Annotated in this window: 82 protein-coding genes and 1 riboswitch; of the genes, 47 read left to right on the top strand and 35 right to left on the bottom strand. The window is 71.1% G+C overall.

Annotated features, from left to right (window positions below; translation table 11 throughout):
• Positions 1–754, top strand: a 754-nt coding sequence (locus tag C9992_RS09325; protein WP_235008150.1) for a hypothetical protein, incomplete at its 5' end; no start/stop codon positions are given.
• Positions 755–777: 23 nt separating this feature from the next.
• Here the strand turns inward: C9992_RS09325 and C9992_RS09320 are convergent.
• On the bottom strand, positions 778–984 hold the full coding sequence (locus tag C9992_RS09320) for a hypothetical protein (protein ID WP_106815273.1): 207 nt from the start codon (positions 982–984) through the stop codon (positions 778–780).
• Between the two features lie 2 nt (positions 985–986).
• Positions 987–1,793, bottom strand: a complete 807-nt coding sequence (locus C9992_RS09315) for an SDR family oxidoreductase (RefSeq protein ID WP_106815272.1) — start codon at positions 1,791–1,793, stop codon at positions 987–989.
• A 229-nt stretch (positions 1,794–2,022) separates the two neighbouring features.
• On the opposite strand from C9992_RS09315, the gene C9992_RS09310 reads away from it, so the two are divergent.
• From C9992_RS09310 to C9992_RS09300, 4 genes are all read left to right on the top strand, one after another.
• The gene (locus C9992_RS09310) at positions 2,023–2,958 is read left to right on the top strand and encodes a cyclase family protein (RefSeq protein ID WP_106815271.1); all 936 of its coding nucleotides are present in this window, start codon (positions 2,023–2,025) and stop codon (positions 2,956–2,958) included.
• 224 nt (positions 2,959–3,182) lie between these two features.
• Positions 3,183–3,359: a hypothetical protein gene (locus tag C9992_RS18070; RefSeq protein ID WP_160150857.1), complete on the top strand. Its 177-nt coding sequence runs from the start codon at positions 3,183–3,185 to the stop codon at positions 3,357–3,359.
• 51 nt (positions 3,360–3,410) lie between these two features.
• Positions 3,411–4,544 (top strand): o-succinylbenzoate synthase, encoded by a 1,134-nt coding sequence (menC, locus tag C9992_RS09305; protein WP_106815270.1) that lies wholly within the window; start codon positions 3,411–3,413, stop codon positions 4,542–4,544.
• Positions 4,545–4,595: 51 nt separating this feature from the next.
• The gene (locus C9992_RS09300; protein WP_235008148.1) at positions 4,596–5,543 is read left to right on the top strand and encodes a hypothetical protein; all 948 of its coding nucleotides are present in this window, start codon (positions 4,596–4,598) and stop codon (positions 5,541–5,543) included.
• A gap of 39 nt (positions 5,544–5,582) precedes the next feature.
• Here C9992_RS09300 and C9992_RS09295 read toward each other — a convergent pair whose 3' ends face one another.
• Positions 5,583–6,221 carry a hypothetical protein gene (locus C9992_RS09295; protein WP_106815268.1) on the bottom strand — a complete coding sequence of 213 codons (639 nt, stop codon included), beginning with the start codon at positions 6,219–6,221 and terminating at the stop codon, positions 5,583–5,585.
• Positions 6,222–6,338: 117 nt separating this feature from the next.
• On the opposite strand from C9992_RS09295, the gene C9992_RS09290 reads away from it, so the two are divergent.
• The 5 genes from C9992_RS09290 to C9992_RS09270 all read left to right on the top strand — a co-directional run bounded on the left by C9992_RS09290 (position 6,339) and on the right by C9992_RS09270 (position 12,666).
• Positions 6,339–8,201 carry a substrate-binding and vWA domain-containing protein gene (locus C9992_RS09290; protein WP_235008146.1) on the top strand — a complete coding sequence of 621 codons (1,863 nt, stop codon included), beginning with the start codon at positions 6,339–6,341 and terminating at the stop codon, positions 8,199–8,201.
• Between the two features lie 9 nt (positions 8,202–8,210).
• Entirely contained in the window at positions 8,211–9,230 is a 1,020-nt protein-coding gene (locus C9992_RS18065) for a hypothetical protein (RefSeq protein WP_106815267.1), read from the top strand.
• 102 nt (positions 9,231–9,332) lie between these two features.
• Complete coding sequence (locus C9992_RS09280; RefSeq protein ID WP_106815266.1) at positions 9,333–10,718, top strand: glycine--tRNA ligase; 1,386 nt, start codon at positions 9,333–9,335, stop codon at positions 10,716–10,718.
• Positions 10,719–10,831: 113 nt separating this feature from the next.
• On the top strand, positions 10,832–11,848 hold the full coding sequence (locus tag C9992_RS09275) for an ATP-binding cassette domain-containing protein (RefSeq protein ID WP_106815265.1): 1,017 nt from the start codon (positions 10,832–10,834) through the stop codon (positions 11,846–11,848).
• Positions 11,845–12,666, top strand: a complete 822-nt coding sequence (locus C9992_RS09270; protein ID WP_106815264.1) for an ABC transporter permease — start codon at positions 11,845–11,847, stop codon at positions 12,664–12,666. The genes C9992_RS09275 and C9992_RS09270 overlap by 4 nt, the downstream gene beginning before the upstream one ends.
• Positions 12,667–12,718: 52 nt before the next feature.
• On the opposite strand, the gene C9992_RS09265 is transcribed toward C9992_RS09270, so the two are convergent.
• The 3 genes from C9992_RS09265 to C9992_RS09255 form a co-directional block, all read right to left on the bottom strand.
• A complete protein-coding gene (locus C9992_RS09265) occupies positions 12,719–15,631 on the bottom strand; it encodes an ATP-binding protein (protein ID WP_200826274.1) in 2,913 nt (970 codons plus the stop codon).
• 157 nt (positions 15,632–15,788) lie between these two features.
• Positions 15,789–16,211, bottom strand: a complete 423-nt coding sequence (locus tag C9992_RS09260; RefSeq protein ID WP_106815262.1) for a DUF1801 domain-containing protein — start codon at positions 16,209–16,211, stop codon at positions 15,789–15,791.
• The gene (locus C9992_RS09255; RefSeq protein WP_106815261.1) at positions 16,211–16,807 is read right to left on the bottom strand and encodes an HhH-GPD-type base excision DNA repair protein; all 597 of its coding nucleotides are present in this window, start codon (positions 16,805–16,807) and stop codon (positions 16,211–16,213) included. Before C9992_RS09255 ends, C9992_RS09260 begins: the two co-directional genes overlap by 1 nt.
• Positions 16,808–16,860: 53 nt before the next feature.
• Between C9992_RS09255 and hemG the strand changes: the two genes are divergently transcribed.
• From hemG to C9992_RS09220, 7 genes are all read left to right on the top strand, one after another.
• Positions 16,861–18,339 carry a protoporphyrinogen oxidase gene (gene hemG, locus C9992_RS09250; protein ID WP_106815260.1) on the top strand — a complete coding sequence of 493 codons (1,479 nt, stop codon included), beginning with the start codon at positions 16,861–16,863 and terminating at the stop codon, positions 18,337–18,339.
• A gap of 100 nt (positions 18,340–18,439) precedes the next feature.
• Positions 18,440–18,826: a hypothetical protein gene (locus C9992_RS09245; protein WP_106815259.1), complete on the top strand. Its 387-nt coding sequence runs from the start codon at positions 18,440–18,442 to the stop codon at positions 18,824–18,826.
• 4 nt (positions 18,827–18,830) lie between these two features.
• Positions 18,831–19,232 (top strand): phage holin family protein, encoded by a 402-nt coding sequence (locus C9992_RS09240; protein ID WP_106815258.1) that lies wholly within the window; start codon positions 18,831–18,833, stop codon positions 19,230–19,232.
• Positions 19,222–19,500, top strand: a complete 279-nt coding sequence (locus tag C9992_RS09235; RefSeq protein WP_106815257.1) for a hypothetical protein — start codon at positions 19,222–19,224, stop codon at positions 19,498–19,500. The genes C9992_RS09240 and C9992_RS09235 overlap by 11 nt, the downstream gene beginning before the upstream one ends.
• A 179-nt stretch (positions 19,501–19,679) precedes the next feature.
• Positions 19,680–20,525 (top strand): uroporphyrinogen-III synthase, encoded by an 846-nt coding sequence (locus C9992_RS09230; RefSeq protein WP_106815256.1) that lies wholly within the window; start codon positions 19,680–19,682, stop codon positions 20,523–20,525.
• Positions 20,526–20,531: 6 nt separating this feature from the next.
• Positions 20,532–21,515 (top strand): 2-phospho-L-lactate transferase, encoded by a 984-nt coding sequence (gene cofD, locus C9992_RS09225; protein WP_106815255.1) that lies wholly within the window; start codon positions 20,532–20,534, stop codon positions 21,513–21,515.
• Between the two features lies 1 nt (position 21,516).
• On the top strand, positions 21,517–22,260 hold the full coding sequence (locus C9992_RS09220) for a sulfite exporter TauE/SafE family protein (RefSeq protein ID WP_106815254.1): 744 nt from the start codon (positions 21,517–21,519) through the stop codon (positions 22,258–22,260).
• Between the two features lie 19 nt (positions 22,261–22,279).
• Here the strand turns inward: C9992_RS09220 and C9992_RS09215 are convergent, their stop codons facing one another.
• The 5 genes from C9992_RS09215 to cofG are packed head-to-tail and all read right to left on the bottom strand — an operon-like array spanning position 22,280 to position 28,141.
• Positions 22,280–22,549, bottom strand: a complete 270-nt coding sequence (locus C9992_RS09215) for a hypothetical protein (RefSeq protein WP_106815253.1) — start codon at positions 22,547–22,549, stop codon at positions 22,280–22,282.
• Positions 22,550–22,558: 9 nt separating this feature from the next.
• Positions 22,559–23,221, bottom strand: a complete 663-nt coding sequence (gene cofC / locus C9992_RS09210; protein ID WP_106815252.1) for a 2-phospho-L-lactate guanylyltransferase — start codon at positions 23,219–23,221, stop codon at positions 22,559–22,561.
• Positions 23,218–24,231 carry a glucose-6-phosphate dehydrogenase (coenzyme-F420) gene (fgd, locus tag C9992_RS09205; RefSeq protein WP_106815251.1) on the bottom strand — a complete coding sequence of 338 codons (1,014 nt, stop codon included), beginning with the start codon at positions 24,229–24,231 and terminating at the stop codon, positions 23,218–23,220. Before fgd ends, cofC begins: the two co-directional genes overlap by 4 nt.
• Positions 24,228–25,691: a flavin-containing monooxygenase gene (locus C9992_RS09200; RefSeq protein WP_106815250.1), complete on the bottom strand. Its 1,464-nt coding sequence runs from the start codon at positions 25,689–25,691 to the stop codon at positions 24,228–24,230. Before C9992_RS09200 ends, fgd begins: the two co-directional genes overlap by 4 nt.
• Positions 25,688–28,141, bottom strand: coding sequence for a 7,8-didemethyl-8-hydroxy-5-deazariboflavin synthase CofG (gene cofG, locus C9992_RS09195; RefSeq protein ID WP_106815249.1), 2,454 nt, complete (start codon positions 28,139–28,141; stop codon positions 25,688–25,690). Before cofG ends, C9992_RS09200 begins: the two co-directional genes overlap by 4 nt.
• A gap of 103 nt (positions 28,142–28,244) precedes the next feature.
• On the opposite strand from cofG, the gene C9992_RS09190 reads away from it, so the two are divergent.
• Positions 28,245–28,712 carry a hypothetical protein gene (locus C9992_RS09190; RefSeq protein ID WP_106815248.1) on the top strand — a complete coding sequence of 156 codons (468 nt, stop codon included), beginning with the start codon at positions 28,245–28,247 and terminating at the stop codon, positions 28,710–28,712.
• Positions 28,713–28,729: 17 nt separating this feature from the next.
• Here C9992_RS09190 and C9992_RS09185 read toward each other — a convergent pair whose 3' ends face one another.
• Both C9992_RS09185 and C9992_RS09180 read right to left on the bottom strand, forming a co-directional pair.
• Complete coding sequence (locus C9992_RS09185; protein ID WP_106815247.1) at positions 28,730–29,548, bottom strand: ABC transporter permease; 819 nt, start codon at positions 29,546–29,548, stop codon at positions 28,730–28,732.
• Positions 29,545–30,897, bottom strand: a complete 1,353-nt coding sequence (locus C9992_RS09180; protein WP_106815246.1) for an ATP-binding cassette domain-containing protein — start codon at positions 30,895–30,897, stop codon at positions 29,545–29,547. The genes C9992_RS09185 and C9992_RS09180 overlap by 4 nt, the downstream gene beginning before the upstream one ends.
• Before the next feature lie 149 nt (positions 30,898–31,046).
• Here C9992_RS09180 and C9992_RS09175 point away from each other — a divergent pair, with 149 nt between their 5' ends.
• From C9992_RS09175 to C9992_RS09160, 4 genes are read left to right on the top strand one after another with little or no spacing between them, the layout of a single operon-like run.
• Entirely contained in the window at positions 31,047–32,120 is a 1,074-nt protein-coding gene (locus C9992_RS09175; RefSeq protein WP_235008144.1) for an enoyl-CoA hydratase/isomerase family protein, read from the top strand.
• A gap of 14 nt (positions 32,121–32,134) precedes the next feature.
• Entirely contained in the window at positions 32,135–32,977 is an 843-nt protein-coding gene (locus C9992_RS09170; protein WP_200826273.1) for an LssY C-terminal domain-containing protein, read from the top strand.
• Positions 32,974–33,555 (top strand): hypothetical protein, encoded by a 582-nt coding sequence (locus C9992_RS09165; RefSeq protein WP_106815244.1) that lies wholly within the window; start codon positions 32,974–32,976, stop codon positions 33,553–33,555. The genes C9992_RS09170 and C9992_RS09165 overlap by 4 nt, the downstream gene beginning before the upstream one ends.
• A 60-nt stretch (positions 33,556–33,615) precedes the next feature.
• A complete protein-coding gene (locus tag C9992_RS09160) occupies positions 33,616–34,542 on the top strand; it encodes a J domain-containing protein (RefSeq protein ID WP_106815243.1) in 927 nt (308 codons plus the stop codon).
• 10 nt (positions 34,543–34,552) lie between these two features.
• Here the strand turns inward: C9992_RS09160 and C9992_RS09155 are convergent, their stop codons facing one another.
• The 7 genes from C9992_RS09155 to C9992_RS09125 all read right to left on the bottom strand — a co-directional run bounded on the left by C9992_RS09155 (position 34,553) and on the right by C9992_RS09125 (position 43,551).
• Positions 34,553–35,641: a mandelate racemase/muconate lactonizing enzyme family protein gene (locus C9992_RS09155; protein WP_106815242.1), complete on the bottom strand. Its 1,089-nt coding sequence runs from the start codon at positions 35,639–35,641 to the stop codon at positions 34,553–34,555.
• Positions 35,642–35,681: 40 nt separating this feature from the next.
• Complete coding sequence (locus C9992_RS09150) at positions 35,682–36,848, bottom strand: ROK family transcriptional regulator (RefSeq protein ID WP_106815241.1); 1,167 nt, start codon at positions 36,846–36,848, stop codon at positions 35,682–35,684.
• 69 nt (positions 36,849–36,917) lie between these two features.
• On the bottom strand, positions 36,918–38,264 hold the full coding sequence (locus C9992_RS09145) for an ABC transporter substrate-binding protein (protein WP_106815240.1): 1,347 nt from the start codon (positions 38,262–38,264) through the stop codon (positions 36,918–36,920).
• The gene (locus C9992_RS09140; protein ID WP_106815239.1) at positions 38,261–39,274 is read right to left on the bottom strand and encodes an acetylxylan esterase; all 1,014 of its coding nucleotides are present in this window, start codon (positions 39,272–39,274) and stop codon (positions 38,261–38,263) included. The genes C9992_RS09145 and C9992_RS09140 overlap by 4 nt, the downstream gene beginning before the upstream one ends.
• Positions 39,264–41,687 carry a glycosyl hydrolase family 95 catalytic domain-containing protein gene (locus C9992_RS09135; protein ID WP_235008142.1) on the bottom strand — a complete coding sequence of 808 codons (2,424 nt, stop codon included), beginning with the start codon at positions 41,685–41,687 and terminating at the stop codon, positions 39,264–39,266. The genes C9992_RS09140 and C9992_RS09135 overlap by 11 nt, the downstream gene beginning before the upstream one ends.
• A gap of 8 nt (positions 41,688–41,695) precedes the next feature.
• A complete protein-coding gene (locus tag C9992_RS09130) occupies positions 41,696–42,583 on the bottom strand; it encodes a carbohydrate ABC transporter permease (RefSeq protein WP_106815237.1) in 888 nt (295 codons plus the stop codon).
• Positions 42,583–43,551, bottom strand: coding sequence for a carbohydrate ABC transporter permease (locus tag C9992_RS09125; protein WP_106815236.1), 969 nt, complete (start codon positions 43,549–43,551; stop codon positions 42,583–42,585). Before C9992_RS09125 ends, C9992_RS09130 begins: the two co-directional genes overlap by 1 nt.
• 147 nt (positions 43,552–43,698) lie before the next feature.
• On the opposite strand from C9992_RS09125, the gene C9992_RS09120 reads away from it, so the two are divergent.
• Entirely contained in the window at positions 43,699–45,882 is a 2,184-nt protein-coding gene (locus tag C9992_RS09120; protein ID WP_106815235.1) for an alpha-galactosidase, read from the top strand.
• Between the two features lie 82 nt (positions 45,883–45,964).
• Entirely contained in the window at positions 45,965–48,442 is a 2,478-nt protein-coding gene (locus C9992_RS09115; RefSeq protein ID WP_106815234.1) for a X2-like carbohydrate binding domain-containing protein, read from the top strand.
• A gap of 245 nt (positions 48,443–48,687) precedes the next feature.
• Here C9992_RS09115 and C9992_RS09110 read toward each other — a convergent pair whose 3' ends face one another.
• Positions 48,688–49,365, bottom strand: coding sequence for a FadR/GntR family transcriptional regulator (locus C9992_RS09110; protein ID WP_106815233.1), 678 nt, complete (start codon positions 49,363–49,365; stop codon positions 48,688–48,690).
• A 70-nt stretch (positions 49,366–49,435) separates the two neighbouring features.
• Between C9992_RS09110 and C9992_RS09105 the strand changes: the two genes are divergently transcribed.
• On the top strand, positions 49,436–50,284 hold the full coding sequence (locus tag C9992_RS09105) for an amidohydrolase family protein (protein WP_160150856.1): 849 nt from the start codon (positions 49,436–49,438) through the stop codon (positions 50,282–50,284).
• 4 nt (positions 50,285–50,288) lie between these two features.
• Here the strand turns inward: C9992_RS09105 and C9992_RS09100 are convergent, their stop codons facing one another.
• Together C9992_RS09100 and C9992_RS09095 are read right to left on the bottom strand one after the other, a co-directional pair.
• Entirely contained in the window at positions 50,289–51,047 is a 759-nt protein-coding gene (locus tag C9992_RS09100) for an SDR family NAD(P)-dependent oxidoreductase (protein ID WP_106815352.1), read from the bottom strand.
• Entirely contained in the window at positions 51,044–51,904 is an 861-nt protein-coding gene (locus C9992_RS09095) for a fumarylacetoacetate hydrolase family protein (protein ID WP_106815231.1), read from the bottom strand. Before C9992_RS09095 ends, C9992_RS09100 begins: the two co-directional genes overlap by 4 nt.
• Positions 51,905–52,038: 134 nt before the next feature.
• On the opposite strand from C9992_RS09095, the gene C9992_RS09090 reads away from it, so the two are divergent.
• From C9992_RS09090 to C9992_RS09080, 3 genes are read left to right on the top strand one after another with little or no spacing between them, the layout of a single operon-like run.
• Positions 52,039–53,334: an L-fuconate dehydratase gene (locus C9992_RS09090; protein WP_106815230.1), complete on the top strand. Its 1,296-nt coding sequence runs from the start codon at positions 52,039–52,041 to the stop codon at positions 53,332–53,334.
• Positions 53,321–54,283 carry an aldo/keto reductase gene (locus C9992_RS09085; RefSeq protein ID WP_106815229.1) on the top strand — a complete coding sequence of 321 codons (963 nt, stop codon included), beginning with the start codon at positions 53,321–53,323 and terminating at the stop codon, positions 54,281–54,283. The genes C9992_RS09090 and C9992_RS09085 overlap by 14 nt, the downstream gene beginning before the upstream one ends.
• A gap of 13 nt (positions 54,284–54,296) precedes the next feature.
• Positions 54,297–54,713 carry an RbsD/FucU family protein gene (locus C9992_RS09080; protein WP_106815228.1) on the top strand — a complete coding sequence of 139 codons (417 nt, stop codon included), beginning with the start codon at positions 54,297–54,299 and terminating at the stop codon, positions 54,711–54,713.
• A 12-nt stretch (positions 54,714–54,725) separates the two neighbouring features.
• Here C9992_RS09080 and C9992_RS09075 read toward each other — a convergent pair whose 3' ends face one another.
• Positions 54,726–56,348 carry a D-alanyl-D-alanine carboxypeptidase family protein gene (locus C9992_RS09075; RefSeq protein ID WP_106815351.1) on the bottom strand — a complete coding sequence of 541 codons (1,623 nt, stop codon included), beginning with the start codon at positions 56,346–56,348 and terminating at the stop codon, positions 54,726–54,728.
• A gap of 39 nt (positions 56,349–56,387) precedes the next feature.
• A riboswitch (TPP riboswitch) is annotated at positions 56,388–56,497 on the top strand.
• Between C9992_RS09075 and C9992_RS09070 the strand changes: the two genes are divergently transcribed.
• From C9992_RS09070 to C9992_RS09060, 3 genes are all read left to right on the top strand, one after another.
• The gene (locus tag C9992_RS09070) at positions 56,490–57,137 is read left to right on the top strand and encodes an ECF transporter S component (protein ID WP_106815227.1); all 648 of its coding nucleotides are present in this window, start codon (positions 56,490–56,492) and stop codon (positions 57,135–57,137) included. (Overlaps the previous riboswitch by 8 nt.)
• A 2-nt stretch (positions 57,138–57,139) precedes the next feature.
• Positions 57,140–58,615: an ABC transporter ATP-binding protein gene (locus C9992_RS09065; protein WP_106815226.1), complete on the top strand. Its 1,476-nt coding sequence runs from the start codon at positions 57,140–57,142 to the stop codon at positions 58,613–58,615.
• The gene (locus C9992_RS09060; RefSeq protein ID WP_106815225.1) at positions 58,612–59,436 is read left to right on the top strand and encodes an energy-coupling factor transporter transmembrane component T family protein; all 825 of its coding nucleotides are present in this window, start codon (positions 58,612–58,614) and stop codon (positions 59,434–59,436) included. Before C9992_RS09065 ends, C9992_RS09060 begins: the two co-directional genes overlap by 4 nt.
• 5 nt (positions 59,437–59,441) lie before the next feature.
• Here C9992_RS09060 and C9992_RS09055 read toward each other — a convergent pair whose 3' ends face one another.
• Genes C9992_RS09055 through C9992_RS09045 form a run of 3 tightly spaced genes read right to left on the bottom strand, consistent with a single transcriptional unit; the run spans position 59,442 to position 61,050 of the window.
• Complete coding sequence (locus C9992_RS09055) at positions 59,442–59,948, bottom strand: SRPBCC domain-containing protein (protein ID WP_106815224.1); 507 nt, start codon at positions 59,946–59,948, stop codon at positions 59,442–59,444.
• The gene (locus tag C9992_RS09050; RefSeq protein ID WP_106815223.1) at positions 59,945–60,670 is read right to left on the bottom strand and encodes an aminoglycoside 3'-phosphotransferase; all 726 of its coding nucleotides are present in this window, start codon (positions 60,668–60,670) and stop codon (positions 59,945–59,947) included. The genes C9992_RS09055 and C9992_RS09050 overlap by 4 nt, the downstream gene beginning before the upstream one ends.
• Before the next feature lie 29 nt (positions 60,671–60,699).
• A complete protein-coding gene (locus C9992_RS09045; protein ID WP_106815222.1) occupies positions 60,700–61,050 on the bottom strand; it encodes a DUF488 domain-containing protein in 351 nt (116 codons plus the stop codon).
• 124 nt (positions 61,051–61,174) lie between these two features.
• Between C9992_RS09045 and C9992_RS09040 the strand changes: the two genes are divergently transcribed.
• The 3 genes from C9992_RS09040 (at position 61,175) to C9992_RS09030 (ending at position 63,712) form a co-directional block, all read left to right on the top strand.
• Positions 61,175–61,936, top strand: a complete 762-nt coding sequence (locus C9992_RS09040) for an SDR family NAD(P)-dependent oxidoreductase (protein WP_106815221.1) — start codon at positions 61,175–61,177, stop codon at positions 61,934–61,936.
• Positions 61,937–61,950: 14 nt separating this feature from the next.
• Positions 61,951–62,727 carry an enoyl-CoA hydratase/isomerase family protein gene (locus tag C9992_RS09035; protein WP_106815350.1) on the top strand — a complete coding sequence of 259 codons (777 nt, stop codon included), beginning with the start codon at positions 61,951–61,953 and terminating at the stop codon, positions 62,725–62,727.
• A gap of 133 nt (positions 62,728–62,860) precedes the next feature.
• The gene (locus C9992_RS09030) at positions 62,861–63,712 is read left to right on the top strand and encodes an SDR family oxidoreductase (protein ID WP_200826272.1); all 852 of its coding nucleotides are present in this window, start codon (positions 62,861–62,863) and stop codon (positions 63,710–63,712) included.
• Between the two features lie 6 nt (positions 63,713–63,718).
• Here the strand turns inward: C9992_RS09030 and C9992_RS09025 are convergent, their stop codons facing one another.
• Together C9992_RS09025 and C9992_RS09020 are read right to left on the bottom strand one after the other, a co-directional pair.
• Positions 63,719–64,567 (bottom strand): Cof-type HAD-IIB family hydrolase, encoded by an 849-nt coding sequence (locus tag C9992_RS09025; RefSeq protein WP_106815220.1) that lies wholly within the window; start codon positions 64,565–64,567, stop codon positions 63,719–63,721.
• A 38-nt stretch (positions 64,568–64,605) separates the two neighbouring features.
• On the bottom strand, positions 64,606–65,040 hold the full coding sequence (locus C9992_RS09020; protein WP_407662231.1) for a GNAT family N-acetyltransferase: 435 nt from the start codon (positions 65,038–65,040) through the stop codon (positions 64,606–64,608).
• 297 nt (positions 65,041–65,337) lie between these two features.
• Between C9992_RS09020 and rlmN the strand changes: the two genes are divergently transcribed.
• The 6 genes from rlmN (at position 65,338) to C9992_RS08990 (ending at position 73,886) form a co-directional block, all read left to right on the top strand.
• A complete protein-coding gene (gene rlmN, locus C9992_RS09015) occupies positions 65,338–66,579 on the top strand; it encodes a 23S rRNA (adenine(2503)-C(2))-methyltransferase RlmN (RefSeq protein WP_106815348.1) in 1,242 nt (413 codons plus the stop codon).
• 54 nt (positions 66,580–66,633) lie between these two features.
• Entirely contained in the window at positions 66,634–68,169 is a 1,536-nt protein-coding gene (locus C9992_RS09010) for a DUF4407 domain-containing protein (RefSeq protein WP_106815218.1), read from the top strand.
• Between the two features lie 244 nt (positions 68,170–68,413).
• Positions 68,414–70,147 (top strand): ABC transporter ATP-binding protein, encoded by a 1,734-nt coding sequence (locus C9992_RS09005; protein WP_106815217.1) that lies wholly within the window; start codon positions 68,414–68,416, stop codon positions 70,145–70,147.
• Positions 70,144–72,279 (top strand): ABC transporter ATP-binding protein, encoded by a 2,136-nt coding sequence (locus tag C9992_RS09000; protein WP_235008140.1) that lies wholly within the window; start codon positions 70,144–70,146, stop codon positions 72,277–72,279. The genes C9992_RS09005 and C9992_RS09000 overlap by 4 nt, the downstream gene beginning before the upstream one ends.
• 88 nt (positions 72,280–72,367) lie before the next feature.
• Positions 72,368–73,381, top strand: coding sequence for an aldo/keto reductase family protein (locus C9992_RS08995; RefSeq protein ID WP_106815216.1), 1,014 nt, complete (start codon positions 72,368–72,370; stop codon positions 73,379–73,381).
• 22 nt (positions 73,382–73,403) lie between these two features.
• Entirely contained in the window at positions 73,404–73,886 is a 483-nt protein-coding gene (locus tag C9992_RS08990; protein WP_106815215.1) for an NUDIX domain-containing protein, read from the top strand.
• Between the two features lie 42 nt (positions 73,887–73,928).
• Here the strand turns inward: C9992_RS08990 and C9992_RS08985 are convergent, their stop codons facing one another.
• Positions 73,929–74,333 (bottom strand): hypothetical protein, encoded by a 405-nt coding sequence (locus C9992_RS08985; RefSeq protein ID WP_106815214.1) that lies wholly within the window; start codon positions 74,331–74,333, stop codon positions 73,929–73,931.
• Between the two features lie 19 nt (positions 74,334–74,352).
• Here C9992_RS08985 and C9992_RS08980 point away from each other — a divergent pair, with 19 nt between their 5' ends.
• On the top strand, positions 74,353–75,819 hold the full coding sequence (locus C9992_RS08980) for an aminotransferase-like domain-containing protein (protein WP_106815213.1): 1,467 nt from the start codon (positions 74,353–74,355) through the stop codon (positions 75,817–75,819).
• A gap of 2 nt (positions 75,820–75,821) precedes the next feature.
• Here C9992_RS08980 and C9992_RS08975 read toward each other — a convergent pair whose 3' ends face one another.
• The 4 genes from C9992_RS08975 to C9992_RS08960 are packed head-to-tail and all read right to left on the bottom strand — an operon-like array spanning position 75,822 to position 79,476.
• Positions 75,822–76,352, bottom strand: a complete 531-nt coding sequence (locus tag C9992_RS08975) for a ribonuclease H family protein (protein WP_106815212.1) — start codon at positions 76,350–76,352, stop codon at positions 75,822–75,824.
• Positions 76,353–76,362: 10 nt separating this feature from the next.
• Positions 76,363–76,896 (bottom strand): GbsR/MarR family transcriptional regulator, encoded by a 534-nt coding sequence (locus C9992_RS08970; RefSeq protein ID WP_106815211.1) that lies wholly within the window; start codon positions 76,894–76,896, stop codon positions 76,363–76,365.
• A 10-nt stretch (positions 76,897–76,906) separates the two neighbouring features.
• The gene (locus C9992_RS08965) at positions 76,907–78,520 is read right to left on the bottom strand and encodes an ABC transporter permease (RefSeq protein ID WP_106815210.1); all 1,614 of its coding nucleotides are present in this window, start codon (positions 78,518–78,520) and stop codon (positions 76,907–76,909) included.
• On the bottom strand, positions 78,517–79,476 hold the full coding sequence (locus C9992_RS08960) for an ABC transporter ATP-binding protein (protein ID WP_106815209.1): 960 nt from the start codon (positions 79,474–79,476) through the stop codon (positions 78,517–78,519). The genes C9992_RS08965 and C9992_RS08960 overlap by 4 nt, the downstream gene beginning before the upstream one ends.
• 198 nt (positions 79,477–79,674) lie before the next feature.
• Here C9992_RS08960 and C9992_RS08955 point away from each other — a divergent pair, with 198 nt between their 5' ends.
• The 6 genes from C9992_RS08955 to C9992_RS08930 all read left to right on the top strand — a co-directional run bounded on the left by C9992_RS08955 (position 79,675) and on the right by C9992_RS08930 (position 85,884).
• Positions 79,675–80,319: a GntR family transcriptional regulator gene (locus C9992_RS08955; protein WP_106815208.1), complete on the top strand. Its 645-nt coding sequence runs from the start codon at positions 79,675–79,677 to the stop codon at positions 80,317–80,319.
• On the top strand, positions 80,316–81,842 hold the full coding sequence (locus C9992_RS08950; RefSeq protein ID WP_106815207.1) for an MmgE/PrpD family protein: 1,527 nt from the start codon (positions 80,316–80,318) through the stop codon (positions 81,840–81,842). The genes C9992_RS08955 and C9992_RS08950 overlap by 4 nt, the downstream gene beginning before the upstream one ends.
• 160 nt (positions 81,843–82,002) lie before the next feature.
• The gene (prpB, locus tag C9992_RS08945) at positions 82,003–82,911 is read left to right on the top strand and encodes a methylisocitrate lyase (protein WP_106815206.1); all 909 of its coding nucleotides are present in this window, start codon (positions 82,003–82,005) and stop codon (positions 82,909–82,911) included.
• A gap of 88 nt (positions 82,912–82,999) precedes the next feature.
• Positions 83,000–84,190 (top strand): bifunctional 2-methylcitrate synthase/citrate synthase, encoded by a 1,191-nt coding sequence (locus tag C9992_RS08940; protein WP_106815205.1) that lies wholly within the window; start codon positions 83,000–83,002, stop codon positions 84,188–84,190.
• Positions 84,191–84,194: 4 nt separating this feature from the next.
• Positions 84,195–84,647 carry a hotdog fold thioesterase gene (locus C9992_RS08935; protein WP_106815204.1) on the top strand — a complete coding sequence of 151 codons (453 nt, stop codon included), beginning with the start codon at positions 84,195–84,197 and terminating at the stop codon, positions 84,645–84,647.
• A gap of 61 nt (positions 84,648–84,708) precedes the next feature.
• Positions 84,709–85,884, top strand: a complete 1,176-nt coding sequence (locus C9992_RS08930) for a thiolase family protein (protein ID WP_106815203.1) — start codon at positions 84,709–84,711, stop codon at positions 85,882–85,884.
• A gap of 27 nt (positions 85,885–85,911) precedes the next feature.
• On the opposite strand, the gene C9992_RS08925 is transcribed toward C9992_RS08930, so the two are convergent.
• The gene (locus tag C9992_RS08925; RefSeq protein WP_106815202.1) at positions 85,912–86,280 is read right to left on the bottom strand and encodes a hypothetical protein; all 369 of its coding nucleotides are present in this window, start codon (positions 86,278–86,280) and stop codon (positions 85,912–85,914) included.
• Positions 86,281–86,476: the final 196 nt, after the last annotated feature.

Below are 86,476 nucleotides of genomic sequence, written 5' to 3'. Positions count from 1 at the left end.
GCTGCTGGCCTGGGGCTGGTACGAGCTGCGCGTACCTGAGCCGCTCCTTGACCTGCGGGTGGCCGCGCGGCGGCCGGTGCTGCTGACCAACATCGCCTCCATCGCGTTCGGGTTCTCGCTGCTCGCCGAGGTATGGGGCGGCGACCGCGGCGGCATGCCGCCGAACCTGCTGCGCGCGCTCGCGCACTCAGGCAACTACGCCGTCGGCCTGTACGACGGAGAGGACATGGTCGGGGCATCCGTCGCCTTCTTCGCCGCGCCCGCCTCGCGCTCGATGCACAGCCACATCACCGGAGTGCTGCCCGCCCACCAGGCCCACGGCCTCGGCCGCGTGCTCAAGCAGCACCAGCGCGAGTGGGCGCTCGCGCGCGAGGTCGGTCACATCACGTGGACCTTCGATCCGCTGGTGGCCCGCAACGCCCACTTCAACCTGCGCGTGCTCGGCACCAGGGTGACCGAGTACCTCGTCAACCATTACGGGCCCATGGACGACGGCGTGAACCGCGGCGACGAGACCGACCGCATCATGGTGTCGTGGGCGCTGGCCGCGCCGCCGGTTGCAACGCCCGGCGACGAGCGCGTGGTGGCGACGGTCGAGATCCCGCACGACATCGAGTCGCTTCGTCGGGAAGCGCCGACGGATGCCGCCGCCTGGCGCCTGCGCGTGCGCGAAGCCGTGCTCGGATACCTCGGCGACGGGCTGGCGATCGGCGGCTTCGACGACGAGCGCGGGTACCTCTTCGTCCGGCCGTGATGCGGCCGTGAGCCGCGCCCGCGTCAGTCGGCCGGATCCTTCGTGGGGTCCCCCGGACGCACATCGGCGTCGTCGCGGATGTCGATGCGCGTCACGCCATCGCGGTGCGTGACGTCGATGCGAGGCTCGGCATCCGACTCCACCGCGTTCGGCGCCGACGTCAGCTGATCCCGGCGCTTCTCCTCGTCGCTCATCCCTGTCGCGTCCGTCTGGCCCTGGTCGGTGCCCATCCTCATCCCTCCCGCCAGTCGTCGCTTGTCAGGTGCGAACCGGCCTGCGGACCCATCTGCAGCATGCCGCCGTCGACGCTCCAGCTCGCACCGGTGACATAGCTGGCGCCGGGGGAGGCGAGGAAGGCGACGACCGCGGCGATCTCCTCGGCCTTGCCGGGGCGACCGAGCGGGATCCCGGGACGATGCGTGTTCTCGGCATCCTCCGAATCCATGTCGTTGATCGGCGTGGCGATCTCGCCCGGCGCGACCGCGTTCGCGGTGATCGCGTGCTGCCCGAGCTCCTGGGCCATCGTCTCGATGAGCCCGCCGAGGCCGTGCTTGGCGGCGACGTAGGCGGCCGACCCGACGCGCGGCTGCGATTCGTGGACGCTCGTGATCGCGATGATGCGCCCGCCGGTGCCGGCGCGCACCATGTGCCGCGCCGCCGTCTGCATGCCGGCGAACGCGCCGTCGAGGTTGAGGGCCACCACCTTGCGCCAGTCCTCGACCGAGACGTCGAGGAACGGTCCACCCGACCCGCCCCCGGCGTTGTTGACGAAGACGTCCACACCGCCCAGGCGCTCGATGAGCCCCTCGATCGTGGGTGCCACCTCCTCGAGCCGGGTGGCGTCGAACCGCGTGACCTCGGCGCGGCGGCCGCGTTCGCGCACCGCGGCTGCTGTGCGCTCGGCGCCCTCTTCGTCGGAATGCCACGTGATGCCGACGTCCATGCCGGCATCGGCGAGGGCGAGAGCGGTCGCCTGGCCGATGCCCGAGTCCGAAGCGGTCACGATCGCGCGACGCGGGGTGAAGTCGAAGGTCTCCATGGCCTCGACGCTAGAAGCCGGTCGCGAGGCATCCCACGGGGTTGCACTTCCCGCCATGGTGCTCTATCGACTGCGGTTCACCGCGCCGGAGCCTCTTTGGCAGGGGCGCGAGAGGGGCAAGGCCGTGGGGAGGGGATCTGCGCAACGGAGGGCGGATCGGCAGGATTCCTCCTCTGATGCGCAGATCTCCTCCGTTCTGCCGCCGCCGCACGCGCATAGGCTGACCGGCATGCCGACTCCATCCGCGCAGTACCGCGCGCACTTCGACTTCGACATCCGCTTCGCGAACGGCGGCGGGCTGTCCGGCACCGGCTTCCGCCTCGACCTGCCCGGGCGCGACGTCAGCGAGGATGAGATCGCGCGGCTCCTCGTCACGCATCTCGGGCTCGCGCTCGTCGACGACGTGGAGCTGCGCGGCCTGCGCATCGTCGAGGAGCAGCATCGCGGCAGCCGCGGGGTCGCCGTCGACACCGTGACGGTGCCGGATGCCGCGACCCGCGTGGTCGACCTCAGTCACCCCATCCGGGCCGGGCTGGTCACCTACCCGGGGCTGCCGGCCCCGACGATCACCCCGCACCTCACGCGCGAGGATTCCCGCGCCCGCTATGCACCGGGAACCGAGTTCGCCATGGACGTCATCACGATGATCGGCAACACCGGCACCTATCTGGACTCGCCGTACCACCGGTACGCGGAGGGCCCCGACCTCGCGGGCCTGAATCTGTCGACACTCGTGGGGCTGCGCGCCGAGGTGTTCCACCTCGAGGACGCGTGGGATGCCTCCCGCCGCGGCATCCGTTCCACCACCCTCGCCGACCGCGACGTGCGCGGCGCGGGCGTGCTGCTGCACACGGGCTGGGATCGCTGGTTCGGACGCCCGGAATACGGCACCGGCGCGCCGTTCCTCACCGGCGAGGCGGCGCAGTGGCTCATCGACGCCGGGGCGGTGCTCGTGGGGATCGACTCGCTGAACATCGACGACACCGAGTCGGGCGGGGAGCGCCCGGCGCACTCGCTGCTGCTCGGGGCGGGCGTGCACGTCGTCGAGCACTTGACGAACCTCGGCGCACTGCCGCCACATGGAGCCCGGTTCACCGCTGCGCCCCCCGCGGTCGAGGGCTTCGGCACGTTCCCGGTCAGGGCCTTCGCCGAGCTCCCCGCCTGAGCACCACCGAGCTCCGTCTGAGGGCACCCCGATTCCCGCCTGAGCTCATCCGAATCCCCACGGCAGCCCCCATCGGTGGTGGGGAACCCCCCTCGGTGCGGCCGCCGCCGCTGCGGGAGGATCACCGATTCCGATGTCGGGACCCCCTCGTAACGTGAGGCCTGACGGAGCGGACGTATCACCGCATGCGGCGCCCGCTCTCCTCCAGGGAACGAGGAGAGATCATGCGAGAGCACATCGAGAGCCTGATCGTCGCGCTGGGCGACGCGATGCGGGGAACGCCGTCCCCGGCTGCGCCGGTCGAGCCGCCGGTCGAGCCCCGCAGCCGCCGCCCCCGCAGGGCGCGGGCGACGTACGTCCCCGTCCGCCGCGACCTTCCCACCGCGCGGCTGGCCCACTGAACCGCCCGTCGCGCGCGCGGCGACGGACACACCCGGGCGTACGCTGAGCGCATGCCCATCGCCCGGCCCGCGGCATCCGTCGCCCTCGAGGGATTCGAGCTGCGCGTGCTGCACCTGCCGCTCGTGGCCCCGTTCACGACGTCCTTCGGCACCGAGACCGTGCGCGAGGTCATCGTCGTCCGCGCGCTGACCGACGACGGCTCCGGCTGGGGTGAGATCGTCACGCAGGCCGACCCGCTGTACTCCAGTGAGTACACCCAGGGAGCGTGGGACGTGGCCCTGCGCTTCCTGATCCCGGCACTGCTGGACCGTGGCACCATCGCACCCGAAGAGGTCGCCGGCGTGCTCGAGCCGTTCAAGGGCCACCGCATGGCGAAGGCGGGGCTCGAGCTGGCCGTCCTCGATGCCGCGCTCCGCGCCGAGGGCCGCAGCTTCGGGGAGTATGTGGGCGCCGAGCGCGACCGCGTGCCGAGCGGGGTCTCCGTGGGGATCCAGCGCGACCCCGCGGCGCTCGTCGAAGCGGTGCGCGGCTACCTGGACGAGGGCTACGTGCGCATCAAGATCAAGATCAAGCCCGGCCGCGACGTCGGCGACACCGCAGCCGTGCGCGACGCGTTCGGCACGATCCCGCTGCAGGTCGACGCGAATTCCGCATACACGTTGGCCGACACCGACACCCTGGCCGAACTGGACCGGTTCGACCTGCTGCTCATCGAGCAGCCGTTGCAGGAGGACGACCTCGTCGACCACGCCGCGCTCGCGAAGCGGCTCCGGACGCCGGTGTGCCTGGACGAGTCCATCGTGTCCGACAAGGCCGCCGCCGACGCCCTCGCGCTGGGCTCGGCCTCCGTGGTGAACATCAAGGCGGGCCGGGTCGGCGGCTACCTCGAGGCGGTGCGCATCCATGACCGGTGTCTGGCAGCCGGCGTGCCCGTGTGGTGCGGGGGCATGCTCGAGACCGGCATCGGCCGTGCCGCCAATGCAGCCCTCGCCGCACTGCCCGGCTTCACGCTGCCCGGCGACGTGTCGGCATCCAGCCGCTTCTACACGCGCGACATCGTGACCGAGCCTGCCGTGCTCGACGACGGCCACGTCCGCGTGCCCGTCGGCCACGGCCTGGGCGTCGAGATCGACCCGGTCGCCCTCGACGACGTCACCGTCGCCCGCGAGACCCTCACCCGGTAGGTGGCGGTGCGACGCGCGGGCGGTGCAGAACTCCGGAGAATCGCACGACGGATGCCGCGACACGCCGTCGCAGACCCCTCGGCGACCCCGGATCTGAGGAGTTCGGGCACGAGGCCTCGCCGCCGCGGGAGGAGACGCCTCGCCGCGATCGGCCTCGCGGGGGCGCTCATGCTCGCGGGGTGCACGGCCGGCACCGCCGAGCCGAGCCCCGCAGCGGCCCCGACGCTCCCGAGCGGTGTCACCGTCGAGTTCGTGCAGCTGCGGGCCGACGTCGCGCCGCGGCAGGCGCAGGTGCACATCGAGAACGGGTCGGACTCAGCGCTGACGGTGGGCGAGGTCCGCGTCGAAGACGCCCGGTTCCAGACGCCCGCCACCCGCGTCATCGCCGACCGGATCAGCAGGGTGCCCGCGGGCGGGTCCATCGACATCCGCGTGCAGCTCCCGGCGGTCGACTGCGCGTCGGCCTCCGAAGGCCCGTCGCGCGCGGTGCTCGAGATCGTCGGCGGATCGGCTTCCGGTGAGGTGACGGCATCCGCTCCCGATCCGCTCGGCTTCGTCGCCGAGCTGCACGCGCGCGAGTGCCTGCTCGAGCGGGTGACGGATGCCGCGGCGCCGGCCTTCACCGGATTCTCGCCGTCCGCGCCCGGAGAGCCGGCGACCCTCGAGCTGACCGTCACGCCGACGGGCGACGCCGCGGTCAGGGTCGCCGGGATCGAGCGCACGAACCTCCTCGACTTCGCCGGCGTACCCGCGGAGGAACAGGCGTATCCGTTGGACATCGAGGTCACGGCCGACGACACCGCCCCGGTCGTGGTCGAACTGCCGCTGGTGCCGTTCCGCTGCGATCCGCATGCGGTGCAGGAAGACAAGCGGGGCACGATCTTCGACGTGCGGGTCGAGCTGGACGGTGAGCCGGGCGAGATCGAGCTGTTCGTGGGCGAAGAGCTGCGTGGCCGCATCCTGTCCTGGGTCGCCTCGTGGTGCGGCTTCGGCAGCTGACGCCGGGATGTCGCGCGCGGAAGCATGCGCGAGCGCCGGTCAGCGCGGCTCGCCGTCCTCGGTGAAGCCGAAGACCGGCCTCGCACCGGCCGCCTCGACGACGGGCAGCGGTTCGTGCTCGCGGGGCCGGTCACCTGATCGGGGGTAGAGGATCGCGGCGAGCGCGCCCGGATCGCCGTCGTAGCACGTCGATGTGGCGCCGACGCCGACCGCGTCGGCGGACGCCTCGCCGTCCCGGATGTCGATCGTGAGTGTCGCGACCCCGACCGCCCGGTCGGATGCCTCCACCACGACGGCGCCGTCCGCCCCGGTCGCGACATCCCTCGTGTTCCAGCCTCGGCTGCGCAGCCACTCCGCGAGACGCCGGCCCGTCGTCGAGGCGTCGGCATCGAGCGTCCAGCCCTCGAACGTCGTGCGGTGCATCGAGAAGGAGTAGCCGCCATCGCACGTCACAGGCATGTCGCCGTACTCCTGGACCTGCCAGTCGCCGTCCTCGATGTGCAGCAGGACGGTGGCCACCGACTGCTTGAACAGCAGGTTCGCCTCGCGGGCCTGGGCGTAGAGCTGGTCCCCCGTCGGGCCGGCCGCGCAACTCGGGAGCATCGCCGCGACGACGAGCGCGCCGGCGGCCAGGCGCCCGCGGATGCGCCCGCGGCGGGCCGGCGGGTGTCCGTCCATCCGCGACCTCCGATCGACGCGTCCAGGCTATGCCGCCGCACTCGCCGGCGCTCGGGGGCGGTCGCCGCGGCTCCGGCTCGTCTGTGCGCGCGCGGCGTGGAGCCTTAGGCTTCTGCCATGCCCGCACCACGCCGGCGCTCCTCCGCCGACACCTCGCCCCCGGTCACGACCCGATTGCGTCCGCTCGCGGGCGGTGCGCTCCTCATCGCGGCGGGGATCGCGCTGACCGGATGCTTCGGTCCCGGCCCCGACGAGGGCGGCGGCTCCGCCGACGGGGACTTCGCCGACGACGGGTGCACGAGCGTCGTCGTGGCCACCTCATCCGAGAAGGTCAACATGCTCGACGCGCTGGCCGACGCGTTCAAGGAGTCCCCGCAGCACGACCGGCTGGACGAGTGCGCGACCGTTCGGCCGATCAACGTGTCCTCCGGCGACGCCACCCGCTTCCTCACCGCGGGCGGCGACTGGCCCGACGACGACACGCGACGCTGGCCGACGATGTGGTCGCCCGCCTCCACGGTGTGGACCGACCGTGTCGCGGCTGCCGCGTCCCCGGCGCTCGTCGGCGAGCCGCAATCGTTCACCCACACCCCCGTCGTCTTCGGGGTGCCCGTGACCATGGCGAAGGCGCTGGGCTGGCCCGGTACCGAGATCGGGATCGCCGACTTCGAAGCCCTCTGCCAGGACCCGCAGGGCTGGGCGAGCGTCGGCAAGCCGTTGTGGGGATCGTTCAAGATCTCCAAGACGAACCCCAACACGTCCACGACGGGGCTCTCGGCGATCCTCATGCAGTCGTACGAGGCATCCGGCAAGAGCGCCGACCTCACCGCCGACGACGTCGCCGCCGCGGCGGAGTTCTCGCGCGTGTTCGAGGAGTGCGTCATCCACTACGGCGACACGACGGGAAAGGTGCTGACGCGCCTGTACGACGAGACCCAGAACGGGGCCGGCGGCTCGGGCTACGTGTCTGCGGTCGCGCTTGAGGAGACCTCGCTGCTCAACTACAACCAGGGCAACCCCGATTCGCACACGGTGCAGCCGGGGGAGGAGCTGACGCCGCCGAAGGAGAAGCTCGTCGCGGTGTACCCGTCCGGCGGATCGATGTGGTCCGACAACCCGATCACGGTCCTCGGTGCGGACTGGGTGACCGAGGCGCAGGCGACGGCAGGTGCGGCGTTCGCCGAGTTCCTGCAGACGGAAGCGGCGCAGCGCATCGTGCCCGACTATGGCTTCCGGCCGCTGGACCCGGCCGCCCCGCTCGGAGACCTGTTCACCGCCGAGTACGGCGTCGATCCCTCGGGTCCCGCCGTGACCCTCCCCAAGCCGTCGGTGGAGGTGGTGTCGGCTGCGATCGACCAGTGGACGCAGATCCGCAAGCCGTCATCCGTGCTCGAGGTGATCGACATCTCCGGTTCGATGGACGAGCCCATCGGCGATGGGCGCTCGAAGCTCGACGGCGCCATCGAGGGCGCCCAGTCCACTCTCGGTCACTTCCGCTCCTCCGATGAGGTGGGCGTGTGGGCCTTCACGACCGGCGTGGAGTCGGCGGCCGGTCGCAACCTCGTCGTGCTCCGCGACGTCGAACCGCTCGCATCGGACCGCGAATCGGTGGATGCCTCGCTCGACGACCTGCGCTACGCACACCGTGACGGCACCCCGCTGTACGACGCGATCGCTGCGGCCTACGACGAGATGACCGCGCGCGCCGAGCCCGGGCGCATCAACGCCATCGTGCTGCTGTCGGACGGGCAGGACACCGACTCGTCGATCTCGCTGGACTCGCTGGTGGCGAAGATCGGCTCCTCCTCGCGGGAGGGTGGTGACGACGCCCCGGTGCGCATCTTCCCCATCGCGTACGGCGAGGGTGCCGACACCGGCGCTCTGCAGCGCATCGCCGAGGCCACCGGTGGCCAGTGGTTCGACGCTTCCGACGCCGCCAAGATCGATCTCGTGTTCGCGTCCGTGATCAACAACTTCTGACGTCGCCTCATGATGATCTCAGCGCAGGGCCAGGGCTACGTGGACGATGCCGTCGACGGCATCGCGGAGGACGGCATCTACGTCTCGCCCGAGGTGCCGTCGGCGCCTGCCCTGCACGATCAGATCGCCGCGGAGGTGGGGGATGCCTCGATCGGTGTCGCGGTGTTCTCCGACAACGCCGCGTTCGAGGCCTCCGGTCCCGAGATCGTCGCGGAGCTCGCCGCGGCGCACCCCGACTGCCAGACCATCATCGTCGCGGTCGGCGATGACCTGTCGGCAGGCTCACGGGTCCTGGAGGAAGGCGAGGCGATGCGCATCGCCAACCAGGCCGAGGCGCACGGCGGGGTGGACGTCGCGCTCACCGAGACGATCCAGGAAGTCATCGCCGCCACTCCGGCGGCGGCGTCGCCCGCACCCGACGCGGGACCGTTCGTCGGCATCGCGCTCGGCGTCGCGGCCGTCGTCGCCCTCGCCGGCGTCGGGATCGGCGTCGCCCGCTCTCGGCGTCGCGGTCCGACGGGCGCCCGCCACCCCCTGCCCGAGCCGGTGCGCACGCATGTCCAGACGCTCCAATCCCTCACCGGCGAGTACGCGCGGGCCGGCAGCGCCGGCGTCGCAGGTGCCGGCGAGGTCGCTGCGGAGGTCGGTGCGATCGCTCAGAACACGACCGAGCTCTTTGAGCGACTCGACCGGAAGGGCGAGGAGAGCCAGCGTGCGACCGCAGCCGTGGAGTACGGCGAGACGCTGCGCAAGCTCACCGGCGCGCTGGATCGCGATTACCTGCTCGACATCCTGACCCACCCGGATCTCTGGGACGACCCCGCCGAGCGCGTGCGCGAGGTGCGCACCGCGGTCGCCTCGTTCTCGGCCGAGCTGGTGGAGAACATCAAGCAGGTGAACGCCCGCCGGGGTCTGCATTTCCAGGTGTCGCTCGACGGTCTGATCGGCCGGCGCAAGGAGCTGCAGGCGTGGGACCGCGCTTTCGAGCAGGCAGATGGCGAGACCGGGCCCACGCGCGCGCACGACTAGAATCGACGGATGCCGCGCTTGCGGCCGGATCGCGCTTCGCGCACGCGGGGCGCCCGGTCCGCCGCAGTCCGCGCGTCCCCCTCCCCGACCATTGGAGCCACCGTGGCCGAGCAGTCTCGCCTCGACAAAGTCATCGCCCTCGCCCGTCATCGCGGGTTCGTGTTCCAAGCGGGTGAGATCTACGGCGGATCCCGGTCGGCGTGGGACTACGGTCCGCTGGGCACGGAGCTCAAGGAGAACATCCGCCGCCAGTGGTGGCAGACCTTCGTCCGCGGTCGCGGCGACATGGTGGGCCTGGACTCCTCGGTGATCCTGCCCAAGCGTGTGTGGGAGGCATCCGGTCACGTCGCGACGTTCACGGATCCGCTGGTGGAGTGCCTGCACTGCCACAAGCGGTTCCGGGCCGACAACCTCCTCGAGGACTTCGAGGCGCGCAAGGGCCGCAAGGCCGAGAACGGGCTCGCCGACGTGCCCTGCCCGAACTGCGGCACCAAGGGCCAGTACACCGAGCCGAAGCCGTTCTCGGGCCTGGTGAAGACGTATCTCGGCGTCGTCGACGACGAGTCGGGGCTGTACTACCTCCGTCCCGAGACCGCGCAGGGCATCTTCGTCAACTTCTCGAACGTGCTCACCGCGAGCCGCAAGAAGCCGCCGTTCGGCATCGGCCAGGTCGGCAAGGCGTTCCGCAACGAGATCACACCCGGCAACTTCATCTTCCGCACGCGCGAGTTCGAGCAGATGGAGATCGAGTACTTCGTGCCGCCGGCCGACGCGCAGGAGTGGTTCGACCACTGGGTCGACGAGTGCTGGAACTGGTTCGTCGACCTCGGGATCGACCCGGCCAACATGCGCCGGTTCGACGTTCCCGAGGAGGAGCGCGCCCACTACTCGGACGGCACGATCGACGTCGAGTACCGCTTCGGCTTCCCCGGCAAGGAGTGGGGCGAGCTCATGGGCGTCGCCAACCGCACGGACTACGACCTCCGCTCCCACACCGAGGCGTCGGGGCAGTCGCTGACCTACTTCGACCAGGCGTCCGGGGAGAAGTACATCCCGTACGTCATCGAGCCGTCGTTCGGTCTCACCCGCAGCATGATGGCCTTCCTCGTGGATGCCTACCACGAGGAGGACGCGCCCAACGCCAAGGGCGGCACCGACACCCGGACGGTGCTCAAGCTCGATCCGCGCCTGGCGCCCGTGAAGGCCGCCGTGCTGCCGCTCTCGCGCAACGAGCAGCTCTCGCCCATCGCGCGCGAGGTGGCCGAGGATCTGCGCGGCGAGTGGAACATCGACTTCGACGACGCGGGCGCCATCGGTCGCCGGTATCGCCGGCAGGACGAGATCGGCACGCCGTACTGCGTCACGGTCGACTTCGACTCCCTCGACGACCGCGCCGTGACGGTGCGCGACCGCGACACGATGGGCCAGGAGCGGGTTCCGCTGGAAGGTCTGCACGCCTACCTCGCGGAGCGGCTGAAGGGCGCCTGATCCGATCGCCGCGTGACAGCGAGGTGACAGCGCACTGACGGCTGGCGGGATGCCGTGACAGCGGTCTGACAGCGCCCTCGGCGCACGCTGGGTGACGTCGAAAGGCGAAACCCATGACCATCACCAGTTCCGCATCCCGCACGCCCGCGGTCCGCGCCGAAGGCCTCGTGAAGAGCTTCGGCACCAATCGGGCGGTCGACGGGGTCGACCTGACCGTCGAAGCCGGCACCGTCTACGGCGTGCTCGGCCCCAACGGCGCGGGCAAGACCACCACCATCAGCATGCTCGCCACGCTTCTGAAGCCCGACGCGGGCCGCGCCGAGATCTTCGGCTACGACGTCGTGCGCGACGCGCAGATCGTGCGACAGCTCATCGGACTCACCGGCCAGTTCGCGTCCGTCGATGAGACGCTGTCCGCCACCGAGAACCTCGTCATCTTCGCGCGGCTGCTCGGGCTGTCGCGCGGGGACGCGAAGCGCAAGGCGGCCGAGCTTCTGGAGGAGTTCTCGCTCACCGAAGCCGCGACCCGTCCCTTGGCGAAGTTCTCGGGAGGCATGCGCCGCCGGCTCGACCTCGCGGCATCCCTCATCGCCCAGCCGCCGCTCATCTTCCTGGACGAGCCGACGACGGGCCTGGACCCGCGCACGCGCGGCCAGATGTGGGACACGATCCGCCGCCTGGTCGCCACCGGCTCGACGGTGCTGCTCACCACCCAGTACCTCGACGAGGCCGACCAGCTCGCCGACCGCATCGCGGTCATCGACCGCGGCACGGTCGTGGCCGAGGGGACGGCCCTCGAGCTCAAGGCATCCGTCGGTCAGGCCTCACTGCTCCTGCGACTGCGGGCCGGCTCCGACATCGCCGAAGCGCAGCGCGAGATCTCGCGCGTGCTGGGAGTGACGGCGATCGTCTCACCCGAGGCGGCGCGGCTGACCGTTCCGATGAGCGACCCGGACCGGGTCGCCGACCTGCTCGTCGCCTTCCGCGAGTCGGGCCTTCACCTCGAGGAGCTGAGCGTGCAGCAGCCGACGCTGGACGAAGTGTTCCTGACCCTCACCGGCAGAGGTGTGCCGGACGACGACGCTGCCGCGCACGCGACGGCCGACGACCTCGAAGGAGTCCGCGCATGACCGCCATCGCCACCCCCATCACGCCCGTGAGCGAGCGGCACCTGTCCAATCACGCGAGCCTCGCGCTCACCCTGCGGAACACGCTCACGATGGCGTGGCGCGGCATCCTGAAGATCCGTCGCACGCCCGAGCAGCTCATCGATGTGACGGTGCAGCCGATCATCTTCACGCTGATGTTCACGTACATCTTCGGCGGCGCGATCGCCGGCGACGTGCAGAACTACCTGCCGATCATCATCCCCGGAATCCTCGTCCAGACCGTGATCACGACGTCGGTCGTCACCGGCGTCCAGCTGAGGGAAGACATGGACAAGGGCGTGTTCGACCGGTTCCGCTCCCTTCCCATCGCACGCATCGCACCGCTGTCGGGCGCGTTGCTGGCCGACACGCTCCGCTACACGATCGCGACGACCCTCACCTTCACGATGGGCTTCATCATGGGCTACCGGCCCGGGGGCGGCTGGGCCGGCGTGGTCGCGGCGGGGCTGCTCGTGATCGCCTGCTCGTGGGCGATGAGCTGGATCTTCGCCTTCTTCGGCGTCATCGCGCGCACCGCCTCGAGCGTCCAGGGCATCTCGATGCTCATCCTGTTCCCGTTGACGTTCCTCTCCAACGCGTTCGTGCCCGCCGACACGATGCCCGGCTGGCTCCAGTGGTTCGTCGACATCAACCCGGTATCGCACCTGGTCACCGCGGTGCGCGGCCTCGTCAACGAGGGGACGGTGGGGGTCGACGTCTTCACCGCACTCCTCGGCGCGGTCGTCATCGTGGCGGTCTTCGCGCCGCTCACCGTCCGGGCCTACATGCGCAAGGCGTGAGACGGATGCCGAGGCCCGCGGCACGCGCCGCGGGCCTCGGGGCGGGCGGGCTTCAGCGCAGGAAGTCCGCCAGGACGGCCAGCTCGTCGTCTTCTCGCCGGTCGGCGGCCTCCTCCGCCCGTGGGCGGGAGTCGTCGTCAGCCGGATGCGGCAGGGTCAGCGCCTCCGCGCCGACACGGCGGCGCATCACCACGAGGAAGGGATCGCCGGCGTCATAGCCGCCGCGCAGGCGCGCAGCGGAGGCCAGTGCGCGACGGGCATCCGCTTCGCGCCCCGTTGCGGCCAGCCAGCCGGCAATGGAGATGACGACGTCCGAGATGATGGGGTGGTCGCCGCTGCGCGTTGCAGCCGGAAGAGCATCGGCCAGCGCGGCGTGCGCCTCGTCGAGACGCCCGAGCAGAAGAAGGGCCTGGGCGCGTTTGGAGCCGGACCACGCGAGGAGCTGTTCGGGAACGGTGGGTGCCACCTCCAGGTCGACACGCTCCAGGTGCTTCAGCGCCGCCGAGCCGTCGCCGACCGCGATCTCGATGGTGGCGGCGGCCATGTCCGCCTGTGCCGCGGCTCGTGGCGAGTCGGCCGCGATCGCGAGGGAGCGGGTCTGTGCCAGGCGCTCGCGGGCTTCGGCCACCCGGCCCAGCCGCAGCAGCAGCCCGATGCTCGTCGACCGCTGCTGGATGAGGTCGGCGACCGAGGTCAGCCCCTCCAGGGCGGCGGTCGACGAGTCCGCGACCGCCAGCGCCTCCTCCAGGCGCCCGGCGAGCTGAAGCCACTCCGACCGCATCTGACTCGCGAACGCGGTGCCCCAGACGTCACCGAGCTCGCGGAAGGTGGACAGCGCGCGCTCGCTCTCGACGCCGAGGGTCTCGGTGTCCCCGGAGTTCTGCGCGATGGCGGAGCGCAGCATGCTGAGGAAGGCCCGCGACCACGCCGGCGCGCCATCGAGCCCCTCGTCGCCGATGCGCACCGCCCGCGACCACGGAACGCCCGATCGATGCCCGCGGGCAGCCTCGCCGATCGCCGACAGCAGCGGGGGCAGCACCGCCGTGAGCTCGCTGCGATGCACTCCGGCGGCGGCGATGATGCGGGGACCGTCCTCGTCGAGAAGGGCCAGTCCGTCTCGTGTGGGACCGTCGCGGTCGAACGCCGTGCCCAGCGCGGCGACCGCGCGGACGACGACGGCCGCCTCGGAATCCAGGTCCGCTGCGGCGTCGCCGAACCGGCGGATGCCGGCCTGCAGGTCGTCGAACCGCTCGCGCATGAGCCAGGTCCACAGCGACGCGCGCACGAGTCGCACGCCGACGGCGCCGAGCCCGGGCTGCTCGGTGCACGCACGCATCGCGGCGGTGAGGTTCTCCTCGTCGGCGTCGAACCAGGCGAGCCCCTCACGCACGCCGGGCCCCCGCAGCCTGGCGTCCTCCCGCTCGGCGAGCGTCGCCATCGCACGAGCCTGTCGGGCACGGAAGTCGCTCTCACGCCGTTGGCTCCGCAGCCTGTCGATACCGTACTCGCGCACGGTCTCGAGCATGCGCAGCCGGCCGTCGACGCGGCGCACGAGCGACTTGTCCACGAGCGCCTCGAAGGCCTCGGGCCCGACCTCGAACGCGGCGCCGACGACCCGGATGTCGCGGGCATCGACCCCGTCGGGGAAGACCGCGACCGTCAGCAGAGCCGTGCGCTCGGCATCCGTCAGCGTCTCCCAGCTCCAGTCGATGAGCGCTCGGAGGGTCTGGTGCCGGGGCTCGACCGACCGCGGCCCGGTCGCCAGGAGCGCGAACCTGTCGTCGAGTCCTTCATCGATCTCGGCCAGCGTCAGGGTGCGGGATTTCGCGGCGGCGAGCTCGAGCGCGAGCGGCAAGCCGTCCAGGCGTGACACGATGCGCTCCGCCGCCACCTGCTCGTCGGGTGTCGGAGGGTGTCCCCGCGCCGCGCGCACCCGTCGGGCGAACAGCTCGCGTGCGTCCTCGCCGGGAAGCGGACCCAGATCCACGAAGGCCTCGCCCGCGAGTCCCAGCGGCTCGCGGCTCGTCGCCAGGATGCGTGAACCCGGCACGATGCCGAGCAGGTCGACGGCGACGGCCGCCGCCTCCGCCGAGACGTGCTCGCAGTTGTCGAGCACGATCAGAAGGGACCGTCCGGCCAGCGCCTCCGCCACGCGGTCCCGTGCGCTGGTGGAGACCAGCTCTCCGACGCGGATGCTGCGGCCGACCGCGCCCGCGACGGCCGCCCACACGTCGCCCGGTGCGGCGGGCGCGAGTTCGACGACGACCGAGCCCGGCCGGCGGCGTGCGGTCTCGAACGCGAGCGTCGTCTTGCCTGCCCCGCCGGGACCGATGAGAGTGACGAGGCGGTCGGCCCGCAGCTGAGCGTCGATGAGGTCGAGCTCCGCTGCGCGTCCGATCAGGGCGGTGAGCGGCGCCGGGACGGGGACCGCCGGCGTGGTCGTGGCCGGGGCCGAGGGTCCGGCGATCCCTCTGGTATCGGTCCTCGGGCTCGTCTCGGCGGCGATCCGCGTGGCGTGGGCGCGGTCCTCGAGGAGGTCGCGCACGACCCAGTCGAATCCCGCACCCGGTGTCCACGGGTCGCCGCGCCACAGTTCGAGCGCGTTGCGCGCTTGTGCGGACGCTGCGACCGAGTCGTCCGTGCGGCGCGCCCGGGCCACACCGTCCTGGAACCGCGCGACGTCGACGTCGTCGCGGTCGAGGTTCAGCCGGTACCCGCCGGGCACGGCCTCGAGCACGCCGTCCGGCAGCATCCGGCGCAGCCGCGAGGCGAGAGAGTGGAGCGCGGCCCGCGGATCATCGGGCGCGTCATCCGGCCAGATGTCCTCGGCCAGCGCCCGGTACGACACCGTCGTGCCCGCATCCAGCGCCAGGCGGAACAGCAGGGCCTGCTGGCCGCGTCCGCGGACCTCGATCGGGACGCCGTCGGCGTCCGCCTCGAGTCCTCCGAAGAACCTCAGCCGCACGTCGTCCACCTTAGGACGCGCCCGCCGCCTTCCCGGATGCGCCGGCCGGGGCATCCGCCCGCGTGGTGGTTCGGGTGTCACGACACGCGGTATCGCCGGCGACGTTGCGGCGCGTCGTGACACCTGAAGGGGAGGACCGCGCGTGCGACCCCGCCCGTCAGTCCAGGATCGTGAACACCGTCTCGCCGGTGTCGCCGTCCAGGACGCGGCGATAGTCCTCGGCCACGATGGCGCGGAGCACCTCCGTGTCGACGGTCTCGAGGTCTTTCAGATAGAGGCAGCCCGCACCCGTCTCATGCGGACCGAGCCGCGCGAGCCGCGCGGCGTGGGCGCCGGTGTCGAGCAGATACACCGTCGTCGCCTGCCGACGCGGTGCGAACGCGGCGATCGGCGCATCGCCCTCCGTTCCTGTCGGGTAGCGGTAGTGACACGAGCCGAAGCCGACGATCGTGCCCCACAGCTCCGGCTCCCGCCCGGTGATCTCGCGCATGAGCGCGACCATGGTGCCGGCATCCCGCTGCCGCTTGGCCGGGGTGATGCCCGCGAGGTACTCGCCGACGTCGCCGCCCGACTTCTTCATCAGTCGTCTCCTCGCGCTGACTTGGCTGCGGCTTTCATCGCCCGCTTGTGCTCGCGCACCTTGGCGAGGGAGTCCGGCGAGACGATGTCGGCGACGCTGCGGAACGACCCTTCCTCTCCATACGGGGCGGATGCCTCCCGCCACCCTTCGCCGGTGTACCCGTACTGCTTGCCCAACAGCGCGAGGAAGATCTTTGCCTTCTGCTCTCCGAATCCCGGCAGCGACTTCAGGCGCTTGAGAACGGTCGCCCCGTCCGGCGCCCCGCCGTCTCCGGCCGGCCGGCGCCAGATCGCCGAGGCGTCGCCGTCCCACTCCTCGGCGATGGCCGCGCAGAGCGCCTGCACCCGGGCGGCCATCGAACCGGGGAAGCGGTGCACCGCGGGTGTGGCCTTGAAGAGCTCCGCGAACGCGTCGGCGTCGAACGTCGCCAGAGCCGCGGCATCCAGAGTGCCGGCCCGCTCCGAGATCTTCAGCGGTCCGGCGAAGGCGGTCTCCATCGCGACCTGCTGGTCCAGCAGCATGCCGATGAGAAGGGCGAGCGGGTCGTCGGTCAGCAGTCGGTCGGCGGCGTCGTCGCCCGTGATGTGGAGCGTCATGGCCCCAGTCTCCCACCCGTGCGGCCACGGTGCTGCGGCACACGGATGGGAGGATGGATGCCGTGACCGACGCCTCCGAACCGTTCCAGGAGCTGGTCGACCACGCCCGGCACACGCGCGTCGTCGTCGTCGGCGGCGGGATCGCCGGGCTCGTCGCGGCGTGGGAGTGCGCCAAGGTCGGCATGGCCGTGACGCTCGTCGAAGCGTCCGATCGACTGGGCGGCGTCATCGGCACGACGACCGTCGCCGGCATGCAGCTGGAGACCGGGGCCACCTGCTGGTCCACCCGGGGCGGCGTGGTGCGCCGGCTCGTCGAGGAGGTGCTGCCCGGCGCCGTCATCGTCCGTCCGCGCGATGACCGCGAGTGGATCGCCGGACTTCCCCGGGATGCCGCCGGGCCGCTGCCGGTCGAACAGGTGATCGGCATCCCCGCCAATCCCTGGGACGAAGACGTGCGGCGCATCATCGGCTGGGACGGCACCTGGCGGGCCTACCTCGACCGTGTGCGCCCTCCGCTGACGATCGGCGCCGAGCGGAGCCTCGGTCGGCTGGTGCGCCGGCGAATGGGCGCGAAGGTGCTGGACCGGCTCGTCGCACCGCTCACCATCGACCGCTTCGGCGTCCTCCCTGACGACGTCGACGTGGAGATCGCCGCCCCCGGGCTGAACACGGCGCTGACCCGCACCGGCTCATTGGGCGGTGCGGTGGCCGACGTGCGCGTCGGCGCCACCGGCCCCGCGATCGAGGGACTCGAGGGTGGGATGCCGCAGCTCGTCGCCGGCATCACGGACCGGCTGGGCGAGCGCGACGCGGCCGTCATCACCGGAGCGCGCGTCACGAGCCTGGCCCGCCGCGACGGCGCGTGGACGGTGCAGCTGGACGCACCTGACGGCGGTGACACGCTGCGGGCCGACGCCGTCATCGTGGCGACCGACGAGAGCGCCGCCCGCGCGCTCCTGGCGCCGGCGGTCCCGAGTGTGGGCCTCGCGGGCACGGCGCCGGGGGGCATCGCGCGGGAGGTCGTCACGGTCGTCGTCGATGCGCCGGAGCTCGACGCGCCCCCGCGGGGGGCGCACGTGCACGCGATGCCCGGCGGTCCACGGCGGGCGACCGGCCTCGTGCACGAGAGCGCACGCTGGGAATGGGTGGCCCGAGAGGCCGGCGCGGGGCGCCACGTCCTCCGGGTCGCGTTCGGAGGGCCCGCAGATCCGCCCGCGATCGCCGCGGTCTCGGACGCCGATGCCGTCGGCATCGCTCTGGATGAGGCATCCGCCCTTCTCGGCGTCCCGCTGGACGCCACCCGGCTCGTCGGCGCGCAGCGCACGCGGTTCACGCTCGTTCCGCCCGCCTCTGCTCTGGGGATGAGGGATCGGGCCGCGCAGGTGCGGGCCGCCGCCGGCGAGGCTCCCGGTCTGGCGGTGATCGGCGCGTGGCTGGCGGGAAGCGGGCTGGCGCAGGTGGTCACGGACGCCCACGACGAGGCCGACAGTCTGCGTCGGCGCGTGCTGTGGGGCGGCTCGCAGCCGCAGTGAGCACGCCGCCGGGAGCGGTGTCAAGGGTGGATGCCGGAATCGGCATACGGGGCTACCCTGGGAGGGTCGTCAGGTGCACCACCGAGCGTGAGGAGACCTCATGAGGGGCAAGGCAGGACTCGTCGTCGGACTTGCGATCGGGTATGTGCTCGGTACGCGAGCGGGCCGCGAACGCTACGAGCAGATCAAGACGCAGTGGCTCAAAGTGTGGAACATGGACCCCGTCCAGGAGCAGGTCGGAAAGGTCAAGGATTTCGCGAAGTCCCAGGCGATGGCGCTGCCGTCGACGCTGTGGGACTCCGCCGTCAAGGTCGTCCAGGCCGCCGGTGCGAAGGGCACCCCCGGCCAGAAGCTCGACGCAGCCCTCAAGGCGGGCGACGAGTCCCGCGATGACCTCGGGCGCGCTGCGCAGACCTCGGCGCAGGCCGTGAAGGACGCCGTGGACGACGCCGTCGACCAGGCGGCCGACGGCCGCGGCGGGGCCTGAGCTGATGACCAGCCCCCGTGGCTTCCGCGATCGCGCGGACGACAGCCTGCTGACCCTGCTCGGTGAGATCCCCGAGCTGATCCGCAATCTCGTCATCGCCGAGATCGACGCCGCGAAGGCGTGGCTCGCCCGCACCGCGAAAGACGGCGGATGGGGGGCGGTGTGGGTCTTCGCGGCGCTGTTCGTGCTGTTCTGGTCGGTGCCGGTCCTCGGCACATTCGTGATCGCCGGTCTGTCGTCATGGTGGCCGGTGTGGCTGTCGGCGCTTGTCGTGTTCGTCGCGATGCTCGTCGTGACCGCCGTGCTGGCGCTCCTCGGCATCCTCCGCTTCCGCAAGATCGGGGAGCGCAAGAACCCCGTCCAATCGATCGCCCAGGACGTCAAGGAGGTGCGCGATGAGCTCTGACGCGCCCGTGCCACTGCCCCGCACCGCCGTGCCGATCGGCATCGACGACCCGGTCGAGCACGCTCGCGCCGAGCTCAAGGCCGCACTGGCAGCCATCGAGGAGAAGGCCAACGTCCCCCGACGTCTCGGGCGCGCCGTCGACGACGGCATCGAGAAGGCGCGCGCGTTCCAGCGCCGCAATCCCGCCGCCGCGGCCGTCGCGGTGGTCGCGGGCGCCCTCGCCGTCGGTGCCGCGGTCTGGGGCGTCGTGCGTCTCTACACGCGCTGACGACCGTCCCGACGACAGACCCCCCGAGGTCGCGTGCGCAGCGATCAGGGGTATGCTCGTGAGGCAAGGCAGTGCAATGGTGCGTATGCTGCCGACCGCGCGAACCCGATTCGAATCGCGCGTCGGCTGCTCGAACGTCGTGGGCGGCCGACTGAGCACCACCGAGAGTCGACCCCCTTATGAACACTGCCGCAGCACAGCACCAGGCCGCCAAGCCCCTCACCGGCTGGCGCGTTCTCGTGCCCCGTGGCGGCCCCTGGGGCGACGGCGTCGCCGCGACGCTGCGCCGCCAGGGTGCGACGCCGGTCATCGCCCCGCTCATCAACTTCGCGCCGACCAACGACCAGGCCACGCTCGAGCAGGCTCTGGCCGACCTCGCCGCGGGTGCCTTCGACTGGCTGACCGTCACGAGCGCCACGACGGTCGACGTCCTCTACGCGTATCGCGCCGTCGTCCCGCCGACCACCAAGGTCGCCGCCGTCGGTGAGACCACGGCGGCCGCCCTGCTGGCCGTCGGCTATCGCGTCGACCTCGTGCCCGAGCGCGACAACTCCGCAGCAGGCATGGCCGAGCAGCTCATCGCGCTCGAGCCCGAGCCGCGCAACATCCTCACGCTGCGCAGCGAGATCGCCAAGCCCGTGCTCACCCGCATGCTCACCGACGCCGGCCACCACGTGCGCAGCGTCGTCGCCTACCGCACGGTGGGTGTTCCCGTGACCGAGCGGATCGCCGAAGACGTCCGCTCGGGCCGGATCAACGCGATCCTCGTGACCAGCGGCTCGGTCGCCGAGCAGGTCCACGAGCAGTTCCCCGACATCCCCGAGACGACCCTCATCGCCGCGATCGGCCCGCGCACCGCGAAGGATGCCCGGCGCGCCGGCCTCGACGTCGACGTCGTCGCCGACGCCCAGACCGTCGACGCGCTGATCGATGCCGTCGCGAAGTTCTCCCTGCCCCACGCCGCCGACGAGTTCGCGCCGAAGACCGGCGTGCTGCCGCAGCTGCGCGCCGAACCGCGGGGCTGACGCCGCGTGACCGTGTCGCCGCGCGTCGTCGTGCTCGCGGGAGGGGTTGGCGGCTCCCGTTTCGTGCTGGGGGTGCGTGCCGCGCTGCAGGCACGCGGAGTGGCCGACACCGGGGCGGCTCTCACCGTCGTCGTCAACACCGGCGATGACCTGTGGCTGTCGGGGGTGCGTCTGCAGCCCGACGTCGACTCCCTCACGTACGCGCTGGCCGGCGTGAACGACGCCGAGCGCGGATGGGGGCGGCGGGGCGATTCGGAGCGCGTCAACCACGAGCTGCAGGAATGGGGCGCGGGCTGGCCGTGGTTCACCCTCGGCGACCTCGACCTCGGGACGCATCTGGCGCGCACCGGATGGCTGCGGGAGGGGCTGACCCCGACGCAGGTGCTCGAACGGATGTCGCACCGCTGGGATCTCGGCGCGCGCCTGCTCCCGATGACCGACGCCGAGGTCGACACCGTCGTCGTGCTTCCCGACGGCACACGGATGCACTTCCAGGAGTGGTGGACGCGTCACCGGGCGACGCTCGCCCCGGCCGCGTTCGAGAATCCCGGCATCCAGGGCGCCGCTCCGGCCCCCGGCGTCCTCGAGGCGATCGCCGGTGCCGACGCCGTGCTCATCGCACCCTCGAACCCGGTCGTGTCGATCGGCCCGATCCTCGCCGTTCCCGGCATGCGTGACGCGCTGCGCGCCGCCCTCGGTCCGGTCGTCGGCGTCTCACCCATCATCGGCGGCAAGGTGGTGCGCGGCATGGCCGACGTGTGTCTCACCGCGATCGGCGTCGACACCTCCGCGTCCGCGGTGGCCGGCCTGTACGGCGCACGCGGGGGCGCCGGGCTGCTCGACGCGTGGCTGATCGGCGAGGAGGACGAGGCGGCGGCCGACGCGGTCGCGGGTCTCGGCATCCGTCCCCTCGTGCGTCCCCTGTGGATGACGGACCCCGACCGCCAGGCCGCTCTGGGCGAGGCGGCGCTCGCCGCGGCAGAGGTCTGACGTGCCCGACCTCGCCTGGTGGGCGTGGGCGCTGCTGGCCGCCGGGGCGCTCGTGGTGGGTCTGTCGAAGACCGCGGTGCCCGGAGCCGGGACCATCGCCGTCGCGATCTTCGCGGCGGTGCTGCCCGCGAAGCAGTCCACCGGCGTTCTGCTCCTGCTGCTGATCGTCGCCGACGTCTTCGCCGTGACGATGTACCGCCGGCACGCGGATTGGCGCACGCTGGTACGGCTGGCGCCGGCGGTACTGGCGGGAGTGCTCTTGGGTGTGGTGTTCCTGTGGTTCGCCGACGACCTGTGGGTCAAGCGCACGATCGGCATCATCCTGCTCGCCGTGATCGCGATCACGCTGCTGCGGCGCCGGTTCGTCTCCCAGGTCTCCGCCGGCGGCACGCACCGGGTGGCCGCGGCGACCTACGGCACGCTCGGCGGCTTCACGACCATGGTCGCGAACGCCGCCGGCCCGGTGATGTCGATGTACTTCCTGGCCGCCCGCTTCGAGGTGAAGGCGTTCCTCGGTACCGCCGCCTGGTTCTTCGCGATCGTGAACCTCTTCAAGGTGCCGTTCTCGATCGGCATCGGGATCATCACCGTGCCCGGTCTGCTCATCGACCTCGTCCTCGTGCCGTTCGTGATCGCGGCGGCCTTCCTCGGGCGGTGGCTCGCCGACCGCATGCCGCAGTCGGTGTTCGAGAAGCTGGTGGTCGTCTTCACGATCGTCGGGGCGGTCTACCTGCTGGTCGTCTGACCAGCGGCCGCGGGTCAGATCATCCGCCGCGCCGGGCGGTGCGGCGTGCGAGCCACCACCCGAGGGCGCCCAGGGCGATGCTCGCTGCCAGCCACAGCCAGAGACTGGTGGGGATGCCGAGCACCGACTGCGCGGCCGCATCGCAGTAGCTCCGGCCCGACGTCGGGGCGTACGCGCAGAAGCCGCTCGTCCTCACCGGCGCGAACAGGACACCCGCCAGAATCACGCCCCCGGCGACCCACAGCGCGACGCGGGCTCTGCCGCGAGGGGCCCGAGGCGGCTCAGTCATCGGCCCAGGCTATCCGTGGTGCGCCGTCAGCAGGGCACCCGTGCGGGGCCCCAGACCCAGGGCGCCGGCGGCATCGAGCTGGTCGGCGGTGTCGACGTCGCGACGCAGGGTCGAGGCATCCGGGATCTCGAGGCCCACGCATCCGAGGGCGAGGTGCCGGGCGAACGAGCGGTCGCCGAACGACGAGCGCCAGGCCACGCCGGGCCCGGCGGTGACCAGCGTCGAGCCGGTGCCCTCGGCGTCCGCGACGACGGCGCGGTCGACGGATGCCGCGGCCCGCAGCGCGTCGGCGAGGTCACCCGGTCGCAGGGCGGGCAGGTCGCCGAGGAGCGCGGCGCGGGGCATCCGTCCCGTCGGATCGACCGCCGCGACTCCCGCCGCCACCGCAGCATCCAGTCCGCCCGCCTCGCCCTCCGGAACGAACCGCAGCGCCGGGATCAACGCCGCCTCGCGCGCGAGCGCGGCGTCATCGGTGACCACCACGACCTGCGCCACGAGGTCGCACGCCGTCGCGGCGGCCAGTGTGTCCAGCGCGATGGCCCGGGCGAGGTCGGCTCGCCCGACGCCCGGCACGTCGAGGCGAGACTTGGCGCGCGCCGAGGGCTTGACCGGCACGACCACCACCCAGCGCGGCGTGTTCTGCCCGCGCCGCCGCCGGAACAGCGGGGTCACGCTCCGTACCGCGCGCGCAGCCGCGGCAGGATCTCTTCGCCGTAGAGGCGCAGGAAGGCGCCCTGGTCGTGGCCGGGGTCGTGGAAGACCAGGTGGCGGAATCCGAGGTCGATGTACCAGCCGATGCGCTCGACGTGCTCGTCGGGGTCGTCCGAGACGATGAACCGGGATGCCGCGCGCTCGATCGGCAGCTGCTCGCCGAGCCGCTGCATCTCGATGGGGTCGTCGACGCCCATCTTCTCCTCGGGGGTGAGGGCCAGCGGCGCCCAGAAGCGCGTCTTCTCCTGCGCCTGCTCGATGGTCTCGGCGAGCGAGACCTTGATCTCCATGAGCGTGTCGATGGCGTCCGGTGCCCGACCGGCCTTCTCGAGACCCTCGTGCAGCGCGGGCAGCAGGGTGTCGGTGTACAGCTCTCGCTTCTTGCCGCTGGTCGTGATGAAGCCGTCGGCGATGCGGCCCGCGAGCCGCGTCGCGGCGGGGCCGGCGGCGCCGATGTAGATCGGCACGGGCTGGGGCAGCTTGTCGTAGATCGTGATGTTGTGCGCGTGGTAGTACGTGCCGTCGAAGCTGACGCGGTCCTCCGACCAGAGCCGGCGGATGAGGCCGATCGCCTCCTTCAGCCGCTGGAACCGCTCCGGCGGGTCGGGCCACGCGATCCCCAGGTTCGCCTCGTTGAGCGCCTCGCCGGTGCCGACACCGAGGATCACCCGCCCGGGATACATGACACCCAGCGTCGCGAAGTCCTGCGCGACGACGGTCGGGTTGTAGCGGAACGTCGGCGTCAGCACCGACGTGCCGATCAGCACGCGCGAGGTCTTGGCGCCGAGCGCGCCGAGCCACGGAACGGATGCCGGGGCGTGGCCGCCTTCGTGCAGCCACGGCTGGAGGTGGTCCGAGATGAAGACCGAGTCGAACCCGGCCTCTTCCGCCTGGATCGCGTAGTCCAGCAGCTCGGCGGGCCCGAACTGCTCGGCCGAGGCCTTGTATCCGAAGCGCAGCGGAACGGTCATACGGGTATCCCTTCAGGTGCAGGCAGGAATTCGGAGCCGTCGGCGCGTGCGAGGCGCGCCCGGAACGCGTCGACCGTCCCCGGCCACAGCAGGGTGAGCCGGCCGGAGCGCTCGTCGACGTACCAGTTGCGGCATCCTCCGGTCATCCACGGGGTGGATGCCGCGGCCGCGACGATCTCGTCGGTGTAGGCGCTCTCAGCACGAGGATCGACCCGCAACACGCCGCCTGCACGGCGATCGAGCACGCGGGCGGTGTACGCCGCCTGCTCCTCGATCATGAGCACCGACGACGAATGGCCGAGCGACGCGTTGGGCCCGTTCAGCACGAACAGGTTGGGGAAGCCGGCGACGACCGTCGAGGCGAAGGAGGTCATGCCGCCCGACCAGTGCTGCGCGAGGGTCTGGCCGTGCTCGCCGATGACGAGGTCGGCGTAGGGCTGCTGCGTCGACGCGAAGCCCGTCGCCAGCACGAGTGCGTCGACCTCGTGCCGCGTGCCGTCGGCGGCGACCAGCATCGGCCCCTCGACGGAGTGCAGCGCCGAGGGCACCAGGGTGACGGCGTCCGAGGCGACGGCGGGGTAGAACTCGTCCGACAGCAGCACCCGCTTGCAGCCGAAAGCGTAGTCCGGCGTGAGCGCCGCCCGAAGCGCCGGGTCGGCGACCTGCGCCTCCAGATGCGCGAGGGCTTCGGCCTGCGCGCGGGCGGCGGCCACGGCATCCCCCGAGCGTGACGCGAACCGCGCCTCGCCCTCGGAGTACAGCGCCGCGCGCAGGCGGGTCAGTTCCCCCGGCGCCGCGGCGAAGCGCTCGCGATCGGCGTCGGTGTATGGGCCGCCGCCCCGCGGCACGATCCAGGCGGGGCTGCGTTGGAAGAGCGTCACGTGCGCGGCCGTGCGGGCGAGCTCCGGCACGAGCTGGACCGCGCTCGCGCCGGTGCCGACCACGCCGACGCGCAGGCCCGCGAGGTCCACGTCGTGGTCCCAGCGCGCCGAGTGGAAGAGCGGCCCCGGGAACGTCGCGAGTCCCGCGACGTCGGGGATCGAGGGCTCCGTCAGGCGACCGCAGGCGAGCACCACCGCGTCGGCCACGATGACCCCCGACGGCGTGCCCAGGTGCCATACCTCGTGTTCGGCATCCCAGTCGGCCCACTGCATCGCCGTGCGCAGGCGCAGCCGGTCCCGCAGGCCTTCGGCGTCGACCACGCGCTCGAGATAGGCGTGGATCTCGTCGCCGCGCGCGTACGTGCCCGACCAGGTGGGGTTCGGATGCGCGGCGAAGCCGTACAGGTGCGAGGGCACGTCGCAGGCGACGCCCGGGTAGGTGTTGTCGCGCCACGTGCCCCCGACGGATGCCGCACGCTCGAGCACGACGAAGTCCTCGCGGCCCGCGCGGCGCAGCGCCGACGCCATGCCGATCCCGGCGAAGCCCGCTCCGACGATCGCGACCTCGACGCGCGTCATCGGCGCACCTGGCCGTACGTCGTGGTGCGCTGGCGGAACGGCCGGAACATGCGCGCCACGAGAGCCGCGGCCTCGCCGATGGGCAGCTCGAGGCCGTGCTCGATGCCGGCCTCGGGCTTCACACGCCCGTCCAGCAGCGTGCCGCCGAGGTCGTCGCCGCCCGAGCGCAGGAGCACGACGGATGCCTCGCGCCCGACGCGCGTCCACGGGATCTGCACGTGCGGGATGCTGCCCGAAAGGAGCAGGCGCGACACCGCCACCATCGCGCGGTGCTCGTCGATCGCCGCCCGGCCGGGAACGAGCGGTACGCCGCCCGACGGCCCGGGAAGCGGGATCGGCACGAACTCGGTGAACCCGCCCCCGGTCGCCGCATCCTTCGCGGCCGCCTGGATCTCGATCAGCTGCCGCAGGTGAGCCACCCGCTCGGCCGCCGTCTCGACGTGGCCGTAGAACAGCACGCTCGTCGAGCGGAAGCCCGCCCGGTGCGCGGCCGTGATGCCGTCGACCCACCGCTGGATCTCGAGGTCGGCGGGCGCGACGAGGGCGCGCACCCGCTCACTCAGCACCTTGACGCCCGTGCCGGGCACGCTGTCGACACCGGCCCCGCGCAGCGCCTCGAGTGCCTTGTCGAGGCTGAGACCCCCGCGGTCGGCGAGGTCCCACACGTCCTGGGGCCGGTAGGCGTGCAGATGCAGCTGCGGCGCGGCGGCCTTGACGGCGCGCGCGAGCTCCACGTAGCCGGCAGGGTCTTCGGTGGCCGGCAGCATGCCCTGCACGCACAGCTCCGTCGCGCCCAGCTCCCAGGCATCGGTGGCGATCGCGCCCGCGTCGGCCAGCGTGAAGGTCGCCGGGTCGTCGGTGGCGACGCGGCGCAGCCCGGTCGAGGTGAGGTTGCGGTTGACCACCAGGGTCACCGCCTCGCCGACGGTGTAGCGGCGCACATCGTCTGCGGTCGCCGTGAGCACGTCCAGGTCGTCGCCGGTCGCCTCGAGCAGCGTCACCCACTCGGCGTCGTCGAGCGCGAACGGGTCGGCTGCCGCGGCATCCGCGATGCTCTTGACGCCCGCCCGTCCACCCCGGCCGGCACCGAGTCGATGTGTTGCGGACGAGTCGAGGTCTTGCGTGTGCGCGGAATCGGTCGACTCGGTCGAAACACAGCGACTCGTGCCGCGGTGCCCCGTGACGGATGCCGCGGCCAGGCCGGTGTCGGGATCGGCCAGCGTGGCGACGGCGGGGCGCAGCGCGGGATCGATCCACGTCTGGGCATCACGCACGAACTCCGGCTGTGCCGTCAGGCGCTCGCGCAGCTCGAAGCCGAGCTCCGCCGTCATGCGGGCGAGGTCGTCGAGGTGCGGCCACGGCCGCTCCGGGTTGACGTGGTCGGCCGTCAGCGGCGAGACGCCGCCCCAGTCGTCGGCGCCTGCCCGCACCAGAAGGCCGAACTCGGTCGGGTCCGACAGGTTCGGCGGCACCTGGATGCGCATGCGCGGGCCCATCACGAGCCGGGCCACCGCGACCGTCGCGACGTACTCGATGAGGTCGGCGTCGGCCGCGCCCTGCATCGCGGTGCGGGGCTTGGCGCGGAAGTTCTGGACGATGATCTCCTGCACATGGCCCTGCTCGCCCACCCGGTGCCGCTCATGCGCGTCGCGGAGCGCGACGAGCGACTCCGCGCGGTCGCGCACCGTCTCGCCGATCCCGACGAGGATGCCGGTGGTGAACGGGATGTGCTCGCGTCCGGCCGCGTCGATCACCTCGAGCCGCACAGCAGGGTCCTTGTCGGGCGACCCGTAGTGCACCTGCCCCGGCTGCTCGAACAGGGGGCGCGAGGTCGTCTCGAGCATCATGCCCATCGACGGCGCCACGGGACGCAGCATCCGGAGCTCCTCGGTCGTCATGACCCCGGGGTTGGCGTGTGCCAGCAGACCTGTCTCGGCGGTGACCAGACCGGCGATGTGCGCGACGTAGTGGATGGTGGAGGCGAAGCCGTGCTCGTCCAGCCAGGCCTGTGCCTCGGGCCAGCGGTCTTCGGGGCGATCGCCGAGGGTCAGCAGCACCTCCTTGCATCCCATCGCCTGCCCTTGCCGGACCACGGCGAGCACCTGCTCGGGCGACATGTACGCGGGCTTGTGCTTCTTCAGCAGCTGCCCCGGCGTGTCGACGAACACGCAGTAGTGGCAGCGGTCGCGACACAGCGTCGTGAGCGGGACGAACACCTTGCGCGAGTACGTGATGACGCCGGGACGACCGGATGCCGCAAGCCCCGCATCGCGCACGTCCCCGGCGATGGCGAGCAGCCGTTCGAAGCGGTCGCCCGTGGCTGCCAGCAGCGCCTCGGCGTCGGCGACCTCGAGCCGTTCGCCGGTGGCCGCGCGGGCGAGCGCGGCGTCGACGGCGGCGAGCGGGGCGGTGGCCAGCGGGGAGGTGACGGAGGGGGGCGCGACGGTCACCGATCCAGTCTTGCACCGCGTGCGGTGCCGGGGGTCGCGGATCGTTGCCCTCCCGTAAGCAAATCAGGCTGGTTCGCGCCGGAGCCGCTGGCAGACTAGTGCCATGGTGACACTGCTGCTCGACTCGACGCAGCTCGAGGTCGTGCTGTCGGTGTCGGAGCGCGCGCTGTCGTTCCGCAAGGGGAATGTGGTCATGGAGCGCTCCACGATCATCAAAGTGCAGCTCACCGACGACGCGTGGACCTGGCTGCGAGGGGTCCCCAGTCCCGGAACCCACCTCCGCGGCGTCCTCGCGATGGGCACGTGGCGCTCGGCAGGAGGCGACGACTTCGCGGTCGTCCGCCGCCGTCGCCCGGGTGTCGTGATCGACCTCGAAGGCCACCCGGAGTTCCAGCGTCTGATCCTCACGACCCGCCACGGCCTCGCTCTGGTGCAGGCGCTGCGGCTGGAGGTCGACGAGGAGCCTGCCGACGTCGCCGAGATCGCCGCGGAGACCGGCACCACGCCGGTCGCGGCGCCCGAGAAGGCGCCGCGGAAGAAGAAGGCTCCACGGCCCGCGCCGGCCGTCTGAATCCGCGGGCCGCCGCGTCAGCTCACGTCGCGACGCCAGCTCACGAGGTGCCCGAGCACCACGAAGAGGACCGCGTAGCCCAGCAGCACGATCCCGCCGACCCACCACGGGAGGGCATCGGTGGAGCCCTGCGGCATCGCCGTCGAGAACACGCTCGCGCCGACGAGGGCATCGCCTGCCGCACCGGGCAGGAACCGCGTGTAGTCGGCCAGCCCGTCGACGAAGGCCGCCGCGGTGCGGCCGATCGGCTCGACGAACTGGGTGAAGACCAGCACGCCGACGACGGCGGCGACCTGGTTGCGCACCAGCGCGCCGACCCCGACGCCGATGAGGGTCCACAGCACGTAGGCCAGGAGCATCCGTCCGAGCATCGCCCAGGTGTCGGTCTGGCCGAGCGCCGTGTCCAGCCCGAACCCGGCGAGGAAGGCCGCCGACGTGGCAACAGCCGCGACGATGCCGATCACGCCGAGGATCGCCCCGATGAGGACGCCGACCGCCAGCTTGGCCGTCAGCACCCGGCCTCGGCGGGGTGTCGCCAGGAAAGTGGGGGTGAGCGTCTTGTGCCGGAACTCGGCCGTGACCATGAGCGTTCCCACCAGGAGCGGGAACACATAGCCGACCGTCGTGGCCGTGCTGTAGAGCGTCGCCGCGAGGCCGTCCTCGGGCAGGGCCGGGCCGCTTCCGGGAAGCGATCCGGAGGCGGCCATCGCGTAGACGAAGCCGAGGGCCGCCGCCGTGAAGGCGACGTAGGCGAACAGCACGATGCCGAGAATCCACCAGATGCTCGTCGAGAACAGCTTGGTGGTCTCGGCGCGGGTCGCTGCAGTCAGGCTCATCGGCTGCTCCCTTCGGCGTCGGTGCGGTCGGCCGGCTCGTTCCGGCCGGCGTCGAAGGCGGAGAAGAACGCGTCCGCCTCGCGATCGGACTCCGTCTTCGCCTGGTTCTGCCAGGGGCGGTCGTCCGCGGACTCGGGCGGCTCGGGCACCGAGAGCTCGTCGTCGATCTCGCCGATCGCTCCGACGTCGGGGTCGGCGTCCTCCGGCGCCCAGGGGTCGGGCTCCCCGGCGCCGATGATGTCGATGACGCCCGTGCTCGCCACCGCGTAGGCCGCGCCGGGCGTCACGACCTCCCCGGACTCCGCGGGCACCTCTGCCGTCCCGGGCTCCGGCGCGGCCTCCGGTTCCGGCTCGGGCTGGGCCTCGGGCTCCGGCGCTGCCTCCGGTTCCGGCTCGGGCTCCGGGACGACGGCCGGCTCGGCCGGCGCGGGGGCACCCTGCGCACTGGGATGGACGCGGGTGCCGTTGACGAGGTCGAGGAACACCTCCTCGAGGGCGGGGCCCCGACGCTGCAGAGTCGACAGCGCGACGCCGGCCGCGGCTGCCGCCGCCCCGACCGTCGCGGGGTCCACGCCGCGTACGGTCAAGCCCGACCGCAGCACCTCGAAGGGCACGTCCGCGGCCCGCAGCGCCGCGGTCAGGGCGGCCCGGTCGGGGGCATCCACCACGGTGGCATGCTCGGCCGGATCGGACAGGTCCTCGATGGCGCCCTGGAACACCAGGCTCCCGCGTGAGATGATCAGCAGCGCGTCGACGGTCTGCTGCACCTCGGCGAGCAGATGGGACGACACCAGCACCGTGCGCCCCTCGGCGGCCAGCTGCTGGAGGAAGCCGCGCAGCCAGCGGATGCCCTCCGGGTCGAGTCCGTTCGCCGGCTCATCCAGGACGAGCACGCCCGGATCGCCGAGCAGCGCGTACGCCAGGCCCAGGCGCTGGCGCATGCCCAGCGAGAAGCCGCCGACCTTGCGGCTCGCGGCATCCGCCAGGCCCACCAGTCCGAGCACCTCGTCGACTCGCGAGCGGGCGATGCCGGCGGCCTGCGCGTAGATGGTCAGGTGCGCGGCGGCGGTGCGGCCCGGGTGGAAGCTGGATGCCTCGAGCACGGCGCCGACGGTCTGCAGCGGTCGTTCCAGTTCGGCGTAGCGCTTGCCGCCGATCGTCGCGCGGCCCTCGGTGGGCCGCACGAGCCCGAGCAGGATCCGCAGCGTCGTGGTCTTGCCCGCTCCGTTGGGACCGAGGAATCCGGTCACGCGGCCCGGCTCGACACGGGCCGTGAGCTCCGCGACGGCGGTGACGGCACCGAAGCGCTTGCTGAGACCTGAGAACTCCAGCGTCTGGCCGTCGGGCATGCCGAACCCTCTCATCGTGGTGGGCGGAAACCCCGTGGGGCTACGGACGGGGCCGCCTCGTTGCGGACTCAATGCAGAACTCCGACCCATCTTGTCGGAAAACCCGGCCGGGCGTGGGAGAAATCGGCCCGGCCGGTAACGTTGCGCTCGTGACAGACCTCGCCGATGCCGCCGCCGAGCCCGCCGTCCTCGTCCGCGCCGACCGGGGTCTCGGCCGCCTCACCCTCAACCGGCCGCGCGCCATCAATGCGCTGAACCTCGAGATGGTGCAGCGGATGCACGAAGCGCTGGACGCGTGGGAGCACGACCCGGAGGTCGACGTCGTGCTGCTGGACGGCGCAGGCGAGCGCGGCTTGTGCGCCGGGGGAGACGTGCGCGGCCTCGCGGAGCAGGTGACGAGCGGCCGAGCGGAGGACGCCGGGGTGTTCTTCCGCGAGGAGTACGCCCTCAACGCGCGCATCGCCGAATACCCCAAGCCGTTCGTCGCTTTCGCCGACGGGGTGACGATGGGTGGCGGCATCGGCGTGGCGGGGCACGCGAGGATCCGGATCGTGACCGAGCACTCGAAGCTCGCCATGCCCGAGACGCGCATCGGCTTCACCCCCGACGTGGGCGGTACCTGGCTCCTGGCCCACGCGCCCGGCCGCCTCGGCGAGTACTTGGGACTGACCGGGCATGTCATGGATGCCTCGGATGCCGTCTATGCCGGGTTCGCCGATCATCTCGTGCCCCGCGAGAACCTCGACGCCCTGCGAGACGCGCTCGAGACCCGGGCCGATCCGTCCAGTCCCAGCGAGCTCGTCCTGCTCTTCGACGAGACGCCGGGGCCCTCCCGCCTGTCGTCCGCCCGGGAGTGGATCGACGACGCGTTCGCCGCCGACACCGTCGCCGAGATCGTCGAGCGGCTGCGCCGGCGCGCCGAGCCGGAGGCATCCGCCGCCGCCGACCTCCTGGGCGAACTCTCGCCGACCGGACTGGCCGTGACGCTCGCGGCGATCCGCCGTGCTCGGCAGCTTCCCGGCCTGCGCGCCGCGCTGGCGCAGGAGTACGGTCTGGTCATGTGGTTCGCCACGACGCAGCCCGACCTGCCGGAGGGCATCCGCGCGCAGGTGATCGACAAAGACCGCGCACCGCGCTGGCAACCGGCCACGCTGACCGACCTGCCCGCGGACCTCGCCGACACGGCGCTCGCCCACCGCCCCGCCGTTCCGATCTGGGGCTGATCCGGGCCGCGATCATGGGCACCAGGCGTCGCAGGTATTCGGTCGGGATCGCGGTCGACTGGTTCTTCTTCGTCTTCGCCGGCCTCGCCGCGATCTGGCTGGCCTATCTCAGCTTCACCGAGACCTTCAAGGTCGGGTGGTGGGGCATCCCGTTCTTCATCGCGTTCTGGGTGCTGCTGGCCTATCTCGTCCTGCCACGCTTGCACCGCATCCTCACGACCATCTACGTGCCCGACTACTTCATCGGTCGCACCCGCACCAGTGACGGGCTGCTCGGCGACCCGGTGAACCTCGCATTCCTCGGCACCGCGGAGCAGATCCAGAGCGCGCTCGCCGCCGCCGGCTGGACCCGCGCCGACCCCGTGACGCTGCGGTCGTCGTGGCGCATCATCACGTCGACTCTGAGCCGGCGCAGCTACGACGAGGCTCCCGTGAGCCCGTTGTTCCTCTTCGGAAGACAGCAGGACTTCGCCTACCAGCAGGAGGTCGACGGCAACCCCGCACAGCGGCACCACGTGCGGTTCTGGCGCTGTCCCGACGGGTGGCTCCTCCCGGGCGGCCGGAGGGTCGACTGGCTCGCGGCGGGGACCTTCGACACCAGCGTCGGGCTCTCACTGTTCACGTTGCAGGTGACGCACCGCATCGACGCCGACACCGACGTCGAACGCGACCACATCGTGAAGACCGTGACGGATGCCGAGCCCCGCGTCGTCGTGGACGTCATCCCGGACTTCTCCACCGGGTACCACGCCCGCAACGGCGGCGGCGACAGCATCCGCACCGACGGCGATCTGCCGATCGTGGACGTGCGCGCCGTGGTGCCTGCCATGGACGGCCGGGCGGAGGCGGCCGCATGAGCGCGCCGCGCACCGGCCCCGAGCGGCGCGCCGAGAGAGCCGAGAGGGAGACGCCGCACAAGCGTCCGGCTTTCGAGCCGCCGTCGCGACTGCTGCGACCCACCGGCTACGACCCGCACATGGCGCGGCCCGCCACCATCTGGGCGGGAGCGGCGCTGATCCTGTTGCGCGTGCTCGCCGGCGTGGCGGTGCTCGGCGGCATCGCTGCCGGGTGGGACGACCTGCTGGCCGATCCCGACTCGGTGCTCGACGGATTCGACCCGACGCCTGAGGGATCTCGAGCGGCGCTGAGCGTCGTCCTCGCGACGGGCGGTGCGGTGCTCGCGATCGACCTCCTGCTGGCGATCTTCGTGCTCCTGGGGCGCAACTGGGCGCGGGTGATCGTCATGGTGATCGCGGTGCTGTCGATCAGCACCTCATTCGTCACGTGGTGGAGCCAGGGGCAGGAGATCACCATCGAGGGGACGTATGTCTCTCTGAGCCTGGATATCCTGCTCCTGCTGGCGCTGTCCAGCCGCAGCGCCGCGGCATACGCGCGGCGCAATCAGCGCCGAGACGACTCCGACGCACGCACGTGACGTAGCCTGATCTGCGGTGTTCCGTGCAGTCCTGCGCGGTGGAGGCTCCGGGGAGGGTGCGTGTTCGACAGTCCGCTCTCGGCGTCGGCCTATGAGGTGCTGGCGGTGGATCCGGCCGTCGACGAGGAGACGCTGCGAAAGGCGTACCGGCTGCGACTGCGGCAGACGCACCCCGACACCGGCGGAGACGCGACGCTGTTCATCCAGGTGCAGCGGGCGTGGGAGCTCGTGGGCACTCCCGAGGCCCGTGCGGCGTACGATCGCGGTCACGGGTTCGGCGAAGCGGCGGCGCCCGAGTGGTCGGGGTGGCGTCCGCCCGCGGCGCGCACCGACACACGGCCACGCGCGCGGTCCTACGGCCATCCCGGCGGCTGGCGGCGCGAGCGATACCTCACGCTCATCCGCGAATGGGCCGGCCGCGGCGTCACGGTCGAGGACCCGTACGATCCGGCCCTCGTGCGCTCAGCACCGGTGGGGCTGCGGCGCCTGCTGGCCGACGCACTCGCCGAGGAGGCGACCGCGCGCATCGTCTCGGACCTCGGCATGGGCTACACGGTGTGGCACGACGTCGCCGCGACGGGGAGGGATGCCGATCCCGACGCCAAGATCGACCACATCGTGCTCGGCCCGAGCGGTCTGTACGGCATCCTCTCCGAGGACTTCGGCGGCCCGGCGCGCCTGCGCCGGGGCGAGTTCGTGGGTGACGGCGTCCCGGGTGCGCCGATCGCCGAGCTGCTCGCCCGGATGAGGGTGATCTCGCGCGCCGCGGGCGTGCGCTTCAGCGGCGCGATCGTGGTGCTTCCCGACGACGACGTGGATCAGCCCATCCAGGAGCTCGGCAAGGTGCGCGGAACGCGGGTCGCGGTGACGTCCCGCAGCGCGCTGACGACTGTCCTTCGCCGCGGCATCACCGGTGCCCGCGACATCGGCGGCAACGAGGTCTTCGACTACCGCACGCGCCTGCAGCAGACCGTCCGCTTCGCGTAGCGAAGGGGCGCTAGGCGACCCGCAGGTCCTCCAGCGCGTCCTCGTCCCACGCGATCCCGATCCCCGGCTCGTCGGGGGCCGTCGCGAGCCCCTCAGTCACACGGAGCTCACGCGTGGTCACCGCGCGCAGTTGCGGGATGTATTCGACGATTCTGCCGTTGGGCACGGCGGCCGCCAGGCTGACGTGAAGCTCCATGAGGAAGTGCGGCGCCACGGGCACGTTGAACGCCTCGGCCAGGTGCGCGATCTTCAGCCATGGCGTGATGCCTCCGACACGAGCGACGTCCGGCTGGACGATGGTCGCGGCATCCCTCGCCAGGTACTCCTTGAACTGAGCGACGGAGTACAGGGACTCGCCGACCGCGATCGGCAGGGAGGTCGACTCGACCAGTCGCGTGTGCGCCGAGACGTCGTCGGCGGGGAGAGGCTCCTCCAGCCACGAGATTCCCGCCGGCTCCAGCGCGCGGGCCAGAGCGCGCGCGTCGGCGAGCGCGAGTCCCTGATTGGCGTCGACCATCAGCGGGTAGCCCGCTCCGACCGCCTCGCGCACTGCGGTCAGGCGCTCGATGTCGCGGCGGGGGTCGGGCGAGCCGACCTTGAGCTTCGAGCCCCGCCAGCCGCCGTCGCGCGCGGTGACGGTGTTGGCGACGAGCGTGTCGGTGTCCAGGTGCAGCCAGCCGCCCTCGGTGTCGTACAGCGGCACGTCCCGGCGCGCCCCTCCGGCCGCTCGCCACAGCGGTTCGCCGTTCCGGCGGCACCGGCCGTCCCACACCGCCGTGTCCAGGGCGGCCAGTGCCAGCGAGGTGATCGCTCCCACGGTGGTCGCCCGAGTGTGTGTGAACGCGTGCCGCCACACCGCCTCGGGTCGCCGGATGTCCTGGCCGACGACGGATGGCAGCAGATGATCCCGCAGCATCGACAGCACGGCACGGCCGCCGGTGCCGATCGTGTACGAGTAGCCGCGGCCGGGCGTGCCGTCCGAGGTCTCCAGGTCGACGATGATCGTCTCCTGCTTCACGAAGGACTGCACGGCGTCGGTGCGGACCGTCTCGACGGGGATGTCGACGAGCGTGGCGCGTGCACGGCTGATGAGGGACATGGCTGCTCCGAGGAAGGATGAGGATGCCGGCGGCGCGGCGTCAGCGGACGAGCGACTGGATCGCAGCCGCGGCGGCGCCGCGGGCCCAATCCTGGAAGGTGTGCGGCCGCGTGACGATGCGGCAGTGGGCGGCGGCGCCGAAGGCGTGCTCGTCGAACGCGCCCCGCAGGGTCTGCTCGAAGAGGTCGAAGTTCGAGACGCCTTCACCACCGATGATGACCAGCTCCGGTCCCGCGAGGTTCACCAGCGTCGCGATGGCGGTGCCGATGATGCGCGCGGCCTCCTGGAACGCCGCCTCGGCCGACGGGTCCCCGGAGTGGGCGAGTCGGACCGCCTCGTCGATGTCGACCGCCCGCCCGTGCGCTGCCGACACGGCAGCCTCGATGGCGGGGGTGGCGGCCACGGCCTCGACGCACCCGTGGCGCCCGCACGCGCACACGCGTTCCGGCGATGCCAACGGCAGGTGGCCGATCTCTCCCGAGACCCCGAACGCGCCGGTGACGACCTGCCCGTTCAGGTGCAGGCCACTGCCGATGCCGCGGCCGATCGTCACGATGGCGAACGACGCCATGCCCAGACCGATGCCGAACCAGTGCTCACCGACCGTGAGGGCATGCACGTCGTTCTCGAGGGTCACCGGCCAGGGCAGGCGCTCCTGCAGCCGATCCCCGAGAGGCACGTCCGACCAGCCCATGATGGCCGACTCGCGCACGATGCCGGTGGAGGTGTCGACGTCGCCCGACACGGCGATCCCGATCCCAGCGATCGCGGCCGCCTTGTCGCCGAGGCCCGCCTCGAGGGCGTTGACGACGTCGACGATGGCATCGCAGACGGTCTCGGGATCGTGGGACGGCAGCGAGCGCCGCTGGCTTACGAGGACGTCGGTCGCGAGGTCGGTCGCCACCGCGATGAGCTCGTCGACGTTCACCTTGATGCCGAGCATCACCATCGCGTCCGGGACGATCGAGACGGGAGCGGCCGGGCGGCCTGGGTTCCCGTCGCGCTGGGTCACAGGTGGCGCATCCACCAGGCCGGCCGCGACGAGCGGCGAGACCGCCTTGGTGACCGCGGCCTGCGAGAGCCCGGTGTGCCGCGCGATGTCGATGCGGCTGATCGGACTGCGGGTGAGGATCGTCGCGAAGACCTTCGAGCCCGCGTCGGACGCCGAGCGGATGAGGGTCGTGCGCGCGGCGGTGTCCTGGTCCATGGGTTCCTCGGTTATCTCGATACGGTAGCGAATCGTGGGCGGGACGCCACGCGTCCCGCCCACGAGGCCTCACTGAGCCAGGATGTCCTGCGTCTTGGTCTGCATCTCCTCGAACACGTCCTCGTCGCGTTCGCCGGTGAAGTAGGCCTCGAACATCGGCTGGATGGTGTCCGCCAGCTCCTGCCCGTTGACGGTCGGCGGGGCCGGGTAGAGCTCGCCCTCATCCAGCGCGGTGAGGAAAGACGACATGTCGACGCCCTTCTCGGCCTGCGCGTCGACCGAAGCCTGCAGCGCCTCCGAGATCGAGGGCAGCAGGTAGCCGTCCGATCCCGCGATGGTCTGGCACTCGACGGTGCCCATGTAGCTGACCCACTTCCAGGTCTCTTCGGGGTGCTTGGTGCCGGTGAAGATGTTGTTCGCGTTCGAATTGCTGATCATCATCCGGCCTTCAGGCCCCTCGACGGTCGGCGCGACCCCGACCTTCACTCCGGGGATGTTCGACACGGGTCCGATGTCCCACGTGCCGCCCTGGATCATCGCCACGGAGCCCGAGCCGAGCTGCTCCGCGCCCGAGACGCTGAACTGACCGAACGTCGGCATCAGGCCGCGGTCACCGAGGGTGCGGACGTACTCCAGCGTTTTCACGAAGTCCTCGTCGCCGTAGGGGATCTCCGTCGGCCATGCCGTCTCGTCGCCACCCAGACGCCAGCCCAGGGTCGAGACGAACGGGTTCCAAGACGTCTGGCCGTTGAAGTCGGCGGAGGCCAGGCTGCCGATGCCGTACGTCGTGACGTTGGCCGGGTCGAAGCCCGGCTCATCGCCCCGCACGCCGTTCGCGTCGACGGTCAAGCGCGCGACGACGTCGTCGAACGTGCCGCCGTCGTCAGGGTTCCATGTCATGTTCTTGATGTCGTCGGCTGTGAGCCCGGCCTCGGCGACCAGATCCTCGTTGAAGTAGATCGCGGAGCCTGCCCAGTCCAGCGGGATCCCGTAGCGCTTGCCGTCGGTGAACACCCACGAGTCCAGACCGATGTCGTGGACAGACAGGTCGTACCCCGACTCCTCGATGAGGTCGTCGAGCGCCATGATCTGGCCTTGGCCGGCGTATTCGCCGAGCAGCGGCACGCTGTTCTGGAACGCGTCCGGGGCGGTGCCCGAGACGAAGCCGGTCGTGAGCTTGGTGAAGTAGTCGTCGACGGCGTACTGCGAGATCTTGACGGTGATGTCGGGGTTCTCTTCCTCGAAACCCGGGATGCACTTGCGGTACGACGCGGCCTGCGTGTCGCTCCACGTCCACCAGTTGATGGTGGTCTTGCCGTCGGCCTCGCCGCCCGTGCCGGACGGGGAGCAGGCGGTCAGTCCCGCGATCGCGATCGACGCGAAGGCGAGGGCCGCGATGGTGCGCTGCTGTCTCATGATTCCTCACTCAGGTGTGGGGCGCGCGGTGCGCCCGTGGGGTGTGTTGCGGTGGGTCGGGGGCCGGGCGCGAGGTGCGCCGAGGCGAAATCCAGTGCGTTCTCCTCGTCGAGGTCGCCGCCGGCTTCGTGGCCGTTGTACGGCCACAGCACGACCTGCTTCGGTCCGGCGTACGCGGTGAAAGCGGGCAGAACGGATGCCGGTGGTGTGATGCCGTCACGCAGGCCCGTGCTCAGCAGAGCCGGCGCGGTCGCGCGCTTGGCGTGATTCACGCCGTCGAAGTAGCGGAGGGTGTCCAGTGCGGTCGCCGTGTCGAGGCGCCGATCAGCGAAATGCTGGGTCAGCAGCGAGTAGGGGAACTCGGTGCTGAGGTCGGCGGCGCGATCCAGCTCGCACAGGAACGGCGCCTGAATGATCGCGACGGCGAGGTCGGGAACCAGGCCTGCGATGGCGAGGGAGATGCCGCCTCCCTGGCTTGCTCCGACAGTGCCCACACGCGTGGGGTCGACGGTCTCGAGCGAGCGGAGCGCCTCCACGGCGCGCACCGCGTCCGCGTACACCCGGCGGTAGTAGTACTCGTGTGGTGAGCGCAGGCCCCGGGTGAGGAAACCCCCGGCGGAGGGACCACCCTCCGGGTGGTCGTCCTCGGTGTCGCCGTGGCCCTGGCCACGCGTGTCCACCACCAGGTGGGCGTAGCCGGCGGCGGCCCAGCGCAGATCGCGGAGGGCGTGTCCGCGGCCGTTGCCGTAGCCGAAGAACTGCACCAGGCCGGGAAGCGGACCACGGGCATCGCGCGGGACACGGAGCCAGGCGTGGATACGGGTGCCGCCGAAGCCCCGAAACGTCACGTCGTACACGTCGATGACCGTCAGGCGCGTCGGTCGCGGCTCGACGGTCATCTCGAGCGGGTGGAGCCGGGTGGCCCTGAGAGTCTCCGCCCAGAACGCATCGAAGTCGGCCGGCTCCGTCTGGGTCGTCCGGGTGTCGACGGCGGCGAGCTCACCGTGCATGGTGGCCTCCGAGTGCGAGGGATGCGGCATCCGCGAAATCCCCCGGGGTGAGCTCGGCCGACGAGCCGGCACCGAGGGGCACGTCGATGCGGGTGCCGGCGTACTCCACGACGACGCGGCGGTCGCAGCGGAGCGTGTCGCGCACGCGCGCGCCGGTGAGGGTGCCGTCGTGCCACGCGAGGTCCACGACGAGGCCGGCGCGGGCGCCGAGGCCCTGGGCGTCGCCCGTGCGCCACCCCGAGGGCAGTGCGGGAAGCAGACGCACGACGTCACCGTGGCTCTGGATGAGCAGTTCGGCGATGCCGGCGGGGAACCCCAGGTTGCCGTCGATCTGGAACGGCGGGTGTGTGCTGAACAGGTTGGGAAGCAGCCCGCCCCATTCCGAGCCGTCGACCGGTCCGTGACGGGTCACATCTCCGTCGAACGGGGTGAGCGCCTCCTCCAGCAGTGCCGCCGCCCCGTCGCCGTCGCCGATCCGGGCCCGGAGGGCGATCTTCCATGCCCACGACCAGCCCATGGCTCCGGGGCCGCGCGCGTCGAGCAGTCGCACACCGGCTTCGAACAGCTCGGGATCGCGCTCGCGGGTGAGGGAGTCGAGCGGATACATGCCGACGAGCGGCGAGAGGTGGCGGTGGACAGGCTCGACCTCGGCGACGTCGGCCGACCACTCGCGCAGTCTGCCGTCCGCGCCGATCGTCAGCGGCGCCAGCGCAGGAAGTGCGGCGTGGATCGCCGCCGCGATGGGGTCGTCCATGTCGAGTGCGGCGAGCGCTTCGAGCGCGCGCTCGAAGAGTCCCCGCACGAGCGCGAGATCGGATGCCGCGGTGAGCCCGAGTGCTGTCGCTGCGCCGTCCGGCCCGACGAACGAGTTCTCGGGCGAGGTCGACGGCATGGTCCGCAGCGTTCCCTCCGGGCCCGGCACCAGCCAGTCCAGGCAGAACTCGACGGCGCCGCGCATGAGGGGCCAGATGCGGGCGCGCAACAGCTCCACGTCACCCGTGAACGCGAAGGCGTCCCAGAGGTTGTGGGTCAGCCAGACGCCGCCCATCATCCAGATGGCCCAGCTGGGCGCGCCGTGGCCCATGCCGACGGGAAGGCTCCATCCCCACAGATCGGTGTTGTGATGCGCCACCCAGCCGCGCGCTCCGTAGAGTTCGCGGGCAGTCCTGGCACCGCTTCGGGCAAGGCGCTCCACGAGAGCGAGCAGTGGCTCGAACGGGTCCTGGAGGCCGAGAACGGGCGCCGCCCAGTAGTTCATCTGGGTGTTGATGTTGATGGTGTAGTTGGACGACCAGGCGGGACGCAGCTGGTCGTTCCAGATCCCCTGCAGGTTCGCCGCAGGCCCGCCCGCACGCGACGACGACGCCAGCAGATAGGTGCCGAACTCGGCGGCCACGGTCGCCCTGAGAAGGGGGTCGTCGCCGTGGAGGATGTCGTGATGGACGTCCCAGGTGCCTTCCCGGCGGCTGCCGATCGCGAACCGCGCCCGGGCGATGCGCCGACGGTCGGCGACATGCTCGGCCAGCAGCGCCGACGGTGCGCGGCAAGCCGCGGCGTCTGCGCGCTGGGTGGCCCGGTCCCGGATCGCCTCACGGGAGGCGGTCCGCCACTCCCCGTCCGCGTCGGCCCACCAAAACGCGGCGCGGGACGATGTGGAGAGGGCGATCAGCAGCCGGCGAGCCCCGCGGACCGTCGCGCCGGAGGGCGCGTGGTCCACGAAACCGTCGGTGTCCCACGCGACGGCGACGCTTGCGAAGCCGTCGTAGTCGTCGCCGGCGTCGGCGTACCGCAGCGGCGGCTCCACCGAAGATTCGTGCAGCGGCGCTCCGTCCACGGGGATCTCGACGTCGAGCCGGAGCCCTGCGGCGGTCGTAGCCTTGCCCGCCTCGCGCAGCGGGGTGCTCAGGGCGATGAATGCTTCGAATCGCGTGTCCGCCGTCAGCTCGACCACGAGCGCCTGTGCCGGGGCCGAGATCCAGGAGCGCCGACGCAGTGTGCCACCGGGGATGCGCAGCTCCTCGAGCAGCACGGCGTCGTCGAGGTCGAGCAGGCGTGCGGGATCGACGGGAGCGGCATCGGGCACCGAGACGGCGAGGTCGGCCAGCGGAAGGAACTCCTGCGTGTATCGGCCCTCGAATGCCATGAGCAGATCTTCGGCGGCACGCACGTCGCCGGCCTCCAGCGCTGCCCGCACCCGAGCGAGGCGCTCCGGACCGGCCCCCGCCGCCACCACGTCGCGCAGCGCGCGCTCGGGGCCATCGGGCGTGCCCGACCACACGGTGGCGTCGTTGAGCTGGTAGCGGCCTGATGCGCCGCCGAAGGCCATCGCGCCGACGAGGCCGTTGCCCAGCGGGACCGCCTCCTCCCACCGGGTGGCGGGGTCACGCCAGGACAGCCGAAGCGTGGGGCTCACCTTCGCGCTCATTTCAGACCCGTGAATCCGATGGAGTTGACGATGCGCTTGCCGAACACCATGAACAGCACGAGCATCGGAGCCGCCGCGACCAGGGTCGCCGCCATCAGTCCGGCCCAGTCGGGCTGGGACTGCGGCGATGCCTGCTTGAACACGGCGAGGGCGAGGGTCAGTGGCTGCACCGTCTCGTCCGAGGTGACCAGCAGCGGCCAGAAGTAGTCGTTCCACATGCCGATGAAGCCCAGGATCGACAGTGTGACGATCGGTCCGCTGGTCATCGGGAGGGTGATGCCGAAGAGGATCCGCACGCGGCCCGCACCGTCGATCAGCGCGGCCTCCTCCGTCTCCGTCGACAGGCCGAGCATGAACTGGCGGAGGAAGAAGATGTTGAACGCCGAGAACAATGCGTACGGCAGGATCATGCCGGCGAACGTGTTGAGGAGCCCGAGCTCCTTCACCAGGACGAAGTTGGGCAGGAGCGTGAGGATGCCGGGCACCATGAGTGCGGCCAGGAACAGCGAGAACACGAGCTCGCGGCCCTTCCACTGCAGTCGCGCGAACGCGTAGGCGGCGATCGTGGAGAAGAACACGATGAGGGCCGTCGACAGGGTGGCGTAGACCACGGAGTTGAAGATGTACCGTCCCAGCTGGATGGAGGCGCCCGATCCGCCCTCGGCGAGCGCTTCTTCGGGAGTCGCCAGACCCAGCACCCGGCGGAACGGGCCCCATGTGAAGTCGACCGGCAGGACCGAGGAGGGGTGAGCCAGCAGCGCGTAGTTGTCGGACAGAGCAGTGCGCAGGATCCAGTAGAAGGGGAAGATCGTGATCAGCAGGATCGCGATCAGGTACACCCACGCGGCGATCCGCCCGATGCTGGGGCGCGTTTTGGTACGCATCAGTTCGTGTCCGATTCGTTGGCGCGCAGCAGGCGCATCTGGATGAAGGTGATCGCGATGAGGATCGCGAACAGCGCGAGCGACATCGCCGACGCGTAGCCGAAGTCGAACTGCCCGAAGGCCTTGCTGTAGATGTACATCTGGAGCACATTCGACGCGTTGGCGGGTCCTCCCTTGGTGGTGACGGCGATGATGTCGAAGACCTGGAACGCGCCGATGACGTTCAGCACCACGACCAGCGCGAGGATCGGCCGCAGCAGCGGCAGCGTGAGACGGAAGAACATCTGCGTCTCGCTGGCGCCGTCCAGCCGGCCCGCCTCGTACACGCTCGCGGGGATCGTCTGGAGCCCGGCGAAGATGATGATGGACGTGTAGCCCATGTTCTTCCACACGTGGATGAGCGCGATCGAGGGGATGGCCAGCGCGCGCGAGCTCAGGAACTGCTGACCCTCGCCGCCGAGAGCCTCGATGACGATGTTGACGATGCCGAGCTGGGTGTCGAGCATCCACGACCACACCGTGGCCGCCACCACCGATGAGATGAGGAACGGCAGGATGATGAGGCCCCGGATGACCGTCGAGGCGGTCAGACGGTGCAGCACCGCGGCGGTGAGCACGGACACCGCGATCGTGAGCGTGACGGCCAGCAGAACGAAGTAGACGGTGACGCCGAGGGCGTTCCAGAAGACGTCGTCCCGCAGCAGCTGGGCGAAGTTGGCCAGGCCGACCCACTCCGGCGGGCTGAGCACCCGGAAGTTCGTGAAGCTGAGGTAGATGCCCCGCAGGGTGGGGTAGGCGGCGAAGACCAGGAAACCGACCATGGCCGGCGCGATGAGCACCCATGCGAGGCGGGCATCGCCCCGGTGGGCCGGAGCCGACCGGTTGACGTTCCGGCGCGCACGACGTCCTCGCCTGGCACTCCAGGTCGGTTCCGCGGCGGTCGCCGTCTCAGCTTCTAAGAGCGTCATCGATCTTCCTGTCTCGTCCGACGACATCGTCGTGGGAAAGGTTCGGGTCGCCCTCGGACCCTCGGCTCAGACCTCGGATCTTTGGTTGCGACGCCAGAGTAAACATGATTAATTACCAATGTCAAGAAACCCGGCGAAGGAGTTCCAATGGTCAACGGCGAGCACGGCGTCCACACGCTGCGGGCCGCGGGGACGTCGCTGGTCGTCGATCTCGAGGGCCGCGTTCCGCGAGTGCTGCACTGGGGAGCCGACCTCGGACCTATAGACGCCTTCGTCGCACAGGCACTGCGGGAGACGGCGGTTCCCGCGATGCTGAACAACTCCCCGGACGTCCCCCGAGCATTCTCGGCGTGGCCGACCGAGCAGGACGCGTGGGCGGGCACCCCCGCGCAGACCGGGAGCCGCGCGGGCACCGCCGCGACCCCCCGTCCCCGTGCCGTGGAGAGCACGGTGGAGACGTCGGGCGACGCCGGTGGCCGGATCGTGATCGACCTGGACGACCCCGTCGCCGGCACCAGCGCGCGCATGGAGTACCGGCTGGACGCGGCAGGCGTGCTGACGGTCGACATGTCGATCCAGAACCCGCAGGAGGCGGCATCCGCGTACCTCGTCGACGGACTGCGTGCCCTACTGCCGCTGCCCGATCGCGCAGTCGAACTGCTCGATTTCACCGGCAAGTGGTGTCGCGAGCGCGCACCGCAGCGGCTGCCCTTCGCTTTCGGCACCCACGCACGTCGCGCCCGACGCGGGAAGCCCGGCCACGACACGCCGTACCTGCTCGTGGCCGGAACCCCCGCATTCGGGTTCTCGCAGGGCGAGGTCTGGGGTGTGCACCTTGCGTGGAGCGGCGACGGCGAGTATCTCGCCGAGCGGCTGCCCGAGGGGGCCGGCGCGCTTTCACGGGTCATCGGAGCGGGCGAGCTGCTGCGGTCCGGTGAAGTGATTCTCGAACCTGGCGAGCGCTATGAGGCGCCGACCGTCGTCTTCACCTGGTCGGACCGGGGACTGGATGGCATCGCCGCCCGTCTGCACCGTCGCCTTCGTGCGCGTGCGCATCACCCCGCCGCGCCGCGCCCGCTCGTGCTCAACACCTGGGAAGCGGTCTATTTCGACCACGATCTCGACCGGCTCATCGAGATCGCCGACCGCGCCGCAGAAGTCGGCGTGGAGCGGGTCGTCCTCGATGACGGATGGTTCCGCGGGCGCCGGGACGCCAGCGCCGGGCTGGGTGACTGGCTGGTGGATGAGAGCGTGTGGCCGGACGGGCTGGGACCGTTCGTCGAGGCCGTGCGATCGCGAGGCATGCAGTTCGGGCTGTGGTTCGAGCCTGAGATGATCAACCCGGATTCCGATCTGGCCCGCACGCATCCCGACTGGGTCATGGCGCCGAAGGACGGCCCCGGCCCCACCGCACGCAACCAGCAGGTGCTCGACCTCTCGCATCCGGGCGCGTACGCACTCGTCCTCGAGCGCATCAGCGCTCTGGTCGCCGAATACGACATCGACTACCTGAAGTGGGACCACAACCGCGACCTGGTCGAGCCGGTGGCTCAGCGCGATGGCGGTGAGCGTCCACTCGTGCACTGCCAGACCCTCGCCCTGTACCGCATGCTGGACGAGCTGCGCGCACGGCACCCGCGACTGGAGATCGAGACGTGCTCCGGCGGCGGCGGGCGCGTGGACCTCGGCATCCTCGAGCGCACCGACCGCGTGTGGGCCTCGGACTGCAACGACCCGGTCGAACGCGCGAGGATCGAGCGCTGGACCCGCCTGCTGCTGCCGCCCGAGCTCATCGGCTCGCATCTGGGTGCGCACCGCTCGCACACCACCTCACGTGAGACCGATCTGTCCTTCCGTCTGGCCATCTCCCTCACCGCGCACGCCGGAATCGAGACGGACCTGACGGCTGCCACACCGGAGGAACTGGCGACCATCGCCGCGTGGGCCAGGCTGTACCGGGAACTGCGCGGCCTCATCCACACCGGCGTCGTCGTCAACGCCGACCTCGCCGACGACTCGGCGATGCTGACGGGCATCGTCGCACCCGACGGAGCGCGGGCCCTGTTCACGTGGGCGCGGCTTGCCACCTCGCCCGACGGACAGAGCGGGCGCGTGAGATTCCCCGGTCTCGATGCGGATGCGCGGTACCTCGTGCGGGTGCGCGACGAGCTCGGCCCGGTCAGTCGGCACCAGGTCGCCGACCCCGCCTGGATGACCGGCGCCACGGACGGCGGAACCGAGCTGCCGGGCGCGGTGCTCGCCGTGGCCGGGGTTCCGCTTCCCACCCTCAACCCGCAGCAGGCGCTGCTCTTCGACGTCGTGCGGCTCTGATGAGTCGCTGACGTCCACGACTTCTGGGAACCGCGCGATGGGGCGCGGGGTTCACCGTCGAACCCACCGCAGAGAGGAAACCATGGACACTGACAACCGCCACGCCCGCGCGCGACGGTGGCTGGCCGCGCTGACCGCTGCCGCACTGTCGTTCGGATCGGGCGCAGTGACGAGCGCGTTGGCCGCGACCCCCGCCGAGGCATCCACCCTCGCCGAGGCATCCGTCCCCGCCGCCGCATCCGCGCCCGCCGCCCCCGATCCTGCAGGCGAGGAGCTCGGCGCCCGCCCGTACATGGGCTGGAGCAGCTACAGCATGCAGGTGTACTCCGGCAACGGAAAGTGGATCACCGCCGACCAGATCATCGCCCAGTCGGACGCGATGCACGACAAGCTCCAGTCCGCAGGGTACGAGTACATCAACATCGATGCCGGGTGGAACGACGGGGTGGACGAGTACGGCCGGCCGACGCCGAGCGCGACGCTGTACCCGGACGGGCTGCAGGCTGTCATCGATCACATCCACGACAACGGTCAGAAGGCCGGCCTGTACCTGATCCCCGGCATCTCGCCCCAGGTGTACGAGGCGGATCTGCCGATCTTCGACGCCCCGGGCTGCTCGACCGGCGACATCGTGAAGCAGCCGCTCCAGCAGGCCGACTACTGGGACATCGGGTACCGCATCGACTTCACCGATCCATGTGCGCAGGCCTACGTCGACTCCATCGCCGATGTCCTGGGCGAGTGGGGCGTCGACTTCCTCAAGTTCGACAGCGTGACGCCCGGTTCCGGCATCGGCGACCTGTCGCTCGACGCGCGCGACGACGTCGCCGCCTGGTCGAAGGCGCTGGAGCCCCACGGCATCTGGTTCGAGCTGTCGTGGGCACTGGACATCCGCTACGCGGACTACTGGGCCGAGCACGCGCAAGGCTGGCGCGTCGAATGGGACGTCGAGTGCTATTGCGGCGACGAAGCCCTCACCACGTGGGAGAACATCGCGCGCCTGTTTCCCCGGGCGGCCGATTGGTGGCGGTACGCCGGGCCGAACCGGGGCTGGAACGACTTCGACTCGCTCAACGTCGGAAACGGCGAGATGGACGGGCTGACCCGTGACGAACGGCGCACCGCGACGACCCTGTGGGCGGTCTCGGCAGCGCCGATGTACGTGGGCAACGACCTCACCCGGCTCGACGAGTACGGTCTTGAACTGCTCACCAACCCCGAGGTGATCGCGGTGAACCAGGCGGGTCGTCCCGCCCGCCCGGTCTCGACCACGACCAAGCAGCAGACCTGGTTCGCCCACAATCCCGATGGGTCCGTCACGGTGGCGGTCTTCAACCTCGGACGTGCGGATGCCGACATCCGGATCCCGTTCGCCGACATCGGCGTGCACGGCTCGGCGAAGGTGCGTGATCTGTGGGCCCGAAAGAACCTCGGCTCCCACGACGGGGAGTTCGTCGCCGAGGACGTGCCGATCCACGGTACGCGACTGTTCACCGTCACTCCGGCCAAGGGCTCCACGATCGGCCTCAACGACGACGACGCGCGCCTGTCGTACGACGGCGCCTGGTCGCGCAACGGCGGCAAGGAGACCGTCGCGGCCACGCAGCCCCTCACGGTGTCGGTGTTCGACTCGTCGCAGGGCGGCACCGCGCCCGCGCAGGGCTCATCGAACGTGCTGGCCGTGAACGACACCGATCCCGGCATCGCGTACAGCGGCAACTGGGGATACAGCAGCGGCCGGGGACTGGGAGACCACCAGGATGACGTGCACTACGCCGAGACCAACGGCGCCGCGTTCCAATACACCTTCACCGGCACGGGCGTCGACTGGGTGACGGAGACCCATGAGTCGCAGGGCGAGGCGGAGGTGTATCTCGATGGCGTGCTCGTGGACACCGTCGACACGCACCGGGATCCGGCCGAGGGCCGCGGCGTGCAGGAGGTGGTGTACAGCGTGCGTGATCTCACCGACGGCGCGCACACCCTCCGCGTCGTGAAGAAGTCGGGGCAGTTCCTGCTCCTCGACCGCATCGACGTCGTGCAGGCGAGCCTTCTCGACGTGAACGGGGTGGCCTTCGACCGGGCGGCTGCCGAGGACGCCACCGTTCACGTCCTCCGCGATCCGGGGGAGCTCGTCGGGATCTACCGGGATGGGACGCCTCTCGGCGACGCCGACTACACGCGAGAAGGCGATGCCGTGATCCTCGCCGCGGCGTACCTCGGGGCGCTTCCGGACGGCGCCACGACACTGCAGTTCCGGTTCCGCGGTGATCTGAACGACGACGTGCACTGGAGCGCCGATGATGGCGCCGCGGTCGAGCTCGCATTCCGCGGCACAGCCGTCGCGGTCAGCGGGCCGATCGCCCCCGACCAGGGCGAGGTCGAGGTGTACCTCGACGGGAAGCTCGTCGACACGGTCGACGTCCACGCAGCGGTGCGTCTGACGCAGCAGGAGTGGTTCTCGAAGACCGGTCTCAAGAAGGGCGACCACACCCTGCGACTGGTGAAGAAGGGCGGCGACGTCCTCCGGGTCGACGGTCTGTCGTACGTGACGGGCTGACCTTCCGGTCCGGGTGGCGGGCTGAGGCGCCCGTCACCCGGACACTCCCGGTCCGGCCTGGCTGTCGGCCGCGGACCTCGCTCGCACCGATCCGCTCACCGAGTGCACGGGTTGTCGCCGAGTGCACGGGTTGTGCGCGCGAACATCCGGTGCGCTCGGCAACATCCCGTGCACGCGGCGACAAGGAGGCGGGGAACGACGCCCATGCAGGCAGGGGATGCCGCTGCCCGCACCGGTGGCGCGGCTCAGGCGTCGCGGGCCTGACGGAGCCAGCGCTCGATGCCGGAGATGTGCACCTGGGCGGTAGCGGTGGCCAGCTCCATGTCGTTGTCGGCGATCGCGTCGAGGATCGCCCGGTGCTCGGCCAGGGTGCGCTCGACGGCACCGGCCTGCGTGAGGCCGCGCCACACGCGGGCGCGCACGGTCTGGCTGGTGAGGCTCTCGAGGAGGCTCGCGAGGTAGTCGTTGCCCGCCAGGCGCGCGATGGCGCTGTGGAACCGTACGTCGTGCTCGACCAGGGTCTCGATGTCGGTGTCGGGGGCCACCTCGCCGATCTCGGCATCCAGCATTGCGACGTCGCCGGCGCTCGCGCGCTGGGCGGCGAGCCCGGTGGCGTGGGATTCGAGCACGCGGCGCACCGCGAAGATCTCCAGCAGCGAGTCGTCGTCGTGAAGGTCCACGACGAACGAGATCGCCTCCAGCAGCAGCTTGGGCTCGAGGCTCGTGACGTACGTGCCGTCGCCGCGCCGCACGTCGAGCACCCGGATGACCTCCAGCGCCTTGACGGCCTCGCGCATCGAGCTGCGCGAGAGGCCGAGGCGCTCGGCGAGATCCTTCTCGGGAGGCAGGCGTGATCCCGGGGCGAGCTCGCCGCTGACGATCATGTCTTTGATCTTCTCGATCGCTTCGTCGGTCACGGCCACGCGCCCATCATAGACATCCGATGTCGTGGCGCCCCACGGGGTACCGCGCGGTGGCGGCACAATGGTCCTCATGCGCGTCGTGGACGGACATCTGCACCTGTGGGACCCCGGGGTTCTGACCTACGAATGGCTCGAGGGTCCGCTGCTCCGATCTTTCGGACCGGAAGACCTCGATGAGGCCGTGGCGGAGGGCCCTGACGCGGCGTACGGGTTCGTCTTCGTCCAGGCCGACTGCCTGCCCGAGCAGTCCATCGCCGAGGTGGACTGGGTCGCCTCCCTAGCACCGCGCGTGGCGCTGCGCGGCATCGTGGCGCACGCCCCGCTCGAAGACCCGCGGGCCACGGAGGCGCACCTGGCCGCGTACGCCGAGCGGCCTCTCGTGGTCGGAGTGCGTCGGCTGCTGCAGTCCGAGCCGGCCGGGTTCGCCGCAGCGCCGGGGTTCCGCGACGGTGCGCGCGCGGTGGCATCCGCCGGCCTCGTCTTCGACGCCTGCGTGCGCTGGCAGCAGCTGCCCGACGTCGTCGACCTCGCCGACGCGGTGCCCGAGCTCACCATCGTGCTCGACCACCTGGGCAAGCCCGAGGTGGGAACGGCGCAGGCGCCGGATCCGGCCGACGGCACCCCGTGGGCCGAGTCGCTGCGCGACCTGGCCCTGCGGCCGAACGTCGTGTGCAAGCTCTCGGGGCTGCCGGCCGAGGCCCAGGGGGAGTGGACCGACGCGCAGCTGCGACCGTTCCTCGACGTCGCCCTGGACGCTTTCGGACCCGATCGGCTGCTGTTCGGCGGCGACTGGCCCGTCTCGACGCCCTACGGCCGGTGGGTCGACGCCGTGTCGTCGTGGCTGGCGGATCGTGTCGGCGACCACCACCAGCGCGCGGTGCTCGCCGAGAACGCCGAGCGCGTGTACGACCTGCGCTGAGCGGTCAGGACTGCGCCGGACGCAGCCGCAGCCCCGACATCCCGCCGTCGACCTCGATGTAGGTGCCCGTGGTGGAGCCGGATCGTGGGCTCACCAGGTACAGCACGGCGCCGGCGACCTCGTCGGCCGACACCAGCCGGCCATGCGGCTGCCGAGCCTCGAGCGCGGCGCGCTCGGCCGCGGGGTCCGGGGCCGTCGAGAGCAGGCGGCCGACCCACGGCGTGTCGGCCGTCCCCGGGTTGACGGCATTGACCCGGATGCCCTCGCGCAGGTGATCGGCCGCCATCGCGCGCGTCAGCGACAGCACGGCGCCCTTGGATGCGCTGTACAGCGCCCGCTGCGGAAGGCCGGCGGTCGCCGCGATCGACGAGGTGTTGCAGACCGCGGCCGACGGCGACTGCCGCAGCCACGGCAGTGCCGCCGCCGTGACGCGGGCGATGCCGGTGACGTTGACGGACAGGACGCGCGCCCACTCGTCGTCGTCGTTGGCGGCGATGTCGCCCTGCGCGCCGATGCCGGCGTTGTTCACGAGGATGTCGATGCGGCCGAACCTCCCGGCGACGTCGGCGACGGCGCGCTCCACGCCGGCACGGTCCGACACGTCGGCGGCCACGGCGGTGAAGCGCGGGTCGGCGCCCGACGGGTCGCGGTCGAGCACGGCGACCTGCGCACCCTCGTCAGCCAGCGCGGCGGCGATCGCCGCGCCGATGCCCGATGCTCCGCCGGTCACGATGGCGACGAGGCCCTCCAGCTGTGCGCTCATCGGGTCGCCTCCCACGCCACGAACTCCTGTCGCTGCGCGCCCAGACCCTCGATCTCGATGTCGACCACATCGCCCGGGGCGAGATACGGGAAGCGTCCGGAGAGGGCGACCCCCTGCGGCGTCCCGGTGAGGACGAGGTCGCCCGGCTCGAGAGTGAGGAACTGCGACAAGTGCCACACGATGTGGTCGACCGGGAAGATCATGTCGGCCGTCGACGAGTCCTGACGCGGCTCGCCGTTGACACGGCTCTGCAGCCGCAGCGCCTGCGGGTCGACCTCGTCCGGGGTGACCAGCCAGGGGCCCGTCGGGTTGAAGCCGGGGGCGCACTTGCCCTTGGACCACTGGCCGCCCGAGATCTCGAGCTGGAAGGTTCGCTCAGAGATGTCGTTGGCGGTGACGTACCCGGCGATGTGCGCGGCCGCGTCGGCCGGCGAGTCGAGGTACGAGGCCTGCCGGCCGACCACGATGCCGAGCTCCACCTCCCAGTCCGTCTTCTCGCTGCCGCGGGGAATGGTCACGGTGTCGTTCGGACCGACGACCGTGTTGGGGGTCTTCAGGAACATGACCGGCACGCTGGGCGGCGTGGCGCCGGACTCGGCGGCATGGGCGGCGTAGTTCATGCCGATGCAGACGACGGCCCCGGGCCGCGCGATCGGCGCGCCGATGCGCAGGGCGCCCGCGCCTTCGAGCTCGGGAAGCGAACCGGCCGCGAGAGCCGCGGCGGTGCGGCCGACGGGGTCGTCGGCGAGGAAGCGTCCGTCGACGTCGGATGTGATCGGACGCAGATCGAGGTGCCGATCGCCGTCCAGGACGACGGGGATCTCGCTACCGGGCTCGCCGAGGCGCGCGAACTTCATGGCTCTCCTGAATTGTCGAGGCGGGGCGTCGTCGATGCCGTCACGGCCCGCGGGCGTGATTGACAGTATAGACATCGGATGTTTACACTTCGAGCGGCTCGAACCCCCGAGCCGTGACCGCAGGAGACCACCCCGTGAGCCGCATCGTCGCCTTCGAGACGACAGACATCCGATTCCCCACGTCCCTCAGTCTCGACGGCTCGGACGCGATGAACCCCGACCCCGACTACTCGGCGGCCTACCTGCGCATCGTGACGGATGCCGCGGACGGCGTCGACGGCCACTCCTTCGTCTTCACGATCGGCCGGGGCAATGACGTGCAGGTCGCCGCCCTCGACACCCTCGCCGGCCACTTCGTCGGACGCGACATCGAGCCGCTCCTCGACGACATGGGTGCGACGAACCGCGAGCTCATCGGCGACTCGCAGCTGCGATGGCTCGGCCCCGAGAAGGGCGTGATGCACATGGCCATCGGGGCGGTGATCAACGCGCTGTGGGACATCAAGGCCAAACGGGCCGGGCTGCCGCTGTGGCAGCTGCTCTCCCGTATGAGCCCTGAAGAGATCGTGGGACTCGTCGATTTCCGGTACCTCACGAACGCGCTCACGCCCGACGATGCGCTGCGCATCCTGCGCGATGCGGAGCCCGGTCGCGCCGCCCGCGAGCAGCAGCTCCTGGAGACCGGCTATCCGGCGTACACCACCAGCCCGGGGTGGCTCGGTTACTCGGACGAGAAGCTGACGCGGCTGTGCCGTGAGGCGATCGCCGACGGCTTCGGTCAGATCAAGCTCAAGGTGGGCGCCGACCTCGACGACGACATCCGGCGCTTCCGCGTGGCGCGCGAGGTGTGCGGGCCGGACTTCCCGATCGCGATCGACGCGAACCAGCGCTGGGAGGTCTCGGAGGCCATCCGATGGGTGGGCGCGCTCGCCGAATTCCGGCCCGCGTGGATCGAGGAGCCGACCAGCCCCGACGACGTGCTGGGGCACGCCGAGATCGCGCGCGGCGTGGCGCCGCTGCGGGTCGCCACGGGCGAGCACGCGCAGAACCGCGTGATCTTCAAGCAGCTGCTGCAGGCCGGCGCCATCGGCGTGATGCAGATCGACGCCGCGCGCGTCGGTGGCGTCAACGAGAACATCGCCAACCTGCTGCTGGCGGCCAAGTTCGGCGTGCCGGTGTGCCCGCACGCGGGCGGCGTGGGGCTGTGCGAAGCGGTGCAGCACCTGTCGATGTTCGACTTCATCGCCGTCAGCGGCAGCAGAGAAGGTCGCATGATCGAGTACGTCGACCACCTGCACGAGCACTTCGTCGTTCCCACCGACGTCCGCGGCGGCGTCTACGTCGCACCGCTGGCGCCCGGCGCCGGCATGGAGATGAAGGCAGAGAGCCGCGCCGCCTACGAGTTCGAGAGCGCGCATGTCGCGGCCTGAGGTCTCCGCGCTGACCCGGCTGGGGTACGGCGCCGCCAACGTCGGCAACCTCTTCCGGGAGCTGAGCGACGAGCAGGCGTGGGCGATCCTCGACGCCGCGTGGGAGAGCGGCATCCGCTACTTCGACACCGCCCCGCACTACGGGCTGGGCCTGTCCGAACGGCGGCTCGGCGCCTTCCTGCGCACCAAGCCTCGCGACGAGTTCGTGCTCTCGACGAAGGCAGGGCGGCTGCTGCGCCCGAACCCCGATGACGACGGCGGACTGGATCTCGCCTCCGACTTCCACGTGCGCACGACGGTCCGCCGCGAATGGGACTTCTCGGAGGCCGGGATCCGCGCGAGCCTGGATGAGTCGCTCGAGCGCCTCGGGCTCGACCGCGTCGACATCCTCTACCTCCACGACCCCGAGCGTCACGATCTCGAGCTGGCGCTGCAGGAGGCGTTCCCCGCGCTGGAGCGGCTCCGGGCCGAGGGGACGGTCGATGCCATCGGCATCGGCTCGATGACCGCGTCCGCGCTCGCCGCGGCGGTCGAGCGCGCCGATCTCGATCTCGTCATGATCGCGGGGCGCTACACGCTCCTCGAGCAGCCGGCGGCTGAGGCGGTGCTGCCGGCCTGCCACGAGCGCGGCACCGGCGTGGTGGCGGCATCCATCTTCAACTCGGGCCTGCTCGCGAAGGACGAACCGTCGCGCGAGGACCGGTACGAGTACGGACGGATGCCGGAGGAGCTGTGGGAGCGCCTGCAGCGGATCGTCGCCGTGTGCCGCGCGCACGACGTGCCGCTGCCGGCCGCCGCCGTGCAGTTCCCGCTGCGCGACCGCGCGGTGCGTTCGGTCGTCGTCGGCGGCAGCCGCCCCGAGCAGCTGCGCCGCAACGCGGAGCTCATGGCATTCGACATCCCGTCCTCGCTGTGGGACGATCTGGCGGCCGAACGCCTCATCCGCTGACGAAGGGACGCGCATGCTCGAGGGCATCAACCCGCTGCTGACGGGGGAGCTGCTGCTCCACCTGGATCGCATGGGCCACTCCGACGCGGTGGTCGTCGCCGACGCGCACTTCCCGGCGTGGGCGATCGGCGCGCGCGTCGTGGACCTGCCCGGCACCACGACACCCGAGGTCGTCTCGGCCGTGCGCTCGGTGCTGCCGCTGGACGACGCGCCCGCGCTGGACCTGATGGCCTCTGCCGACGGCGAGGTGCTGGAGGTCCAGCGGGAGCTCGCGGCTGCGGCGGGAACGGACAGCCCCCGTTACGTCGACCGCTTCGAGTACTACGAGCTCGCGAGAGGCGCCTACGTCATCGTGCGCACCGGCGAGACCCGCAAGTACGGCAACGCGCTTCTGCGCAAGGGCGTCGTCGGCCACCCGGCCGCGGACTGAGCCGAGCCGCGCTCAGTCGTTCAGGCCGAACAGATCCAGCGGGTGGGTCAGCCGCCACCACGGCGACGGGTCGGTGATGTCGGCCGCGAGCTCCAGGTCGACCGTGGTGTCATCCAGCGGCCCTGTCACCCCCAGCGAGCCGACGACGTCGCCGGCGTCGCGGCTGTCGCCCAGGTGGTAGGTGGTCTCCACCGTGCCGGTGCGCCCGTTCCAGAGGATGACGGAGGCGTCTTCGGAGGTCACGATGTCGACCTCGTCGCCCCACAGCGTCTCGACGACGCCGGCGACGGTGCCGGCGGCCACCGACGGCTTCAGCTGCAGCTCCTGCTCCATCTGCGCGTAGAGGGCGCGGGATGCCGCCAGACGGCTCTCGTCATCCGGCTGGCCGAGCACCGAGGCATAGAGGCGCACCGTCGTGTCGCCGATCGTCACGTCCTTCGCCGAGAGCAGGTTCCAGGCATCCAGCGTGCCGGTCTTCACCCCCACCACTCCCGGGTCGGCGAGCAGACCGTTGGTGTTCTCGACGTGACCGGCCCCCGGAAGGTCCACCGACTGCTTCGCGACGATCTCGGCGATCACCGGATGGGCCAGTGCCTTCTGCGCAAGCGTCACGAGCGCCTCGGGACTGGCGGTGTTGCGCGGGTCCATCCCGGTCGGCTCGTACACGGTGATCCCGGGCACACCGTGCGACGACAGCCATGCGTTCGCCGCCGACGCGTAGACGGCATCCGAGGGCCAGATGGTCTGCGCGAGCCGGTCCGCGTAGTTGTTGGCAGACCCGACCAGCATGCCCTCGAGCATCTGGTACTGGGTGAGCGAGCCGTTCACGGGCACGTCCAGCGCGGATTCGCCGTCGCTGCGGTACTGCCAGTAGCGGGACCGGTCGGCGGAGGTGAAGCGGAACTCCGGTCCCTGCTCGCCCGGCCCCAGCGGCATCTCCTCGAGCACGGCGAGCGCGGTGACCACCTTGGTGATGCTGGCGATGGCGTCCGGATCGGCGCTGGAGGCCAGCGTGCCGGGCATGCCGGCGACGGCCTCTGCCGCGCTGCCCTGGGCCGGCCACGCGGGCGCCGCGGCAGGTGCGGCGATCGGCTGCACCTCGACGGCGGTGACGGTGGGGGCGACCGCGTGCAGCGGCCACAGCAGCGTGGTCCCGGCGTACGCGCCGACGAGCCCGGCGATGACGAGGGTCGGCACGATCACGCCCGCGCGCAGCGGCGAGCGACGCGGGGCGTCGGCGAGGAGGTCTGACTCCACCGTGACGTACGGCATCGAAGCGGCGGCGAGATCGCCCGGCGCGCCCGCGCGGCCGACGCGGCTCTCGTCCACCCAGGCCAGCGCCACCCGGCGAGCGGACGCCGGCGCGGGGGCGTCGTCGGGCTGCGGCAGCAGTCCGCCCCCGATCGACAGCGAGGGGTCGGGGGCCGGCTCGTACTGCGGCACCGTCGGGGCGGCGGCCGTCTCGGCGTCGACGAGCGCCCCGGTCACGGTGTTCGACGGTGCGGGCACCGCCACGGCGTCCGGGATCGTGAGGATGCCGGGGTCCGGGGCATCCGTCCCGACGGCGGCCGGAACGGCACCCGTCTGCGCCCGGCGCGCACGGCGCGTCGGGGCGGGGGCGTCGTCGACGGTCACCCGCTCAAGATACCCCGCCATCGCGGCGGGTATACTCAACGCCACAACCACGGGAGTCCGGTGAGCCGGGCTGAGAGGAAGCGACCCACGCTTCGACCGTCGAACCTGATCCGGATCATGCCGGCGCAGGGAGGAGTACTCATGCACGCGTCCACGTCCGCATCCACGTCGGAGAAGACCGCCTCGCAGACGCCGTCGAGACGCCTGCGCTGGCGTGTCGTCGACATCGTCGTCGCCGCGGTGCTCGGCGTCGCGATCGGCCTGGTCTTCTGGGCCTGGAACACCGTCGGATACGCCTGGTTCATCGCCATGGACGGTCTCACGCCGGGCCTCGGCGGACTCGCGGCCGGCATGTGGCTGATCGGCGGCGTCGTCGGCGGCCTCGTCATCCGCAAGCCCGGTGCCGCCCTTCTCGTCGAGGTGATCGCCGCCATCGTCTCGATGCTCATCGGCAACGTGTGGGGCGTCTCGACCCTGCTTTCCGGGCTCGTGCAGGGCCTCGGCGCGGAGCTGGTCTTCGCGATCTTCCTGTACCGCCGGTTCACGCTCCCGGTCGCGATGCTCGCCGGCGCCGGCGCCGGCATCGGCGCGTGGGTCTTCGAGCTCTTCTACGGCAGCTCGCCCAACATCCTCAAGACGCTCGAGTTCAACGCCATCTATCTCGTCTCGCTCATCGTCTCGGGCGCGGTGCTGGCCGGTGTGGTGGGGTGGCTGGCCGTGCGCGCACTCGCCGCAACCGGCGCGCTCAGCCGCTTCGCGGCCGGACGCGAAGCGCGCCGCGAGGTCTGACGATGCCGGGCACCCGTCCCGCCCGCATCACCGCGGCGGGCTGGGGATGGCGCTACGCCGGCCGGCGTGCGTCGGCGGTCCGTGACGTCTCGTTCACGATCGAACCGGGGGAGCGCGTGCTGCTGCTCGGCGCCTCTGGGGCCGGCAAGTCGACGCTCCTGGCCGGCATGGCGGGCCTTCTCGGCGGGGCCGATGAAGGGGACGAGACCGGCACCCTCCTCATCGACGGCGAGCGGGCGGAGGCTCATCGGGGTCGCGTGGGCCTCGTCCTGCAGGACCCGGACTCCGGCGTCGTGCTGTCGAAGGTCGGCGACGACGTCGCGTTCGGGTGCGAGAACCTGGGCGTGCCGGCTCCCGAGATCCCCTCGCGCGTCGCGGAAGCGCTCGATGCCGTCGGCCTCGACGTGCCGCTGCACCGGCCCACGAAGGCGCTCTCGGGCGGGCAGAAGCAGCGCCTCGCGCTCGCCGGGGTGCTCGCCATGCGACCGGGCGTGCTGCTGCTGGACGAGCCCACCGCGAATCTCGACCCCGAGGGGGTGCGCGAGGTGCGGGCGAGCATCGAGCGGGTGCTCGCTGAAACCGGAGCGACACTCGTCGTCATCGAGCACCGGACCGCCGTGTGGGCCGACCTGATGGACCGCGTCCTCGTCGTGGGCGCGGAGGGCGGGCTTCTCGCCGACGGCCCGCCGGCCGAGGTGTTCGCCCGGCACGGCGCCGAGCTCGCGGCCGCGGGCGTCTGGGTGCCCGGCCAGCCGGTCGATCTGCCGGTGGCGGCGCCGGCCCGCGCCGGCGGCGAGGCGGCGGTCGCGACATCCGCGCTCTCGATCTCCCGTGACGGGCGCACCATCGTGCGCGCGGGGCTCGACGTACGCGTGCCGCGCGGGACGGCCACGATCGTCACGGGCCGCAACGGCGCCGGCAAGTCGACGCTCGCGCTGACCCTCGCGGGGCTGCTGCCCGAGGCGGGCGGCGAGGTGATCGCCGCGCCCGAGCTCGCCGGACGATCCGGCCGCCGCCCGTCGCGCTGGACGTCGCGGGAGCTGCTGACGCGCATCGGCACGGTCTTCCAGGAGCCCGAGCACCAGTTCCTGGCGCAGACCGTGCGCGAGGAACTCGCCATCGGCCCGCGATCCCGCGGCGTCGACCCGGCGGCCGTGGACGCGATCGTCGGGGAGCTGCTCGAGCGGCTCCACCTCGCCCCGCTCGCCGCCGCGAACCCCTTCACGCTCTCGGGCGGGCAGAAGCGCCGGCTCTCGGTCGCGACGGTGCTCGCCGATGCGCCGCCGGTGATCGTGCTCGACGAGCCGACGTTCGGTCAGGATCGTCGCGGCTGGATCGAGCTCGTGCAGCTGCTGCAGTCCGAGATCGCGGCGGGCACGACGATCGTCGCCGTCACGCATGACGAGGACGTCCTGCGCCACCTCGGCGGCCATCGCATCGACCTCGGCGCGCCGGCTGCGCTGGGAGTGGCGTCGTGAGCGCCGTACGAGCCGGCGCCGCACGAGCCGACGCCGGTCCCGTCGACGCGGTCGACGGGAGCCGGGGCGCCTGGCTCGACGGGGTCAACCCGGTGACCAAGATCGTGCTCGCGCTGCTGCTGTCCGTGCCGCTGTTCGCCTCGATCGACATCACGAGCGCGCTGGCCGCGATCGCGTTACAGCTCGCCTGCCTTCCGCTGACCGGCCTCGCCCTCGCAACGGTGCTGAAGCGGATGCTGCCCATCCTGCTGTTCGCCCCGGTCGCGGGCGTCAGCATGCTGCTGTATGCGGAGCCCGGTGGGACCGTCTACTGGTCGTTCTGGTACGCCACCGTCAGCGACGACTCGATCGTCCTCGCCGTCGCGGTGTGCCTCCGCGTGCTGGCGCTGGCGCTGCCGACCATCCTGCTGTTCGGGCGCACCGACCCGACGGCGCTCGCCGACGCGCTCGCGCAGGTCGCCAAGCTGCCGTCGCGCTTCGTGCTCGGGGTGCTCGCCGGCACGCGGACCCTCGGCCTCTTCCTCGACGACTGGCGCAGCATGCAGCTCGCGCGTCGCGCCCGCGGAGTCGGTGACACCGGCGCGATCCGGCGCTTCTTCTCGATGGCGTTCGTGCTGCTGGTGTTCGCCGTGCGCCGCGGCACGAAGCTCGCGATGGCGATGGAGGCACGGGGATTCGGCTCGGGAATCCCGCGGACGTGGGCGCGGGAGTCCCGCCTGCACCCTCGTGACCTGGTCGCGCTGCTCGGCGGCACAGCCATCATGGCTCTCGCGATCGGCGCGGCCGTAGCGGCCGGCACCTTCCGCTTCGTCTGGTCCTGAGGGGATCAGTCGGCTGCGACGAGCCGCTCGTACGCAGGCTGCAGCGCCGGGAAGTAGTCGCTCCATTCGACGGTGCCGACATCGACGTCGGCTTGGGCGGCGACGAGGCGGTCGAGGTAGTACTCCCACCCCGGCCCGATCGAGCCGACGTCGTCACTGGGATTCAAGCGCTGCCCGAACGTCAGCACGGTGTCGCCCGGGGAGTCCTCCGCCAGCTCGAACCACAGGTGCCACGAGCCGCCGTCCTGCGAGGTGTCGCCGGCGAAGCGCCGCGGCCGGTCGCACTCGAGGATGGTGTATTCCTCGGGCGCGGCATCCTGATCCTCCGCCGTCATGTAGAAGGTGACATGTCCCGACGCGGGGTCGCCTTCCCACCGGCCGATCCAGCGCTCGAGGCGCTCGGACTCGGTGAGCTCGCGCCAGACCTCGTCGGCGCTGGCACGGAAGCGCCGGAGGATCACGAGGTTCGGATGCCCGTCGATCTTGCAGACGGTGCCGGTGATGTCGGTCATGTCGCGTTCCACAGGTCCCGGTAGTACGACAGGCGCTCGCGGTCGGGCTCGATCCCGTACGCCTCGATGAGGGCGTCCTCCCATCCCTCGCCATAGTCCCATGCCGTCGACATCGACGCCACGGCGATGTCGGCCCAGCGGTCGCCGATGCCGAGCGTTCCGAGGTCCACGTGCCCGACCCACCGCCCGTCGTCACCGATGAGGGTGTTGGGGCAGCAGGCGTCGGCGTGGCACACCACGAGCCGGTCGATCGGCGGTGGCTCGTGCAGCGCGTCGGGGACCTGGATGCCGCGCCTGGCCGCGTTGGCGATCCTCGACGGCACTGTCCAGTCGAACGGGCAGTCCGCCACCGGGAGCGCATCGTGCAGCGCCCGCAGGCCCTCACCTACGGCGCGGACGGCGGTCGCGGCATCCGCGATCCACCGCGGGTCGACCGCAGACAGCCCGGGAAGCGCCGCCGTCACCAGGTATTCGTGCGTGTCGTCGCCGCCCAGTTCAAGCACTCTCGGCACCCGGATGTACGACCCGGCCCACTTCAGCCGGGCGGCTTCGCCCGCGAACGAGGACTCGGCGTTGCGGGCGCCGTACTTGATGTAGCGCCCGTCGTCGGTGCGGAACGTCAGGCCGCCGTAGTCATTCCGCCACACCGGGGTGAGGGTAGCGCCGCGTGCGAGCTCTTCGACGGCGTCGGGAACGGTCACGGGTTCGACGGGGATCGACACGCCCCCATCCTGCCCGATCGCCCGAACCGTCAGGCTTCGAGCGCGTCGCGCAGGATGAGCGCGTGGTTGTGCTCCTCGTCGGCCACGGCATGCAGCAGTGTCACGACGGCATGGCCGGCCAGTTCCGCGCGCAGCGACGCGACGGCTGTCTTCGCGGGTCCGGCCAGCTCGGCGCGGTAGGCCGTCTCGAAGTCCTGCCACGACATGCCGTCGTGGTGGAACGCCTTGCGAAGATCCGCCGAGGGCGCGACCTCCTTGGCCCACAGATCCAGCGCAGCCCGTTCCTTCGAGAGACCGCGTGGCCAGAGCCGGTCGACGAGCACGCGGAAGCCGTCCTCGGGTGCGGGATCGTCGTACACGCGCTTGAGCCGGATCTGCATGCGCCCATCCAACCGCGTTCGCCCCGCCACGACTAGCCTGGGCATGCCGGCCGCGTTCCTGCTGGAACTGAGTGCCGCGTATGCTGATACGCGGTTTCGTCGCGCGGACTTCGAAGGAGAATCCATGGACCTACGGGATGCCTCGGCACTGGTCACCGGCGGTGCCAGCGGTCTGGGCCTTGCCACGGCACGGCGGCTCGCCGAGGCGGGCGCGGCCGTGACCGTCGTCGACCTGCCCTCGTCCGCGGGCGCGGACGTGGCGGCGCAGCTCGGCGGCTCGTTCGCCGCGGCGGACGTGACCGATCCGGAGCAGGTGGCTGCCGCCGTCGCCACAGCCGCGGAATCCGGTCCCCTTCGCGTCGTCGTGAACTGCGCCGGCATCGCGCCGCCGGCCAAGGTGCTCGACCGGGACGGCAACCCTTCGCCGCTGGACGGGTTCGAGCGGATCGTCCGGGTGAACCTCATCGGCACCTACAACGTCATCTCGCAGGCGGCGGCGGTGATGTCTCGGGCCGAGCCGGCGCCGGACGGCGATCGCGGCGTCATCGTCAACACGGCGAGCGTCGCGGCGTTCGACGGTCAGATCGGGCAGCCCGCGTACTCCGCGTCGAAGGGCGGCGTGCACGCGATGACCCTGCCCATCGCCCGCGAGCTGGCCCACTACGGCATCCGGGTGGTGACGATCGCCCCCGGAATCATGGAGACCCCGATGCTGGCCTCACTGCCCCAGGCGACCCAGGATTCCCTCGGTCAGCAGGTGCCCTACCCGCAGCGGCTCGGCACGCCCGACGAATACGCGCGGCTGGTCGTGGCGATCGTCGACAACGGCTACCTCAACGGCGAGACGATTCGCCTCGACGGCGCGATCCGCATGGCGCCGAAGTGAGCGGAGAGCCCGGCATGAGCGATTCGATCCTCGTCACCCGCGACGGCGCACTGGCGCGTGTCACCTTCAACCGTCCGGCCACTCTCAACGCCATGGGCTTCGAGATGGGCCGGCGCTGGCGCGATGTCGCGCACGAACTCACGGCGGACGACTCGGTCGGCGCCGTGATCCTGGATGCCGCGGGCCCGGCCTTCTGCGCCGGCGGCGACGTGCGCGAGATGGCGACGTCGGCGGCCACCGGCGCCGAGGTCACCGGTGCCGCGCAGACCATTCACGACGGCATCCGCACGTTCGTGGAGTCCGACAAGCCGATCGTGGCGGCCGTGCAGGGCGCTGTGGCCGGCGGTGGCCTGGGGCTCATGCTCACGGCCGACTACATCGTCGCCTCGGACCAGGCGCGGTTCGTCAGCAAGTACGCCAACATCGGGCTCACCCCCGATCTCGGCGTGTCCACTCTGCTGCCCGCCGCGGTCGGCCAGCGCCGCGCGCTGCAGCTGCTGCTGCAGGACCTCACGATCGACGCGCCCACCGCCCTCGACTGGGGCCTGGTGACCGAGGTCGTCGCGGCGGCGGATGTGGCGTCCCGTGCCGAGGCGGTCGCCCGGTTCTGGCTCGCAGGCGCCACCGCGGCCTTCGGACAGGCCAAACGTCTGGTGCGCACGGGCGCGGGCCGGTCGTTCGCCGAGAACCTCGACGATGAAGCAGCCTCGATCGGCGCCCGCTTCGACACCGAAGAGTCCAAGGTGCGCGTGGCGGCCTTCGCCGCAGCATCCGCCAAGTCCCGTTCCTGACCCCCCATCGCCCCGCCCGCCCCCGCCGGCCAGAAGCAATGCATGTCCCAGTTTCTGCTGATCCGGGCCCCGTGAACAGCAGAAATCGGGACACGAACCCGGGAAATCGGGACATCAACAACGGAGGAAGACAGTGACCGAATCGACGGATGCCGCGCCCCTCGCCGGCAAGACGATCCTGATGTCGGGCGGCAGCCGTGGCATCGGTCTGGCCATCGCGCTGCGCGCGGCGCGCGACGGCGCCAATGTGGCGCTGCTGGCCAAGACCGACACGCCCCATCCCAAGCTCGAAGGCACGGTCCACACGGCGGCGGAGCAGATCCGGCAGGCCGGCGGCCAGGCGCTGCCGATCGTCGGCGACGTGCGCAACGACGACGACGTCACCGAGGCCGTGCTCACGACCCAGGGCGAGTTCGGCGGCATCGACATCGTCGTCAACAACGCGTCGGTGATCGACCTGTCGCGTTCGCTCGACCTCGCCGCGAAGAAGTACGACCTCATGCAGGACGTCAATGTGCGCGGCACGTTCCTGCTCTCCCGCGCCGCGGTGCCGATCCTGAAGGATGCCGCGAACCCGCACATCCTGTCGCTCTCGCCGCCGCTCAACCTGTCGCCGAAGTGGCTCGGAGCCCACACCGGGTACACCCTGGCGAAGTACGGCATGACGATGGCGACGCTCGGCCTTGCCGCCGAGTTCGCCGACGCCGGGATCGCCGCCAACACGCTGTGGCCGCGCACGACGATCGCGACGGCGGCGGTGCAGTTCGCGCTCGGCGGCGACCGCATGATGAAGGCGAGCCGGACGCCCGAGATCTACGCCGACGCCGCGTACGAGGTCGTCACGAAGCCGTCGCGCGAGTACACCGGCCAGACCCTCATCGTCGAGGACGTGCTGGAGGCGGCGGGCGTCACCGACTTCGCACGCTACGCCGCCGTGCCCGGCACGCCGGACTCGGCGCTGTTCCCCGACATCTTCCTGGACTGATACGCCTCAGACGAGGCCGAGGCGTCGGAACGCGTTGGCGATGCCGTCATCCAGCACGTCCGTGGTGACGAAGTCGGCCAGCTCCTTCAGCTCGGGCCGCGCGTTTCCCATCGCCACGGCCACCCCGCACACGCCGAACATCTCGACGTCGTTCCAACTGTCGCCGACGGCGATCGCGTCGGCGGGGTCGATCCGCAGGTGCTGCAACAGGAGCTCGATGGCCGACCCCTTCGTGGTGTCGCGTTCGTTGATCTCGCCGTTCGAGCCGCCGGGCAGCGGCATGCTTCCGGGCACCACGAGGAACTCGTCGCCCAGGTCTTCCCGCAGCTCCTCGATTCCGTCCTCGTGGTCGCTGACGAACACCGCCTTGTCGATGCGGCTGAGATCGGCCTCGTCGATGCCGGGAAAGGTGCGCTGCGCCAGACCCACCAGGGAGTCCTCCGGTCGCACCTCCTCGCCGGCGGCGGCACGGGCATCCAGCGCCGCCGCGTAGTCCCTCATGAGCTCGGCCATGCCGTCGCTGGCGTACACCCCATCGCGGGTCTGGAGGAAGTAGTGGATGCCTCGCCCATCCAGCGCGCCCAGGAGCCGCTTCGTCGCCTGCGGGGTCAGGGGACGGTCGACGACCACATCGTCACCGGAGGTGACGAGCGCCCCGGAGTTGGTCACCGCCCCGTCGAAGCCGATCTCGGCGACCCGCGGGTGGATGTCGGCGGCCGAGCGGCCCGTGCTGAGGTAGACCAGGTGCCCCGCAGCGCGAGCCGCGCGGATGGCGGGGCCGGTCGAGGGCGCGACGTGCGAGCCGTGCTCCAGGATCGTGCCGTCCACGTCGAGGAAGACGATGCGCCGGCGCATCAGTGCCTGTTCCCGCTGACGAGCATCACACCGCGAGCCTAGCCGTGCGCCCCGCCGGTCAGCGGCTTGCGCAGGAACACCTGCTCGGTGCCGTCGTCGCCGGGCACCCGCTGCGTCTCGACGTATCCCTCGCGCTCGTACAGGCGCAGGTTCGCCTCGCTGAGCGAGCCGGTGAACAGCTCCGCCTCGGTGGCTCCTGCCTCCGCTCCGCGCCGTTCCACGGCGGCGAGCAGGGTTGTGCCGATGCCCTCGCCGGCGCGGTCCGGGGCGATCGCGATCCGGCCCACCAGCAGCAGCTCGCCATCCAGCCGTGCCCGCACCGCGCCGACCATCCGCGCACCGTCGAGCGCCACGCATCCGATGTTCTCCTGCAGTTCGGACTCGACCTCCTCGAGGGTCTGCGTGAGCGGCGGCATCTCGGGCGAGCCGTAGATGAGGGCCTCCTGCACGAATGCCGCCCGCTGCAGCGTCATCACCTCGCCCGCGTCCTCGGGCCGGATGGGTCGTACCGTCACATCGCTCACGCGGCCACGCTAGCCCGCGATGCCTGTCGCCATCGCGGGCTTGACTCGCGGGGCATGGTCTGGTGGCTCGTCTCGGGGATCGGTGTTGCCGACATGAGGGAGCGTGCCGGAATGCGGACGCATCGGCGCCCGGCGGCCCTCGTCTCGGCATCCGTCCTCATCTCGGCGCGCGGGCCCGGGCGGCCCGGCGCTGCGCGCGCCGCCGGCATCGGCATCCGTCCAGGCGGGTCCCCTACCCTGGAACCCATGACCGATTCGCCCGTGCGCACCACGAAGCCACGCCAGGTGCGTCCGGCGACGGAGGGGTGGACGCAGAAGAAGGATGCCGAGGGCCGGCCTCTCCTGCAGTTCGCCAGCCCGAAGCGCGGCAAGCCGCCCGTGCACCTCGCCGACTTCACGCCGGAGCAGCGCGTGGAGAAGGTGAAGGAGCTCGGGCTGCCGGGATTCCGCGCCAAGCAGCTGGAGAAGCACTACTTCCAGCACTGGACCCACGACCCGGCCGAGATGACGGACCTTCCCGCTGAGGGTCGCGAGGAGTTCGTGCACGGGATGCTGCCGCCGCTGCTCACCGAGGTGCGGCGCCTGGAGACCGACCGCGGCGACACCATCAAGTTCCTGTGGAAGCTGCACGACGGCGCCCTCGTCGAGTCGGTGCTCATGCGGTACCCGGGTCGCATCACGCTGTGCGTGTCGTCGCAGGCCGGCTGCGGCATGAACTGCCCGTTCTGCGCGACCGGCCAGGCCGGGCTCACCCGCAACATGTCGGCCGCCGAGATCGTCGAGCAGGTCGTGCGCGCCAACCGCCTCATCGCCGACGGCGGGCTGGGTGGCAAGAAGAAGGACGACCACTCCGCCGAGCGCGTGTCGAACATCGTCTTCATGGGCATGGGCGAGCCGCTGGCCAACTACGCCCGCGTCATGCAGGCGGTGCGGGTGATGACCGACAAGCAGCACGGCCTGGGGATGAGCGCCCGCGGCATCACCGTGTCGACCGTCGGGCTCGTGCCGGCGATCACGAAGCTCGCCGACGAGGACATTCCCGTGACCTTCGCGCTGTCGCTGCACGCGCCCGACGACAAGCTGCGCGACGAGCTCATCCCGGTGAACTCACGCTGGAAGGTCGACGAGGCCCTCGACGCGGCGCGCGCCTACTTCGACAAGACCGGCCGCCGCGTCTCGATCGAGTACGCGCTCATCAAGGACATGAACGACCACGGCTGGCGCGCCGATCTCCTTGCCGAGAAGCTCAACGCCCGCGGTCGCGGCTGGGTGCACGTGAACCCGATTCCGCTCAACCCGACGCCGGGATCGATCTGGACCGCGTCCGAGGTGGCGGTGCAGAACGAGTTCGTGCGCCGTCTCAACGACGCGGGCATCCCGACGACCCTCCGCGACACCCGCGGCAAGGAGATCGACGGCGCCTGCGGCCAGCTGGTCGCGACCGAGGAGGACGCGGCCGTCGCCGCCGTGACGCCCCTCGAGGCGTGACCGGCGGCGGCAGGACACACCTGTCGCACAGGTTGCGTTGCCTATGGTGTGCGGATGTCTTCTTACTCCGCGCATCGGCCGGGACGGTTCGGCTCCGACGGCCGCATCGAGTTCGAGACGGACGGCGATCAGACCGAGGAGCTGTACCTCGATGACGTGCGCGCCTCGCCGCGCGCAGACCGGCCGCACGACGCCGCCGATGGTCCCGAGGACCCGTTCCCGGTGACCCGCGACCTCCTCGACGACGCCCTGGCCATGAACCAGACGCAGCCTGCGATCGGCGAGTGGGGCGCGGCCGACGAGCCGGTCGGCCCCGACGAGCCCGCCGAAGCGGCATCCGTCGTCCCTCCGGTGAGGTCGAAGCGCGCGCCGCGCCGTCGCCGCCGCGGCTCGACGTGGCGCCGGCTCGCCGTCCTCGGCGGGGCCGACGGCTCGGTGCTGGACCAGGTGCCCACCGAGACGCCGCGGTTCGTGCAGATGTTCTTCGTGCTGGCCGGCACCGCCCTGGTCTCGGCGATCTCGATGTACTTCGCGCTGACCACCGGCGTGCGGATCCTCGCGTGGCTCGCGCTTCCGCTGGCGGTGGTGTGGGCCCTCATCATCTTCAATCTCGACCGCTTCCTCACCTCCACGATGCGCTCGACGCACAGCGTCGGACGGCTGATCGGCCTCGCCATCCCCCGGGTCATCATGGCCGCGGTGATCGGGATCGTGGTGGCCGAGCCGCTCGTGCTGCAGGTGTTCCACAACGACATCGCGCGGGAGGTCACCGCGACGAACCTGGTGCAGGCGCAGTCGGATCAGGATGCCGTCACCGACGGTCCGGAGAAGCAGGCGCTGGATGCCGCGAGCGAACGCGTCGCGGCCCTGGAGAGCCAGGCGGCCAGCGGCGTCGTGGCGGGCGCCGACACGACCTCGGCTGCCGCGTCCTCGGCGCAGGCGACGGTGGACGACCTGACCGCGAAGCTCGCCGCGCAGCAGCAGGTGATCGACCAGGCGCGGGCCATCTACCAGTGCGAGCTCACCGGCCAGGGTGCGGGGGAGGTCCCCGGCTGCAGCGGTGTCGCGGGCGAGGGCGCCAGTTCCGGTGCCGCCCAGGACCAGCTCGCCGCGGCCCAGGCCGCGTACGACGACCTCGCGGCGCAGCTGACGACCGCGCAGGCGGATCTGGCCGCCGCGCAGGCGGCCGGCACCGCGGATGCCGGCGCCGCCGAAGCGCGGAACAAGCAGCAGGCGCGGGACGAGCTTCCTGCGGCCCGCACCCAGTACCAGGCGGCGCTGGACGCCTACAACGCGCGGGCCTCGGAGGTGGCGTCCGGCAACGCCGGGGCGGTGGGCCTTCTCAGCCAGATCAGCGGCCTGGAGCGTCTGTCGGCCCGCGAGCCGACGCTCGCCTGGGCGCACTGGCTCATCGCAGGGCTGTTCTTCATGATCGAGCTGCTGCCCGTGCTGGTGAAGGTGCTGACGAGCTACGGCGACCCGTCCCTGTACGAGCAGGCCGACGCGCTCCGACGGCAGGTGGCGCTGGACCGTGTCACCGCCCGCAGCTGGCGTGAGCGCGCCGACATCGCTCAGGGCGCAGAGGCGTGACACCGGGGCGAAAGCGGCGGTGACGGCGAGCCCTGATCTCCCCGGGTCTGGCGCGCACGCGATATATCGTGTTACAGTGACCGGCGGGTGCTCCGGGAATCGCGCCCGCATCCGTTTCCGCTCTCGGTGAACGTGACTGCCGTCATGTCGGCGGCTCGTGCGAGGGTGGAGAACACCTTCAGAAACCGCAACGGCGGGGCTTCGGCATGGCCTCGTTGCGGCCTCGCCTTGTCTGGGAGAATTCGTGCTCGCCAAACTCCTCGTCCGCTATCTCAAACCGTCCGGGTGGCTGCTGCTCGGCGTGCTGCTTTTCCAGTTCGCCTCCGCCCTGGCATCGCTCTACCTCCCGAGCCTGAACGCCGACATCATCGACAACGGCGTCTCCAAGGGCGACACCGAGTACATCTGGCGCACCGGCGTCTTCATGCTCACCGTGTCGCTCGGCCAGATCGTGGCCTCGATCATCGCGACCTACTTCGCCGCCCGCGCGGCGATGAAGCTCGGCCGCGACATCCGCGACGACATCTTCCAGCGCGTCTCCGCCTTCTCCGAGCGCGAGGTCACCGGATTCGGCGCCGGCTCGCTCATCACCCGCAACACCAACGACGTGCAGCAGGTGCAGATGCTGGCGATGATGGCGGCCACGTTCCTCGTGACCGCGCCCCTCCTCGCCATCGGCGGAGTCATCCTCGCCATCGAGCAGGCCTCGAGCCTGGCGTGGATCATCGCCGTCGCGGTCCCGGTGCTGCTGATCGTCGCGGGCATCGTCATCGCGCGCATGGTTCCGCTCTTCCGCAGCTACCAGGGCAAGCTCGACGGCGTGAACCGCGTCATGCGGGAGCAGCTGACCGGCATCCGGGTCATCCGCGCCTTCGTGCGCGAACCGATCGAAGAGGAGCGCTTCCGCGGCGCCAACACCGACATCATGGTCGTCGGCCGCAAGGTCGGGTCGCTCTTCGTGCTCCTTTTCCCGGCCGTGATGCTGATCCTCAACGTCACCGTCATCGGCGTGATCTGGTTCGGCGGCATCCAGGTCGACGCCGGCGACATCCAGATCGGCACGCTGTTCGCCTTCATGCAGTACGTCATGATCATCCTGTCGGGTGTGATGATGGCCAGCTTCATGACGCTGATGATCCCGCGCGCGGCCGTGTCGGCCGAGCGCATCGGCGAGGTGCTCGGCACGCAGTCCACGCTGCAGCGTCCCGCCGCGGCGACCGCCGACTTCCCGACGCCGGGCACCGTGGAGTTCCGTGACGTCACCTTCACGTACCCGGGCGCCGAGCACCCCATCCTGTCGAAGATCAGCTTCCGCGCCGACCCGGGCGAGACCGTCGCGATCGTCGGCTCCACCGGCGCCGGAAAGACCACGCTCGTGTCGCTCATCCCGCGCCTGTTCGACGTGACCGACGGGGTCGTGGCCGTGGGCGGCGTCGACGTGCGCGAGGCCGACCTCGACGCGCTGTGGGGCTCGATCGGCCTGGTGCCGCAGCGCCCCTTCCTGTTCTCGGGCACGATCGCCTCCAACCTGCGGTTCGGTCGTGAGGACGCCTCCGACGCCGACCTCTGGCGCGCCCTCGAGATCGCGCAGGCCAGTGACTTCGTCAGTCAGATGGAGGGCGGCCTCGATGCGCCGATCTCGCAGGGGGGAACGAACGTGTCGGGCGGCCAGCGTCAACGCCTAGCCATCGCGCGAGCCATCGTTCACGACCCGCGCGTGCTCGTTTTCGACGACTCCTTCTCGGCGCTCGACCTGACCACCGACGCCCGGCTGCGGCAGGCGCTGTGGCGGGAACTGCCGGACGTGACGAAGATCGTCGTCGCGCAGCGCGTCTCCACCATCACCGACGCTGACCGCATCGTCGTCCTGGACGACGGCGGCATCGTGGGGCTCGGAACCCACGAACAGCTGCTCGAGACGAGTCAGACCTATCGCGAGATCGTCGAATCCCAGCTCGGAGCGGAGGTCGCCCGATGAGCACCGAAAAGCAGTCCCGCACCGAGAAGTCCACGCGCCGCGGCAGGGTCCGCGGGGCGGTGGCCGAGCTGAGCCCGGAGGAGAAGCTCGAGATCGAACTCGGCGAGCAGGCGCGCATCGCGGCCGACGACTGGAGCGGAGCCGTCGCTCCCGGCAAGGCGGCCCACTTCGGGCCCTCCTTCCGCCGCCTCATCGGCCTGCTGAAGCCGCACGCCGTCGCGTTCACCCTCGTCTCGCTGCTGGGCGCGATCGGCGTCGTGCTCGCCGTGCTCTCGCCCAAGGTGCTGGGTGAGGCGACGAACATCCTGTTCGAAGGCGTCGTCTCAGCGATGGCGCCGGCGGGGACCACGCAGGCACAGGTCGTGGCCGGGCTCGAGGCCCAGGGGCAGCAGGATCTCGCCAACATCGTGGCGGCCATGGAGAACTTCACGCCCGGCGCGGGGGTCGACTTCATGGCGCTCAGCCGCGTGCTGCTCATCGTGCTGGTGCTGTACTTCTCCTCGTCGCTGCTGATGTGGCTGCAGGGCTATGTGATCAACGTCATCATGGTGCGGGTCATGTGGCGACTGCGCGAAGACGTCGAGGCGAAGATCAACCGCCTGCCGCTGCGCTACTTCGACCGTGTGCAGCGCGGTGAGCTCATCTCGCGCGTGACCAACGACATCGACAACATCACGCAGATGATGCAGCAGTCGCTGTCGCAGGCGCTGACCGCCGTGCTCACGGTCGTCGGCGTGCTCATCATGATGCTGTCGATCTCGTGGCAGCTGACGCTCGTCGTGCTGGTCAGCTTCCCGCTCATGGGCGTGCTGTTCGGCGTCATCGGGCCGCGTTCGCAGAAGGCGTTCGGCATCCAGTGGCGCAAGGTCGGCCGCCTCAACGCGCGCGTCGAGGAGTCGTTCTCGGGGCACGCGCTCGTCAAGGTGTTCGGTCGCGAGGAGGCCTCGCGCGAGGCGTTCCGCGCCGAGAACGAGGAGCTGTACCAGGCGTCCTTCAAGGCCCAGTTCCTCTCGAACATCATGATGCCCGCGATGATGTTCATCGGGAACCTGACCTACGTCGGCATCGCGGTGTTCGGAGCCCTCATGGTCGCCGGTGGCCAGCTGCGCCTGGGCGACGTGCAGGCCTTCATCCAGTACTCCCAGCAGTTCACCCAGCCCCTGTCGGAGCTCGGCGGGATGGCCGCGGTGGTGCAGTCGGGCACGGCGTCGGCCGAACGCGTGTTCGAGCTGCTCGACGAACCGGAGCAGGAGCCCGACGCGGCCGATGCCCCGGCGCCGGTCGAGGGCGACGGCACGATCGAGTTCCAGGATGTGGCGTTCTCGTACACGCCGGAGCGTCCGCTCATCCACGACCTGTCGTTCCGGGTCGAGCCCGGGCAGACGGTCGCGATCGTCGGTCCGACCGGCGCGGGCAAGACGACGCTGGTGAACCTGCTGATGCGGTTCTACGAGTTGGACGGCGGGCGCATCCTGTTGAACGGGCAGGACATCGCGCAACTCACACGTCGCGACATCCGGTCCAAGACGGGCATGGTGCTGCAGGACCCGTGGCTGTTCGCAGGCACCATTCGCGAGAACATCCGGTACGGGCGGGCCGACGCCACCGACGAGGAGATCCTCGCGGCGGCCAAGGCGACGTACGTCGACCGGTTCGTGCACTCGCTGCCCGACGGCTACGACACGCTCCTCGACGAGGACGCCTCGAACATCTCGGCCGGCGAGAAGCAGCTCATCACGATCGCCCGCGCCTTCGTGGCGCAGCCGTCGGTGCTGATCCTCGACGAGGCGACGAGCTCGGTCGACACCCGCACCGAGCTGCTGCTGCAGCACGCGATGGCGGCCCTGCGCGAGGGGCGCACCTCGTTCGTGATCGCCCACCGTCTGTCGACCATCCGCGACGCCGACCTGATCCTGGTGATGGAGAACGGCGGCATCGTCGAGAAGGGCACGCATGACGAGCTGATCGCTGCGCAGGGTGCGTACTTCCGCCTCTACAACTCGCAGTTCGAGCAGGCCGCGACCGACCTCGACGAGGAAGCCCGCGCCCTCGCCGACGCTTCGGCCGCCGGTGCGCCCGACGAGCCGGGCGCCGACGAGGCGAGCGAGGACGTCACCGCACCTGTCCGCTGAGCCGGAAAGGATGCCGCGGCCCCCGCGCCCGGGGCCGCGGCATCCGTCTGCGAACCGAGAGGCGCAGGAAGGCCGATAGCGTTTTCTCATGGTCAACTACCGGTATCTCGGAAACAGCGGTCTCAAGGTCAGCGAGATCACCTACGGCAACTGGGTCACGCACGGCTCTCAGATCGACGACTCGGCCGCGATCGCGACCGTGCACGCCGCGCTCGACGCCGGCATCACGACATTCGACACCGCTGACGTGTACGCCAACACGCTCGCCGAGGAAGTGCTGGGGAAGGCGCTGTCGGGCCAGCGGCGCGAGTCGCTCGAGATCTTCACCAAGGTGTACTTCCCCACCGGTCCCAAGGGTGCCAACGACACCGGGCTCAGCCGCAAGCACATCCTCGAGTCGATCAACGGCTCGCTCCGCCGCCTCGGCACCGACTACGTCGACCTCTACCAGGCGCACCGCTTCGACTACGAGACGCCTCTCGAAGAGACCTTCCAGGCCTTCGCCGACGTGGTCCGCCAGGGCAAGGCGCTGTACATCGGTGTCTCCGAGTGGACGGCCGAGCAGCTGCGCGAAGGTCACGCGCTCGCCAAGAGCTACGGGGTGCAGCTGATCTCCAATCAGCCGCAGTACTCCGCGCTGTGGCGCGTCATCGAGGGCAAGGTCGTGCCGACCTCCGAAGAGCTCGGCATCTCGCAGATCGTCTGGTCGCCGATGGCGCAGGGCGTGCTGTCAGGCAAGTACCTCCCCGGCCAGCCGGTACCCGAGGGCTCGCGCGCGACGGACGAGAAGAGCGGCGCCGGCTTCATCGAGTCGTTCCTGCGTGACGACGTACTGGAGGCCGTGCAGCGGCTGAAGCCGATCGCCGAGCAGGCGGGCCTGACGATGCCGCAGCTGGCCATCGCCTGGGTGCTGCAGAACAAGAACGTCGCCTCCGCGCTGGTCGGGGCATCCCGTCCCGAGCAGCTGGCCGAGACGGTCAAGGCCTCGGGCGTCGTGCTCGACGCCGACACCCTGGCGGCGATCGACACCGCGCTGGGCGACGTGGTGTTCAGCGACCCCGAGGACACCTACCGCGTCTCCCCGAAGACCCGCCTGGTCTGATCGCGGTCCGCACGCCGAGATCATGGCCAAGACCACCAGCGCCGGCATCCTCCTCTACCGGATCGTCCCCGAACCCCAGGTGCTCATCGCGCACATGGGCGGGCCGTTCTGGGCGAGCAAGGATGCCGGCGCGTGGTCGGTGCCCAAGGGCGAGTACATCGAGGGGGAGGAGGGCGCGCTGGATGCCGCGCGCCGCGAGTTCCGCGAAGAGCTCGGCATCGATCCGCCCGAGCCGCCCTACGCCGAGCTCGGCACGTTTTCGTACTCGTCGGGCAAGCACGTCACAGTGTTCATTGCCGATGGATCGGACTTCTCGCTGGACGACCTGGAGTTCGGCGAGTTCGAACTGGAATGGCGCCCGCGCTCGGGGCGGACCGCACGCTTTCCCGAGGTCGACCGCGTCGAGTGGACCGGTCTGGACGCCGCGAGGGAACGGCTGGTGAAGGGTCAGCGGCCCGCGATCGACGCCCTCGAGAGGCACCTGGGCGAGGCGTCCACCAGCTGACGCCCCCGGTCTTGTGGGCACGCGGTCGGTGGCTACCGGGCTCTACGAGGGCACCACCGAGGGCTGACCGCCGCCGATTCGAGGAGATCTGCGGATCTGAGGAGATTGCGCGGCGAAACGTCCGCTGTTGCGCAGATCTCCTCGTGAAGCCGATGCCTCGATCGCCGCGTCGACCCCCGGCACGGCACCGAGCGAGAGGTCGCGCAGCGTCGGGTTCGCGCGGACGGCGGAGCCGACGGCACGGACGATCGCGACGGTGGACCGCGGGATCAGGCTCGTCGGGGCACCCGGCTCGAGGGCGGACGCGAGGGACGACAGCACCGGACGGAGGCTCTCGTCATGTGCTCGCGCGTCGTCGGACGCGATCCAGTCGAGGAAGTGCTGGATGGTCCAATCGGTACGAACTGGCCCGATCTGAGGGGACGCTGTGGCGTGTGAGTGGAGCATTGGACCAGAATGCGGAGTCATGACGAGCGTTCACAGTGCCAATGAGCGGCTGGTGGACCACCGGGTGGCACTCGGCGCCACCGTCGAGGCGTCCCGGCTCGCCGCGCGGCTGGGGCGCTGGGCGCAGGGCGACGGCACGCTGACGGTGCGACTGGCCGCGGCCATCGCCGCTCTGATCCGGGGCGGCGAGCTCCGCCCCGGCGACCGGCTCCCGGCCGAGCGTGCCCTGGCCGGCGCGATCGCCGTCTCACGCGGGACCGTGGTGGCGGCGTACGCCCTGCTCAGTGAGGAGGAGCTGGTCGAGCGCCGGCAGGGCAGCGGCACCAGGGTGGCCGGGCACCTCGCGGCCGCCCTCCCGGCACGCGAACGCACGGCCCGAGGGGAGGGGCTGTTCTCCGCACTGCCGTCGGGTATCGACCTGCTGCGCGCGGTGCCGGCGATGCCGTCCCTCGCGGTCGACGTCGTGCGGGCACACACCCCGACGCTCGATCCCGTGACCCTGGCGGAGGCCGATCCCGCCGGTCTTCCCGTCCTGCGAGCGCGGCTCGCCCGCCTCTTCGAAGAGGAGGGGACGCCCGCGACGGCCGCACAGATCCTCGTCACCCACGGCGCGCAGCAGGCGATCAGCCTCGTCGTCGACGAACTCGTCTCGCCCGGTGACATCGTGCTCACCGAGTCTGTGACCTGGCCCGGCTTGGCGGACTCGGTCCGCCGGCGGGGAGGCCGCGTGCACGGCGTGACGATCGGACCGGACGGCATCGATGTCGATGAGCTCGAGGCCGCTGTCGTGGCGCTGCGCCCCGTCCTCATCGCGGTGAACCCTCACCACCACAACCCGACGGGTACCCGCCTGCCGGCGGCCGACCGGCAGCGCATCGCCGACCTGTCGGCCGAGTACGGCGTGCCGGTGCTGGAGGACCGTGTGCTCGCGCACATCTCGTTCGACGGCGTCGTCCCGCCGACCCTGGCGGCCCTTCGCCCCGACGCGCCGATCATCGTGGTCGATTCACTGTCGAAGTGGTCGTGGGCGGGGCTGCGCGTCGGGTGGCTGCGCGCCGACCCGGTTCTCGTGCGGCGCCTGCGCGCTGTCCGCCAGCTCGTCGACCAGTCCACGAGCGTCCCCGCGCAGCTGCTGGCACTGGACCTGGTGGAGCACGCGCGGACGCTGCGCACCGCCGTCGGGCAGACGCACGCCGTCGCGGCGGAGCAGCTGCTGGTCGCGATGCGCGAGCACGTGCCCGAGTGGGAGACGGTCGCGCCGCGTGGAGGATTGGCCGTGTGGGCGCGGCTGCCCGTGGGCTCGGCGACGGCGATGGCGCGGGTGGCCGCGATGCGGGGCGTCGCAGTGGCGGGCGGCACCGAGTTCACGGCATCCGTCACCTACGACGACCACATCCGGGTGCCCTACACCGCGCCGCCCGAGGTGCTGCAGGAGGGCGTGCGTCGCCTCGGCGAGGCATGGCAGGAGTACCGCGCGCTGCTGTAGCGTCAGCGGCCGTTCTTGGGGCGGGTCGAGACGTCGATCTTGTCCTGCGCACCGAGCGACGACCACGCGCTCGCGACGCCCTTCGCCGCGTGCTCCGAGGCGCGCACCGCTCGCTCGTCGGCCCAGGCGTTGAGGACGTGCCCCGAGTGTCCGCGCACGTGCTCCAGCACGACGTCGGGAAGCCCGGCGGCGCGGCGCGCGTCTCGGGCGGCGATGAGCTGCTCGAGGAGGTCGACGTTCTTCGTCGGGGCGCCGGTCGAGGTCTTCCAGCCGCGGCGACGGTGGCCGTCCATCCACTTCGTATAGGTGTCGATCGCGTACCGCGAGTCCGCCTGCACCACGAGGTTCGCAACGTCGGCGTGGTCCTCGATGGCCTTGAGCAGTCCCGTCAGCTCGCCGATGTTGTTGGTGCCGACGGGAATCGATCCGGCAGCCCAGTGTCCGTCCTCGGCGACCCATGCCCACCCCGTCGGTCCGGGGTTGCCTTTGCAGGCGCCGTCGGTGGCCACGATGTAGCGGGATGCGTCGGTCACTCGGGAAAGGCTACCCGGCCGCAGCCCGCCTCCCGGCCCCCGCCCGCCCCTCGTCCGGCGCCCCTGCCTCGGCCTCGCGCGCGGCCCGGTCGCGTTCCTCACGCCACTCCACCGCGAGCTGCGGCATCCGCTCGGCGAGATATCGCAGGAAGTCGGCGACCGCGTGCGCGCGCGCGACCGACGCGGGGGCATCCGTGTTCTCCTCCGCGATGCGCTCCATGTGCGTGGCGAGCGCCGTGTACAGGGGAGCGTTCGCGGTGATCATGCCCGCCCATGCATCGTCGGTGAGGTCATAGCGATCACGCCGGTCGCCCGGGCGCGACAGGCGCTGGATGAGCCGCATCGACACGAGATAGCGCACGGCGCCCGAGACGGCCGCCGGTGAGACGCCGAGCCGGTCGGCCAGCTGCGCCGCGGTGTACCCCTCGTCGGGCGATCCGACGAGGGCCATCATGACGCGGGCAGGCATGCGCGCCATCCCGGCGGCGGCCAGCAGCGCCGCCGCCTGCTCGGCCGCCTCGGTGCCGGGATGCTCGTGCGCCATGGATCCGAACCTATCCCGTCGTGGCCAAGGGGCGCCGCCGCATGAGCACCAGAGCCGCCGCGCCGACCACGCCGGTCGCCGCGAGCAGCCACCACAGACCCTTCGCGTCGAACGCACCGTCGTCGATCGTCGGCGCGGCCGTGAACGGAGACAGGTCGGCCACGGCATCCGGCAGGTCGAAGAGCGGCGCGAACAATCCCAGCAGCAGCGCCACCAGCACCAGCGCCCAGGCCACCGGAATGGTCAGTCGCGGGGCGACCACGAAGACCAGCGCCGTCACGGCGATGAAGACGGATGCCGCGACCGCCTGTCCGAGGCCGGCCACGAGGGCATCGCCCACGAGGTCCGTCTCGCCCTCGCGCAGAGTGCCCGCCCATGCTCCGAAGACGGCGGAGGCGCACACCGCGATGACGCCCGCCACGGCCATGACGAGGTAGCCGGCCAGCCAGCGCACGCGACCCACCGGCGCCGACAGCAGCAGCTCGGCGGTGCCGTGCGTCTCCTCCTGCCGCGCCCGTGCAACCGTCTGCACCGCCGCGCAGGCGGCGAGCACGCCGACGATGAGGAAGAAGATCACGACCATGCCCTCCTCGAGGGTCCCGTTCTCGGACAGCGCCGTGAGCACGTCCTGCAGTGCCGGGATGTCGGTGCCCAAGTCGTTCACGACCGACGCCAGGCTCGTCGACAGAAGCCCGGTCAGCAGGCCCCCGACGCACCACCCGACCAGTGCGCCGCGGCTGAGGCGCCACACCAGTCCCAGCGGCGACGAGAGCGACGCGGGGCCGACGAGGCGGCCCGGGCGCTGGGCGATGAAGCTCTCGCCGACATCACGCAGCGGCTGCAGCGCCGCCGCGGCCACGATGAGCACGATGCCCACGCCGAGGCAGAGGATCACCGGCCACCACGCGTCGTCGGCGAAGGGCCGCGCGTTCTCTGCCCAGCCGAATGGCGACAGCCACGTGAGCCAGGAGCTCTCGATGCGCTGCAGGTCCGCGCTCGGCGTGCCGAGCGCGTTGCCGAGCCCGCACAGGACGAACGTCGCGATGAGCACCCACACCGACAGCGAATTGGCGCCGCGGGAGGTGCGCATGAGCTGTGCGGCGACGAGCCCGACACCGAGGAAGACGACTCCGACGGCGCCCGCGGCCGCGCCCGCGATGAGCGATCCGGCCACGGCGAAGCCCGATGCGACGTAGACGAGGGCGACGAGGGCGGCGAGGATCAGGTTCGCGAGGAGGCCGTGAACGATCGTCGCCGACGTGGGTGCGGTGCGTCCCGCGGGCGTCGCAGAGACGAGTTCGGCCCGGCCGATCTCCTCCTCGGCCCGGGTGTGCCGCACCGCGAGGAACGACGACATGAAGGCAGCCATCATCGCGAGGAACGGGAAGATCAGGAACAGTGTGAACGCCTCCCGCTCCGCGCCCGAGGGGAGGCCGCGGAACAGCATGATGACGGGATTGGCCATCACCGCGGCCAGGACCTCCTGGCGGTCCTGGAGGGAGCCGTAGGAGCTTTCGACGCCGCTCACCGCGGTGGCGGCCAACGCTGCGGTGCCGAGGATCCACAGCGTGAGCTGCAGCCAGTCGCGCCGCAATCGCTGGCGCAGCAGCGCGACGACGGTCATCGCACCGCTCCCGTGGACTCCAGTGAGCTGAGCTGCTCGCCGGGGGACGCGGCGGAACCCAGCTCATCTCCGTAGTGGCGCAGGAACAGCTCCTCGAGCGACGGCGGCGCGATGCGCAGGCCGGCGGCGTTGCGCGCGGCGAGGGTGGGGAGGATGCCGGGGACGGCATCGCTGTCGACCGTGAACCTCACGCGCCCCTCCTCGACCACGACGTCGTGAGCACCGGCGATCGCGGCGGCTGCTGCGGCATCCGTCCCCTCGAACGAGACCTCCGTCCGCGTCAGGTGGCGCAGCTCGGCGAGGGTACCGGTTTCGACGATGCGGCCCGCCCTGATGATCGAGACCCGGTCGCACAGCTGCTCGACCTCGGAGAGGATGTGGCTGGACAGCAGCACGGTGGCGCCCGCGGCACGGACGCGGGCGATCTCGCGGCGGAACATGACCTCCATCAACGGGTCCAGACCGCTCGTCGGCTCGTCGAGGATGTACAGCTCGGCCGGCACCGCGAACGCGGCGATGAGTGCGACCTTCTGCCGGTTGCCCTTGGAGTAGGCGCGGCCCTTCTTTCGCGGGTCGAACTGGAAGGCTTCTGCCAGCCGGGCCTTCTCCTCGAGGTAGGTGGGGTCGTGGCGCGACACCCCGCGCAGGCGGGCCATGAGGTCGATGGCCTCGCCGCCGGAGAGGTTGGGCCACACGCTGACATCGCCCGGGACGTACGCGATCCGCCGGTGGAGGGCGACCGCGTCGCCCCACGGCTCCCGGCCGAAGACGGATGCCTCGCCCGCCGTCTTGCGGGCAAGGCCCAGCAGGATGCGGATGGTGGTGGACTTGCCGGCCCCGTTGGGCCCCAGGAACCCATGGATCTGACCTTCGTCGACCGTGAGGTCGAGGCCGTCGAGGGCGTGGACACGGCCGTAGTGTTTCGTGAGCCGGCTGGTGTGGATGACGCTGGACATGGTCGTGACGCTACGCCGATTTCACAAATTCGTGAATACTCCTCACGTTTTCCTCACGGTCGCCGACGTGCGTGGTGTGAGTGCAACCCCGTCGTTCGACGCCAGATGTATACCTAACTCGCCCTCAGGTGGCGAGGAGTGGCGCGATACCGCACTAATGTATACACTGGCCGGGGTGTCGAACGAGGAGGTGCTGCGATGCGAGCCAGTGATCGGGCTTACGCGACCCTCCTCGACGAGATCCAGTCGGGCGCCCTCCCGCCCGGCGCCGTGCTGGGCGAGGTCGAGCAGGCGGCACGGCTCGGCGTGAGCCGGACACCATTGCGCGAGGCGCTGGGACGCTTGGCCGCCGATGGACTGGTGGCCCAGCAGTCCCCGCGCGTCACGGTCGTGACCGCGATCGATGCGGACGACATCCGCGAGATCTTCGAGCTGCGCCGCGCACTCGAGGAGTCCGCCGCCCGCCTTGCGGCACAGCGGGGTGAAGCGGTCACGTTCGCCGAGCTCGCCCGCGCGTTCGCGCGCGTCGACCTGCGTGCCCCCGATGGGCTCGACGCCTACTACGCGCTGATCGCCCAGTTCGACCTGGCTCTCGACGCCGCCGTCGACAACGACTACCTGATCGCGGCGCTGCGCAGCGTGCGCACCCATCTCGTGCGGGTGCGGCGCCTGGCCCGCGACAACCCCGACCGGCTCGCCGCGTCCGTCGCCGAGCACCGGCTCATCGCATCGGCGATCGCCGGGCAGGATGCGGACCTCGCCGCGCACGCCACGCACGTCCATCTCCACAACGCGCTGCAGAGCATTCTCGATTCGCTCGCGACACTGAAAGGCCCCGCATGACCGTCATCCACCATCTCCGCGTCCATCGCAGCGAGGAGAACCTCGCACGCGAGGGGCAGCTCGCGTGGCACATCGCAGAGGTCGCCGCCGATCCGGTGGAGGTCGACCAGGACGTGGTCGACATGATCATCAACCGCGTGATCGACAACGCGGCCGTGGCCGCGGCATCCCTCACCCGCGCTCCCGTGAGCGCGGCCCGCCAGCAGGCGCTCGACCACGCCGTCTCGGTCGGCGGCTCGGGCGCCACGGTGTTCGGCTGCGCGCTGGACCGCCGCACCTCGCCGGAATGGGCGGCGTGGGCGAACGGCGTCGCGGTGCGCGAGCTCGACTACCACGACACGTTCCTCGCCGCCGAGTACTCGCACCCCGGCGACAACATCCCGCCGATCGTCGCGGTCGCCCAGCACGTCGGGGCCGACGGGCACGCGCTGGTGCGCGGACTGGCGACCGGCTACGAGATCCAGATCGACCTCGTGCGGGCGATCAGCCTGCACAAGCACAAGATCGACCACGTCGCGCACCTCGGCCCGTCGGCGGCCGCGGGCATCGGGACCCTCCTGGGCCTGGATGTCGAGACGATCTATCAGGCCGTCGGCCAGGCCCTTCACACCACGACCGCGACCCGGCAGTCGCGCAAGGGCGAGATCTCGACGTGGAAGGCGCACGCGCCGGCCTTCGCCGGCAAGATGGCGGTCGAAGCGGTCGATCGCGCGATGCGCGGCGAGACCTCGCCGAGCCCCATCTACGAGGGTGAGGACGGCGTGATCGCGTGGCTGCTGGACGGGCCGGATGCCGCGTACGCGGTGCCGCTGCCGGGTGCGGGCGAGTCCAAGCGCGGCATCCTCGACTCGTACACGAAGGAGCACTCCGCCGAGTACCAGGCGCAGGCCTGGATCGATCTCGCTCGCAGGCTCCACACCGAGCACCCTGAGGTGGCGGATCCCGCGAACGTCGAGTCGATCGTGCTGCACACCTCGCACCACACGCACTACGTCATCGGCTCGGGGGCCAACGACCCGCAGAAGTACGACCCGACCGCATCGCGCGAGACACTGGACCACTCGATCCCGTACATCTTCGCGGTCGCGCTGCAGGACGGCGGCTGGCACCACGTCGACTCGTACACGCCCGAGCGCGCCGGGCGCGCCGACACGGTCGAGCTGTGGCACAAGATCACCACCGCAGAGGATGCCGAGTGGACCCGCCGGTACCACTCGGAGGACCCGAACGAGAAGGCCTTCGGCGGCCGCGTGGAGATCCGTCTCACGAACGGCGACACCCTGGTCGACGAGATCGCCGTCGCCGACGCGCACCCGCTCGGCGCCCGGCCCTTCGCGCGGGAGGACTACGTGCGCAAGTTCCGCCTGCTGGCGGAGCCCGTGCTGGCGGCCGAGGAGATCGAGCGGTTCCTGGACCTCGCCCAGCGCCTGCCCGAGCTCTCCCCCGAAGAGGTGCAGCAGCTGTCGATCGTCGCCGACTTCGGCGTCCTGGCCGGCGCGCCCGCCCCGAAGGGCCTCTTCTGATGTCGCGTTTCGTCTCGCTTCGCTCGCTCAACGACCGGAGCCCCCGCTCGTTGGGCGAAGGGGCTGTGGCGAGGCCGCGTTTCGTCTCGCTTGACGACCCGTCGTTGAGCGAGCGAGGAACGAGCGAGACGAAACGCCCCGAACCCACGAGGAACCTCTGATGCTCTATTCGACAGTGCCGGCGCACGAGAAGCGGCGGCTGTTCCGTGAACGGCTTGCCAGCGGAGAGCTGCTGCGGTTCCCCGGGGCCTTCAACCCGCTGTCTGCCCGGCTCATCGAGCGGAAGGGCTTCGAGGGCGTCTACATCTCGGGCGCAGTGCTCAGTGCCGACCTCGGGCTGCCCGACATCGGGCTGACCACGCTCACCGAGGTCGCCGGCCGCGGACAGCAGATCGCCCGCATGACCGATCTTCCGGCCATCATCGACGCCGACACCGGCTTCGGGGAGCCGATGAACGTCGCCCGCACCATCCAGACGCTCGAGGACGCCGGGCTTGCCGGCACGCACATCGAGGACCAGGTGAACCCGAAGCGCTGCGGTCACCTCGACGGCAAGGCCGTCGTGGACGAGGACACCGCGATCAAGCGCATCCGCGCGGCGGCCGATGCACGCCGGGATTCGAACTTCCTCATCATGGCGCGGACCGACATCCGCGCCGTGGAGGGACTGGATGCCGCGATCGACCGCGCCAAGGCGCTCGTGGATGCCGGAGCCGACGCGATCTTCCCCGAGGCGATGCGCACGCTCGAGGAGTTCGCCGCCGTCCGCTCCGCCGTGGACGTGCCGATCCTGGCCAACATGACGGAGTTCGGCAAGTCCGACCTGTTCTCGGTCGACCAGCTGCGGGACGTCGGCGTGAACATCGTGATCTGGCCGGTGTCGCTGCTGCGCATCGCGATGGGCGCGGCATCCCGCGCACTCGATACGCTCATCGAAGACGGGCACCTCACCACGAAGCTGGATGAGATGCAGCACCGTGCGGACCTCTACGACCTCATCGACTACGAGCAGTACAACCACTTCGACACCAGCGTCTTCAACTTCCAGATCGACACCTCCGGTCGTTGAGCGAGCGAAGCGAGGCGAAACGTCGCAACCCGTTTCGTCTCGTCGCTTCGCTCCTCGCTCAACGACCGGCCAGCAAAGGAGCAAGGCTGTGACCGAACCCGACATCAAGAAGGGGCTCGCCGGCGTCGTCGTGGACTACACGGCGATCTCGAAGGTCAACCCCGAGACGAACTCGCTGCTCTACCGCGGGTATCCGGTGCAGGAGCTGGCGGCCACACAGCCGTTCGAGGCGGTCGCCTATCTGCTGTGGCACGGCGAGCTGCCGTCCGAGGTGCAGCTCGCACAGCTGGAGGCGACAGAGCGCTCGTATCGGCCGCTCCCGGCCGACGTGCGGGCGGCGATCGACCTCGTGCCGCTGGATGCTCACCCGATGGACGAGGTGCGCACCGCGGTCAGCCTCATCGGTGCCCGCGACCTCGCCGGCACCGGCTCGGTGCTCGACGTGAGCGGCAACGCGGAGGAGAACCTTGCCCGCAGCATCCGGCTGTTCGCGGTGCTTCCCGCCATCGTGGCGTACGGCCAGCGCCGACGACGGGGGCAGCAGCCGGTCGCGCCGCGCGACGACCTCGGCTACGCGGCGAACTTCCTGTGGATGACCTTCGGCGAAGAGGCCGACGACATCGTGGTCGACGCCTTCAACCGCTCGATGATCCTGTACGCCGAGCACTCATTCAACGCCTCGACGTTCACGGGCCGGGTCATCGCCTCGACCCTGAGCGACCTGTACTCCGCCGTCGTGGGTGCGATCGGCGCGCTCAAGGGTCCGCTGCACGGCGGTGCGAACGAGGCGGTGCTGCACATCTTCGACGAGATCGGCTCTGCGGAGAACGTCGGTCCGTGGCTTGATGAGGCGCTCTCCCAGAAGCGCAAGATCATGGGCTTCGGCCACCGGGTCTACAAGCGCGGTGACTCGCGCGTGCCGACCATGAAGGCGGCGCTCGACACCCTCGTCGAGCACTACGACCGGCCCGATGTCGCCGCGCTGTACGACACGCTGGAGTCCGAGTTCGTCGCCCGCAAGGGCATCTACCCGAACCTCGACTACCCGTCGGGTCCGGCGTACAACCTGATGGGCTTCGACACGCTCACCTTCACGCCGCTGTTCGTCGCGGCGCGGGTCACCGGCTGGACCGCCCACATCATGGAGCAGCTCTCCTCGAACGCGCTCATCCGCCCGCTGTCCGAGTACAACGGCCCGGCCGAGCGCCACATCGAGGGGTATGTCGCGGATGCCGCCACCGTGGCTGCGACCGAGCGCGCCGAGGAGTCCGAGGGGTGAGGTCATGAGCCTCTGGCACGACCTCGAGGGCGTCGATCTCAGCGCCATGGCTCCGGGGACGCTCATCGAGAACCTCGGAATCGAGATCGTCGAGATCCGCGACGACGCCCTGGTGGGACGCATGCCGGTGGACCATCGCACCGTGCAGCCGGCGGGCGTGCTCCACGGCGGCGCCTCCGTGGCGCTCGCCGAGACGCTCGCCTCGTGGGCCGGCTATCTCGCGGTGGACCGCGAGCGGTTCCACGTCGTCGGGCAGGAGATCAACGCGAATCACATCCGCCCGGTCTCGTCGGGGTGGGTCACGGCGACAGCCACCCCGACGAACATCGGACGCCGTGCCCACGTGTGGGAGATCCGCATCGTGGACGACGCGGGGCGCCTGGTGTGCATCTCGCGTTGCACGCTGGCTGTCATCGAACAGCGCTCCACCTACGCGGCGCCGGACGCCCGGGGCTGATCGCGCCGCCGCGGCCCGCGGCATCCCGGCATCGTCTTAGATTCTCAGCAGGAGGTCTCTCATGGCACAGGCGGTCATCGTCGACGTCGTCCGCACGCCGTCCGGGCGCGGCAAGCCCGGGGGAGCGCTCAGCGGCGTGCACCCGGGGGATCTCGCCGCGGGCGTGCTGACAGGGCTGCTCGAGCGCAACGGCCTCGAGTCGCGTCAGATCGACGACGTGCTCATGGGCTGCGTGTCGCAGGTCGCCGACCAATCGCTGAATGTGGCCCGGCAGGCCGTGCTCGCCGCGGGCTTCGACGAGACGGTGCCCGCGGTGACCATCGACCGCCAGTGCGGCTCCAGTCAGCAGGCCGCGCACTTCGCCGCGCAGGGCGTGATCGCCGGGGCATACGACATCGTGATCGCCGCGGGAGTCGAGTCGATGAGCCGGGTGCCGCTCGGCTCGTCGGCTCACGGCGGCAGCATCGCGGACGGCGTAGCCCGCCGGTATCCGAAGGGGCTCGTCAACCAGGGGGTGTCCGCCGAGCTCATCGCTCAGAAGTGGGGCCTCAGCCGGGAGGAGCTGGACGCGTACTCCGCCGACTCGCACCGGCGGGCGGCGGACGCCTGGAATCGCGGCGCGTTCGACTCTCAGGTGCTGCCGGTCCTGGCCGGCGGCGAAGCGGTCGCGTTCGACGAGACCGTGCGTCCCGGGACGACGGTGGAGGGGCTTGCGGGCCTGCAGCCGGCGTTTCGCACCGAGGCGCTGGCGGAGCGGTTCCCCCACCTCGACTGGCGCATCACCGCCGGCAATTCGTCGCCGCTCACCGACGCGGCATCCGCCGCCCTCATCATGAGCGAGGAGAAGGCGGTGCAGCTGGGTCTCACGCCCCGGGCGCGGTTCCACTCCTTCACGGTCGTCGGCGACGACCCGATGATGATGCTGACGGGGCCGATCCCGGCCACCCGGCGCATCCTCGAGCGCAGCGGACTGTCGATGGACGACCTCGATGCGTACGAGGTGAACGAGGCGTTCGCCTCCGTGCCGTTGGCGTGGATGCGCGAGCTCGACGCGGACCCCGAAAGGCTCAACCCGTGGGGCGGCGCGATCGCGCTCGGTCATGCCGTCGGTGCCTCCGGCACGCGGCTGCTCGGCACTCTGGTCGCCCATCTCGAGGCGACGGGCGGACGCTTCGGCCTGCAGACGATGTGCGAGGGCGGCGGCATGGCGAACGCGACGATCATCGAGCGCCTCTGATCTGCGCTCGCGGCGAGAGCGGGTGTCTCAGGCGTGGCGAAGGCGGCGGTGTGCGTCCAGCGTCGCGCCGCGCAGCAGCTGCCACTCCCGCGGGCGTCGGCGCGACTGTTCGACGAGCCGGTGCTGATGCAGTCGGGCCGTGATGTCGCGCAGCTGCGCGGTCGCCGCGCGCTGTGTGAGCTGACGGCGCTCGACCCGCGCGATGACGTCGCTGAGCGCTACGCGTGCCGCGGCGGCGATGCCTCCCGGGCGGCGCGGTAGGGCGCGGAGGGCCCGCTCGGCGGCGAGGCGTGCGCTGAGGGTGACCGGCGACCACATGACCGGCGGCGGTGTCTCGAGATGGTGGATGTCGGCACCGCCGTCGTCGAGCCAGCGCTGAAGGTGAAGGAAATCCATGACCCTGTCGGCCCCTCGCTCGGGTCTCGATGGCCGGGGTCTGTCGGTGGGCATGATGGCCTCCTGAGATATGGGAAAGCGCGCCGCGGATGCGGCGCGCTGAATGCCGGGCGGTGTGTGACCAAACGCCTCACGGTGCGCGGCAGGGCATGCCCTCACCATAGCCCGGAAGTAGAAAAAGGCAAGTCGACGGGAA

Source organism: Microbacterium timonense (assembly GCF_900292075.1).
Taxonomy (GTDB): Bacteria; Actinomycetota; Actinomycetes; order Actinomycetales; family Microbacteriaceae; genus Microbacterium; species Microbacterium timonense.
Note: the sequence above shows the minus strand (reverse complement) of the source record. Positions and strands in the feature narration are given on the sequence as shown.

Coding starts and splice junctions, on each gene's coding strand:
- C9992_RS09320 (WP_106815273.1), bottom strand. CDS start 984: ATGGGCACCGACCAGGGCCAGACGGACGCGACAGGGATGAGCGACGAG.
- C9992_RS09315 (WP_106815272.1), bottom strand. CDS start 1,793: ATGGAGACCTTCGACTTCACCCCGCGTCGCGCGATCGTGACCGCTTCG.
- C9992_RS09310 (WP_106815271.1), top strand. CDS start 2,023: ATGCCGACTCCATCCGCGCAGTACCGCGCGCACTTCGACTTCGACATC.
- C9992_RS18070 (WP_160150857.1), top strand. CDS start 3,183: ATGCGAGAGCACATCGAGAGCCTGATCGTCGCGCTGGGCGACGCGATG.
- menC (WP_106815270.1), top strand. CDS start 3,411: ATGCCCATCGCCCGGCCCGCGGCATCCGTCGCCCTCGAGGGATTCGAG.
- C9992_RS09300 (WP_235008148.1), top strand. CDS start 4,596: ATGCCGCGACACGCCGTCGCAGACCCCTCGGCGACCCCGGATCTGAGG.
- C9992_RS09295 (WP_106815268.1), bottom strand. CDS start 6,221: ATGGACGGACACCCGCCGGCCCGCCGCGGGCGCATCCGCGGGCGCCTG.
- C9992_RS09290 (WP_235008146.1), top strand. CDS start 6,339: ATGCCCGCACCACGCCGGCGCTCCTCCGCCGACACCTCGCCCCCGGTC.
- C9992_RS18065 (WP_106815267.1), top strand. CDS start 8,211: ATGATGATCTCAGCGCAGGGCCAGGGCTACGTGGACGATGCCGTCGAC.
- C9992_RS09275 (WP_106815265.1), top strand. CDS start 10,832: ATGACCATCACCAGTTCCGCATCCCGCACGCCCGCGGTCCGCGCCGAA.
- C9992_RS09270 (WP_106815264.1), top strand. CDS start 11,845: ATGACCGCCATCGCCACCCCCATCACGCCCGTGAGCGAGCGGCACCTG.
- C9992_RS09260 (WP_106815262.1), bottom strand. CDS start 16,211: ATGAAGAAGTCGGGCGGCGACGTCGGCGAGTACCTCGCGGGCATCACC.
- C9992_RS09255 (WP_106815261.1), bottom strand. CDS start 16,807: ATGACGCTCCACATCACGGGCGACGACGCCGCCGACCGACTGCTGACC.
- hemG (WP_106815260.1), top strand. CDS start 16,861: ATGGATGCCGTGACCGACGCCTCCGAACCGTTCCAGGAGCTGGTCGAC.
- C9992_RS09245 (WP_106815259.1), top strand. CDS start 18,440: ATGAGGGGCAAGGCAGGACTCGTCGTCGGACTTGCGATCGGGTATGTG.
- C9992_RS09240 (WP_106815258.1), top strand. CDS start 18,831: ATGACCAGCCCCCGTGGCTTCCGCGATCGCGCGGACGACAGCCTGCTG.
- C9992_RS09235 (WP_106815257.1), top strand. CDS start 19,222: ATGAGCTCTGACGCGCCCGTGCCACTGCCCCGCACCGCCGTGCCGATC.
- C9992_RS09230 (WP_106815256.1), top strand. CDS start 19,680: ATGAACACTGCCGCAGCACAGCACCAGGCCGCCAAGCCCCTCACCGGC.
- C9992_RS09215 (WP_106815253.1), bottom strand. CDS start 22,549: ATGACTGAGCCGCCTCGGGCCCCTCGCGGCAGAGCCCGCGTCGCGCTG.
- fgd (WP_106815251.1), bottom strand. CDS start 24,231: ATGACCGTTCCGCTGCGCTTCGGATACAAGGCCTCGGCCGAGCAGTTC.
- C9992_RS09200 (WP_106815250.1), bottom strand. CDS start 25,691: ATGACGCGCGTCGAGGTCGCGATCGTCGGAGCGGGCTTCGCCGGGATC.
- C9992_RS09190 (WP_106815248.1), top strand. CDS start 28,245: ATGGTGACACTGCTGCTCGACTCGACGCAGCTCGAGGTCGTGCTGTCG.
- C9992_RS09185 (WP_106815247.1), bottom strand. CDS start 29,548: ATGAGCCTGACTGCAGCGACCCGCGCCGAGACCACCAAGCTGTTCTCG.
- C9992_RS09180 (WP_106815246.1), bottom strand. CDS start 30,897: ATGCCCGACGGCCAGACGCTGGAGTTCTCAGGTCTCAGCAAGCGCTTC.
- C9992_RS09170 (WP_200826273.1), top strand. CDS start 32,135: ATGGGCACCAGGCGTCGCAGGTATTCGGTCGGGATCGCGGTCGACTGG.
- C9992_RS09165 (WP_106815244.1), top strand. CDS start 32,974: ATGAGCGCGCCGCGCACCGGCCCCGAGCGGCGCGCCGAGAGAGCCGAG.
- C9992_RS09155 (WP_106815242.1), bottom strand. CDS start 35,641: ATGTCCCTCATCAGCCGTGCACGCGCCACGCTCGTCGACATCCCCGTC.
- C9992_RS09150 (WP_106815241.1), bottom strand. CDS start 36,848: ATGGACCAGGACACCGCCGCGCGCACGACCCTCATCCGCTCGGCGTCC.
- C9992_RS09145 (WP_106815240.1), bottom strand. CDS start 38,264: ATGAGACAGCAGCGCACCATCGCGGCCCTCGCCTTCGCGTCGATCGCG.
- C9992_RS09140 (WP_106815239.1), bottom strand. CDS start 39,274: ATGCACGGTGAGCTCGCCGCCGTCGACACCCGGACGACCCAGACGGAG.
- C9992_RS09130 (WP_106815237.1), bottom strand. CDS start 42,583: ATGCGTACCAAAACGCGCCCCAGCATCGGGCGGATCGCCGCGTGGGTG.
- C9992_RS09125 (WP_106815236.1), bottom strand. CDS start 43,551: ATGACGCTCTTAGAAGCTGAGACGGCGACCGCCGCGGAACCGACCTGG.
- C9992_RS09120 (WP_106815235.1), top strand. CDS start 43,699: ATGGTCAACGGCGAGCACGGCGTCCACACGCTGCGGGCCGCGGGGACG.
- C9992_RS09115 (WP_106815234.1), top strand. CDS start 45,965: ATGGACACTGACAACCGCCACGCCCGCGCGCGACGGTGGCTGGCCGCG.
- C9992_RS09105 (WP_160150856.1), top strand. CDS start 49,436: ATGCGCGTCGTGGACGGACATCTGCACCTGTGGGACCCCGGGGTTCTG.
- C9992_RS09100 (WP_106815352.1), bottom strand. CDS start 51,047: ATGAGCGCACAGCTGGAGGGCCTCGTCGCCATCGTGACCGGCGGAGCA.
- C9992_RS09095 (WP_106815231.1), bottom strand. CDS start 51,904: ATGAAGTTCGCGCGCCTCGGCGAGCCCGGTAGCGAGATCCCCGTCGTC.
- C9992_RS09085 (WP_106815229.1), top strand. CDS start 53,321: ATGTCGCGGCCTGAGGTCTCCGCGCTGACCCGGCTGGGGTACGGCGCC.
- C9992_RS09080 (WP_106815228.1), top strand. CDS start 54,297: ATGCTCGAGGGCATCAACCCGCTGCTGACGGGGGAGCTGCTGCTCCAC.
- C9992_RS09070 (WP_106815227.1), top strand. CDS start 56,490: ATGCACGCGTCCACGTCCGCATCCACGTCGGAGAAGACCGCCTCGCAG.
- C9992_RS09065 (WP_106815226.1), top strand. CDS start 57,140: ATGCCGGGCACCCGTCCCGCCCGCATCACCGCGGCGGGCTGGGGATGG.
- C9992_RS09055 (WP_106815224.1), bottom strand. CDS start 59,948: ATGACCGACATCACCGGCACCGTCTGCAAGATCGACGGGCATCCGAAC.
- C9992_RS09045 (WP_106815222.1), bottom strand. CDS start 61,050: ATGCAGATCCGGCTCAAGCGCGTGTACGACGATCCCGCACCCGAGGAC.
- C9992_RS09040 (WP_106815221.1), top strand. CDS start 61,175: ATGGACCTACGGGATGCCTCGGCACTGGTCACCGGCGGTGCCAGCGGT.
- C9992_RS09035 (WP_106815350.1), top strand. CDS start 61,951: ATGAGCGATTCGATCCTCGTCACCCGCGACGGCGCACTGGCGCGTGTC.
- C9992_RS09025 (WP_106815220.1), bottom strand. CDS start 64,567: ATGCGCCGGCGCATCGTCTTCCTCGACGTGGACGGCACGATCCTGGAG.
- C9992_RS09020 (WP_407662231.1), bottom strand. CDS start 65,040: ATGACGCTGCAGCGGGCGGCATTCGTGCAGGAGGCCCTCATCTACGGC.
- rlmN (WP_106815348.1), top strand. CDS start 65,338: ATGACCGATTCGCCCGTGCGCACCACGAAGCCACGCCAGGTGCGTCCG.
- C9992_RS09010 (WP_106815218.1), top strand. CDS start 66,634: ATGTCTTCTTACTCCGCGCATCGGCCGGGACGGTTCGGCTCCGACGGC.
- C9992_RS09000 (WP_235008140.1), top strand. CDS start 70,144: ATGAGCACCGAAAAGCAGTCCCGCACCGAGAAGTCCACGCGCCGCGGC.
- C9992_RS08995 (WP_106815216.1), top strand. CDS start 72,368: ATGGTCAACTACCGGTATCTCGGAAACAGCGGTCTCAAGGTCAGCGAG.
- C9992_RS08990 (WP_106815215.1), top strand. CDS start 73,404: ATGGCCAAGACCACCAGCGCCGGCATCCTCCTCTACCGGATCGTCCCC.
- C9992_RS08985 (WP_106815214.1), bottom strand. CDS start 74,333: ATGCTCCACTCACACGCCACAGCGTCCCCTCAGATCGGGCCAGTTCGT.
- C9992_RS08980 (WP_106815213.1), top strand. CDS start 74,353: ATGACGAGCGTTCACAGTGCCAATGAGCGGCTGGTGGACCACCGGGTG.
- C9992_RS08970 (WP_106815211.1), bottom strand. CDS start 76,896: ATGGCGCACGAGCATCCCGGCACCGAGGCGGCCGAGCAGGCGGCGGCG.
- C9992_RS08965 (WP_106815210.1), bottom strand. CDS start 78,520: ATGACCGTCGTCGCGCTGCTGCGCCAGCGATTGCGGCGCGACTGGCTG.
- C9992_RS08960 (WP_106815209.1), bottom strand. CDS start 79,476: ATGTCCAGCGTCATCCACACCAGCCGGCTCACGAAACACTACGGCCGT.
- C9992_RS08955 (WP_106815208.1), top strand. CDS start 79,675: ATGCGAGCCAGTGATCGGGCTTACGCGACCCTCCTCGACGAGATCCAG.
- C9992_RS08950 (WP_106815207.1), top strand. CDS start 80,316: ATGACCGTCATCCACCATCTCCGCGTCCATCGCAGCGAGGAGAACCTC.
- prpB (WP_106815206.1), top strand. CDS start 82,003: ATGCTCTATTCGACAGTGCCGGCGCACGAGAAGCGGCGGCTGTTCCGT.
- C9992_RS08935 (WP_106815204.1), top strand. CDS start 84,195: ATGAGCCTCTGGCACGACCTCGAGGGCGTCGATCTCAGCGCCATGGCT.
- C9992_RS08930 (WP_106815203.1), top strand. CDS start 84,709: ATGGCACAGGCGGTCATCGTCGACGTCGTCCGCACGCCGTCCGGGCGC.
- C9992_RS08925 (WP_106815202.1), bottom strand. CDS start 86,280: ATGGATTTCCTTCACCTTCAGCGCTGGCTCGACGACGGCGGTGCCGAC.